Origin of the sequence: Lysinibacillus pakistanensis (genome assembly GCF_030123245.1) — a bacterium.
Lineage (GTDB): Bacteria > Bacillota > Bacilli > Bacillales_A > Planococcaceae > Lysinibacillus > Lysinibacillus pakistanensis.
On sequence record NZ_CP126101.1, the window covers coordinates 3,579,125 to 3,694,467 of the forward strand.

121 protein-coding genes, 1 other RNA gene, 1 pseudogene and 3 other annotated features (2 of these 126 running past the window's edge) are annotated in these 115,343 nt (G+C 37.4%); of the genes and pseudogenes, 11 read left to right on the forward strand and 112 right to left on the reverse strand.

Annotated features, from left to right (window positions below; all coding sequences use genetic code 11):
* A protein-coding gene (locus QNH24_RS17790; RefSeq protein WP_283868858.1) for a polysaccharide deacetylase family protein crosses the window boundary here: on the reverse strand, positions 1-1,093 show its 5' portion. The gene continues 605 nt to the left of window position 1, outside the view; 1,093 of the gene's 1,698 nt are visible here — the first part of the coding sequence; it begins with the start codon at positions 1,091-1,093; the stop codon falls past the left edge of the window.
* Between the two features lie 32 nt (positions 1,094-1,125).
* Complete coding sequence (recD2, locus tag QNH24_RS17795; RefSeq protein ID WP_283868859.1) at positions 1,126-3,549, reverse strand: SF1B family DNA helicase RecD2; 2,424 nt, start codon at positions 3,547-3,549, stop codon at positions 1,126-1,128.
* A gap of 191 nt (positions 3,550-3,740) precedes the next feature.
* Between recD2 and hisA the strand changes: the two genes are divergently transcribed.
* From hisA to QNH24_RS17810, 3 genes are all read left to right on the forward strand, one after another.
* Positions 3,741-4,508, forward strand: a complete 768-nt coding sequence (gene hisA / locus QNH24_RS17800; RefSeq protein ID WP_283872882.1) for a phosphoribosylformimino-5-aminoimidazole carboxamide ribotide isomerase — start codon at positions 3,741-3,743, stop codon at positions 4,506-4,508.
* Complete coding sequence (locus QNH24_RS17805) at positions 4,505-4,792, forward strand: hypothetical protein (RefSeq protein WP_054771073.1); 288 nt, start codon at positions 4,505-4,507, stop codon at positions 4,790-4,792. The genes hisA and QNH24_RS17805 overlap by 4 nt, the downstream gene beginning before the upstream one ends.
* A 309-nt stretch (positions 4,793-5,101) precedes the next feature.
* Positions 5,102-5,824 (forward strand): GTP pyrophosphokinase, encoded by a 723-nt coding sequence (locus QNH24_RS17810; RefSeq protein ID WP_283868860.1) that lies wholly within the window; start codon positions 5,102-5,104, stop codon positions 5,822-5,824.
* Between the two features lie 138 nt (positions 5,825-5,962).
* On the opposite strand, the gene QNH24_RS17815 is transcribed toward QNH24_RS17810, so the two are convergent.
* The 5 genes from QNH24_RS17815 to cymR all read right to left on the reverse strand — a co-directional run bounded on the left by QNH24_RS17815 (position 5,963) and on the right by cymR (position 11,345).
* The gene (locus QNH24_RS17815; RefSeq protein WP_283868861.1) at positions 5,963-7,405 is read right to left on the reverse strand and encodes an MDR family MFS transporter; all 1,443 of its coding nucleotides are present in this window, start codon (positions 7,403-7,405) and stop codon (positions 5,963-5,965) included.
* Positions 7,406-7,593: 188 nt separating this feature from the next.
* Positions 7,594-8,253, reverse strand: a complete 660-nt coding sequence (locus QNH24_RS17820; protein WP_283868862.1) for a tetratricopeptide repeat protein — start codon at positions 8,251-8,253, stop codon at positions 7,594-7,596.
* Between the two features lie 73 nt (positions 8,254-8,326).
* On the reverse strand, positions 8,327-9,451 hold the full coding sequence (mnmA, locus tag QNH24_RS17825) for a tRNA 2-thiouridine(34) synthase MnmA (protein WP_283868863.1): 1,125 nt from the start codon (positions 9,449-9,451) through the stop codon (positions 8,327-8,329).
* Between the two features lie 242 nt (positions 9,452-9,693).
* Entirely contained in the window at positions 9,694-10,842 is a 1,149-nt protein-coding gene (locus tag QNH24_RS17830) for a cysteine desulfurase family protein (RefSeq protein ID WP_283868864.1), read from the reverse strand.
* Positions 10,843-10,925: 83 nt separating this feature from the next.
* Complete coding sequence (gene cymR / locus QNH24_RS17835; protein WP_054771150.1) at positions 10,926-11,345, reverse strand: cysteine metabolism transcriptional regulator CymR; 420 nt, start codon at positions 11,343-11,345, stop codon at positions 10,926-10,928.
* Positions 11,346-11,530: 185 nt separating this feature from the next.
* On the opposite strand from cymR, the gene QNH24_RS17840 reads away from it, so the two are divergent.
* On the forward strand, positions 11,531-12,820 hold the full coding sequence (locus QNH24_RS17840; protein WP_283868865.1) for a replication-associated recombination protein A: 1,290 nt from the start codon (positions 11,531-11,533) through the stop codon (positions 12,818-12,820).
* Positions 12,821-13,022: 202 nt separating this feature from the next.
* Here the strand turns inward: QNH24_RS17840 and QNH24_RS17845 are convergent, their stop codons facing one another.
* The 18 genes from QNH24_RS17845 to hisS all read right to left on the reverse strand — a co-directional run bounded on the left by QNH24_RS17845 (position 13,023) and on the right by hisS (position 30,806).
* A complete protein-coding gene (locus tag QNH24_RS17845) occupies positions 13,023-13,742 on the reverse strand; it encodes a hypothetical protein (RefSeq protein ID WP_283868866.1) in 720 nt (239 codons plus the stop codon).
* 757 nt (positions 13,743-14,499) lie between these two features.
* Entirely contained in the window at positions 14,500-15,060 is a 561-nt protein-coding gene (locus QNH24_RS17850; protein WP_283868867.1) for a hypothetical protein, read from the reverse strand.
* 172 nt (positions 15,061-15,232) lie between these two features.
* Positions 15,233-15,619, reverse strand: a complete 387-nt coding sequence (locus tag QNH24_RS17855) for a hypothetical protein (RefSeq protein WP_283868868.1) — start codon at positions 15,617-15,619, stop codon at positions 15,233-15,235.
* 156 nt (positions 15,620-15,775) lie between these two features.
* On the reverse strand, positions 15,776-16,537 hold the full coding sequence (locus tag QNH24_RS17860) for a tRNA threonylcarbamoyladenosine dehydratase (RefSeq protein ID WP_283868869.1): 762 nt from the start codon (positions 16,535-16,537) through the stop codon (positions 15,776-15,778).
* 235 nt (positions 16,538-16,772) lie between these two features.
* Positions 16,773-17,756, reverse strand: coding sequence for an N-acetylglucosamine kinase (locus QNH24_RS17865; protein WP_283868870.1), 984 nt, complete (start codon positions 17,754-17,756; stop codon positions 16,773-16,775).
* Positions 17,757-17,820: 64 nt separating this feature from the next.
* The gene (locus QNH24_RS17870; RefSeq protein ID WP_283868871.1) at positions 17,821-18,903 is read right to left on the reverse strand and encodes a DUF871 domain-containing protein; all 1,083 of its coding nucleotides are present in this window, start codon (positions 18,901-18,903) and stop codon (positions 17,821-17,823) included.
* Positions 18,904-18,928: 25 nt separating this feature from the next.
* A complete protein-coding gene (locus tag QNH24_RS17875) occupies positions 18,929-20,257 on the reverse strand; it encodes a PTS sugar transporter subunit IIC (RefSeq protein ID WP_283868872.1) in 1,329 nt (442 codons plus the stop codon).
* A gap of 45 nt (positions 20,258-20,302) precedes the next feature.
* A complete protein-coding gene (locus tag QNH24_RS17880) occupies positions 20,303-20,623 on the reverse strand; it encodes a PTS lactose/cellobiose transporter subunit IIA (RefSeq protein ID WP_283868873.1) in 321 nt (106 codons plus the stop codon).
* 16 nt (positions 20,624-20,639) lie between these two features.
* Positions 20,640-20,951: a PTS sugar transporter subunit IIB gene (locus tag QNH24_RS17885; RefSeq protein WP_283868874.1), complete on the reverse strand. Its 312-nt coding sequence runs from the start codon at positions 20,949-20,951 to the stop codon at positions 20,640-20,642.
* 263 nt (positions 20,952-21,214) lie between these two features.
* Complete coding sequence (locus tag QNH24_RS17890) at positions 21,215-22,390, reverse strand: GNAT family N-acetyltransferase (protein ID WP_283868875.1); 1,176 nt, start codon at positions 22,388-22,390, stop codon at positions 21,215-21,217.
* 41 nt (positions 22,391-22,431) lie between these two features.
* Complete coding sequence (gene ptsP, locus QNH24_RS17895) at positions 22,432-24,147, reverse strand: phosphoenolpyruvate--protein phosphotransferase (RefSeq protein ID WP_283868876.1); 1,716 nt, start codon at positions 24,145-24,147, stop codon at positions 22,432-22,434.
* Positions 24,141-24,410: an HPr family phosphocarrier protein gene (locus QNH24_RS17900; protein ID WP_054771321.1), complete on the reverse strand. Its 270-nt coding sequence runs from the start codon at positions 24,408-24,410 to the stop codon at positions 24,141-24,143. Before QNH24_RS17900 ends, ptsP begins: the two co-directional genes overlap by 7 nt.
* Positions 24,411-24,429: 19 nt before the next feature.
* Complete coding sequence (locus tag QNH24_RS17905; protein WP_283868877.1) at positions 24,430-25,149, reverse strand: sugar isomerase domain-containing protein; 720 nt, start codon at positions 25,147-25,149, stop codon at positions 24,430-24,432.
* A 4-nt stretch (positions 25,150-25,153) separates the two neighbouring features.
* Positions 25,154-25,876, reverse strand: coding sequence for a GntR family transcriptional regulator (locus QNH24_RS17910; protein WP_353051160.1), 723 nt, complete (start codon positions 25,874-25,876; stop codon positions 25,154-25,156).
* A 31-nt stretch (positions 25,877-25,907) separates the two neighbouring features.
* On the reverse strand, positions 25,908-27,065 hold the full coding sequence (gene nagA / locus QNH24_RS17915) for an N-acetylglucosamine-6-phosphate deacetylase (RefSeq protein ID WP_283868879.1): 1,158 nt from the start codon (positions 27,063-27,065) through the stop codon (positions 25,908-25,910).
* Between the two features lie 241 nt (positions 27,066-27,306).
* Positions 27,307-27,507, reverse strand: a non-coding RNA gene (ssrS, locus tag QNH24_RS17920) — 6S RNA.
* Positions 27,508-27,646: 139 nt separating this feature from the next.
* Positions 27,647-29,416: an aspartate--tRNA ligase gene (gene aspS, locus QNH24_RS17925; protein ID WP_283868880.1), complete on the reverse strand. Its 1,770-nt coding sequence runs from the start codon at positions 29,414-29,416 to the stop codon at positions 27,647-27,649.
* A 121-nt stretch (positions 29,417-29,537) separates the two neighbouring features.
* A complete protein-coding gene (gene hisS, locus QNH24_RS17930) occupies positions 29,538-30,806 on the reverse strand; it encodes a histidine--tRNA ligase (RefSeq protein WP_283868881.1) in 1,269 nt (422 codons plus the stop codon).
* Positions 30,807-30,937: 131 nt separating this feature from the next.
* Positions 30,938-31,180 (reverse strand) — a binding site (T-box leader).
* A gap of 164 nt (positions 31,181-31,344) precedes the next feature.
* Here hisS and QNH24_RS17935 point away from each other — a divergent pair.
* Positions 31,345-32,916, forward strand: a complete 1,572-nt coding sequence (locus QNH24_RS17935) for an N-acetylmuramoyl-L-alanine amidase family protein (RefSeq protein ID WP_283868882.1) — start codon at positions 31,345-31,347, stop codon at positions 32,914-32,916.
* Between the two features lie 58 nt (positions 32,917-32,974).
* On the opposite strand, the gene QNH24_RS17940 is transcribed toward QNH24_RS17935, so the two are convergent.
* The 8 genes from QNH24_RS17940 to QNH24_RS17975 form a co-directional block, all read right to left on the reverse strand.
* Positions 32,975-34,381, reverse strand: coding sequence for a YfcC family protein (locus QNH24_RS17940; RefSeq protein WP_283868883.1), 1,407 nt, complete (start codon positions 34,379-34,381; stop codon positions 32,975-32,977).
* Between the two features lie 153 nt (positions 34,382-34,534).
* Entirely contained in the window at positions 34,535-35,845 is a 1,311-nt protein-coding gene (locus QNH24_RS17945; protein WP_283868884.1) for a helix-turn-helix domain-containing protein, read from the reverse strand.
* A 116-nt stretch (positions 35,846-35,961) separates the two neighbouring features.
* Positions 35,962-36,177, reverse strand: a complete 216-nt coding sequence (locus QNH24_RS17950) for a DUF2642 domain-containing protein (RefSeq protein WP_054771322.1) — start codon at positions 36,175-36,177, stop codon at positions 35,962-35,964.
* A gap of 72 nt (positions 36,178-36,249) precedes the next feature.
* Positions 36,250-36,690, reverse strand: coding sequence for a D-aminoacyl-tRNA deacylase (gene dtd / locus QNH24_RS17955; protein WP_283868885.1), 441 nt, complete (start codon positions 36,688-36,690; stop codon positions 36,250-36,252).
* Between the two features lie 62 nt (positions 36,691-36,752).
* Positions 36,753-38,948: a RelA/SpoT family protein gene (locus QNH24_RS17960; RefSeq protein WP_283868886.1), complete on the reverse strand. Its 2,196-nt coding sequence runs from the start codon at positions 38,946-38,948 to the stop codon at positions 36,753-36,755.
* 209 nt (positions 38,949-39,157) lie between these two features.
* Positions 39,158-40,072: a pseudouridine-5'-phosphate glycosidase gene (locus QNH24_RS17965; RefSeq protein WP_283868887.1), complete on the reverse strand. Its 915-nt coding sequence runs from the start codon at positions 40,070-40,072 to the stop codon at positions 39,158-39,160.
* A 4-nt stretch (positions 40,073-40,076) separates the two neighbouring features.
* The gene (locus QNH24_RS17970) at positions 40,077-41,168 is read right to left on the reverse strand and encodes a carbohydrate kinase (protein WP_283868888.1); all 1,092 of its coding nucleotides are present in this window, start codon (positions 41,166-41,168) and stop codon (positions 40,077-40,079) included.
* Positions 41,169-41,268: 100 nt separating this feature from the next.
* On the reverse strand, positions 41,269-42,528 hold the full coding sequence (locus QNH24_RS17975) for an MFS transporter (RefSeq protein ID WP_283868889.1): 1,260 nt from the start codon (positions 42,526-42,528) through the stop codon (positions 41,269-41,271).
* Positions 42,529-42,706: 178 nt separating this feature from the next.
* On the opposite strand from QNH24_RS17975, the gene QNH24_RS17980 reads away from it, so the two are divergent.
* Positions 42,707-43,165: a MarR family winged helix-turn-helix transcriptional regulator gene (locus QNH24_RS17980; RefSeq protein ID WP_283868890.1), complete on the forward strand. Its 459-nt coding sequence runs from the start codon at positions 42,707-42,709 to the stop codon at positions 43,163-43,165.
* Positions 43,166-43,435: 270 nt separating this feature from the next.
* On the opposite strand, the gene QNH24_RS17985 is transcribed toward QNH24_RS17980, so the two are convergent.
* The 8 genes from QNH24_RS17985 to QNH24_RS18020 form a co-directional block, all read right to left on the reverse strand.
* The gene (locus tag QNH24_RS17985) at positions 43,436-43,948 is read right to left on the reverse strand and encodes an adenine phosphoribosyltransferase (RefSeq protein WP_283868891.1); all 513 of its coding nucleotides are present in this window, start codon (positions 43,946-43,948) and stop codon (positions 43,436-43,438) included.
* Between the two features lie 33 nt (positions 43,949-43,981).
* Positions 43,982-46,300, reverse strand: coding sequence for a single-stranded-DNA-specific exonuclease RecJ (gene recJ, locus QNH24_RS17990; RefSeq protein WP_283868892.1), 2,319 nt, complete (start codon positions 46,298-46,300; stop codon positions 43,982-43,984).
* Positions 46,301-46,422: 122 nt separating this feature from the next.
* Positions 46,423-47,214, reverse strand: coding sequence for a tryptophan synthase subunit alpha (gene trpA / locus QNH24_RS17995; protein WP_283868893.1), 792 nt, complete (start codon positions 47,212-47,214; stop codon positions 46,423-46,425).
* Positions 47,211-48,422, reverse strand: coding sequence for a tryptophan synthase subunit beta (trpB, locus tag QNH24_RS18000; RefSeq protein WP_283868894.1), 1,212 nt, complete (start codon positions 48,420-48,422; stop codon positions 47,211-47,213). Before trpB ends, trpA begins: the two co-directional genes overlap by 4 nt.
* Positions 48,422-49,036, reverse strand: a complete 615-nt coding sequence (locus QNH24_RS18005) for a phosphoribosylanthranilate isomerase (protein WP_283868895.1) — start codon at positions 49,034-49,036, stop codon at positions 48,422-48,424. Before QNH24_RS18005 ends, trpB begins: the two co-directional genes overlap by 1 nt.
* Positions 49,033-49,824 carry an indole-3-glycerol phosphate synthase TrpC gene (gene trpC, locus QNH24_RS18010; protein ID WP_283868896.1) on the reverse strand — a complete coding sequence of 264 codons (792 nt, stop codon included), beginning with the start codon at positions 49,822-49,824 and terminating at the stop codon, positions 49,033-49,035. Before trpC ends, QNH24_RS18005 begins: the two co-directional genes overlap by 4 nt.
* Complete coding sequence (trpD, locus tag QNH24_RS18015; RefSeq protein WP_283868897.1) at positions 49,821-50,852, reverse strand: anthranilate phosphoribosyltransferase; 1,032 nt, start codon at positions 50,850-50,852, stop codon at positions 49,821-49,823. The genes trpC and trpD overlap by 4 nt, the downstream gene beginning before the upstream one ends.
* A 21-nt stretch (positions 50,853-50,873) precedes the next feature.
* Positions 50,874-52,211, reverse strand: a complete 1,338-nt coding sequence (locus tag QNH24_RS18020) for a chorismate-binding protein (protein ID WP_283868898.1) — start codon at positions 52,209-52,211, stop codon at positions 50,874-50,876.
* Between the two features lie 87 nt (positions 52,212-52,298).
* Positions 52,299-52,594 (reverse strand) — a binding site (T-box leader).
* Between the two features lie 319 nt (positions 52,595-52,913).
* Between QNH24_RS18020 and QNH24_RS18025 the strand changes: the two genes are divergently transcribed.
* Positions 52,914-54,602 (forward strand): methyl-accepting chemotaxis protein, encoded by a 1,689-nt coding sequence (locus QNH24_RS18025; RefSeq protein WP_283868899.1) that lies wholly within the window; start codon positions 52,914-52,916, stop codon positions 54,600-54,602.
* A gap of 113 nt (positions 54,603-54,715) precedes the next feature.
* Here the strand turns inward: QNH24_RS18025 and secDF are convergent, their stop codons facing one another.
* The gene (gene secDF, locus QNH24_RS18030; RefSeq protein ID WP_283868900.1) at positions 54,716-56,983 is read right to left on the reverse strand and encodes a protein translocase subunit SecDF; all 2,268 of its coding nucleotides are present in this window, start codon (positions 56,981-56,983) and stop codon (positions 54,716-54,718) included.
* 330 nt (positions 56,984-57,313) lie between these two features.
* Entirely contained in the window at positions 57,314-57,622 is a 309-nt protein-coding gene (locus tag QNH24_RS18035; RefSeq protein ID WP_283868901.1) for a post-transcriptional regulator, read from the reverse strand.
* A gap of 93 nt (positions 57,623-57,715) precedes the next feature.
* Between QNH24_RS18035 and QNH24_RS18040 the strand changes: the two genes are divergently transcribed.
* Positions 57,716-59,233: a putative polysaccharide biosynthesis protein gene (locus tag QNH24_RS18040; protein ID WP_283868902.1), complete on the forward strand. Its 1,518-nt coding sequence runs from the start codon at positions 57,716-57,718 to the stop codon at positions 59,231-59,233.
* Here QNH24_RS18040 and QNH24_RS18045 read toward each other — a convergent pair.
* From QNH24_RS18045 to QNH24_RS18080, 8 genes are all read right to left on the reverse strand, one after another.
* On the reverse strand, positions 59,230-59,865 hold the full coding sequence (locus QNH24_RS18045) for a DUF421 domain-containing protein (protein WP_283868903.1): 636 nt from the start codon (positions 59,863-59,865) through the stop codon (positions 59,230-59,232). The genes QNH24_RS18040 and QNH24_RS18045 overlap by 4 nt on opposite strands.
* A 123-nt stretch (positions 59,866-59,988) precedes the next feature.
* Positions 59,989-60,252 (reverse strand): preprotein translocase subunit YajC, encoded by a 264-nt coding sequence (yajC, locus tag QNH24_RS18050; RefSeq protein ID WP_283868904.1) that lies wholly within the window; start codon positions 60,250-60,252, stop codon positions 59,989-59,991.
* Between the two features lie 170 nt (positions 60,253-60,422).
* Positions 60,423-61,568 carry a tRNA guanosine(34) transglycosylase Tgt gene (tgt, locus tag QNH24_RS18055; protein ID WP_283868905.1) on the reverse strand — a complete coding sequence of 382 codons (1,146 nt, stop codon included), beginning with the start codon at positions 61,566-61,568 and terminating at the stop codon, positions 60,423-60,425.
* 57 nt (positions 61,569-61,625) lie between these two features.
* Entirely contained in the window at positions 61,626-62,666 is a 1,041-nt protein-coding gene (queA, locus tag QNH24_RS18060) for a tRNA preQ1(34) S-adenosylmethionine ribosyltransferase-isomerase QueA (protein ID WP_283868906.1), read from the reverse strand.
* A gap of 17 nt (positions 62,667-62,683) precedes the next feature.
* Positions 62,684-63,688, reverse strand: coding sequence for a Holliday junction branch migration DNA helicase RuvB (gene ruvB / locus QNH24_RS18065; RefSeq protein ID WP_283868907.1), 1,005 nt, complete (start codon positions 63,686-63,688; stop codon positions 62,684-62,686).
* Positions 63,689-63,706: 18 nt separating this feature from the next.
* Positions 63,707-64,327 carry a Holliday junction branch migration protein RuvA gene (gene ruvA, locus QNH24_RS18070; protein WP_283868908.1) on the reverse strand — a complete coding sequence of 207 codons (621 nt, stop codon included), beginning with the start codon at positions 64,325-64,327 and terminating at the stop codon, positions 63,707-63,709.
* A gap of 113 nt (positions 64,328-64,440) precedes the next feature.
* The gene (locus QNH24_RS18075) at positions 64,441-65,286 is read right to left on the reverse strand and encodes a phosphotransferase (RefSeq protein WP_283868909.1); all 846 of its coding nucleotides are present in this window, start codon (positions 65,284-65,286) and stop codon (positions 64,441-64,443) included.
* A 22-nt stretch (positions 65,287-65,308) separates the two neighbouring features.
* Positions 65,309-66,415, reverse strand: a complete 1,107-nt coding sequence (locus QNH24_RS18080) for a LysM peptidoglycan-binding domain-containing protein (protein ID WP_283868910.1) — start codon at positions 66,413-66,415, stop codon at positions 65,309-65,311.
* Between the two features lie 142 nt (positions 66,416-66,557).
* On the opposite strand from QNH24_RS18080, the gene QNH24_RS18085 reads away from it, so the two are divergent.
* A complete protein-coding gene (locus tag QNH24_RS18085) occupies positions 66,558-67,091 on the forward strand; it encodes a transcription repressor NadR (RefSeq protein WP_283868911.1) in 534 nt (177 codons plus the stop codon).
* A 33-nt stretch (positions 67,092-67,124) separates the two neighbouring features.
* Here the strand turns inward: QNH24_RS18085 and QNH24_RS18090 are convergent, their stop codons facing one another.
* The 22 genes and pseudogenes from QNH24_RS18090 to QNH24_RS18195 form a co-directional block, all read right to left on the reverse strand.
* On the reverse strand, positions 67,125-67,898 hold the full coding sequence (locus tag QNH24_RS18090; RefSeq protein WP_283868912.1) for an NO-inducible flavohemoprotein: 774 nt from the start codon (positions 67,896-67,898) through the stop codon (positions 67,125-67,127).
* A gap of 317 nt (positions 67,899-68,215) precedes the next feature.
* Positions 68,216-69,139: an IS3 family transposase gene (locus tag QNH24_RS18095; protein WP_347342981.1), complete on the reverse strand. Its 924-nt coding sequence runs from the start codon at positions 69,137-69,139 to the stop codon at positions 68,216-68,218.
* A complete protein-coding gene (locus QNH24_RS18100; protein WP_283868913.1) occupies positions 69,055-69,561 on the reverse strand; it encodes a helix-turn-helix domain-containing protein in 507 nt (168 codons plus the stop codon). The genes QNH24_RS18095 and QNH24_RS18100 overlap by 85 nt, the downstream gene beginning before the upstream one ends.
* Before the next feature lie 487 nt (positions 69,562-70,048).
* Positions 70,049-70,444 carry a thiol-disulfide oxidoreductase DCC family protein gene (locus QNH24_RS18105; RefSeq protein WP_283868914.1) on the reverse strand — a complete coding sequence of 132 codons (396 nt, stop codon included), beginning with the start codon at positions 70,442-70,444 and terminating at the stop codon, positions 70,049-70,051.
* Positions 70,445-70,465: 21 nt separating this feature from the next.
* Positions 70,466-71,344: a prephenate dehydratase gene (gene pheA, locus QNH24_RS18110; protein WP_283868915.1), complete on the reverse strand. Its 879-nt coding sequence runs from the start codon at positions 71,342-71,344 to the stop codon at positions 70,466-70,468.
* A gap of 187 nt (positions 71,345-71,531) precedes the next feature.
* Positions 71,532-71,987 (reverse strand): ACT domain-containing protein, encoded by a 456-nt coding sequence (locus QNH24_RS18115; RefSeq protein WP_283868916.1) that lies wholly within the window; start codon positions 71,985-71,987, stop codon positions 71,532-71,534.
* Positions 71,988-72,011: 24 nt separating this feature from the next.
* On the reverse strand, positions 72,012-73,301 hold the full coding sequence (gene obgE / locus QNH24_RS18120; protein WP_283868917.1) for a GTPase ObgE: 1,290 nt from the start codon (positions 73,299-73,301) through the stop codon (positions 72,012-72,014).
* A 5-nt stretch (positions 73,302-73,306) separates the two neighbouring features.
* Positions 73,307-74,020 carry a Spo0B domain-containing protein gene (locus QNH24_RS18125; RefSeq protein ID WP_283868918.1) on the reverse strand — a complete coding sequence of 238 codons (714 nt, stop codon included), beginning with the start codon at positions 74,018-74,020 and terminating at the stop codon, positions 73,307-73,309.
* Between the two features lie 317 nt (positions 74,021-74,337).
* Positions 74,338-74,970: a hypothetical protein gene (locus QNH24_RS18130; RefSeq protein ID WP_283868919.1), complete on the reverse strand. Its 633-nt coding sequence runs from the start codon at positions 74,968-74,970 to the stop codon at positions 74,338-74,340.
* 322 nt (positions 74,971-75,292) lie between these two features.
* Positions 75,293-75,592, reverse strand: a complete 300-nt coding sequence (rpmA, locus tag QNH24_RS18135) for a 50S ribosomal protein L27 (protein ID WP_132356986.1) — start codon at positions 75,590-75,592, stop codon at positions 75,293-75,295.
* Positions 75,589-75,945: a ribosomal-processing cysteine protease Prp gene (locus tag QNH24_RS18140; RefSeq protein ID WP_054771338.1), complete on the reverse strand. Its 357-nt coding sequence runs from the start codon at positions 75,943-75,945 to the stop codon at positions 75,589-75,591. The genes rpmA and QNH24_RS18140 overlap by 4 nt, the downstream gene beginning before the upstream one ends.
* Positions 75,946-75,961: 16 nt before the next feature.
* The gene (gene rplU, locus QNH24_RS18145; RefSeq protein WP_053596149.1) at positions 75,962-76,270 is read right to left on the reverse strand and encodes a 50S ribosomal protein L21; all 309 of its coding nucleotides are present in this window, start codon (positions 76,268-76,270) and stop codon (positions 75,962-75,964) included.
* Positions 76,271-76,284: 14 nt separating this feature from the next.
* Positions 76,285-76,359, reverse strand: a sequence feature (ribosomal protein L21 leader region).
* Between the two features lie 45 nt (positions 76,360-76,404).
* Entirely contained in the window at positions 76,405-77,016 is a 612-nt protein-coding gene (locus QNH24_RS18150) for a site-2 protease family protein (protein ID WP_283868920.1), read from the reverse strand.
* Positions 77,006-77,560, reverse strand: coding sequence for a M23 family metallopeptidase (locus QNH24_RS18155; protein ID WP_283868921.1), 555 nt, complete (start codon positions 77,558-77,560; stop codon positions 77,006-77,008). Before QNH24_RS18155 ends, QNH24_RS18150 begins: the two co-directional genes overlap by 11 nt.
* Before the next feature lie 188 nt (positions 77,561-77,748).
* Positions 77,749-78,546 (reverse strand): septum site-determining protein MinD, encoded by a 798-nt coding sequence (gene minD, locus QNH24_RS18160; RefSeq protein ID WP_283868922.1) that lies wholly within the window; start codon positions 78,544-78,546, stop codon positions 77,749-77,751.
* 1 nt (position 78,547) lies between these two features.
* Positions 78,548-79,216, reverse strand: coding sequence for a septum site-determining protein MinC (gene minC, locus QNH24_RS18165; protein ID WP_283868923.1), 669 nt, complete (start codon positions 79,214-79,216; stop codon positions 78,548-78,550).
* 27 nt (positions 79,217-79,243) lie between these two features.
* The gene (gene mreD / locus QNH24_RS18170) at positions 79,244-79,768 is read right to left on the reverse strand and encodes a rod shape-determining protein MreD (protein WP_283868924.1); all 525 of its coding nucleotides are present in this window, start codon (positions 79,766-79,768) and stop codon (positions 79,244-79,246) included.
* Positions 79,768-80,682, reverse strand: coding sequence for a rod shape-determining protein MreC (mreC, locus tag QNH24_RS18175; protein ID WP_283868925.1), 915 nt, complete (start codon positions 80,680-80,682; stop codon positions 79,768-79,770). The genes mreD and mreC overlap by 1 nt, the downstream gene beginning before the upstream one ends.
* 13 nt (positions 80,683-80,695) lie before the next feature.
* A complete protein-coding gene (locus tag QNH24_RS18180) occupies positions 80,696-81,715 on the reverse strand; it encodes a rod shape-determining protein (RefSeq protein WP_283868926.1) in 1,020 nt (339 codons plus the stop codon).
* A gap of 534 nt (positions 81,716-82,249) precedes the next feature.
* A pseudogene (gene radC / locus QNH24_RS18185) lies at positions 82,250-82,549 on the reverse strand (RadC family protein); the annotation flags it as partial.
* Positions 82,550-82,600: 51 nt separating this feature from the next.
* The gene (locus tag QNH24_RS18190) at positions 82,601-83,479 is read right to left on the reverse strand and encodes a helix-turn-helix domain-containing protein (RefSeq protein WP_283868927.1); all 879 of its coding nucleotides are present in this window, start codon (positions 83,477-83,479) and stop codon (positions 82,601-82,603) included.
* A gap of 64 nt (positions 83,480-83,543) precedes the next feature.
* On the reverse strand, positions 83,544-83,720 hold the full coding sequence (locus tag QNH24_RS18195) for a hypothetical protein (RefSeq protein WP_283868928.1): 177 nt from the start codon (positions 83,718-83,720) through the stop codon (positions 83,544-83,546).
* A 156-nt stretch (positions 83,721-83,876) separates the two neighbouring features.
* Here QNH24_RS18195 and QNH24_RS18200 point away from each other — a divergent pair, with 156 nt between their 5' ends.
* On the forward strand, positions 83,877-84,083 hold the full coding sequence (locus tag QNH24_RS18200) for a helix-turn-helix domain-containing protein (RefSeq protein ID WP_283868929.1): 207 nt from the start codon (positions 83,877-83,879) through the stop codon (positions 84,081-84,083).
* A 249-nt stretch (positions 84,084-84,332) separates the two neighbouring features.
* Here QNH24_RS18200 and QNH24_RS18205 read toward each other — a convergent pair whose 3' ends face one another.
* A complete protein-coding gene (locus QNH24_RS18205; RefSeq protein ID WP_283868930.1) occupies positions 84,333-84,998 on the reverse strand; it encodes a M15 family metallopeptidase in 666 nt (221 codons plus the stop codon).
* Positions 84,995-85,381 (reverse strand): phage holin family protein, encoded by a 387-nt coding sequence (locus tag QNH24_RS18210; protein WP_283868931.1) that lies wholly within the window; start codon positions 85,379-85,381, stop codon positions 84,995-84,997. Before QNH24_RS18210 ends, QNH24_RS18205 begins: the two co-directional genes overlap by 4 nt.
* A 191-nt stretch (positions 85,382-85,572) precedes the next feature.
* Here QNH24_RS18210 and QNH24_RS18215 point away from each other — a divergent pair, with 191 nt between their 5' ends.
* Positions 85,573-86,334, forward strand: a complete 762-nt coding sequence (locus tag QNH24_RS18215) for an acyltransferase (RefSeq protein ID WP_283868932.1) — start codon at positions 85,573-85,575, stop codon at positions 86,332-86,334.
* Position 86,335: 1 nt separating this feature from the next.
* Here the strand turns inward: QNH24_RS18215 and QNH24_RS18220 are convergent, their stop codons facing one another.
* From QNH24_RS18220 to QNH24_RS18400, 37 genes are all read right to left on the reverse strand, one after another.
* Positions 86,336-88,153 carry a glycosyl hydrolase family 28-related protein gene (locus QNH24_RS18220; protein ID WP_283868933.1) on the reverse strand — a complete coding sequence of 606 codons (1,818 nt, stop codon included), beginning with the start codon at positions 88,151-88,153 and terminating at the stop codon, positions 86,336-86,338.
* Positions 88,154-88,162: 9 nt separating this feature from the next.
* Positions 88,163-88,978, reverse strand: coding sequence for a phage tail family protein (locus QNH24_RS18225; RefSeq protein ID WP_283868934.1), 816 nt, complete (start codon positions 88,976-88,978; stop codon positions 88,163-88,165).
* Entirely contained in the window at positions 88,975-89,184 is a 210-nt protein-coding gene (locus QNH24_RS18230) for a hypothetical protein (protein ID WP_283868935.1), read from the reverse strand. Before QNH24_RS18230 ends, QNH24_RS18225 begins: the two co-directional genes overlap by 4 nt.
* Positions 89,168-91,195, reverse strand: a complete 2,028-nt coding sequence (locus QNH24_RS18235; RefSeq protein ID WP_283868936.1) for a phage tail protein — start codon at positions 91,193-91,195, stop codon at positions 89,168-89,170. Before QNH24_RS18235 ends, QNH24_RS18230 begins: the two co-directional genes overlap by 17 nt.
* Positions 91,196-91,199: 4 nt before the next feature.
* Positions 91,200-96,530 carry a phage tail tape measure protein gene (locus QNH24_RS18240; protein ID WP_283868937.1) on the reverse strand — a complete coding sequence of 1,777 codons (5,331 nt, stop codon included), beginning with the start codon at positions 96,528-96,530 and terminating at the stop codon, positions 91,200-91,202.
* 18 nt (positions 96,531-96,548) lie between these two features.
* Positions 96,549-96,689, reverse strand: coding sequence for a hypothetical protein (locus QNH24_RS18245; RefSeq protein ID WP_283868938.1), 141 nt, complete (start codon positions 96,687-96,689; stop codon positions 96,549-96,551).
* A gap of 62 nt (positions 96,690-96,751) precedes the next feature.
* On the reverse strand, positions 96,752-97,081 hold the full coding sequence (locus QNH24_RS18250; RefSeq protein ID WP_283868939.1) for a hypothetical protein: 330 nt from the start codon (positions 97,079-97,081) through the stop codon (positions 96,752-96,754).
* Between the two features lie 79 nt (positions 97,082-97,160).
* The gene (locus QNH24_RS18255) at positions 97,161-97,766 is read right to left on the reverse strand and encodes a major tail protein (protein ID WP_283868940.1); all 606 of its coding nucleotides are present in this window, start codon (positions 97,764-97,766) and stop codon (positions 97,161-97,163) included.
* Between the two features lie 15 nt (positions 97,767-97,781).
* Positions 97,782-98,105, reverse strand: coding sequence for a hypothetical protein (locus QNH24_RS18260; protein ID WP_283868941.1), 324 nt, complete (start codon positions 98,103-98,105; stop codon positions 97,782-97,784).
* A complete protein-coding gene (locus tag QNH24_RS18265; RefSeq protein ID WP_283868942.1) occupies positions 98,102-98,482 on the reverse strand; it encodes an HK97-gp10 family putative phage morphogenesis protein in 381 nt (126 codons plus the stop codon). Before QNH24_RS18265 ends, QNH24_RS18260 begins: the two co-directional genes overlap by 4 nt.
* A gap of 10 nt (positions 98,483-98,492) precedes the next feature.
* A complete protein-coding gene (locus QNH24_RS18270; protein ID WP_283868943.1) occupies positions 98,493-98,813 on the reverse strand; it encodes a phage head closure protein in 321 nt (106 codons plus the stop codon).
* Positions 98,794-99,117: a head-tail connector protein gene (locus tag QNH24_RS18275; protein WP_283868944.1), complete on the reverse strand. Its 324-nt coding sequence runs from the start codon at positions 99,115-99,117 to the stop codon at positions 98,794-98,796. Before QNH24_RS18275 ends, QNH24_RS18270 begins: the two co-directional genes overlap by 20 nt.
* A complete protein-coding gene (locus tag QNH24_RS18280; RefSeq protein WP_283868945.1) occupies positions 99,117-99,350 on the reverse strand; it encodes a hypothetical protein in 234 nt (77 codons plus the stop codon). The genes QNH24_RS18275 and QNH24_RS18280 overlap by 1 nt, the downstream gene beginning before the upstream one ends.
* A 44-nt stretch (positions 99,351-99,394) precedes the next feature.
* Positions 99,395-100,537 (reverse strand): phage major capsid protein, encoded by a 1,143-nt coding sequence (locus tag QNH24_RS18285; protein WP_283868946.1) that lies wholly within the window; start codon positions 100,535-100,537, stop codon positions 99,395-99,397.
* A 15-nt stretch (positions 100,538-100,552) separates the two neighbouring features.
* Positions 100,553-101,293 (reverse strand): head maturation protease, ClpP-related, encoded by a 741-nt coding sequence (locus QNH24_RS18290; RefSeq protein ID WP_430674110.1) that lies wholly within the window; start codon positions 101,291-101,293, stop codon positions 100,553-100,555.
* Positions 101,277-102,503: a phage portal protein gene (locus QNH24_RS18295; protein WP_283868948.1), complete on the reverse strand. Its 1,227-nt coding sequence runs from the start codon at positions 102,501-102,503 to the stop codon at positions 101,277-101,279. Before QNH24_RS18295 ends, QNH24_RS18290 begins: the two co-directional genes overlap by 17 nt.
* A gap of 18 nt (positions 102,504-102,521) precedes the next feature.
* Complete coding sequence (locus tag QNH24_RS18300; protein WP_283934543.1) at positions 102,522-104,249, reverse strand: terminase large subunit; 1,728 nt, start codon at positions 104,247-104,249, stop codon at positions 102,522-102,524.
* Positions 104,230-104,553, reverse strand: a complete 324-nt coding sequence (locus tag QNH24_RS18305) for a P27 family phage terminase small subunit (RefSeq protein WP_283868950.1) — start codon at positions 104,551-104,553, stop codon at positions 104,230-104,232. The genes QNH24_RS18300 and QNH24_RS18305 overlap by 20 nt, the downstream gene beginning before the upstream one ends.
* A 94-nt stretch (positions 104,554-104,647) precedes the next feature.
* Positions 104,648-104,860 carry an HNH endonuclease gene (locus QNH24_RS26200; protein ID WP_347342918.1) on the reverse strand — a complete coding sequence of 71 codons (213 nt, stop codon included), beginning with the start codon at positions 104,858-104,860 and terminating at the stop codon, positions 104,648-104,650.
* Positions 104,861-105,015: 155 nt separating this feature from the next.
* A complete protein-coding gene (locus tag QNH24_RS18315; protein ID WP_283868951.1) occupies positions 105,016-105,594 on the reverse strand; it encodes a hypothetical protein in 579 nt (192 codons plus the stop codon).
* 50 nt (positions 105,595-105,644) lie between these two features.
* Positions 105,645-106,241 (reverse strand): hypothetical protein, encoded by a 597-nt coding sequence (locus QNH24_RS18320; RefSeq protein WP_283868952.1) that lies wholly within the window; start codon positions 106,239-106,241, stop codon positions 105,645-105,647.
* 102 nt (positions 106,242-106,343) lie between these two features.
* Positions 106,344-106,679, reverse strand: a complete 336-nt coding sequence (locus tag QNH24_RS18325) for a hypothetical protein (RefSeq protein WP_283868953.1) — start codon at positions 106,677-106,679, stop codon at positions 106,344-106,346.
* Between the two features lie 217 nt (positions 106,680-106,896).
* A complete protein-coding gene (locus QNH24_RS18330) occupies positions 106,897-107,064 on the reverse strand; it encodes a hypothetical protein (protein WP_283868954.1) in 168 nt (55 codons plus the stop codon).
* On the reverse strand, positions 107,064-107,483 hold the full coding sequence (locus QNH24_RS18335) for a DUF722 domain-containing protein (RefSeq protein ID WP_283868955.1): 420 nt from the start codon (positions 107,481-107,483) through the stop codon (positions 107,064-107,066). The genes QNH24_RS18330 and QNH24_RS18335 overlap by 1 nt, the downstream gene beginning before the upstream one ends.
* A gap of 94 nt (positions 107,484-107,577) precedes the next feature.
* Positions 107,578-108,387, reverse strand: a complete 810-nt coding sequence (locus tag QNH24_RS18340) for a DNA adenine methylase (protein ID WP_283868956.1) — start codon at positions 108,385-108,387, stop codon at positions 107,578-107,580.
* A 34-nt stretch (positions 108,388-108,421) separates the two neighbouring features.
* Complete coding sequence (locus QNH24_RS18345; RefSeq protein ID WP_283868957.1) at positions 108,422-108,616, reverse strand: hypothetical protein; 195 nt, start codon at positions 108,614-108,616, stop codon at positions 108,422-108,424.
* Positions 108,617-108,639: 23 nt separating this feature from the next.
* A complete protein-coding gene (locus QNH24_RS18350; protein WP_283868958.1) occupies positions 108,640-108,939 on the reverse strand; it encodes a MazG-like family protein in 300 nt (99 codons plus the stop codon).
* Positions 108,936-109,154 (reverse strand): hypothetical protein, encoded by a 219-nt coding sequence (locus QNH24_RS18355; protein WP_283868959.1) that lies wholly within the window; start codon positions 109,152-109,154, stop codon positions 108,936-108,938. The genes QNH24_RS18350 and QNH24_RS18355 overlap by 4 nt, the downstream gene beginning before the upstream one ends.
* A complete protein-coding gene (locus QNH24_RS18360; RefSeq protein ID WP_283868960.1) occupies positions 109,151-109,528 on the reverse strand; it encodes a hypothetical protein in 378 nt (125 codons plus the stop codon). The genes QNH24_RS18355 and QNH24_RS18360 overlap by 4 nt, the downstream gene beginning before the upstream one ends.
* On the reverse strand, positions 109,509-109,757 hold the full coding sequence (locus tag QNH24_RS18365; RefSeq protein ID WP_283868961.1) for a hypothetical protein: 249 nt from the start codon (positions 109,755-109,757) through the stop codon (positions 109,509-109,511). Before QNH24_RS18365 ends, QNH24_RS18360 begins: the two co-directional genes overlap by 20 nt.
* Positions 109,754-110,293 (reverse strand): ERCC4 domain-containing protein, encoded by a 540-nt coding sequence (locus tag QNH24_RS18370; protein ID WP_283868962.1) that lies wholly within the window; start codon positions 110,291-110,293, stop codon positions 109,754-109,756. The genes QNH24_RS18365 and QNH24_RS18370 overlap by 4 nt, the downstream gene beginning before the upstream one ends.
* A 150-nt stretch (positions 110,294-110,443) precedes the next feature.
* A complete protein-coding gene (locus tag QNH24_RS18375) occupies positions 110,444-110,917 on the reverse strand; it encodes a YopX family protein (protein WP_283868963.1) in 474 nt (157 codons plus the stop codon).
* Between the two features lie 109 nt (positions 110,918-111,026).
* Positions 111,027-111,452, reverse strand: coding sequence for a hypothetical protein (locus QNH24_RS18380; RefSeq protein ID WP_283868964.1), 426 nt, complete (start codon positions 111,450-111,452; stop codon positions 111,027-111,029).
* 321 nt (positions 111,453-111,773) lie between these two features.
* The gene (locus QNH24_RS18385; protein WP_283868965.1) at positions 111,774-114,152 is read right to left on the reverse strand and encodes a phage/plasmid primase, P4 family; all 2,379 of its coding nucleotides are present in this window, start codon (positions 114,150-114,152) and stop codon (positions 111,774-111,776) included.
* Complete coding sequence (locus tag QNH24_RS18390; RefSeq protein ID WP_283868966.1) at positions 114,145-114,348, reverse strand: hypothetical protein; 204 nt, start codon at positions 114,346-114,348, stop codon at positions 114,145-114,147. Before QNH24_RS18390 ends, QNH24_RS18385 begins: the two co-directional genes overlap by 8 nt.
* A 128-nt stretch (positions 114,349-114,476) precedes the next feature.
* Positions 114,477-114,956: a DUF669 domain-containing protein gene (locus QNH24_RS18395; protein WP_283868967.1), complete on the reverse strand. Its 480-nt coding sequence runs from the start codon at positions 114,954-114,956 to the stop codon at positions 114,477-114,479.
* A protein-coding gene (locus QNH24_RS18400) for an AAA family ATPase (protein ID WP_283868968.1) crosses the window boundary here: on the reverse strand, positions 114,956-115,343 show its 3' portion. Its footprint extends 326 nt past the window's final position; 388 of the gene's 714 nt are visible here — the last part of the coding sequence; its start codon lies beyond the right edge, outside the window — the gene reads right to left on this strand; the stop codon is at positions 114,956-114,958. The genes QNH24_RS18395 and QNH24_RS18400 overlap by 1 nt, the downstream gene beginning before the upstream one ends.

A 115,343-nucleotide genomic window follows, 5' to 3' on the forward strand; every position in this document is an offset into this window, starting at 1 on the left:
ACTGCATTTCTCTTGTAAATTGTACATCCGTCATCGTTGTGCTGACATTTTTAAAGCGGCCCAGCTCATGTTCCTTTAAAAAATGATGATACATCATAACAGGAACACCACGATCAAGCGCTACTTTTGAGCTATGGATATACCCCTCACGTCCCCCAATAACTGTTACATACCAGCTGCCCTCTTTTCGTAAAATCGGGTAACGACGGTTTGTATCTAGCTTTGCAAAAGGAGTTAATGTTTTATTGGTACAGTCATAAACCTCACTGTTTGCAGAAATCGGGATGAAATACTCATTTTTTACAGCATGGTCCTTCCCAATATTTTTATAAGAAGGTGTATTCATTAATTTTAATTTATTTTTTTCTGCATAAAGATAGGTTTGCCCCCATCGAACCTTTACATATGTTTCATCTGATGCATCGACAACCTCAAGCTGTTGCCCCTTCAGTAATAGGGCAATAGTCATTGGATTGTCTCGACGTAGGTCATAGAGAGTGACATTTTCTAAAGCCTGCATATAACCATTTTGCTTACTAGGAGGAGGTGGGGGCGGGGTAGGCTTTACAACAGGTTTTGTGTTATTTGGAGTAGTAGTCTCCTGCCCTTTTTCTTCTTCAACAAAATTACTATGTACAAATCCTAACCGTCCATTCACTGCTATGCCATACCAATCCCCCATTTTACTATAAATAGGAAAACGAACTCCCTCTGAAAGGGTTGCAAATTGTACAAGCTTATTACCGCTATTATCAAAAATTGGTGCAACGCGTGTTGGAACAATATAATCCTTTATCGTTGCTAGCGTTGGGACTTTGTTTTTATAGGTTGTTGCTGATACAACTGTTGTATAACGCTTATCAACATACCCATAGTAACCTGCCCAACGTATTTGCCACCAATTAGCCCCATAATCTTTAGTTACTTCAAAGGTTTGTCCAGCTGATAATGTGCCCACCTGCACGAGTGAGCCTGAACGATTATCAAAGACGGTTGCTTCTTCATTCACTTGGATAATCATAGTATTTGCATATACTTTTCCAGCAAAAGGTAGGATCATCATGAATAGAAGCAATAATACTATGCGTTTCACTTTCTTCACCTCAAAATATTTTAATCCTCTTTTTAGTCATCTAAAAAATCGTACGGTGAAACCCCGTCCATTCCAATCATTGGATGGATCAGCGGTTCTGTTTCAACCGTTAACTTTACATCTTTTATCGGCTCTTCATCTATTTCCACTGATACGGCTTCTTTTTCTGTTATTTCCTCTGCAATATCCATTGGATTAAGTCTTGCACGTAAAGAAGTAAAGCGCTGTAGATCATCTGTACGCTGTAAGCCATCAGCGAGCACTTCTGGCTCGCCACATAAAATCAGAAAGTTTTTCGCACGGGTTATACCAGTATATAGCAGATTACGACGCAGCATTTTAGAATAACCTCGAACTACTGGCATAATTACTGTCTGAAATTCCGAGCCCTGTGATTTATGAATGGAACAACAATAGGCGAGTGTCAATTGATTGAGGTCACTGCGCTGATAGGTTACTTCAATGCCGTCAAATGAAACGACAAGTAAATCCTGTTTCTCGATAGTTTCCTTCGCTTTGATAATACTGATGACTTCACCCATATCTCCATTAAAAACATTGCTTTCTGGCTGATTGACAAGCTGTAATACTTTATCCTTTATACGATAGGTTACATCACCAAAGACAAGCTCTTTTCTAGTACCAGTATCGTTTGGATTTATAAGCTCTTGGATCATTTTATTCAGGTTATCAATACCTGCTGGTCCCTTGTACATTGGTGCTAACACCTGAATATTGCGTATTTCTTGTCCTTTCGCAACTGCACTCTTTACAACCTGTGTAACAACACTTGCTACTTGATCTGAGGAGGCTTTAATAAAAGAGCGGTCAGACGTTTTTACCGATAAATCATTTGGGATTGTACCGCGTTTAATTTGATGGGCAAGTTCAATAATAGTTGAGCCCTCAGCCTGTCTATACACTTCAGTTAATTCAACAGTTGGAATTTGATGCGAGGCCAATAAATCCTTTAACACCTGTCCAGGTCCTACTGGAGGAAGCTGATCCTGATCACCCACAAATACAACCTGAACTTCCTCATGTAAAGCTTTCAATAATTGATGAGCAAGCCAAGTATCCACCATCGACATTTCATCAACAATGATGAGCTTTCCTGTAACCTCACGCTCTGTTTCCTCTTCCTTTTCCTGTCCAGTAAATCCTAATAATCGATGAATGGTCATTGCAGGAAGTTCTGTTGATTCTGATAAACGCTTAGCTGCACGGCCTGTAGGAGCGCATAAAATAATGGGAAAGGGTTCTTCTTTTTGCGCATATTCCTTTGGATTTAATGATAAACCATGAAGCTTTGCATAGACTTCCACTATTCCTCGTACAACCGTTGTTTTACCAGTACCTGGACCACCTGTTAAAATCATAGCAGCTGAGTTTAAGGCTTGTTCAATAGCATTGGCCTGTGTTTCGGCATAGGTCACATGGAGTAAGTCCTCTGTTTCTCCAATCGCTTTCCGAATTTCGTCCCTACTAAAATGCTCAGCTTTCTTATTCCGTTCAATTAATGACACTATTTTAGAGGCGATTCCTACTTCTGAAAAATAAAGAGACGGTAAATACAGCCTTGTTTCTTCCCCACAAATTTTACTTTCCTCACGCAATTCAATACAGGCCTTTGATATTGCCTCAAATGGTATTTCCTCTCGTTGGCTTTGCTCAAGCATATCTTTTACTAAGGGCAAAACTTGCTCAGCATCTAAAAACACATGCCCTTCTGATAAAGCTGCTGCATTTAGAATATGTAAAATAGCGGCCTTAATACGGTCTGGATGATTACCAGTAATCCCTAATTTTGCACCTAGCTCATCTGCACGAACGAATCCCACACCCTCGACATCTTCAATGAGACGATATGGATTTTCTGTAAGAAGCTCAATGGCATCAGTGCGATATGTTTGGTAAATTTTCATACCGAGCTGAGGTCCAAATCCCCATTCATTTAGCTGGATCATTACTCGCTCAAGACCAAGATTTTGTTCGATTGTACGGTGGATAACCTCTTTTTTTTCGGCTGATAGACGAGGGACACTATCAAGCACATTTGGGTCCTCCAAAATTAGACGTAGAGCATTGGCTCCAAGTTTCTCTACAATTGTTTCAGCCGTTTTTTTTCCGATACCAACAAATAAATCACTTGATAGGTAATGAATGATTCCTTGCTCTGTCGCTGGTACCTCTTTGGTAAACGTCTCAATTTGAAATTGTACACCGTATTTTGGATGCTGTCTCAATAAACCTGTAAAACGATATTGTTCATCCATTTGTAATGGCGGAAAATAGCCGACAACAATGATTTCTTTATCTTCATATTGTAAATTGGTCTCTTGAATTTTCACTCGAACAATCGAATACATATTTTGAGCATTATGAAAGATAGAGACGATTGGACGTCCGAGTATAAAAAATTTATTTAGTTCAAATAAATCAAGATTCTCAGCCATTGACAATTCGTCCTTTCATGTGCGATTCAATCTTTTTATTTTACCACAATATAGTGCTAATAATCGTTTAAAAAGAGAATTCACTCAATTCTTTTAACATTATTTTGACAATTGATATTTCACATCTTTTATCAATCTTTCCATGCTATGATAAAGGTGAAATTTTGTTGCACGGAAGGATTGTGAAGCTATTGGAATTTAGACCTTGCATCGATTTACACGATGGCAAAGTAAAGCAAATTGTGGGTAGCACATTGGGACATCTAGATCAAAAAGTCATTGAAAATTTTATTTCCAATCATGACTCTAGTTATTATGCAAAAATGTTTGCTCAGGATCAATTAACAGGTGGTCACGTTATAATGCTTGGTGAAGGAAATGACGAGGCTGCATTAACAGCGCTTGCAGCTTATCCTCATGGTCTGCAAGTAGGGGGTGGAATCACTACAAAAAATGCCGAAAAGTATATTGATGCTGGCGCTTCGCATGTAATTGTGACTTCTTTTATTTTTCATGATGGCAAGCTTGATATGGATCGACTGCTGGAACTCGTACAGAAAATTGGCAAACAGCATTTAGTCATTGATTTAAGCTGTCGAATGCGCAATGATAAATGGTATGTCGTTACTGATAAATGGACAAAATTTAGTGATTTCGAGGTCAATGCTGCGTCCATCTCTTATATTGAAAATTTCTGTGATGAGCTACTCATTCATGCGGTTGATGTGGAAGGAAAAAAAGGTGGTATGCAGGAAAGCTTAGTACGTGATCTAGCAGCATGGACTACTATCCCAACAACATATGCTGGAGGGATCCGTTCCATTGAGGACTTAGAGAAATTCAAGAAGTTAGCGAATGGTAAACTTCACGTGACAATTGGAAGTGCCCTTTCAATTTTTGGCGGAGATTTACCATATGTAGATGTAGTAAACTATTGTAAAAAGGGCGGGGTATTGTGAAATTAATTTATAAAGATATTATTTTTCCTTTTCAAGAAACAAATTTAGAGCGTATTATAGACGGCAAGTACTTTAAGGTAAATACTATGGATAATTCACGCTCCTTGCATGTACAGCTAGATAATGAGCAGATGCTACTAGAGTTTTCCAAATCCTTAAAGGCAACATGCGGCTTCCTACGCGATCAGGAAACAGAGCCTTATATAGGCACTTATATAGACTTACAAATTTTTGTTGATGAATTTAATAAACGCTACAATTTAAATGCAGAAATAGTGATTTAAACCTTTGGCTAGGATGTAAGTATATTTTTAAAATTATTAAGTTTCATTTCAGTAAAGCGCTAGAGATCAAACTTTGATTTCTAGCGCTTTTAAGGTTTAGACCAGTTTGATGTCTTTTCTCTCTAACATAACCTTTTTCTAAACTGATTCAAATAGTCTTTTTATTACATAACTTATAATCGGTCACGATATTACAAATATTAGTGTATTTTCATTTTTCAGCGCACATATTTCTATTTTTTAGCTTTTTTTGATAAGCTTTAGATAAATGAGGTAATTAACAGATTGGAAGAAAGGATTTAAGAAAGCATGAAAAACGAACTTGAGGCAATAACTTTTAAAAACTTACAAATAGAGCTAACACGTTTCTTTTTAGCCTATAAATTCGCTTTACAGGAAATCGAAACCAAAATTAATATATTACAAGAAGAATTTAAGCTAATTCATGAATACAATCCAATAGAACATGTTTCAACTCGAATAAAATCACCAAAAAGTATATTAATGAAAATAAAGAAAAAGAGCATTGAACCATCCATTGAAGATATTCGCGAAAATATAAGGGATATTGCTGGGGTCAGAATTACATGCTCCTTTGTAGAGGATATTTATAAAGTAAGCGCTATGCTACAGGCACAACATGATATTGAAATTGTAGATGTAAAGGATTATATTGCCTATCCAAAGGACAATGGCTATCAAAGCTTACATCTCATTATCAAAATTCCTATCTTTATGTCTGACCATATGGAGAAGGTGTATACAGAGATTCAAATCCGTACAATAGCTATGGATTTTTGGGCAAGCTTAGAGCATAAAATTTATTATAAGTATAACAAGGAAGTACCAGAGCATATTCGTATTGAATTAAAAGAAGCCGCTCTACAAGCAGCCGAGTTAGATCGAAAAATGGAGCGACTGAATAAAGAGATCAATATTTTAAAAGAAAATGAAGCTGAGCCTTCATTGCTAGACAGTACGCCTATTTCACATTTAGCTAAATACCTTACAGAATTACCTAACAATCAATGACACCACAATGTCATTGCGTCCAATACTTAATCAAGTGAAAAATCCACCTAACGTTTTGTGAGAAAAGCAAAAGACCTTATACGTCCAATGTCCCTTCTCACAAAAAGTAAAGTGGATTTTTACTGTTTCAAGATTACACTATGCATGCTCTTTAGATTTCGTTGCTATAAAGAAGGAGAAAACAAGGGCAAAAATGGCAAAAACAAAAGCAGCTATATATACATAGCTTACACCAGTGGCAATCGTTTCCTTTAAAAAGCTTACCTCATCTATACTAAAGCCTCCTTTTGCAAATTCACCATTTAATTGAATTTCACCTTTTCCTAATGAAGCCATTTTTTCACTTGTTGTCAGGTTAAAAATCATTCCAAATAGTGCCGCACCTACCGCTTGACTAAATGTATTGGTAAAAGAGTTTAGACCAATGGATATACCGAGCTGTTTCGGGTTTGCCACTTTTTGAATGGAAATCATCAACATTGGCATGATAAAGCCCATCCCTAGTCCGATTAATGATGAAGCGAAATAAGCATTGAAATCGCTAGAACCTGAAGACAGTCTTGCTAGTAATAGTGTACCTATAACCAGTAAAATTGTACCCATTTGAATAATGCGTTTATTTGTTAAACGTCCGATTAAATAACCTGCCATAATAGAGTTCACTGTCCAGAAAATAGACATCGGTGTTAATAATAAACCTGCTTGCGTTGCATTTTTCCCTAGCACACTTTGTGCAAATATCGGAATATAAACTGTCACACCAATCACAATAGACATTCCGCTTAATGTTAATGCATTAATTACCATTAGGCGGCCATTTTTAAACAACGTTAATGGAATGATTGGCTCTTCTGCTCGTAGCTCCACCCATATAAAAATACCTAAAAGTACAGCAGCAACTCCGTACATAAGAAGTGATTGGCTCGATAACCAAGCCTGTGTTTTGCTGTTATCGATAATAACATATAACAGAGATACCATTCCAATCGTAAATAGCGCAGCGCCTAAGTAGTCAATTTTACGCTTCACTGTCTCCAATTGTTCTTGATAATGTTTGACAATTAAATAAATAGAGGCTATGCCAAATGGTACATTAATGAAAAAAATAAAATGCCAAGATACCTGATCTACAATAAATCCTCCAAATAATGGACCAACCACGCCAGATACTCCCCATACCATACTTAAATAGCTTTGTCCTTTAGCACGCGCCTTTTCGGTCTTAAATAGCTCACCGACCATTGTTAATGTAATTGGTAAAATTGAACCTGCGCCAATACCTTGGATTGCACGAAAGACAATTAATTGCTCCATTGATTGCGCTAAACCACATAACATGGAACCTAGTAAAAAAATAATGATGCCTGTAATAATCATCCGTTTACGCCCAAATAAATCGGCTAACTTTCCAAAAATAATCGCAGCAATGGCCGAAGCTAATAAATAAGCAGAATAAATCCAGCTTATCAAGTCTACGCCTAATAAATCGGCTGTAATGCTTGGAATAGCAGTACTAACAATCGTACCCTCAATTGCAGCAAGTGCTGTTACAAGTAGTAGTGCAATAAATACTTTATTCATCTTGTCACCTTTTCCTTTCCTGCATGACATACATTACCAAGTTTGAGCTGAAAATAAAAGAAGAAAGGATAAATTTTATCAAAAATGCTTGTGAACTACTAGTAAAAATCTCCGCTTCAAGTATTTCCATTTATAACAAATAAAAAAGCAGCAAGTTCGGGAAGTGCCACTTGCTACTTCTTATTCTACTAGTTAAATCGTTGGGCAATCATATCATAAATATAACGTGCTTGGTCATAGTCAGGTTGTAGAGTAAATGCTTGTTTTAGATGATACATCGCCTCTTCTGTTTGTTCAGTAGACACTGCATAAAGTACACCTAAATTATAGTGTGCATCCGCATTATTCCAATCCTGCTCGATTAACTGATCCAGCTCCTTCTTCCCTTCTGCAAACATTTCTAGCGCACAAAGGACAATGGCATAGGCTAAACGAATTTGAGTATCGTTTGGAGCAAGTTCTGCTGCACGTTGTAAATAAGGCAATGCTAATTTTTGGTTTTCCATACGCTCAAAGCATTTGCCCATCATATAATAGACATCTGCCCCTTCAATCTGATGTTTTAATGCTTGTTCGTACAACTTGACAGCTTCGGCATAGCGCTCTGCATTAAAATATAAATTGGCTAAACCGTAGTAAGCTGTAGCTGCAGTTTCATCCACAGTGATCGCCTTTTGGAAAAAACGTTCTGCTCGTTCTGTATCCTCTAACACGGCTAGCAAATTACCGAAATTTACATAACCAAGGGCATTTTCTGGTTCTTCTTCAATTGCTTTTGTAAATAGTTGGGCAGCATCCTCATAACGTTTTTCCTGAAAGGCCTGAATACCCTGTTCATTATAATTCATTCGTTCTTCACCTCTATGTAGCGAAAGACTGCTTCTAGAAGCCAAGAGGCAGTAAAAGCAGTCTTAACGCAAGTTATCCAACATATGTTAGTTTTTCATTACTTTTAAAGACTTCGTCAATTGTTCCGCCACCCAAACATTCTTCTCCATTGTATAGCACTACAGCTTGTCCTGGTGTGATAGCACGTACAGGCTCTGCAAATGTAATGTGTGCACAACCATTTGGTAAAATTTCAACTTCTACTGGTGTATCTGTTTGACGATAGCGGAATTTCGCTGTACATGAAAATTTCCCAGGCAATTTTTTTGTCGAAGTATAGTTCATTTTTACAGCAGTTAATGATGTAGAGTATGAATACTCATTATCGAAGCCTTGTCCAACAAGTAATACATTGCGCTCTAAATCTTTTCCAAGCACAAACCAAGGCTCTCCGTCTCCGCCAATCCCAAGACCATGTCGTTGGCCTAATGTATAGTACATTAATCCGTCATGCTGACCCATGACAACGCCATCCATTGTCTCCATCTTACCAGGTTGTGCCGGTAAATATTGACTTAAAAATTCTTTGAAATTGCGTTCTCCAATAAAGCAGATTCCTGTTGAATCCTTTTTCTTAGCTGTCGCTAAACCAGCTTCTTCTGCAATTTTTCGAACTTCTTTTTTCTCAATATCACCAATCGGAAACATAACATGTGATAATTGTTCCTGAGATAGTTGGTTTAGGAAATATGTTTGATCCTTATTATCATCTATTCCTCGAAGCATTTTTACTTCGCCATCATCGCTTCGATCGATTCTAGCATAATGTCCTGTTGCTAAATAATCAGCTCCTAAATCCATCGCATGCTCTAAAAAGGCTTTGAACTTTATTTCCTTATTACACATTACATCAGGATTTGGTGTGCGTCCTGCTTTATATTCTTCTAAAAAGTATGTGAAAACTTTATCCCAATATTGCTTTTCAAAGTTGACCGCATAGTACGGAATCCCAATTTGGTTACATACTTTAATAACATCATCATAATCCTCTGTAGCTGTACAAACCCCATTTTCGTCAGTGTCATCCCAGTTTTTCATAAATATTCCGATTACCTCATACCCCTGTTGTTTCAGCAAATATGCAGCAACCGAAGAATCTACCCCACCTGACATGCCGACAACAACACGAATTTGTGAGGGATCGCGTGTTTCTTTCATTGTGGTCACCTTTTCTTTTCTTCAATTTCCATCAATTTCGCCTTGGCGTAATTGCGTCCGAATTTTGAATTGTCTGCACAATTCATTCCTTTGAAAATCCATGACATCCGCCGGAGGCTTTATCTTCATTCAGTAGGTGTTTGGACACCCACTTAAAAGAAACCAATACCGCATTTCTCACCACCTGTAGAGGCTGGAGTCTTCTGCTGAATGAAGATAAAACAAGTTAAGCGCAATATACTTTATTTTTTTGCAAGTTTTTTCACGACTGCTGCTGTTTTTTCTGCGGCATATCGTATATCTTCTTCGGTTAAATCTTGTCCAAAACTAAAACGAATGGAGTTACGTAATTCCTCTGCTCCTTGTCCAAACATCGCAACTAAAACATGGGATGGGTCAATGGAACCTGCAGTGCAAGCAGAGCCACTCGACACACAAATACCTGCCATATCAAGATTTACAAGGAAGGACTCTACTTCCATCCCAGTAAAACTTACATTTAAAAGATGTGGAAGTGAATTTTCTACATCTCCATTAACATGGTATGTTAGCTTTTCTTGCGTAAAAACATCAAGCATAATTTGCTTAAAGCGATTGTACAGTGCTCGCTTCTCTTCACGCAAGTCATTTGCAATTTGCACAGCAGTCGCAAAACCAATAATTGCAGGTACATTTTCAGTGCCTGCACGACGTTTTTTCTCCTGTTGACCACCTAGGGCATAGCTAGCAAGCTGCGTCCCCGTTTTTTGGTAAAGGAAGCCAATCCCTTTAGGACCGTTAATTTTATGCGCAGAAACACTTAGTAAATCCACATGTAAATCAGCAACATTTACCGTCTCTAAACCGTATGCCTGAACTGCATCTGTATGGAAAGTGGCGTTATGTTCTAGTAATAGTTGCCCAATTTCTGCAATCGGTTGAATTGTTCCAACCTCATTATTCCCGTACATAACCGTCACTAAAATCGTATCTTCACGTAATGCATTGCGCACATCTTCTACAGAAACACGGCCCTTTTCATCAACTGGTAAATAGGTTACGTCAAAGCCATCTCGTTCAAGCTTTTCACATGTGTGTAGCACCGCATGATGTTCAATTTGTGTAGTAATAATGTGTTTCCCTTCACTAGCACGTGCATAAACAGTTCCGAGTATTGCTGTATTATCCGCCTCAGTGCCACCGCTTGTTAGAATGATTTCACTAGGCTGAGCACCAATTGATTTGGCTAATACCTCACGTGCATCATCTAAATATTTCCGTGCCTCTCGACCTGCTCCATGAATACTCGATGCATTTCCATAAACATCCTGCATTGCAACGGTCATAGCTTGGATAACCTTGTCATTCATAGGTGCTGTTGCCGCATGATCGAGATAAATATATGAATTCATGTTGAAAACTCCTTTGTACGAAAAGCGCTAAAGCATCCGTATCCCTACCAAAACAGAATAACGATGCTTTAGCCTAAACTTAATTAAATATAGAACATATAGCCTTCCACTACATTTTCCTCAGTATATTGTGCTAAATCCTCAATAGTAGTTGTATCCAACACATTTTTCACAGCATCGCGAATGCGAAGCCATAACTCACGCTGAGGTGCCTCCTCATTTTCAATTCCTTCAACTGGCTGAATAGGTCCCTCTAAGACACTAATAACATTTGCTGCGGAAATTTCACTCGGTGGATTTGCTAGCATATAACCGCCATAGGCACCACGTACACTCTTTACTAAGCCAGAATTACGTAATGGGGAAACTAATTGCTCTAAGTATGCCTCAGATAAATCTTTTTCTGCGGCAATTTTACGTAATGGTATAGGACCTTCTCCATAATGCTTTGCTAATTCAATCATAATCGTTAGCCCATAACGGCCTTTAGTTGAAATTTTCATTTTATCACCCTCAATTAGTCTAGTCAAAAATACTACCAACAGTATATCATAATCTCCTCTTGAAGAACTCGGAAATACTCTTGAATGGTTATGATATACTAATAATTGTGCATTAGTTTATATCAACAAAATACGTTGATGCTTCATTTCAGCTCATATACTTTACGTTTAAAGGGGGTATTTTTTTGCATAACGAACCACTTGCTTACCGAATGCGACCGTTAAGTCTTGATGAAATTGTCGGTCATCAAGAGTTTATTGGTCCTACTACCGCTCTTTATAAAATGATTCAAAATGGGCATGTTCCATCTATGCTATTATACGGTGAGCCCGGTATTGGCAAAACGTCCATTGCAAATGCAATAGCCGGAAGCTCAAAGCTCCCCTTCTTTGCTCTAAATGCTACACGTGCTGGTAAAAAGGACGTTGAGGATATTGTACAGGAAGCAAGAATCTCAGGGAAAGTATTACTTTTTTTAGATGAAATTCATCGATTTAATAAATTACAGCAGGATACTTTGTTACCACATGTTGAAAATGGCTCAATTGTGCTTATTGGGGCAACTACTGAGAATCCGTATCACGATGTTAATCCAGCGATTCGCTCCCGCTGTGGGGAAATCTATCAACTACAACGGCTAACACAGGAAAATCTTATGGAGCTTGTGAAAAAGTCACTTGCTGATGAAAAACGAGGGTTAGGCAAACAGCATTTCATCTTAACAGATGAACAGATTGAACAAATTGCTGGTGCCGCTAATGGAGATGCACGCAAGGCACTAACTTTGCTTGAATCCATTTATTACGCAAGTGATGAGGTAGACGGTCAAACCATTGCGGCAGATCATATAATCAAACATCTTATCGGAAGAATCGGTGTATATGGCGACAAAAAAGGGTCTCATTTTTACAATTTATTATCCGCACTTCAAAAATCTGTACGCGGTAGTGATACCAATGCCGCACTATATTATTTAGCACATTTACTAGAAACCGGTGATCTAGTCGCTGTCAGCAGACGTTTACTTGTTATGGCTTATGAAGATATAGGACTAGCACAACCTGATGTCGGTGCACATGTGCTTGCTGCTGTTCAAGCAGCAGAGCGTTTAGGCTTACCAGAGGCCCGCATCCCCCTTGCCAGTGTTGTAATTGAAATGTGCCTAGCTTCTAAATCTAATTCCGCTATTGTAGCTATTGATGCTGCTATTGCTAGCATCCACGAAGGAAAAACAGGGGATATTCCATATCATTTACGTGATGCTCATTATGAGGGAGCAAAAGATTTAGGACATGTAGGCTATCAATACCCGCACAACACCCCAATTGGTACATTTGGTGGCTGGGTGAATCAGCAGTATTTACCCAACGAACTTGTCGGAGTTGAATTTTATACGCCAGTTATCGCCGGTGAAGAAAAACGAATGGCAGGTATCTACGAAAAGCTTAAATCTTTTCATCATGAACAGAAATAAATTCATTGATTTCAAAACATATTTAAAAGGACAATATATGTTATATCACTAATATGTATTGTCCTTTTAACATCTCCATATCTTTTCTACTCAAGAAAGCCAACCTGAGACATATCGGTTTCTTTGAATGTCCTCTTCCAAGGGTTCGGTTCAAAAACATCTATTAAATCGAAATAAAAAACAGGACAGACTGCTTAAGCAATCATCCTGTAAAGCTGGGATTGTCTGTTGTGTAACGCTCACTATAAAATAAGTTTAAAATATCTGCCACATTCCTCATTGATGGTAGTGAATTCGTCTCATTTCCCTCTTGTTCTTTTACTTTATCATGTAAATAGGTTAGAAAATTATAGGTTTGATAAAGTAAGCTAGCAAACTCTTGGGCGTTTTCCTTTACCTCATAACGAATTGCCTTCACTGCAATTGCTTGGGCAATTAAATGTTCTCTAGGTATTGGAACTTGCTCCTCATCTAAATAATCCTCATTCACTCTGTATAATAATTTCATTGCCTCATACACTTCAATGTTATTTTGAAATCTATCCTTGAGCCATTGCAAGATAAATTGTAAGAGGACAACTGCATAGATAAGTGAAAGACATTCATCTCCGAATGATTTTTTCGACAAACGTTTAAAATGTTCTGTCTTTGTCACTAGCTCAAATAAAATTAGCCGAATCGGATATAACATTGCATGACCGCTGTTGATATATAATTGCTCTCGATCCTTGTACAAAGCCAACCAAAAATCCCTTACTAGGGAAATCGATTTTCTTGTGGACAATGCTAATTGACATTGAATAAGCTCATATTGAATTGTAGGCAAAATCAACCGTTGAAATAAAAGCTCTTCATCCTCATTCATTAATAACAATGGTTTTTCTAAATTTGCTAAATTTATTTCTGTACCATTTATTAACATTTATAGCCCCCCTTTCTATGAATTTCACATATAACTATTTGTTATTTTCAAACTATATTTCGACAAAAATTTATAAAAACCTTTTAAGAAAAAAGTCCTTTTTTACATAAAATTTTGACATCATAGCACTAATTTTTATAAATTCAATCAATTTCGCCTTGGCATAATTGCGTTCGGAGGCTTGGGCCAACAGATGTTTTTTGTGTAAAAGCGTAGTGCTAACGTAGCGACAGCAACATATTGTTTTTTTGTGCGAAAGCGTAGTGCTAACGTAGCGACAGCAACATGTTGTTTTTTTGTGCAAAAGCGTAGTGCTAACGCAGCGGCAGCAACATGTTGTTTTTTTGTGCGAAAGCGTAGTGCTAACGCAGCGGCAGCAACATGATGTGTTTTGTGCGAAAGCGTAGTGTTAACGCAGCGGCAGCAACATGTTGTTTTTTTGTACGAACCAATATCGCATTCATCTCACCACCTGTAGAGGTGGGAGTCTTCTGTATCTGCCGCTGCCGCTTCGCTTACGCGCATAAAACATTTGCCGCTGCCGCTTCGCTTACGCGCATAAAACATTTGCCGCTTTGCTTTCGATACAAAAAAATAGCTGCTGAATGAAGATAAAAAAATCCGCAAACCTTCATCGGAAAAATACCACCTTACAACACAAGGGTTGTAAGAATTGTAGGCTTAACCACAGAAAGTAAGCAGATTCTAGTTACGTATTCTTTTTTCTGAAATGTAAAAGAAAAGATTATCTGTCAAACTATTCTCTTACTTCTTTATCAACAAATTGTTTAAAATGCTGTAGACATTGCTTCACTGAACCTTTTTGTTCAAGCACCTTATTTCTTAATGAATCCGCTTTCTCGTCATCATTGACAACTTCCTTATAAAGAGCAAACATGTCAGCTAATAATTGCGCATTCTCTTCCTGTTCGATACTAGGTAGTGAATAGGCAGCAATTGTTAATAATCGTTCGATTTTCTCTGGGGTTTTTTGTAGCGCGTTGGAAGAATAATAGGTTGATGCGGCTAAAAAATAGCATAATTTTGCACTACAGTCTATAAACAAATGCCAGTATGTATTGGCATCTGGTATTTCACCTGCCCTTTTAGTAACATACTCTTTATAAAATGTAGTGACCTGTATATATAAAGGATTTAGTTCTCTCATAGCTTTTTGATAATTATTGGATGTATCCAAATAGTCAAATACAATAGCATCCATCTTTTGTTGTAGTTTTACAATATCTAAATGATCACGAATTACTTGAATTTCCATTTTACCACTCTCCCATGTTCTCATTTGTTTTCTAAACGTCATTCCTACTCCCCTAAGCAGTCCTGTACATTCCAAACAAATCGATCTATTATCAATTGGAATTATTCAAATTATAGCAATAAACCAATTCAAGAAGTGTGGACATGAAGAAAATAAGACAATTTCGTGAATTAATAGCATTTTTGTGTACGTAAGATAATCTATTTTGATAAAATTAAATCCTTTGTACATATTCCTCAAATAAAAATTGCTCCTTTGCACGATCAACAATTTCTATAATGCTTCCCTGGACATATTTTTTTATTCTTTGTTTTGGTACATAAAAATAAGCATTGTTTGTGATTAGCCATTCACTAAGCGTCCAATCGCTACCCTGCTGATAATTAGTCAATATACGTTTATGGCGAAGTATGTCTGCCATTTTGTAAAAACCCTCTGATAGTTCATAGGCAGAAACATCAAAATTAAAAATGGGGCTCACAACCTGTCCAGTATCAAAAATATGTATTGTTTGCCCTTGTTCATCAATAGCAAGCTCTACTGTACTGATTTCATCGAACAAATTTAAGCCTCTGTATTCCATTTGGTAGATTTGTTCCACTATTAACCGCCTCCTTTTTTTACAACGTTCCTATTGTAACACAGAAAAAGTAGCTACCTCCAAAGTCTATTGAGACAGCTACTTCTATCAAATTGTTCAATTTTGCTCTTTATTGCTTACACCGCGTAAGAAGGGTTATTATAATTTACTAAAATATTATCCCTGCACACGAGTGATTTTTACATCTTTTAAGATTGTATTCACTACCCAGCTCGCTGCAATTAAACCTGCAACAGAAGGTACAAACGCATTTGAAGATGGTGGCATTTTCGCTTTGCGAATAGCTGCATCTGGCTTCCCAACATGCTCAACAACGTCTGGTCGAACTACAATAGGGCTTTCATCAGAGAATACCACTGTAACTCCTTTATGAATACCTTCCTTGCGTAATTTTGTACGAATAATTTTTGCTAATGGATCTGTGTGAGTTTTTGAAATATCTGCAATTTGGAAGCGAGTAGGGTCCATTTTATTCGCTGCTCCCATACTTGAAATAATTGGAATGTCACGCTTTAAGCATTCCTTCATAATATGAATTTTATACATAACAGTATCACTAGCATCAATCACATAATCAATGCCTTGTGCAAAAAATTCTTCATATGTTTCTTCTGTGTAAAACATATGCATATCAATCACTTCACATTGTGGATTAATATCTGCAATTCGCTCTTTCATAACACCTGACTTCGATTTACCAACTGTCGAAAGATAAGCGACTAATTGGCGATTTACATTCGTGATATCAACATTGTCCTTGTCCACTAAAATAATGCGCCCAATCCCACTTCGTGCACACGCCTCAGCTGCAAATGACCCAACACCACCTACTCCAAGTATGGCAACTGTTGTATTTTTTAATTTCTCGAGACCCTCTGTACCTATAGCGAGCTCGTTACGTGAAAATTGATGTAACATTATTACACTCTCCGTCTATTATAATTTTTGTCTTATTTACATGTGCAGAAATAAACTTTGTGAGAGATGAGGCCCTCACTTTATTAGTAAACCTAGTTAAATACTAAGATAAAATCAAACCTATCTTACATTTTATCATGTTATTCTTCAAGTGAAAATTATAACTAAAAAATATTCAACATTTAAAGGGGCATTTGAAAGGTATTTCCCTTCAAATGCCCCTATTTAAACACGATTAACTACTTAGTTGTTCATCATTTTTTTGAAAGGTTTCTATAAAACTTGGATAAGGCTGGATATTAAATTCCTTCAAAGCTGCAATGACTGCACCTCCAATTGGTGGTAGCAACGGGGTTATAAATTGTAATGGAATGTCATCAGCATTCGCGAGCTGCTGTAACTTAGGTAGAAAATAACCTTCATTCTTAAATACTCCTCCTACTAAGACAACAGGGACATGCTCTGTTCCCCAAATCATTTGCTTGTAACAAGATTTAATTGCTCTGTAGTGTTTTTGACAAGCATCTTCTAAAATTTTATTGGCAACCTCATCACCCTGATCAGCCATCGCAGTAACATATTTGCTCAAAGGAGCAACAACTGTACGTGGATGCTCTTCTCCATAGATACATTCTATTAATTGTGGTACATTAGCTACAGCAAAATAATTTAGTATGGCATCTGTTAAAGCTGTTGCTCTTCCTCTGCCATCATAGCCTTGAAAAATTGCTTTCAACGCTTGTGCCCCCAAATCATATCCACTGCCCTCATCATCAAACAGATACCCCCAGCCTCCTACACGATGAAAAGTTTGCTGTAGATCGTAGCCCATTGTTATGGCACCAGTTCCTGCTATTTGAACAATACCTGCCTGACCAAGTGTTCCTGAATAAAGGGCAATTATTGCATCATTTTCGACTGAGATAATTGCTTTGCTTGGAACATATTGTCGTAATATTTCTTCTACAGTTCTCTCTGCATAAAGCTCCTTTACCCCAGCCATACCAGCATAACAACTATGTATAGCAGAAAATACTTGAGAGTTCTGTCGCTGTAAGTTTTGCATAATCGTATGAATTGTTGACTCAAAATAACGAAGATTCATTGCTGTCGGATTACTACGAGTTGTCACTACTTTAGCATAAATATTTCCATGTTCATCACAAAGGACCGCAGATGTTTTTGTGCCTCCACCATCTATCGCTAAAACATACATCATTTTCACCTCTTTCCTCATAAAGAAAAAAGGATTGATTTCTCAACCCCTTTCTCTATTCGCACTATCATCTCGTAAAGCCAAATGATTCCCATGGCTGAATAGATGCTAGTAAAAATTGTTCTTCCTCAACGACTCTAGCTACTATATTGGTTGAGCCAGCATTGGGCATTTCCTTCAACACAATTTGCAGTTCGCCCTTATAACGAATATCCAGATTATTATCAATGGTCACATCGCCCTGTTTTAATGGTTTTGTATCATGTGCAGGGAAGTCACCATTTTTATATTTAACGCGTGACTGTGTACTTCGAATCACATATTCTGAAACATCCCCACGGTTAAAATGAGGCTCCTTAAATAGAATCGCTTCTTCTAAAACAGATGTTTCAGCAGAGGGTACAATTTTAAGCTCAAGTTTTTGACGATTTAATTGACCTAAAGCATAGAGCTCTTCTTCAGAGGCATACATATTTCCAATAATACAATCATCGATTAATCCTGTATGCCATAAATCCTTTGCTTGCACAGTAATTGGTAGATAACGATGCTCTTCTAATGTTGGCAAGCCATGCTCGGTTTCCTCCCAAGGCCCATATTTGGCATGCTGCGATGAAATCATGGCAGCTGTGCGAATATGATTCATTTTAAACAGCTTAGAGGTTGTTAAAAAGTGCTGACGAGAAAGACCAGTAAAACGCCTTGGATAAAAATTGTGACAGCCAATAATATTATCTTTATTTGGTTGGTAGGATAAAATATTTTCTACATACTTAGTCCCATTACTAATATTTAACTCTACTTTCACATTACTTGCATCAAGTGACATAAAAGCTTCTTCCTGACCAGAAAACCCCATATCTAAGCGCAAAGCCGCTAAATGATAATGTTCTTTAAAATAGCCGATATCTTTAAAGGTTAAGCCTAGGTCTTCGAAGACTGCTGGTGCAACATCAGCCGAGATATCAAACCCAAGTCGCTGCGCAAATTTATTGATTTGCTGTAATTTTTGCCGCTCCTCATTGTTATTTAACGACATTAGACAGGTAAATATACGATCAAAGCCATTGTCATGGGCTAGCTGGACATAATACTTCATTTGATCTAGTGTACTATGCTGAGGATAGAGTGAAATACCTAATCTTCTCAATTCAAATACCTCCGTTAATCAGCCATTACACTTCTACTTTTTGATTATTTGATTGTGTAACAGACTGTTTACTTTGAGCCTCCGCTTCAGCAGCTCGTTGTTCATTTTGTTTTGCCATACGATTTGCCATCGATAAGAATGGTAAATAGATACAGATAGCAACAACAATTAGAACAATACTAAGCACCGCACCGCGCCATGATTGTGTTACTAAAAAACCATTAATAATAGGAGGTGTCGTCCATGGCGCAGCTATTGTCGCTGCTGGTACTAAGCCCCATTTAGTTGCAAAGAAAGCAATTGTGACATTGATCATAGGCGTTAAAATAAACGGCACAAATAGAATTGGATTTAAAACAATTGGTAAACCGAATAGCAATGGCTCATTAATGTTAAACAATCCTGGTGCTGCCGAGAGCTTACCGACCGTGTTATACTGTTTGTTCTTCCGTGCAATGATGAAAATAGCAATGATTAAGGCAATTGTAGTACCTGAACCTCCCATATTGATAAATGCATCAAAGAATGGTTTGTTAATAATATACGGTGCTACTTTACCTGCTGAGATAGCTGCAACATTGGCATCAATTGCTTGCAGATTAATCGATTGCATAAATGGTTCAATAATATTTGCCCCATGAATACCAAATGACCATAAAAATGTTGGAATAAACGCTAAAATAAGACCTGCTACCCATGTATTTGTTAAGCCCATAAATGGCTCTTGAACGGTTGAATAAAATGTACCAATAATATCTGGAATATCAAAGCCAGCAGAAATAATTGTACGTACTAATGCTATTAAACCAATTATAATAATTGCTGGTAGTAATGCGGCAAATGACTTTGAAACTGCTGACGGTACTCCCGCAGGCATTTTTATTAAAAGCTTTGGATTGCCCGATAAACGTGAGAATAATTCAGCAGAAATTAAGGCTGTAATGAGGGCTACAAATATGCCTCCTGTACCTGTTGTTAGCCCTGTTAAGCCGCCCTCCCCAAATGTCCCAAAGGTCATGTAACTAGCAAGCCCTATCACACCACCAGATAATGCATCTTTGTCATAACTTTTTGTTAGGTGGTATGCTACGACAAATGCTAATAATAGTGAGATTATTCCAAATGTCGCACCCCAGATGTTGCCGCCAAACTGAGTCCAGGTTTCATGCTTCCAAATGGAATCGAGCGCATTTTGATATAGCTCAATAGGAAAAGTATTAATAAGCACAGCAAATGATCCAACAATTGTCAATGGCATGATTGTAATAAATCCATCACGAATAGCAACTAAATGACGTTGATTCCCTACCCTAGCAGCAACTGGCACAAATTTTTCTTCTAAAAAACGGAACATTTCACACACTCCCTTTATTTTTTATTTGGACATCAAAATTTGATGCTACTCCCCTTTGATTCGTTCATATAACTCAATCATTTCTACAGCTAAATCACGAAATGTTATAGCATTCATTAAATGATCCTGCGCATGGATTAGCAGCATGGAAACTTCTACTTTTTCGCCCCTCGCCTCTTGTGACAATAAAGCCGTTTGAGAATGATGTGCTTCAATTAAAGCATCATTAGCAAGCTTTATTTTGTCTTTTGCTTCAACAATATGCCCCTTTTTTGCTAGCTGAATGGCTTCCATGCACTCACTCTTTGTATTGCCACTATGCACAATCAAGCCCATTATGGATGCCATTAATGCAGTTTCTTCCATCGACTTTGCCGCCCCCTTAACCAATTAGCGTTAATGCCTGCTTCAAGACATTTTCACCATTCATCATGCCGTAATCAGCCATATTAATAACATCAATTGGAAAATTCATATCCTGAAATTTTTTTTCAAATGATCCCTTTAAGTACCGAACTTGGGGGCCTAGTAAAAGCACGTCAGGCATTTTCGTAGCTATTACTTTTTCAACCTCCCCCTCAGCAATTGCATAAATATCTGCCTCAATATTTTGATCCTGTGCCGCTTTTTGCATCTTTGACACTAGTAAACTAGTACTCATTCCTGCTACACATACAAGCATAATATTTTTCATTTTCAACACTCCTTTTAATTATTAATATGGTCTTTTTAACTAGCGAAAATTTGTTGTTTTCCAGCTTTGAAATCGCTTACTTAAGTTGAGAATAGCACCAATTGGTATATACCACAATATACTTTTTACACTATTTCCCTCGTTAGAAAATTGTTTCAAAAATTGGGCTATAACCTTCTTTCAGGCGAATAAAAGGATTCACCAAACTGGTATAGTCCAGAAAAAAGTTTAAAAAAAATTTTATAATTCATCTGTATAACCCATTAAAAATACTCGTAAAAGGCGGGTTTCTCAGTAGGTATTGCAAGCTGCCATCGCTCAACAAGCTCTTTTGTTGGCTGTTTATGGGCATATTCCACTGCTTCACTTACAGAAAGGTAGCCTATCATCATAGCAGAAAAAAGATTGATTGGTAATGCTAACATATGCATCGCAGGGATTGAATTAGTCTCTACAATTGAAACATTTCCATCTTTATTTATTTTAAAGATATGCTCATTCCATGCACAAAAGGAATCTTCTATACGCACATACAAGGGCTCTTGCATTTCCTGCCATGAATATTGCTGCATAAAAGAGAGAACATCCACTATTCGAATCATGACATCTTGAACAACCTCTCTTTTAAACTGTGGTTCTTTAAAATGAAAGCCAAAGTGATGGTCGCTAGAGGTAATTCCCTTAATGCTAGTAACACTTGCAGCATGTGATGAGACAAAGCGCCAAATTGCTTGTTCTGCTAGTAAATCCTCTGCTATAAAATCATGAATTTCAAATATTTCATTGTATATCGTATAACGAATATAGCCTGCTACATTATCAGAATTAAAATAGGCCGCCAAATGACTGTCTGGCATCCTTCTCTCTATCCTTTGCCACCACGCATTATTTCGTAGCATACCTCCATTACGAGTAAGTGCCTGTAGATTATGAAAATCCTTAATGTCACGATAAAGGCCATTATCTCGGCATTCAAAGCTCATGCGCTTAATAACATCTAATTGTTTTCCGAAATTAGGAAATAGCATTTGCGGAATGGAATAATGTAGTTTTTCAAAAAATAGCTCCCAGCCAAAGTGACGATAAAAGGAAACAGAAAAAGGGGCTAAGACAGAAACGGATTGCCCGTTTTCTCTCATTTTCAATAGTGCTGTTGTCATTAGCTTTTTAATAATTCCCTGCTGCCTATATTCTGGATAGGTTGCTACAAAGCCAATTCCCCCCATAGCATAACTCTTACCATGTACAGTTATATTAAGAGGTAATATTAGTAGCTGACCAACTACCTTCTGTCCATCATAGGCCCCAAGTGTTATGCTATGCTCAATCCAGTATTGAAAATCCTCACGGCGTGCTCCTATATATTTATTAGGAAAACAATAATCTCTTAGTTGATGTACCTGACTATAGTCTTCTGGTGGAATCATCTTTATATCCATAAAACAAATCACCCCTATTCAATACTGAATATTTTTGAAATTCATGGACTTATTAAGTGCCTTTTTACATACTCCTTCACTTCATCTGCTGTAGAGAGTAGTAAAATGCGCTCAATATGTAGCTTTGATTGCTGCTTTGAAAGCTTAGCAATATGCGCTCTCGTTTTTAGAATAGAGGAGGCACTCATTGAAAACTCATTTAATCCCAATCCTAGTAAAATTGGTATGGCTATTTCATCTGCCGCCATTTCTCCACACATACCTACCCATTTACCTTGCTGATGGGCTGCAACAATAACATTTTTTATTAATCTTAAAACGGCTGGATGGTATGGCTGGTATAAATAAGATACATTTTCATTCATGCGGTCTGCCGCTAATGTATATTGAATTAAATCATTTGTTCCAATTGAAAAAAAATCTACTTCCTTAGCAAAAATGTCCGCTATAATAGCTGCTGATGGGATTTCAATCATTATGCCGATCTCTATGTTTTCAGCTACTAAATAGCCATTATTTTTTAAATATTGCTGTTCCTCAAGAAGAATGGCCTTTGCACTTAGAAATTCATCCAAAGTTGCAATCATTGGGAACATTATCTTTAGATGACCATAGACACCTGCCCTTAATAAGGCTCGAAGCTGTTCACGAAAAATATCGTGCTGTGTTAAGCTAATTCGAATTGCTCGATAGCCTAGAAAAGGGTTCATTTCTGCTGATAGTTTTAAATAAGGTAGATGCTTATCACCACCGATATCTAAGGTCCGAACAATTGTTGGCTTTCCCTGCATTTTCTCAAGTACACTTCTATAAGCTTGAAACTGCTCCTCCTCTGAAGGTAGCTCCTGACGTCCCATATATAAAAATTCCGTTCGAAAAAGACCTATACCATCACCACCAGCATTTAGAACCATATCTACGTCCTCTGGTTTGCCAATATTACCGGCTATTTCTATAGCGCATCCATCAGCGCTAAAGCTTGCCATTGAACGGTACTGGAGAAGCTCTTCATACGCTGCTATGTGCTGTTTGTGTTGTTGCTTGTAAAAGCTTAATACTTCTGAGGTAGGATTCACAATAATTTTGCCATTTGTACCATCTAAAATAATCGTAGTCCCTTGTTGAATAACTTGTGTAGCGTTTTTAGTGCCCACTACTGCCGGAATCTCTAATGTTCGTGCCAGTATAGCAGAATGTGACGTTTTACCACCAATATCCGTTATAAACCCCTTTACATACTTCGTATCTAACATCGCTGTCATAGAGGGTGTTAAATCTGCTGCAACAATGACAACATCAGAGGTTAAACGATTCATATCTACCATTTCAATGCCTAGCAAATGCCCTAAAATTCGTTTAGAGACATCTCTGATATCTGCCACTCGCTCCTGCAAATAAATATTGTCTATCCCCTCGAACATCTCGATATACATATTCGCTACTTCATCTAAGGCATACTCAGCATTCATTCCTGATACAATTTTCGACTCAGCTGCTGCAATCATTTCTGGGTCTTCTAACACTAATAAATGTGCCGCAAAAATCGCTGCCTTGTCTGCACCAAATTTGACCTGAGCAATTTCGTAAATCTCTTGAAGCTCCTTTTTTGCTTTCCCCCTAGCAGTCTTGAATCTTTCTAGTTCTTCTTGTATATCCAAAACAGTTACTTTTTCAAACGATAAATCTGGGTCCTTTAAACAATATGCCTTTGCAAAGCTGATGCCATCAGACACTGCTATTCCCTGTATTTCTAGCATTCCTCACCAATTCCTTTAGAAATGAGTACTTCTGTAACGGTTTGAAAAAGCTTCTCTGCATCAGGACCCTCTGCAGAAATTTCTACAATGCTTCCCGGAGTTACTCCCTGAGCCATAACACCCATAATTGATTTTAAATTTACTGACTTTTCCTTATATGTTAAGGCAACATCACATTCAAATGGTGTAACAGCAGTTACAAGTAATGCTGCAGGTCTAGCATGTAGTCCCTCTGGCGCTGTTATTTTATACATCTTTTTCATCGATATCCCCTCCGTTTTTTCAATTAAAATTAATCCGATGTTGATAATTAGCTATCAAAGCCTCATTATGAGACCGATTGGATTCAACATTATTGCTTTCAAAAACTGGTAATACACAACCCTCGCTCGCCATATTCTTTATCACTTCACCAAATAATGCATTTAAAATAAATGACCCAATTACTGTGGAAGCGGGTGCAAACTGTATTTTATTGTAACTTAGAACACCATCGCCTATTGGTGTATGCGTATTGATCATTATATCCACGATTTCCTCTAAACGTTTTCCACTTGGATGGCGTGATGGCTGATTATGATATTTAAGAGACTGTAGTGATATAACAACTACCCCTGATTGTTTCGCTAGAAGAGCTGCATCTATTGGGGCAGGATTTCGGCCAGAAGTTGAGATAACGATACATACATCATTTTCATGAAAGTCAAATTGCTCCTTATACTGCTCAATAATCGTCGGATCCTTTTCATTTTTGGATGATGTTAATGCACCTGCATGTAATGTTAAAGGTTCAATAATGATTGGGCGTACGGGTACAAGCCCCCCCGCACGATAAAATGCATCCTGGGCCAAAAGTTGAGAATGACCACAGCCAAATAATTGCACAATACCACCAAGTTGAAGCCGTTCCACAATTAACTGTGCAGCTTCCGCTATTTGAGCATGTTCTTGCTCTTGCACGGTTTGCATTAGCTTTTGTATTTCTAGAAAGTATGCATACATAGAATCACCTTTTAATTTCACTAATGAATTTGTAACGATCAGCTCGATAAGTACTACGCACAAGCTCAAACGGAACGCCATCAGATAAATAACTTGTACGTTTAATAATTAAGACAGGTGCTGTATGATTAATTTGCAAAAATTTACTATCTTCTTTTGTAACAATAGCTGCCTCCATTTGTTGAATGGCATTGCCAATTTTTTGATGAAACTTTGCTTCAATCAAGGCATACAAAGACCCCATAATTTTCTTTTCATCTAGCTCTGGATACACTTTTACTGGAATATATGTTCTTTCGATTGCCATTGGCTTAGAATCCGCATTACGAATTCGTACTACAAAGAATACCTCTTCGCCAGGCTCTAACATTAAATCTCCTGCCACATCAACTGGGGGTACAATTTTTTCAAATCGAAGAACTCTACTGCTAGGTTCCATCCCTCTAGCTCTCATGTCCTCAGTGAAACTCGTTAATCCCTTTAATGGTTGCTCCAATTTTGGATTAGCTACATAGGTCCCTCTTCCTTTTTCTCGGTACAGTAAGCCACTATTCACTAAGTTTGTAATAGATTGACGAACAGTCATTCTACTGACATCAAATTGCGTTGAAAGCTCACGTTCAGAAGGAATGTTTTCTCCAATCTTGTATTCTTCTAAATAAATGCGTTGTTTAATAATCTCTTCTATTTGTATATAAATAGGTATATGAGAATTTTTATCTAACAAGTCTTGCACCATCCTTATCGCCTCTTTACTTTCATTTCTCAAATACAACTTTACCCTGACAAATAGTTTTTTGCACATTTAATTTTTCATCAAGTAATACAAAATCTGCATCAAAGCCTTCCATGATACGTCCCTTAGTTGTAAGCTTTAATTGCTCAGCAGCATTTGTAGAGGACATTGCAACAATCTCCTGCCATGAGCAATTTGTGATCGCTTTCATATTTTTTACTGCTTGTTCCATCGTTAACACGCTGCCAGCTAAAGCGCCATTAGACAAATGTGCCCCAGCCTTGGAAACATGAACGGTTTGACCTCCTAAATCAAAATCACCGTACTGTAAGCCTTTCGCCCGCATCGCATCGGTAATTAAAATGATTCCTTTAGCTCCCTTAGACCGATACGCTAGTTTGACAGCCTGAGGATGACTATGCACAAAATCTGCAATGATCTCGACCTTCACTGCATCCTCTACTAACACACCTCCAACGACACCCGGATTACGGTGATGAAAAGGACGCATTTGATTATATAAATGTGTAGCCTGGCTTACACCCAATTCAACTGCCCTCTCCACATCCTCAATGGTTGCATCAGAATGCCCTATAGAGGGAATTATCTGTGAGCCCCTTAATGATTCAAGAAAGGCAAAGCCTCCTTCTACCTCAGGGGCAATCGTTATTTGTTTGATACGTTGGTTACTTATTTTTTGCCATGCTGCAAATTGTTCGATGGAGGGTAATATAATGTATTCAACTGGCTGTGCACCTGCCCTTTTTTTTGAAACATATGGTCCCTCTACATGAACTCCTAGTAAGCATGCTTCATCTTCACTATTTTCAAAAAGTGCAATATTGGCTAAAGCGCTTTCAATTGCTTCTATTGATTGTGTCATTGTAGTAGCAAGAAAGCCTGTTACTCCCTCTTTTACTAAAGAACGAGCTATCTGATGTAAGGCAGATGGGGTGGCATCCATCGTATCGTGACCAGCAGAACCATGAATATGCATATCTATATAGCCAGGAAGCAAGAACCAATTTTTATCTTTGCCATCAATATAATGCTCAGCACGGTCGGATAATGCGTGACTTATTTTTCTGATTTTACCATTGTTAATCAGCAAGTCGCCCTTATACGGCAGCTTATCGTGATTAACTATCGTAACATTTGAAATTAATAGTGTCCCCTTCAATGAGTCACCCCCTTTATTCCCCTATGAAGGAGTATTGCTGAAGCAAACAAGCTACCAATATTTATTTGGTATAGTTGTCTATACCAATTATATGATGCTTTCATAAAAATAAAAAGTAATTTTTTCATATTTTCTAAATTTTTCTTTAAATTTTAATTATTCACTAGCCTATCGATGAAATTATTGTTTTGGGCAATAAAAAAAAGAGCAATACACGCTCCTTTTGTTTCACTTTGTATGGACGAATCCCGATTGTGCAGCAATGCCAAGAAACATTCGTTTTGAACCCGCAAGTCGCAGGGGGGTGCCCGCTTTGCAGTTTTAAACGTCCCGCTCCTTGTTAGGGCATGTTTGCGACTACAAAATGAAGGCTCCCAATTCTATAATGTTCGGTCAAAACTGTTAAGTAGAATCAGCAGATAAACAAACACATCAGGATTCGTATTACAGTTATCATAACACCATATTTCAGATAATTCAAACGATTTTTCGTTAAAAAATTTAAATTCCTGCGAAAACACAAAAAATACCTAGATTCCCAACATTTTTTGCTAGAGAATCCAGGTATTTAGAAGTACTAATTATCTTTTAAATGCTTTAATTGCTAAATTTAACTCATCCAATTGCTCTGTAGAAACAGCACTTGGTGCACTAGTTAATAAGCAGCTAGCACTTGCTGTTTTCGGGAATGCAATTGTATCACGTAAATTGTTGCGGCCTGCGAGTAACATAACAAAGCGGTCAAGACCAAATGCTAGACCTGCATGTGGTGGTACACCGTATTCAAATGCTTCTAATAGATAGCCAAATTGTGCTCTTGCTTCCTCTTCTGAGAAACCAAGTAATGCAAACATTTTTTCCTGTAGCTCACGTTCATAAATACGTAGTGAGCCTCCACCAAGTTCATAGCCGTTTAGTACAATGTCGTATGCTTGTGCACGGACAGCAGAAGGATCCGTTTCCATTAAAGGAATATCTTCATCAAATGGACGTGTAAACGGATGATGTGCTGCTTTATAGCGACCGTCTTCCTCAGAGTATTCTAATAGCGGCCAATCTGTGATCCATAGGAAGGCAAATTGTGATTCATCAATTAAGTCTAAGTCATGGCCTAATTTCGTACGAAGTGCACCAAGAGAAGCTGCTACAACAGATGCTTGATCAGCAACAAATACAAGAATATCTCCAACCTCTGCTTTCATACGCTCCATTAATGCACTTGCTAATGCCTCGTCAAAGAATTTCGCAATCGGACCATTTAAGCCTTCCTCTGTTACCTTTAACCAAGCAAGACCTTTTGCTCCATAAATACCAACGAATTTTGTTAATTCATCCATATCTTTACGAGAGTATCTTTCTGCAGCACCTTTAATATTAATACTTTTTACTTGTTTTCCTTGAGCTACTGTATCAGCGAATACTTTAAAGCTACAGCCATCAAAAATATCATTTAAAGCAACAAGCTCTAAGCCAAAGCGTACGTCAGGCTTATCTGAGCCGTAGCGGTCCATCGCCTCTTGATATTTCATGCGTTGGAATGGAGCAGGTATATCAATCCCTTTAACTTCCTTCATAACAGCTTGGATTAAGCGTTCATTCATTTCTAAAACTTCTTCTTGTGTTAAAAAGCTTGTTTCAATATCGACCTGTGTAAACTCTGGCTGACGGTCTGCACGTAGGTCTTCATCACGGAAGCAGCGTGCGATTTGGAAGTATTTCTCAAAGCCTGCAACCATTAATAATTGCTTAAATAACTGTGGTGATTGTGGTAATGCATAAAATTCACCTTCATGGACACGTGATGGTACTAAATAATCGCGAGCCCCCTCTGGAGAAGATTTCGTTAAAATTGGTGTCTCCACCTCTAGGAAGTCTTCGTTTTGTAAGAAATTGCGAATTGTACGTGTAACATCTGAACGTAGCTTGAATGTATCATACATAACTGGACGACGAAGGTCTAAATAACGGTATTTTAAACGTAAATCTTCTGAAACATCTGTGCGGTCCTCAATTTGGAATGGAGGTGTTTTTGCTGTATTAATAACAGTTAATTTCGATGCCTCTACCTCAATTTTTCCATTTGGCACATTTGGGTTAATTTGATCTTCTGCTCGAAGAATAACTGTCCCTTCTACTTCAATGACATATTCACTACGTACTTTATCTGCTAAAGCATGTGCCTCAGCAACATCAGGACTAAAAACAACCTGTGTTATGCCTGTACGATCACGTAAATCAATAAAAATTAAACCACCTAGGTCACGGCGGCGTTGTACCCAACCTTTTAATACAACTTTTTCGCCTTGTAACCGTTCTGATAATTCGTTACTAGCATGTGTTCTTGTAGCCATTTATTTAGTTCCTCCAAATAATCTTTATTTATGTAGCATCCATTCCTATAAACTGTGGAATAATGCCTCTTGATTGTCCATCATTGCTAGTGATGGATTTTTTATTTTTAATAGCTGAAATTTATGATTGCTGTAATAGGTAATTCACTAATGCTGAAAATTCAACTTTTTGTTGTTCGCCTGACTGCATATGCTTAATAGTTGCAGCTTGCTCCTCCAGCTCTGTGTCACCTAATACAATTGTATACTTAGCACCTAAACGATCTGCGGATTTCATTTGTGCCTTCATTTTGCGATCCAAATAATCCATCTCCGTAGCAATGCCCTTCGCACGGAAGGTACTTGTTAATTCAACTGCCTTTAGCTTTGCTTCATCACCCATAGCAATCATATAGACATCAAGACCTGATGCTGTGTCTAATTCAACTCCCTCAGCTTCAAGAGCTAGTAAAAGACGCTCAATACTTAATGCAAAACCGATTCCCGGTACATCTGGTCCACCAATTTCTTCGACAAGCCCATTGTAGCGCCCTCCACCACAAAGAGTCGTAATGGCGCCAAAGCCAGAAGCTGTTGACATAATTTCAAATGTCGTATGGTTGTAATAATCAAGACCTCTTACTAGGTTTGGATCAACCTCATATGAAATACCTAGAATATCCAAATACGCTTTAACTTGAGCGAAATAAGCTGCTGATTCCTCCGTTAGGAAATCCGTTAATGCTGGTGCGGATTTCATTAAAGGATGCTCGCGGTCTACCTTACAGTCTAGGATGCGCAATGGGTTTTTTTGTAGTCGATTTTGACAATCTGTACAAAATTCATGAATATGTGGTTCAAAATGCTGGAGCAATGCCGTACGATGTGTATCACGTGTAGCTTTATCTCCAAGTGAGTTGATGATTAATTTTAAATCCTTTAAGCCTGCTGATTCATAGACATCCATAGCTAGTGCAATCACTTCAGCATCAATAGCTGGATCAGCTGAACCAATTGCCTCCACGCCAAATTGTACAAATTGACGATAACGCCCAGCTTGTTGACGCTCATAACGGAACATTGGACCTAAATAGGATAACTTAACTGGCTGGTCTGGGGCACCGAACATTTTATGCTCAACATAAGCACGGACTACACCAGCTGTATTTTCAGGACGAAGCGTCAATGATCGCCCTCCACGATCCTCAAAGGTATACATTTCTTTTTGCACAACATCTGTTGTTTCACCAACACCACGTGCAAATAAATCTGTTTGCTCAAAAATAGGTGTACGGATTTCGTTGTACCGATAAACATGACAAATATCTCGAATAATCGCCTCGACTTTTTGCCATTTTTCTGATTGCCCCGGCAATATATCCTGCGTCCCACGTGGTACTTTAAAACTCATGTAATTACCTCCTCTATTATTACTTATGAAAATTTTGAGTGTCTGCTTGTTAACCTAACCGTTTTTTCCTCTGGATTGTGCGAGCTCCACATCTTTTTAGAAACAAAAAAGCTCTCGCCACCTTGCATATTGCAAGGGACGAGAGCTATAGAAGCTTCCGCGGTTCCACCCTAGTTGACGCGTCTAATAACGAGCGTCCTCCTCATAATCGGATAACGGCCGATTCCGTTTTTTCCTACTAAGCATTACTTTTCAGAAAAAAGCCTCTCAAGTGTTGTTCACGTTATACATTTTTGTAGGAAAGATTGCAGCCTAGGTCTTTCCCTCTCTTTTCCAATAGAGGTACACGTTACTTGCTTGGTCATAAGCAGTAAATCATTTTTTGATTACCCTTTATGTTAGTCACAACGAATGACAATGTCAACTGTTTTTGTATTTTTCACGAAACAGTTACGAAAACAACAAATTCCATTACCATTTTCCCACGAATTCTATTACTAAAGCATGGTAAAATAGCACAAGGAATAGGAGGAATCTGATGAGAACAAAACTTTTACATATCATGATTATCTTCGTGCTAATATTAACGATTGCCATTCCAAGTAAAATTAATGGTCAAAGGGCATTTGCTGACACCAGTGATTTAAAAGTGACGGGGTCGATTCTTCATTTACGTGAGGGACCAGGACTGTCCTACCCCATTATTACGACGTTAGAAGAAGGTGATTCTTTAACTTCTATTGCTCGAGAAGGAGACTGGATTCAAGTAAAAGCAGGCAATGACGAAGGTTGGGTAGCATCATGGCTGACTGCACCTATAAATGCTAAACAAACCATTGATAAAACTATCATTTCACAGGTTGATCGTCTTAATATTCGCACTGAACCCGATATTTCTTCGGCGGTTCTTGGGCAACTATCAACAGGGAACCAAGCGAATCTGATTGAAGAAAGTGGCGAATGGGCGAAAATCGATTGGAACGGGCTAGTTGGCTGGGTTTCGACCGATTATGTAACCATTAATAATATACCTGAAAAAAAAGCTGATTCTGATAAACCTGTCATTGAAGTATCTACAAAAAAGGTGAACAAAGATACAACATTTACAGTGCTAGTAGATACACTGAATGTTCGAAAAAAGCCAGATTTAAATGCCAAGAAAGTAGGTTCTGTTAAAAAGGGACAAGCCTTTAAAGTATTAGCCCAAGAACACAATTGGGTACAAATTCAGTACAATAAGAAAATAACTGGCTGGGTATATAGTTTTTATGGAACATTTTCAAATGTAGAAAAAACTAAATCCACATCTTCCTCATCTACAGAGCTGGAATCTGTGACAATTATCTATAATGGGACAAACTTACGGACAGATGCAACTACAACAGCTGAGGTTGTAGAACGTGTAGATGCTGGCAAAAGCTATCCTATTGTGGGCGCGAAAGATGATTTTTATGAAATACAATTAGGTGACAAAACAGCATTTGTAGCGAATTGGGTCGTGACTACTACCTCCAACAAAGCTGTAACGACTAAAAAGAATACCTCTGAGCCTCGTAAAAAAGGAACGTTAAATGGGCTTACAATTGTGGTCGATGCTGGACATGGTGGTAATGATCATGGCACCACGGGACAACGAGGAACGGATGAGAAGGAAATCACATTAAAAACTGCTTCTCTGCTTGCTTCTAAGTTAAGGGCAGCTGGTGCCAACGTTGTGATGACTAGAGAATCGGATGAATATGTAGCACTCCGAAAACGTGTCTCTATAGCCCATCAGCATGAGGCAGATGCTTTTATTAGTATTCATTACGATGCAACGGACGATAGCTCCATTAATGGCTTTACATCATACTATATGAACAGTAACCAAAAGGCTCTGGCAGAGGCCATTCATAATGGGCTGTCCAGCAAAATAGATTTAAGAGATCGTGGAGCTCAACAAGGGAATTTTTTAGTACTACGAGAAAATCGGCAAAAAGCTATCCTTCTTGAATTAGGCTTCTTAAGTAATGCTAGTGAGGAACGTGTCGTGACAACAGCAAAATTCAGAGAACAAGCAAGTCTGGGGATTTATCAAGGCATCTTAAATTATTTTAATGAAGGCAATTAACATCAAAAAGCTGTGCAGATAGAAGATATCAATCTACTCTTCTGCACAGCCTTTTCTTTTAAGAGATTCCTAAAGCGACAGCCGCAATTAATGCAATACAGGCAATAACACCCCAGCCAAGAATCATCTTCCAAATAAATTTTATCCATTTTTCATAAGGAATACCCGCAACAGCCAAATATGCCATCAAGGCCGATGAAGTAGGAATAATTGAGTTTGTTAATGAATCCCCATATTGGAATGCTAAAACAGCAACTTGGCGCTCTAAACCTAGTAAATCTGTAATTGGAATCATTATTGGCATTGTTGCTGCAGCTTGACCACTACCTGATGAAATAAACAGGTTTAAGAGAGCTTGAATAAATAACATTCCGATTGCACTAATAGAATGTGGCAAATGACCAATCGTTTCCGATGCGGCATAAACAATTGTATCAATAATTTTCCCTTGCTCAAGTACAACTGTAATGGCACGTGCAAAACCAACTATAATCGCACCAAACGTAACAGCCTTAGCCCCATCGATAAAGGAATCAAAAATTGTTCCAGGTTTTAATCCCCCTAAAAGGCCTGCAATTAAGCCCATAATTAAAAAGGATGCCGTTAATTGAGTTAAAAACCAGCCCCAGTTAAAGACTCCATAAATATTAAAACCTATTCCACAAGCCATCGCAATGAACACTAATTTATGCTTTCCTGTTAAGGTTGGCATAGCAATTGTAGAAAGATTTGATTTTGCCCTCTGTTCAATATCATAGATAACACTTGCCTGCGGATTCTTTTTGACTTTAAAGGCGTAGCGCGATACATAGAAAATCGCAAAGCCTAATACAAACACATATACAACTGCACGGAAGCCAATCCCTGAAAATAAAGGTACATCAGCTAAAGATTGTGCAACCCCTACTGTAAATGGATTGAGCATTCCTCCAAAGAAACCACTAGCAGCACCAAGCGTAATCATAGCTGTTCCTGTTACTGCATCAAACCCCATTGCACGGGCTATTGCTACCCCGATTGGCACAAAAATAATTGTTTCTTCTGCCATCCCCATTGTGAAACCACCAACAGAGAATAAAATCATCGATAATGGAATAAGTAGTTTCTCTCTGCCCTCTAATGCTTTTACACCCTTATAAACACCTGCTTCTATCGCACCAGTAGCACGAATAATTCCAAACACACCACTTACTAGAAAAATATAAAATATAATCTGTGCTCCCTTTTCTAGCCCCATTGGAATAGCAGTAAACATTTCAAAAAATGATACAGGTTCACTCTCAATATGATGGTAGCTTCCATCTACAACCAGCATTCGACCTTCCTTGTCCTCTACACGGTCAAATTCCCCTGCCGGAATAATATAGCTTAAAATACCTGCAAGAAAAATAATAGCAAAAATGATCGTATATGTATGAGGTACCTTTAGCCAGCTTTTCTTTTTAGCCATTTGTTCATTTTCCATTTCTCCACCCACTCATCTTCAATAATTCAGACATTAGCGTTTTTTCTATTTCATGGATACTCCTCCTCAAAAATTTTGTCGCTATATGTCGTTTAATTGAAAATAAATATACAATAGTTCAAATTTATTGTAAAGTATTAATTTTCTATCATTTCATATCTCTAATAGATTAGTTGCTTTATATAGCTTTCGTGGACGCCCCTGATGATATGGATGCTCTTCACCTGATAATTCAAGATAATTTTGCTCAACTAATCGATTAATCATTCGTTCTGCCGATCGACGAGAAAGATTTATATACGTTGCTAATTCTGTTGCAGAAAAAGGTCGATTTTTATTTAACTTAATAAATTGCCTAATTAAATTTAAATTTTTAGCACTCATTTTTAATTTTTCAGCAACCTTTAAAATCTGCTGATTATTATTCGATAATGCTATTTTTTTATTATTTTCAAATAATGGTCCATGAAGTCGGCTTTCTTCATCAACAAGGCACAAAACAGTGGAATGCTCGTCAAATTTTGTTGTAAAAAACAATGCTTGGGAGGAGTGTTTCTCAGCTTCATGTAATGAATATCCAAATCCTATTCCAATATGAAAAGTTGTTTCAAATTGTGCTTCAAACTGTCTCATTAATGATGTTAAGTAGACCCTATCAATTGTTTCAGTTACTCCTCTTGTAGAAAAAATTAAGTAGGGCTCTTGAAGGGATTGAGCTACCCTTGCATGAAACATTTTTGATACTTTTTCAAGATTCTCCATCCACAATTGTTTATTAGAAATAGTAGAATTCTCTCTGCTGCGAATTGATACAACAGCAATTTGTGATGAAATTAATAGGGTGTTTTTATAAGCATTAAGAGCTCTATTTACAGTTGAGATAAATGTCTGTTTCCGTTCAACCATATAGCTTGCTGGGACTCTTGCTTGTTTCAACGCTTCATAAACAGCATGTAAGCTAGTAAGTGCTAGCTCCGTTTTCCCTGCTTTATACAACTCCTTATGGAACATTATATAGTCATCAATTTGGAAGTGATTTATTTTTTCGTTTTGATCATATACCCAAGCGTAATCTATTACATGTAGCTTTGGAGGTTGTATATCCGATTCTATTAAAACTTGATTTAGAATATCTTTTTTAGGTAAATCAATTGATAGTTTAGATAATTCTACTTTCTGGTTATGTTGTATGGATAGCAATGATAGTGACAATGTTAATTCGTCAAACGAAATATAGGTTGCTTGAATCTTTTTAGCTTTAATCTTATCTATGCAGTAATGATAGGAAATCGAGCCAGCAAATAATAAAATGTCTGTCTGGGCTGCTGCCTCATCAATCAATTCAACACTTTGCTCAGGTACTGTGTAAGGGAAATGAATAAATTGCACATGAGGAAATGCCGAAAAATGTTGTTTTATGTTATTCCAGAAAAATAATGAACCAAGTACGGCTACTCTTTGCATTGTTTAACTTCCCCTTTCTAAATGACGAAACTTTTAGATAATTATATAGTAAAAATGACTCTACATCACAAAAAAAACCTCCAGTCACATATTGTGAATTGAAGGCCTCCACTTACTTATTTTTTAACTGTTGCCAAGGTAACCCATACAATTTCCTCCATACGAATGAAGAAAGGCGTACGACTAATCTCTACAACGATATGGTCAGGTAATACCGAAGCTAATACACCTTGCTGAATATTTTTCTCGGTTTGTACTACAATAGCCTGACCAATCAACATGTTAAGAGTTTCGTATAAATATGGATTTGATATGCTTCCCATCTTCGTCATCTTTAAGACACTTCCTTCCTACAAAACTAACCATACTTTATAGTGTATGAAGGAATCATAGGAAATGTACCATTATTTTGACTCAAGAAGTATAGTAACTGGACCATCATTTGTAAGTGCAACGTCCATCATTGCCCCAAATATACCTGTCTCCACTTGTAAACCGTGTGAACGTAAGGCTTCATTAAAAGCCTGCCATAACGGCTGCGCAACTTCTGGTCTTGCTGCATTTGTAAAACTTGGTCGATTCCCCTTTTTTGCATCCCCATACAATGTAAATTGTGAGACGGATAATATAGCCCCTCCATGCTCTAAAATGGAGTGGTTCATTTTTCCATCAGTATCTTCCCAAAGGCGAAGATGAGCTATTTTTTTGGCTAAATAGTCAACATCCTCTTGTGTATCCTCATGTGTTATTCCTACCAAAAGGACATAACCATTATCAATAGCGCCAGTTACTTTCCCGTCAACCGTAACAGTGGCCGCTTTACTACGTTGTAAAACTACTTTCATTCTTTAAAACCTCAATTCTATCGTCGTCCATAAATAAGAAAGTTAATCCACCAAGGACTCTTTTAATTAATCACTCGTTGCACTGAATAAATATCTGGTGTTTGTTTAATACGCTCTACAACCTTATGCAAATGCGAAATATTTGAAATCGATATTGTTAAATGAATAGTCGCCATTTTTTCACGATCAGCCCGACCACTGACAGCTAAAATATTTGTTTTCGTTTCACTAACAATTTGCATAATTTCATTTAATATGCCAGGTCGATCAAAGGCTGATACTTCAATATCAACTGGGTATTCTTTTTTCTCAGGAGTCAACCCATTTTCCCACTCAACCTCTATCAAACGTTCCTGCTCATCCTCTACTTGGATGTTAGGACAGTCTGCACGATGTACCGAAACACCTCTACCTTTCGTAATAAAGCCGACAATATCATCCCCAGGCACAGGTGTACAACAACGCGAAAGTCGAATAAGCATATTGTCAATACCTTTTACGATAACACCAGATTCTGTGCGTTTTTGTGGAACATGATTTTTCATTTTTTGTTCGATTTTCTCGAGTGCTTCTTCCTGTTCACGTTCCTTGCGGCGTTTTTCAGCTAGTCGATTAACAACTTGCTGTGCAGTTATACCATTCACACCAACTGCTGCATATAAATCCTCTTCGTTTGTGTAGTTAAATTTGTCACAAACACGCTTTATATTTTCAGCTGACATGGTTTCCTTCATGTCATAATCCTGTGCACGGATTTCCTTTTCAATCATCTCTTTGCCTTTGAGAATATTTTCTTCTCGAAGATGACGTTTGAAAAACTGTTTTATTTTATTTTTTGCCTGTGAGGATTGTGCTATTTTAAGCCAATCTCGACTTGGGCCAAAAGATTGCTTAGAGGTTAAAATTTCAATAATGTCCCCCGTTTTTAACGGTGTATCAAGCGGCACCATTTTACCATTTATTTTCGCGCCAATTGTACGATTTCCGACCTCTGAATGCACACGGTATGCGAAGTCGATAGGTACAGAACCTGCTGGTAATTCAATGACATCTCCTTCAGGTGTGAATACATAAACCATATCAGAAAATAAATCAAATTTTAAAGATTCCATAAATTCCTCAGCATTTGAGGATTCATTTTGAAATTCTAAAATTTCACGGAACCATGTTAATTTTTGATCAACATTTTGTTTTTCGGTATCAATCTTTTTACCTTCTTTATATGCCCAATGTGCAGCAATCCCGTACTCGGCAATCTTATGCATTTCCTTTGTACGAATTTGCACCTCTAATGGGTCACCATAAGGGCCAATTACTGTCGTATGCAGTGATTGATAAAGATTTTGCTTGGGCATTGCAATATAATCCTTAAAGCGTCCAGGCATCGGCTTCCATAGCGTATGCACGATTCCTAGCACAGCATAGCAATCTTTAATACTATCGACCAATACACGAATGGCTAATAAATCATAAATCTCATTAAATTGTTTTTTTTGCAACACCATTTTGCGATAGATGCTGTAGATATGTTTTGGACGACCATAAATATCTGCATCGATTTCGACCTCTGTAAGCTGTGATTTCATTTCAGCCATAACATTTTCTAAATAGGCCTCACGTTCATCGCGTTTTTTCTTCATCAGACTAACAATGCGGTAATATTGCTGTGGATTTAAATAACGAAGAGCTGTATCTTCTAGCTCCCATTTAACTGTCGAAATTCCAAGGCGATGCGCAAGTGGCGCAAAAATTTCAAGCGTTTCTTTAGAGATACGGCGTTGCTTTTCAGCAGGCAAATGCTTGAGCGTCCGCATATTGTGTAAACGGTCAGCCAGTTTAATTAAAATGACACGGATATCCTGTGCCATAGCAACAAACATTTTACGATGATTTTCTGCTTGTTGCGCTTCTTTTGATAAATATTTAATTTTCCCCAGCTTTGTCACGCCATCAACAAGCATTGCAACCTCTTCGCCGAATTCATGAACTAAATCGTCGCGCGTAAAATCTGTATCCTCGACAACATCATGTAAAAAACCAGCCGCAACTGTTTCAGGGTCCATTTGTAATTCAGCTAAAATACCAGCTACTTGTACTGGGTGAATTATATACGGTTCACCTGAACTTCGGAATTGCTCTATATGGGCATTCCTCGCTAATTCATATGCTTTTTTCACGAATGCGACATTTTCATCATTCATGTAGGATTTGACTAACTCAAATACGTCCTCGGGAGTCAAAATTTGCTCTTTCGCCATAACATGTCCACCTTGCTCGTCAAATTTTTCAGATTAGATATAAATTTAATTGTATAAAATATTGTAGCCTATTGTAAAGCGACTATGTCATTTTGTTTAGTTAATCTCGTGAACAATGTGAAAAATGGAAGAATTTTTCTTCATAATGAATAAAAAGACCCTCTGCGAATGTAATAATTCGCAAAGAGTCTCTCTTTTCGTATAATTATTTAGCTTAATTTATTATACGCCACAGCAATTTTTGCTCCTACAACTGCATTATTTTTTACTAATGCAATGTTTGCATCAAGGCTTTTACCCTCTGTTAATTCTTTTACTTTTCCAAGTAAGAATGGCGTAACGTTTTTGCCTTGGATACCATTCTCCTCTGCTTCTATTAACGCTTTTTCAATGATTTCTGTAATGAAGGCATGCTCAAGCGCCTCAGACTCTGGAATCGGATTTGCAATGACAGCTCCGCCTTTTAAGCCTAATTGCCATTTTGCACGTAGCATCTCTGCCACTTCCTCTGGGGTTTCTAGTTTAAAGTTAACATCGAAACCACTTTGACGAGTATAGAACGCAGGCACTTCATCTGTGCCAAATCCAACGACAGGTACACCCTTAGTTTCAAGATATTCTAATGTTAAACCAATATCTAAAATTGATTTAGCACCAGCACAAATTACTGCCACATTTGTTTGTGCCAGTTCTTCTAAATCCGCTGAGATGTCCATCGTTGTTTCAGCGCCTCGATGAACACCACCGATACCGCCTGTTACGAAAATTTCAATGCCCGCAAGTTCAGCACAAATCATTGTCGCTGCTACAGTTGTCGCACCTAATTTTTTTGTTGCCAATAAATAGCCTAAGTCACGACGTGAAGTTTTTGCTACTCCTTGCGCATTACCGAACATTTCAAGTTCTTCATCTGATAAACCGATTTTAATTTTCCCATCAATTAAAGCAATCGTTGCTGGAACTGCACCATTGTCACGGATAATTTGCTCTACTTCACGCGCAGTTTGTACGTTTTGAGGGTATGGCATACCGTGAGAGATAATTGTTGATTCTAATGCTACGATTGGTAAACCTTTTGCTTGCCCTGCTTTTACTTCCTCTGATAATACGATGAATTCTTTCATGTTGTTATTCCTCCATTTCACTTTTTAACAAATCTACAGATAATTCAGGTCTTACTGTGTATGGGGATGCCAGTGTGTTTTTAGCATTTGTTAAACCGGCATCAATGCTTGTCGCGAAGGATTGTCCAGTAAGCCAGCTATGAATCACTGCACTGACAAAGGCGTCTCCTGCCCCTGTTACATCTTCAATCTTATCTATAATCTTAGCCTTAAAATGACTAGGCTTAATCGAAGTTGATGCTGCAAAAACACCCTTGCTTCCTGCTGTAATAATGACATGCTCAGCACCTAACTGAAGTAGTTGCTGTAATGCTTTTTCATAATCGGCAGCGCTTTCAATTGCATGCCCTACAATTGTTTCCGCTTCGTCCGTGTTACAGATAAACCAAGTAACCCCTTGCAAAGTATCAGGTAGTCGATTCATTTTAGGGGAAGATACAGGCACAATGACTAACGGAATTTCACGGGCAATTGCCATCTGTTGAATATAGGCTACTGTTTCCTTTGGGCAGTTTAAATCCAAAATATAGCATCCAGCATTGACAAGCATTGCCTCGTGCTTCTTTAACAAGCTCGGCAATAACAGATCATATACTTCCATGTTTGCAACAGCCAGTGCTAGCTCTCCCTGCTCATCCATTATTGCAGTATAAGAGCCAGTTGAAGCATCTGGTAATTGCTCAACATAACGTAAATTCATAAAGGACTCAGAAGCCTCATGGATAACTTGCCAATCAGCATCATTGCCAGCCGTTGTTAGTAATGTTACCTGATGATTTAGCCTACCTAGATTCTCAGCAATGTTTCGCCCAACACCACCCACACTAAATGAAGAGCTTGCAGGATTGGAAGTACCAAACTGGACGTTCCCCTTCACGTGAAATTTACGATCTAGATTTGCGCCACCGATACAAATAATTTCATTTTCCTCGGGTAAAATATACGCACGTCCTACTATTTTTCCTTGCTTCGTTAAGCTCGACACTAAGTTGGCTAGGACTGGACGAGATAGATTCATCTTATCCGCCATCTCTTGCTGAGACATAAACGGATTTTGACGAATTAATGCCAGTACCGCCTGTTCTCTTTCATTCATAGCATCACCTTTTATTATATTTGTTTACATTATAAACTTTTGTTTGTTATAAGTCAAAAAAAATGAAATCAATAAAATCATTGAGTTCATTTTTTCAATATTATTCAGGCTGAGCTTGCCTTTGTGGCTGTTTTTTTACCATAATAACAAATAAGCTTGCTAAAGCACAGAAAACACCTGCCAGGAAAAAAGCCCATGTATAAGAATTGAAAAACTTATAAATAAGCCCTCCACCATAAGCAGCTAGAGCAGCACCTGCCTGGTGTGATGCAAAAATCCATCCATAAATAACACCACTTTTATTCGTCCCAAAAGTTTTTCTAGCAATACTAATGGTAGGAGGTACAGTGGCAATCCAATCTAATCCGTAAAAAATTGTAAAGATTGCTAGTAAGGGAAGTGAACCTTGTGCTAATGCGTAAGGAAGCAATAGCAAGGACATCCCTCTTAAAAGATAGTACCAAAACAATAACCATCGATTATCAAAACGATCCGATAACCACCCTGACAAAGTAGTACCAACGAGATTAAATATGCCCATAAAGGAAAGAAGCGATGCAGCAGTAACTAATGGTACACCAAAGCTAATACAATAGGATACAAAATGAGTGCCGACTAATCCATTTGTTGAAAGACCACAAATAAAAAAACTTCCCGCTAATAGCCAAAATTCTTTAACCTTTATGGCCTCAAATAGTCCACTAAAAGCTATAGTAATTGGATTTTTTTTATGAGGCTCTTGAGATATTTCTAGCTCTTCTTCCTGTCCATAAGGTAGTATCCCAATATCTTGTGGTTTGTTTTTTATAAATAGCAAAATGATGATAAACATGAGCGTACTAAGTAGAAGAATTAAGCCAATCGCATGTCTCCAAGAAAATTGCTCAATGATAATAGCTAGTACAGGCAGTAAAATTAATTGCCCTGTTGCTGTACTTGACGTTAAAATTCCCACCGCTAGCCCTCTTCTTTTTACAAACCAATGATTGGCGACATAGGGACTTAATACTGTTAAAAAGAGGCTGGCTCCTAAGCCAATAATCCCTCCCCAAATAATGACTAATTGCCATGGTTGGCTCATAAAAAGTGTAAGGATCAAGCCTGTTATAAGGGTCACCATTGCCCCAAGCATCATCTTCTTCAAACCTGCTACTTCAAGTAATGCTGCCATAAATGGTCCAGAAAACCCATATAAAAACAAACTAACTGCAAAGGCTAGTGCAATTAAGGATCTGTCCCAATTAAATTCCTTTTCAAATGAATTGATAAAAACGCCTGATGATGACATTGTAATACCAGCTACGATGATTGAGAAAAATGCGATTATAAGAATAAACCAACTATAATGAATACGCTTCATCCTAACACCTTCACTTCCTGAAAGATTTTCAAGTTACACATGTATATACATGTTTTTGTTTGTATTATATGTATATACATATATAATGGTAGTAAGGGCAATTCTTGCTGTCAAGCAGTATTTCTCATCTGATAGGTGTATACTGAAGCTATCTGAATCCATAAAGGGGAACTGAACAATGGAGAATAATCTGAAGACAATAGATTATACGCAGATATGTGTTTGCGCAAACCTTAGAAAAAAAACAAGAGTAGTGACACAATTATATGATAGGTTGCTACAGCCAACAGGTCTAAAGGTCACACAATATTCAATGCTTGCCAATATCGCTCATCAACAAACCGTTTCGATAAGTCGATTAGGCGAAATTCTGCAACTTGACCAAACCACCGTAACACGGAATATAAATATATTAAAGCAAAGTGGCTATGTTGAATTAACAAAAAATCCACAAGATGCTCGTACAAAAATTATTTCATTAACAGATAAGGGAAAGGAAAAACTAAATGAAGCCACCCCTATTTGGCAGACTATTCAAGAAAGGATTATTGCTGATATCGGCATTGATCAATATGCAAATTTCTATGACACATTAAGAACCATCCAAAAAATCATCCGCTCTTACGATGAAGCATAGTTTTCAGGAAGGGTGGTAACTATATTGTGGAGTACCTATGGACAATCCGAGCGGTTTTCACGCACACCTGAGCGGAACTACTGGCTACCCGAGCGGTTTTCTTGCTAACCCGAGCAAATTGGCTGAAAACCCGAGCAATGTTTTCGTTGATCCGAGCGAATCAGCAGGCGAACTGAGCAGCTTTTGGCCCACCTGAGCAATTTTTATTAGTCGGTCAAAACTCCATCCAAAAAAGCGCCATAATCATTTGGCGCTTTTCCTTTGTCTGTATTAATATTCAATAAGTGTTTTCACATTTAAATCGCCAAGTTTTGCACGGCCGTTTAGCTCTGTTAATTCGATTAGGAAGGCACAGCCAACAACCTGACCACCCAATTGTTCCACTAAACGAACTGTTGCTTCAACAGTACCGCCAGTTGCAAGTAAATCATCACAAATTAACACCTTTTGACCTGGTTTAATGGCATCTTTATGCATAGTTAATGTATCTTTTCCGTATTCAAGACCATAATCAGCACTTACCACTTCACGGGGTAATTTTCCTGGTTTACGAACAGGGGCAAAGCCAATTTCAAGGGCATAAGCAACTGGACACCCAATAATAAAACCACGAGCCTCTGGACCCACTATAATTTCTGCGCCTAACTCTTTCGCATACGTGACAATTTGATCTGTTGCATATTTGTATGCTGGACCATTATCCATAATTGTTGTGATATCCTTGAAGCTAATGCCCTCTTTTGGCCAGTTCTCAACCGTTGTTACATATTGCTTTAAATCCATTTTATTGCTCCTCCTACGAACCTTTTTCGTCTATTAATGTAATCGTTCATCAAACCATTGTTTTAATTCTATATAAGGGGCATAAACTAGCTTTTGCTCCATTTCAATCTGTTCTGAACGTTGTTTGTAAGACGGTGCCTCCGTAAGCGCCTGTTTTGTGGCATTCACGTTGACAGTCGTCAGTCCACTCTCCATTTTAACAAAACCAAGCTCAAAAAACACCTGTGTCATAAATTTTAATGCATCTAACGGCCAACCTGTATGCTTTGCTAAATCAGCTAAATGCATATTGAGTGGAAAAGCAGGACGGTTTTTCAAAAATTTATAGTACCAAGCAAATTGCTCGCGAGTCGGCAATCCATTAAAATATTGCGAATCAGGCATATAGAAATGTGCATAAATACGGGATGGAGCTGTTTTTTGCAAGACATTTTCTAACAGTTGAACATTTTGTGGTAAATCTAAAAGCACGATATAATTGCTTTGTTCCACATTTGAAAGTGAAGAATCTACTGCTAAAATAGGCTCACCAATAAGAGATTGGTAGTAAGTCACCGTCTCTTGACGGAAGGCAATAAAAGTTACTTCTTCTTTCGGAATGGTATTTAACCAGCGAGCCGTTTGACGAATACCACGAATATCAAATAATTGCCATTCTGTCGTTTGGACATCCTCTATCATAAATTGTGCTTTTTTACGCCCTTGCCATTCGTTAATTTGTAAATCCCCAGTAAATGATACTTTTATTCCATATGTTAACTCGTCGTGTAAATGTCCTTTATTGAAACCGACACTATCCAATTTTTCATAGCCATCCGTCAATTCCATTTTTATATGGTTTTCTGCTGCCCCAATTTTCCGCATAGAGGATATCTCTACATCTTCAAGCACATAAACAGGCTTTGGAAAATCTGTACCATATGGACCAAGCGTTGAAATTTCTTCAATGGCATCTGCTGAAATTTCATCCAGCTTCAGAGGAATGTCGATAGTCAATACAGGTGTCAGTTGCTCCTGTGATAAACAAGCTTTTGCTTGAGCATCTAAGCGTAATCTTAATTCGTCAACATGCTCGCTAGCTAATGTCATGCCGGCTGCCATAGGATGCCCACCAAAATGAGGCAGTATATCTCTATTCTTGGCTAGTTCATTGTACAAATGGAATCCTTCAATACTACGGGCAGAGCCTTTTGCTGTCCCTTTTTCATTGTCTAATGAAAGTACAATTGTTGGACGGTAATAAAGTTCAACAAGTCGAGATGCAACTATTCCCACGACACCTGCATTCCAGCCCTCTCCTGCTATAACTATAACAAGTGAATTGCGAATTTTTTCATCCGATTCAATAAGAGCAACTGCCTGATCTGTTATGCTTTTAACAATATCTTTGCGTTCACTATTACATGCATTGAGCTGTTTTGCCAATGCTGTTGCCTTTGCATGATCCTCGGCCATTAATAGCTCTACACCTGGTGCTGCTTCGCCAAGGCGACCAACTGCATTTAAGCGAGGACCAAAATAAAAGCCGATTGTTTCTTCGTTGATTTTAGCTTGCTCGGCACTTGCTACTTCACACATTGCCAATACCCAAGGGCTAAGAGAACGGCGCATTTCTTCTATTCCTCGTTTGACAAGATAGCGATTTTCATCCACTAATGGTACTAAATCTGCAATTGTTCCGACAGCTACCAATTCTATTAAATGTGTAGGTAACTCCCCATATAGGGCATGCGCTAACTTAAAAGCGACACCTACACCTGCAAGCTCGCCAAATGGATAATGCCCTTCTGGTATACGAGGATGTAAAATAATATCCGCTGGTGGTAATTCATCGCCAGGTTCATGATGGTCTGTGACAATAACATCCATTCCAAGTTCCTTCGCAATACGAATCGGTTCAATGCCCGAAATTCCATTATCTACTGTAATAATTAGCTTGACACCCTCGTCACATGCTTCACGAAATAAATCCCCATGAGGTCCATAGCCATGAATAAAACGATTCGGAATTTTAAACGATACATCCGCTCCAAGATCAAGTAGCACATTAAGCATGACAGTTGTACTTGTCACACCATCGGCATCATAATCGCCATAAACTAATATTTTTTCTCCATCTTCAAGTGCTTGCTCAATACGTGCCACAGCTTCTGCCATGTTATGCATTAAAAATGGGTCATGAATATTTGCCTCTGTCATATTTAATAAACTCTCTGCATCAGTGGTTGTTGTGCAGCCCCGTGCCGCTAAAATCTTTGCCGCAATTGCAGATAGCTGTAGGTCATTTTGTAATGTTTGTACAAGTTTGGCATCTGGTCGCTCCACTCGCCATCTTTTTTTTGATAGAATCATCTTCTCACTTCCTTACGAAGGCTATTATACCGAAAATCTATCTGATTGGCACTATCAGTTAGATTGATAGTTTTATCTGCTAAATTCTTGTTTCTGTCCCCCTCATAAAAAAAGCCTACTCATTAAAGAGTAGACTTCTCTAGCACACCTTTAGAAGCGAGCACTAATGATTCAATCTTATGCCAATTTTTTTCGTGTAGTGCCGTCACAATCGCACTACCAACAATAACCCCATCACTAAGCGCACCCATACTAATTACCTGCTCAGGTGTCGAAATACCAAACCCTGCCATAACAGGAATTTCACTTGCTTCACGTAAGCGAGCAAAATGGTCATCTAAATCATCTGCAAAGCTTGAGCGTGCCCCAGTAATGCCATTGACTGTCACAGCGTAGACAAAACCTTGACTAGCAGCCGCGATACGTGCGATTCGGTCAGGTGGACTTGTTAACGATACTAGCTGAATGATGTCAATACTATGGGGATTTAATGCCTTCTGTAATATAGCACTTTCCTCTAATGGAACATCAGGAACGATTAACCCCTTTACCCCCCCTGCCACACAAGCTTTCGCAAATTCCTCTAAGCCATAAGCTAAAATAGGATTAAAATAAGTCATAACCACTAATGGTACGTGAATCTCTGCTCTAAAGGAGGCCAGTTCTTCTAGCACCTTCCGTAATGTCACACCTGCCGCTAATGCTCGTTCACCTGCTCGTTCTATTGTTGGACCATCCGCAACAGGGTCTGTAAATGGGATACCGACCTCAATGGCCGTCACTTCCAATTGCTGAAGCTTTAGAATCGTAGGTCTTAACGTTTCTAGCCCACCATCTCCTGCCATAATATATGGCACAAATGCTTTATGACCAGCAATTTTTGTTTGTTCAATTGCCTGCTGTAATGTTGTCATGATACATCCCCTCCTAATGCTTTACGGACTGTATGAACATCTTTATCTCCTCGACCTGATAAGCATATAACAATGATGTCATCTGTAGACATTGTTTTCGCCAGCTTTGCTGTATAAGCAATAGCATGAGAGCTCTCTAATGCAGGAAGTATGCCTTCTGTACGACTTAGTAACTGTAAGCCTTCAAGTGCTTCACTATCTGTAATCGCATCAAAATGAGCACGGCCAATATCATGTAAATAGCAATGTTCTGGGCCCTTTCCTGGATAATCTAGTCCAGCAGATATAGAGTGCGCCTCCTGTACAAAGCCATTATCATCCTGTAATAAATACATATATGCTCCATGTAAAACACCTAGCTGACCACCGGCAATAGCTGCTGCATGTTTTCCTGTTTCAATACCACTTCCAGCAGCCTCCACACCATATAACGCTACAGCTTCGTCATCGACAAAGGGATGAAACATACCAATTGCATTACTGCCACCACCGATACAGGCAACAACTGCATCTGGTAAACGACCTTCCTTTTCTAAAATTTGCTGTCTCGTTTCAACACCAATGACACGCTGGAAGTCTCTGACGATTTTTGGGAATGGATGTGGCCCTAAAGCTGAGCCTAAAATATAATGCGTGTCCTCAACATTTGTCACCCAATAGCGAAGTGCAGCATTAACAGCATCTTTCAATGTTTTAGACCCTGTTTCGACAGACTCCACTTTTGTACCAAGTAGCTCCATGCGAAATACATTTAGCTGTTGACGTTTGATATCCTCAGCACCCATAAAGACAACACACTCAAGGTTTAATAGTGCACATGCTGTTGCCGTTGCTACGCCATGCTGCCCTGCTCCGGTTTCAGCTACAATTTTCTTTTTACCCATTCGTTTAGCCAGTAGTGCCTGACCTATGGCATTATTGATTTTATGGGCGCCAGTATGATTTAAATCTTCTCGCTTTAAGTAAATTTTCGCACCACCTAGCTCCTGAGTTAAGTTTTCTGCGTAGTACAACGGTGTCTCACGCCCAACATATTGTTGTAAATAATAAGCTAGCTCATCCGTAAATTTCTGATCGCTCATTGCCTCATCATAAGCAAACTCTAATTCCTGCAAGGCTGTCATTAATGTTTCTGGAACAAATTGTCCTCCAAATTTTCCGTAACGTCCTTCCTTTGTCGGTACGCTATTTGCTATTGAATTTACCATTATGCTCTTCCCTTCTTTACAGCCTGGATAAATGCATTTATTTTTGCTTCGTCCTTTATACCATCTGTCTCCACACCGCTTGATACATCTACCATATAGGGCGATACTAGCGATACAGCCTGCGCAATATTTTCAGCTTTCAAACCACCCGCTAATATTAATTTATCTCGCGGAATCCCTGCCATCTCTAGAAGTGTCCAATCAAATGTATGGCCGCTTCCGCCTTTAAAATCAGTGCCTGGTGCATCAAATAAATAATAGTCAACATTATAATTTGCAGCCGCACGAACATCTTCTTCATCTCGGACTGATAGCGCCTTAATCGCTGGATAACCTTGCTGACGGATAAATTTAGGTGTCTCTTCACCATGGAACTGCACATAATCTAGTGGCACGCCTTCTACAGCGGCTCGCAATTCCTCCACACTTGGATTAACAAAGACTCCTATTTTCAAAACTTCTCCTGGTACTTCTTTTGCTAATTGATGTGCCTGTTCAATAGAAATTTGGCGTTTGCTTGGGGCAAAGACAAAACCAATGGCATCTGCCCCTGCCTCTACCGCCGCTCGTACATGCTGCTGTTCCTTCAGTCCACAAATTTTAACCTTTGTCATACAGATGCCTCCAACTTGCTTACCTGTAAACTTTTTAGTGCGGCTCCTGCATCACCACTGCGCATCAAGGACTCGCCAACAAGAACACCACTGGCCCCCATTGCTGCCACCGTTTTAGCATCTTCCTGGTGCCAAATGCCACTTTCACTAATTAACACGCGCTCCTCTTCGAACGGGAAAGCTTGTGCAATTTCACGTGTTCGTTCTAAGCTCACCTCAAAGGAACGTAAATCACGGTTATTAACGCCAATCAATTGAGCTCCTACTGCCAAAGCTCGTTCAAGCTCCTGAAGATCATGCACTTCAACTAATACCTCTAAATTTAAACTTGTCGCATAGCTATATAAATCTCGCAGTATCTCATCTGTTAATGCAGCGGCAATTAATAAAATAATGGATGCACCTGATGCTTTGGCAAATCGAATTTGTACACGGTCAATCATAAAATCCTTACAAAGAAGAGGTATTTGAACAACATCGGCTACCTCGGCTAAATCCTTAAAGGACCCTTTAAAAAATTCCTTATCTGTTAGTACAGAAATAGCCGCTGCCCCTGCTTGTTCATATATTTTTGCTTGAGCAACTGGATCTGCTCCTTCTGCAATAAGCCCTTTAGAAGGCGATGCACGCTTCATCTCAGAGATAACCTGTAATGTTTCCGATGTTCGTAATTGCTCAAATAATGATGGGCGTGGCTTTTCTGTAAAATAAGCAAGTGGGTCAGGCTGTTCAAGTAAAGCACAAACCTCTATTTTTTTCTGTTCAATAATTTTATTTAAAATATTCATTGTCCAACCTCCACTTCTTTAATTCTCTCGCTGAAAGCAACGACTGCTTCTAATTTCTGTAATGCACGCCCACTAAAAATGCTATCCCTCGCCATTTCTACGCCCTCTTTTACCGTTTCAGCTTTACCATAACTAAAAAGCCCAATACCCGCGTTTAATAATACTGTGTCAAAGTAAGCACTTTGTTCACCAGCTAATAATTTTCGCATAATAGCTGCATTTTCATCTGCATTTCCCCCTCGGATTGACTCTAGTGGCGCATAGCTAAGCCCTGCATCCTCTGCAGTTAATGAAAAAGGAATTAAGTCTCCTTTATCCACCAAGACAAAGGTATTTTGCCCAGCTAATGACGCCTCGTCTAACCCCTGTTGCCCAGAAACAACTATCGCCCGCTCACGTCCAAGCATTTGTAAAACTGAAGCGTACTCCATGACAAAATTAGGTCGATTAATACCCGTAAATTGCGTTGATAATGAAACTGGGTTCGTAAGGGGGCCCACAAGATTAAAAATTGTTGGCTTACCTAGAGATCGACGCACCTCACCAATACGCTTTAATTTCGGATGCACATTTGGCGCATATAGAAATGCAATTCCCTCTGTCTCCAACAATTCAACAGTTTGCTCAATAGTAATGTTGGTATGGATACCGAGTGCTTCTAAAACATCCGCACTTCCTGATGCTGAGGAAATTTTGCGATTACCATGCTTAGCCATTTGAACACCTGCTCCAGCTAAAACGAAAGCGGAGGCAGTACTGATATTAAAGGTATTCAAACCATCACCACCTGTACCACAATTATCCATATATACACTTGCTCTTGTAGGTACATTAAGAGCAAATGAACGCATAACAGTTGCCAATGCCGCTACTTCATGCGCCGTTTCACCCTTCGTCGATAATGCTGTTAGAAAGCTAGCAATTTCCTCCTTCGGTGTATCATCCTGGAACATCCAATTTGCTGCCTCCAACATTTCTTCATAAATGAGATGCTCTCGCAGCTGAACTTTTTGCTGAATAGCTTCCATTAATGTTGACCTCCTTCTTTTTCAAATAGCTGTAAAAAAACCCCGTTCTTCCTCTTCTACCTGTTTCGAAATTTCATTGGTATTTGTATATTTCGTAACCGTTATAGTTGTTTGCATATGCATCGTTTCATTGGCTATCACCATTGATTTTCCTGTTAAGGCAAAATCAAGATGACCATTGAAGCCAATAAATCCAAGGGCACCTCCAAAAATACCAGCAGCCTGACTTAATTTCTCTAAATGTGCCTTTGGAATTTCCGTTGGTGCGAAGGGCGGTAATGTCGCGGCTAAGACATCAAGTGCATGAAGCATCGGTAAAATTTGACCTTCTACCCTAGATGTCATGTGTAAAGCTTGCTTTGAACGTTCAATTTTCATCGTTTCAATTACCTGAATCGAATCTCGGAAGCATACTGACTGCAGCTCTTGCTGAATAGCGGAAACAAGTACCCCATAAGATTTTCCCATTTCTGTGTTTTCCACTAGCTTCCGTTCTTGTTCCAAGTCTTCACCTTTCGTTTTACCTCTAGGAAGCGTTCCTTCAGTTAGCGATGCAATAACTCGCTCACCCTTAACTCGAATAAGACTTTCAGGAGAGGTACCTAAAACAACATGATCCTCAAATTCTATATAGTACATATAGGCTGCAGGATTTTTCTTCCGTAACTGACGATATAGAGCGAAAGCATCTCCTTGAAAATCAGCTATTAGGCGCTTCGATAGCACAATCCTTGTCGTCTCGTCATCCAAAATATCTTTAATTGCTGTAAGAGAGCTCTCAAAATGTTCATTTGCAGCTGATTGCTTTGGAGCATAATGACAATCTGAATCCTCAGCCTCTCTAGCATTTATCAGCTGTTGTGCTAGCTCTTCTAAATTGGGATCCTTTTTTTCTGCATCTATATTTGTATGAATCAGTGTAACCTCGTCTGTTACATGGTCAAAAACAATAACTGTCTCATAAACATGAAAATGCACAACGGGTAGCTCCACATTAGCCTGTTCAGTAAAAATTGACGTTGCCCCATGACCTACATAACCAACAGCACCTCCTGAAAATGGGAACAGCGTAGTATTGGAAATTCGTGGCATTAATCTTTTCAATAACACAAATAAATCACCTTTATGTGTATATGTTTTTCCTGTTTTATGGGAGTACTCTTGAATTCCATCTCCTTGGCCTTTGTATGTTTTTCTAGGGTTAGCACCAATAAAAGAAAAACGTCCTACTCCCTCATGCTGGGCTGAACTCTCTAGCAAAAATTTATGATTACCTTGTAAGCGTCTAAAAATTAAAATCGGTGTTAAAGAATCACCATTAATCGTTTTCATCTTTGTTCTTGAACTAGTAGATAGCATAAGTACCAAGCTCCTTTCTAAAATTCCCTATGAATGTAAGATTGCAGAAAATAAAAAAAGCCCTCTGCAAAAAGGAATTTCCTAATTGCAGAGGACGATCAAGACCGCGTTGCCACCTCTTATTAGAGCATATTGCTCTCCCTTATGTGCTCTGTCTACGCATTGACAAATCCATTACGCAAAGATAGTCCGAAGACATCTACTTTTTAACCTTTACATGGTCAATAAAGTTAAAGCACCCCCTATAACGTGGGGAAGCCGTTCGCTTTTCTTATAAAAGCGACTCTCATAAGTCCATTCACATAAGCTACAAATCAGTTCACACCATCCACTGACTCTCTAAATTGCACGCTTATGCTACTATTCTTATTCAACAATTTCTCAGCTATTCTTATCTAAACTCAGCTCATCTGTTCTTTGGCTAGCCTCGCTCCCGAAACCTTCTACCATTACCGAACAAAAAGTTAGCCTTATTCTATGCCAAACTACCGGAATTGTCAATGAATTCTGAGAAAAAGAAAAAAATATGTATGGAATGATGAAAAACTTTATTAGTAAAAATCCCTTTTATCTATTCAACAAAAAGGAAGTAAAACTACCTAATTTTAAACTTTTACCAAGTATTGACCTTGTAAAAATATCAAGTTATAGTAATTTCAGAACATTAATTCTCTAATATTACGAAGGAAAGAAGGAACGTAAATGTCCGTTCGCAAAAAACTAAATATAGGATTTATTTCATTAATTTGTTTACTACTAATCTTAAGTATTCTCTCATTTCTTCAATTTAAAGTGGCTAAGAGAGATATAGATGAGACATTAAATTATCGAATTGTCCAAATGCAATTAACACAAAAAATACAGCAACAGCTTGCCTCTCAAGGCCTATTTTTACGTTCCTATATTTTAAATAGTAAAGATCAGACAGCGAAAGCTAATTTAGAAAAATATGAAAAGCTATTGCCGGAGACAACTCAAGAACTGACTAGTATTGTACGTTCAGATTACACAAAAGATATTATGAAGCAAGTTTCTGCATTACAAAACGACTTACTAGCTAGTTCTGAAAAGGCGATGCAAGCATTTAATCATGGTAATACTGATTTAGCATTATCCTACATAAATAATGATGTGACAAAATATAATAAGGAAATCTATGCTTTGACAAAAGAGCTATTAGATTATCATGAGGAGCAACTTCAAAACGTAGAGCAAACTGTTAATCTAACTGTATCAAGAGCTATCATCATCTCCGTTGTCTTGCTTATTGTCAGTGTTTTTGTAGGACTATACTTTATGAATTTTGTGAAAAAAGCTATCGTTCAACCACTACGAGAGGTCATTGAGGCATCTGATGCATTAGCACAAGGTGATTTAACAATTGCCCATCTTGACTATCGCTCAAAAGATGAAATTGGTATCCTTGCTACAGCAGTAAATACATTAAAACAAAATTTATCTAAGCTAATAGGAAGTGTACAAGACAGCTCTATGCATTTATCTGCTGCTTCTGAAGAGCTTTCTGCAAGCACTGAGGAAGTGACAGCGACTTCAAGCGAGATTGCACATCGTGTAAAAGAAACAACAAGTCACTTAACTTCTTCGGCCAGTGCAGCCCAGCAAAATACAATCGCTATGGATGAAACCGCTGCTGGTGTACAACGTATCGCTGAGGCTACACAATATTTACATCGCAACGCACTCAATATGACACAGCTTGCCCATACAGGAGGTACAACCATTTTAACTGCCAAAGAGCAGATGGATACAATCTCTGGAACTACGACACGTATTGCTGATTTAACAAAAAAACTTAGTAAACAATCTGAAGATATTGGACAAATTACAAAAGTAATTACAACCATTACGGAGCAAACCAATTTATTAGCATTGAATGCTGCTATCGAAGCAACAAGAGCTGGTGAATATGGCAAAGGCTTTGCAGTCGTCGCAGATGAAGTGCGAAAGCTTGCAGAGGAATCGAAACAATCTGCGAGTCAAATTGTGGCTATTACAAATGAGATTCAATTGGATACAAGAAATGTCGAGGATGCTGTCATTGAAGGCTTGGCATCTGTTCAAGACGGTGTAGCTAAAATTTACGAGGCAGGTGATGCCTTTGACGCCATTTCATCATCTGTTCAAGACTTCACAGACCAGATTGAAGATATTTCAGCCACGTCGGAACAAATTTCGGCTGGCGCTCAAGAAGTAGCTGCCTCAATAAATGAAATCGCCTCAGGTGCAGATATTTCAGCAAATAACGCCCAAATTATAGCCCAGGCAGTTGATGAACAAGTAGCCACAATGCAGCAGGTCAATGCAGTAGCCGAGGAGTTAAGTGATAACGCCCAGCAACTACAGGCTTTACTACATCAATTTAGACTTTAATGGACAAAACAAAAAGAATCTGCAACTTTCCAATGAAAGTATGCAGATTCTTTTTTATCATCAAAAGCAGAGAAAGAAAATTTCCTTCCCTGCTCCTAATTTAAAGACATATATTAAACAGTAGGCTCGTCAGTACCCCATTGTTTTTTCTCTTTTTTGTGTATTTGACCATCTGATTTTTTCATTTCACGAATTTTTAATGAATACCAGATTTGTGCAGCAATACAGATAGATGAATACATACCTGTTATTAAACCGACTAATAACGCAATTGAGAAGTTTTGAATCGAAGGTGCACCTAAAATAAGAAGTGACACTGTCACGATAATAACTGTTAACACTGTGTTAACAGATCGACCCATTGTTTGACGTAGTGATTTGTTAACGATATCCGCTAAAACTTCACGGTCTTTAATCGTATCGTATCGATCCAGGTTTTCACGCATTCGATCAAACGTAACAATCGTGTCATTAATGGAGTAACCAACAATCGTCAATACCGCCGCTATAAATGTGATATCGACCTCTAAGCGCATAAAACTAAATACCGCAACAATTAAGAATACGTCATGTAGTAACGAAACAACTGCCCCAACACCCATGCGCCACTCGAAACGAACCGCTACATAGATAATGATACCGATAGCTGCAAGTGACAATGCTTTAATAGCATTTTTCGCAAGCTCTTTACCAACAGTTGGTGATACTGTACTTACGCCAGGCTCATGACCATATTTTTTGCCAGCTTCTTTTTTGAATTTTAAAATTTCCGCTTGTGATAGGTCATGGTTATAACGAATAACTGCGGAGTTACTCTTTTCACCTGTCAAAACGATATCTTCAGATGGGAAGTCGATACTATCTAAGTATTTAGATACTTCTTCTTTAACTAAAGTTTGATCCGCTTCAATTTGCACACGAGTACCTTTTGTGAAATCAATACCCAGGTTTAAGCGGAAAATACCAAGAACCACTATACCAGCCACTAGAATAGCTAATGAGAATGTATAGAACTTCTTACGGTTGTGTACAAAGTCAAAACGATCAAATTTCGTAGATAAATCTAATGTACCGATATTTTCATCTAAGCTATGCTGTTTAGATTTTGCAATACCAAACCAAGCTGGATTATTGATATATCCACTGTTGACAAGTAAACCTAATAGTACACGAGAACCCCAAACAGCTGTTAAGAAGCTTAGTAAAATACTAATAATTAATGTTGTTGCAAACCCTTTAACAGAGCTTGTCCCGAATTGGAATAATACAGCAGCTGCTAATAATGTAGTAAGCTGTGCATCGATAATTGCTGATAAAGACTGCTTCGAGCCAATTTGGAATGCTTGTTTTACTGAATAACCTACACGTAGTTCCTCACGAATACGCTCAGCCGCTAGAATATTGGCATCAACAGCCATACCTATACCAAGAACAATTGCTGCAATACCCGGAAGTGTTAACACTGCATTAATCCAATCAAATACGACTAATACTAAGAAAGTGAAAATGGCAAGTGTAATGATGGAAATTAAGCCAGGTAAACGGTAATAGAATAGCATAAATAAGAAAATTAAAACTACACCCACAATACCTGCGAAAATTGTACTTTTTAAAGCTTGGTCACCAAATTGTGCACCAACTGACGTAGAATAGATTTCATCAAGCTTTACTGGAAGTGCCCCAGCCTCTAAAATACCAGCTAAATTTTTCGTTTCTTCAACTGTGAAGTTACCACTAATCATAACATCTGTTGTATCTAATGTTTGGCTAACTGTTGCTGCAGATGCATAGCGAGGCTTCGCTTTTTGTGATTCAGCTTTATATGAATCCACACCCTCTTCAAAATCTAGCCATACAACGAGTAAATTTTCACCTGCTGGTTTAGCCGCAATTTTACTTGTTATATCAGCAAATTTTTTCGCATCCTTTAACGTTAATGATACAATTGGACGATTTTGCTGGTCAAAGGAATCCTTTGCTCCACCTGGCTTTAGGTCATCACCATCTAATAGTAAATTGTCATCAACATCACGGAAAGTTAAATTTGCAGAAGTAGACAATAATTTACGTGCTGATGCTTGGTCTTCAACACCGGCTAATTGCACACGAATGCGGTTTTTGTCTTCAACCTGAATACTCGGTTCACTTACCCCGATAGCATTTACACGTTTACTAAGAGCTGATGCTGTTGCAGACACTACTTCTGGTGTAATTTTTTGTCCCTCTTTTAATTCTTTCACCTCATAAAGAACCTCAAACCCGCCCTGTAAGTCAAGGCCTAGCTTAATGTCCTTTAAGACGCCGCCTACAGTCGTACCGATGGTTGCTACAAAAATAACCATTAATAGTACGAATGCAACTATACGACTTTTTAGTTTCATTTATAAATCCTCCTCGAATAGGTGTAAGGGCATTCCTTACACTACAAACAAGTATAATAGCAAGACCTTTTTGAAACGTCTATTCCTCCTTTTCCTGTAGAATAATGTAGCCTGTGCTTCAAAAAGATTGCTCTACTTATTTCAATCGTTCATAACGCGCAAATTTATCTTTTTAACCGCTACTTTTTTAAAGCTAGTAGAGGTATGACAGTAAAAATACTTATTTCAATAAAAAAAGCGCAACACACTCATTATGAAACACGTTGCGCTTGGTGTCAATTCAACACTTTTAGTATTCTTTTATTATTTGACAAAAATTCTACACAGTTCTTAAGCTTTAACTGGACCAAGCAGCATTTTTAACTCTTCCGCATTCAACTCTGCAAACCAATTATTACTTTGTAAAAATTCTACTTGATTAAAAGATACAATATCCGACGGAGATACAGAAAAAATAGTAGCGATAATCTCATGTAATCGTAATTGTTCGATATTTTTTTTGCGCCATTTTTTCTCTATACAATAGCGCCAAAGTTCTTCTGCTGTAATCGCATCATATTGATAATGCTGAAACTCTCCTATCTTACTATCAATTGCCGGACGAATTTTTTCAAATAGCTGCTCATGCTGCACACTCATTTTGAATCATCTCCAATCAAAGTTGTATCGTAAGACATGTTTGCATACAAATAGTGTAAATGAATTTTTGCGGCTTGAGAAGGGACGGATGGCATGAGTTCTTTTGTACGAGGTACACTATTTTTGATGTTTGTGATTTTTTTATCTAAACTTTTTGGCTTCTTTTATAGAATGCAGTTTATGCGTATTGCTGGTGAAGAAGCAGTCGGTATTTATATGACCGTCTATCCTGCTTTTATTTTCTTTATCTCACTCATTCAACTTGGACTACCTATCGCTGTGGCAAAAATTGTAGCAGAGCTACTAGCAAAAAACAAACGCGAAAGCATCTTCGGTGTTATGCGAACGGCTATACTTTGGTCGTTTATTGGCATGATCATTTTTATGCCGGCTGTTGCACTAGCAATACCATATATCTCGACTACATTATTACATAATGAACAGACAACCTTTACGCTCTGGATTGCGCTCTTTGCTGTGCCAGTGTCAGTAGGCTCTGGGCTATTGCGCGCTTATTTACAGGGTATCGCGAAAATCACACCAACAGCTTGGTCTCAAATGATTGAACAACTTGTACGTATTGGCTTTATCACATTTATGCTGCCATATGTAGCAAACTATAATAACGCTTCTGTTACAGCAGCCTCTGCCATGGGGATTACGCTTCTAGCTGAAGTCATTGCTTTCTTATATTTGTGGATGCATTATATTATCTCAAAGAAAAAATTATTGACGAGAAAAAACAAAATCGAGGCATATCCTTCCTCCCCTATGTTACGAGTAGCCCTTCCTTCTGCTGGAAGCAAGCTATTTGGTTCCTTTACATGGTTTTTAGAGCCGATTATCTTTTTAAAGGCCCTAACAATGGCTGGATTGACCGCCTCCGCAGCAACGATTCTTTATGGTGTCATTTCGGGCGTACTAGTGCCACTTTTATTATTTCCGGCTTTTGTATCCACTGCGCTTTCAATCGTCCTTATACCGGCTGTTAGCGATGCTGTAGCGCGTCAGCATACACCACTTTTACAGGAGCGTATCTCCGTATCATTGCGTTTATCGTCTCTAGTGGGATGTTTTGCTGCCACGTACTTTTTTGTTCATGGTGATGAGCTAGCGATGAAGCTCTTTCATTTACAGGAAAATCGCGGCTATGTGAAAATATTAGCTCCTATTTTTTATTTTTACTATATTCAAAGTCCATTACATTCGATATTACAGGCAATTGGCGAGGCTCGCGCTGCCATGATGAACTCCATTTACGGTGGTCTAGGAAAGCTATTTGTTATGTTCGTACTCGCTTCCCAGCCAGGTATACAGGAAAAAGGGGCGGTAGTGGCAATTGGATTTGGTGTATTACTTACTTCATTTTTGCATATCGCAACAGTCAGACAACGCAAAAATTTACGGGCAGGCTTTAGAATGTTTGTCGTACCTTATAGCTGCTTTATTGCGGTTTGTGTCACTCAGTATTTTTTAATACCAATCATGTCTTTACCTTTTATTTTAAGTAGTTGTGTAACTTTATTTTTACTATTTACTTTTTTAATTTTTTCAAATCAGCTACGTTTTACGGATATCCGATACCTGCGGAAATTAGTAAAAAAGGTTTAAGACTCTTTCAGTTGAATATGAAGCCGATTCTCTTCCCAAATACAAAAAAATACAGTTTTACTATCAGTAATATTATTCTTAGTTAACTCAGACATTAACCATTCAGCATCCTTATGCAAAAGTTTCAAATGTCTTTCTTGAATATCACCGTCGATAATAAGTGGGTATACAAATGCTTTTTCATCTTTTTCATAAACAGAAAGATTGCCAGAGGGCTCCAAATAAGCATAAGCAACTTCTGTAACAGAGGCAGTACCATTTTCACGTAATTGCTGACATAAATCATCTAAATTATAGCGTTGCTTGCGCATTTCTTTTTCTAAAATGACACCATCCTTTATTAGTAAAACGGGGTCACCATCCACTAAATCACGAAATTTTTTATTTTTTAACGAAAAATAAGCACTGCCTATCTGAATAAAAAACAACATGATAATTGGCAGAATGGCATTTATTAAAGGCGTTTCAACGTCATCAAGTGCAAATGCGGCAACCTCTGCTATTAAAATAGATACCACTAAATCGATGACGGATAATTCACCAACCTCACGTTTGCCCATTAAACGGAATATAATCAAAATAAACACATAGATAAAGCATGTTCTAAAAATAATAATTAAATATTCTTCCATACAGTCACCCCCATACTAACAAGGTGACCGTGTAGGTTGCATTTTATACAGTGATATGGGGATTAAAGTATAGAAGGCGTTGTCCAAATTTTTGTTGGACAACGCCTTTAAATCGAAGTTTAGTCATTTTTCATTTACAACACGTCCAATTGCTTGACGGTCAAATTTTACGCGTACATTGTCTGAGATTTTCAATGTTACTGCTGTATCCTCAATCGAATCTATCACACCATGTAAGCCACCAATTGTAATTACTTTATCTCCACGTTGCAAATTGCTCTGCATATTTTGTGTTTCCTGCTGTCTCTTTTTAGCAGGGCGGATTAAGATAAACCACATTGCAACGAACATTAACACTATAGGTATAAATTGTACATACGAATTCATAATTCTTGCCCCCTTTCCATTATCACTTTTTTTAGTATAGACTATTCCACCCTTAAAAAGCGATGGACAAGCCCAAAAATTTTCTATATTACTAATAGTTTTTCTATAATAGACAATATTTTGCTAGAAATATTCACATTTCACACAAGTTCATAATTTTTTACTAAATATTAGAAGTTCTTCGCGTCTGGTCCATTAAAGCCATATTTATCAAAAAACTCTTCTCGGAAATCACCTAGACGATCTTCACGGATTGCCTCACGTACTTGTTCCATTAACTTTAACAGGAAATGTAAGTTGTGGTATGACGTTAAACGAATACCAAATGTTTCCTCAGTACGAATAAGATGTCGGATATAAGCACGTGAATAATTTTTACAAGTATAGCAATCACAATTCGGATCAATCGGGCCAAAATCACGAGCATACTTTGCATTCTTCACAACTAAACGCCCTTCAGAAGTCATTAGTGTACCATTACGCGCAATACGTGTTGGCAATACACAGTCAAACATATCAATACCACGAATTGCTCCGTCGATTAATGAGTCAGGTGACCCAACACCCATTAAATAACGTGGTTTATTTGCTGGCATTAATGGTGTAGTGAACTCTAAAACTCTATTCATAACATCTTTTGGTTCGCCAACAGACAACCCTCCAATAGCGTATCCTGGGAAATCTAACTCAACTAATGCTTCTGCTGAACGACGGCGTAATTCCTCATATTCTCCACCTTGAATAATACCAAAAAGACCTTGCTCTTCTGGACGTTTATGTGCCTCCTTACAACGTTTCGCCCAACGAGTTGTACGGTCAACAGATTGCAGCATATAGTCATAAGTTGCAGGGTATGGTGGGCATTCATCAAAGGCCATCATAATGTCTGAACCTAGATCATTTTGAATTTCCATTGCCTTTTCCGGACTTAAAAACAATTTATCTCCATTCAAATGATTACGGAAGTGAACTCCTTCTTCTTCAATTTTTCGGAATTGACTAAGTGAGAACACTTGGAAGCCACCTGAATCTGTTAAAATTGGGCGATCCCAATTCATAAATTTATGCAAACCACCTGCTTCCTTGACAATATCATTGCCTGGACGAAGCCATAAATGATACGTATTAGATAGGATAATACCTGCATTCATTTCCTTTAGTTCCTCCGGCGACATTGTTTTAACGGTTGCCTGGGTACCTACTGGCATGAAGGCCGGCGTTTCAAAGGAGCCATGTGGTGTATGGACGATACCAAGACGTGCTCCTGTTTGCTTACAAGTATGAAGTAGTTCATAGCGAATTGCTGGTTGTGTCATAAATAAATATTCCTCTCTTATCTGAAGTAAAAACAGTACTCCGATTCTTATCCTTAATTATCTCTTTGGACGAATAAACATAGCATCACCAAAGCTAAAGAAACGATATTTTTCCGCTACAGCTTGATGATAGGCACTTAAAATTGTTTCTCTTGTTGCAAGCGTACTAACAAGCATGACAAGGGTAGATTTCGGTAAATGAAAGTTTGTGATTAAGCCATCTACCACTGAAAATTCATAACCTGGGTAAATAAAAATAGATGTCCAGCCTTGTTCTGCTCGAACTTCCCCATTATATTTTGAGCCAATAGTTTCTAATGTTCGTGTAGAAGTTGTCCCAACTGCAATCACTTTACCACCATTACGTTTTATGCGATTAATCGTTGATGCGGCTTCTTCTGTAACACTATAAAATTCAGCATGCATTTCGTGATTTTCAATGGAATCTACACTGACAGGTCGAAATGTTCCTAGTCCAACATGTAACGTGATAAAGACAACCTCTACACCTTTTGCCTTCACTTGTTCTAGCAAGCCTTCAGTAAAATGCAGACCTGCCGTTGGAGCCGCTGCTGAACCGCGTTCTTTGGCATAGACGGTTTGGTATCGGTCCTTATCCTCTAATTTTTCACGAATATATGGAGGTAATGGCATCTCACCAAGCTGCTCTAAAATCTCATAAAAAATCCCATTATAGCTAAATTCAAATGTACGTCCACCGTGATCAAGCTCTCCTGTACAAGTGGCTGTTAGTAAGCCAGCTCCAAATGAGACAACTGTACCGACTTTTACACGCTTTGCAGGCTTCACAAGTGTTTCCCATTCATCAGTACCAGCCATTTGCTTTAATAACAGAACTTCTATATGGGCACCTGTTTCCTCTTTTACACCCATTAAACGCGCTGGCAGTACCCTTGTGTCATTTAACACAAGGCAATCCCCAGCATGTAACTCATCTAAAATATGAGCAAAATGATGATGCTCCACTTCATTTGAACCAGGCGTTACAACCATTAATCGGCTAGCTGTTCGATCGACAAGTGGCGTCTGGGCTATAAGCTCCTCTGGTAATTCAAAATCAAAATCTTCTACACGCATGAAAAAACTTCCTTCTTCTATGTTTGTTGGGGATAATCATATCCAAAATGTTCGTAGGCTAGATGACTAGCGACTCTTCCACGTGGTGTACGCTGGATAAAGCCAATTTGCATTAAATACGGCTCATAGACATCCTCTATTGTAACCCGTTCCTCACCAATAGATGCAGCTAGGGTATCTAAGCCTACAGGACCACCCTGAAAACGCTCAATCATATTGGTCACTAATTTATGGTCAATATGATCAAGCCCTCTAGGATCGACTTGTAATAACTCAAGTGCTTGCTTTGCAAGATTCTCTGTTATCATACCATCTCCAAGCACCTGTGCATAATCTCGCACTCGTTTCAATAGGCGATTAGCTATACGAGGTGTACCGCGAGAACGCCTCGCCATTTCCATTGCTGCTATTTGCTCAATTTCTACCTCAAATAAATGTGCACTTCGAGCAACAATTTCAGCAAGGGAACTATCGTCATAGTACTCTAAGCGTAATAACACACCAAAACGATCCCTTAAAGGGGCTGATAATGCGCCAGCTCTTGTTGTAGCACCTACAAGGGTAAATGGAGGTAAATCAAGGCGTACAGAACGTGCTTCAGGACCTTTTCCAACCACAATATCTAAACAGAAGTCCTCCATTGCTGGATATAACACTTCTTCAATGGCACGAGGTAGTCGATGAATCTCATCAATGAATAAGACGTCCCCAGGCTCTAGTGAACTTAAAATCGCTGCTAAATCCCCCGGACGCTCAATCGCAGGGCCACTTGTCATGCGCACATTGACATTCATCTCATTGGCAATAACAGCAGCTAATGTCGTTTTCCCAAGTCCTGGTGGTCCATATAACAGCACATGATCCAAACTTTCCTGACGAAGCTTTGCTGCTTCAATGAAAATTTGTAAATTCTCTTTTACTTTATGCTGTCCAATATATTGAGCCAATCGCTGGGGCCTTAAAGATAATTCAAATTGCTCATCATAGCTGCCTGCCTCACTAGCCATCATACGTTCAGACATGTACTTTTCCCCCTTTCACTATTTCAACTTAAGTAGCAATTGTAACGCTTGTTTCATAAAGGCATCTGTCGTTTGAAGTTTTTCATTTTCCTCAAGCTGCGGACGCACTTTTTCTAGCTCCTTTTCAGAATAACCAAGTGCCATTAAAGCAAGAATGGCTTCCTCTAACTCATGTTTGTACGGATTCACACCGAACAGTGGTAACTCATCCTCAGTACTTGGCAATTCAATTGTATCCAATAAGGTTCCCAGCTTGCCTTTTAAATCTAAAATCATCTGGCGTGCTGTTTTTTTCCCTACACCAGGGAATTTTACTAAAAATGTTTCATCTTCTCGTTCAATAGCGCTAATTACTTGCTGCGGGTTTCCTGTAGCTAGAATAGCCAATGCCCCCTTTGGCCCTATCCCTGAAACTAAAATGAGTTTACGAAATAATTCTCGTTGGTCCAAATTAGGAAATCCATATAATACTTGTGCATCTTCACGTACGTGTAAGTGTACAAAAATTTGTTGTTCAAGTGCAGATGTTCTAAATGCAAATGGATTTGGTGTGTTTAGCTGCCAGCCAATTCCTTGCTGCTCGAGCACAATATACTCAGGGGTAATACGTGTTATTTGTCCTTTTAAATAATCATACATCTATAATCCCTCACAATCATCGTCTTCGATTATAGCATATAGCGAACGAATGCTCGACTATAAGAAATAGTTATAGTAGTTACATCCACACAAAAATGACCGCCAAAAGACGGTCATTTTTTCATCATTCTATCAATATCGTACCATAATTTTGGCCAGTATGTGAGGGCACGTTTAGTAAACGGTACTAAATAATCTAAAAATACTAGTTGCTGATCTAATGGTAAATCTACTGCAAAAAGCCATTCACGTAATAGCTCATTAGGATATTTTAAACGATGTAACTTTCTTTTATCTAATCGCTTCAGCTCTGGTAACTCTGAAAATATTTTAGTAAGGTCATAATCTACTGCTGGCAATACCCGATGTAGCCATAAAATATATTCATCATCTGCTTCTCCTAGATGTGCCAAATCAAAATCAATTAACTTTAGTTCACCATTAGAGCACCGTAAAAAATTATGATGGACAACATCTCCATGTAAAAGTGTAATATCTTTTTCGGGAACGTTCTCCATAGAGATTAACTGTAAGGATTTATCACTATAGTGTAAAATCTGATCGATTTCTTCTTTTGTTAAAAAAGCGCGAAATTCATTGCGTCTGCTTTTAAAACGTAGATGACGCATTTGCCATTTAAGAAGCTGTGAATAGGTGTGTAAGCCTGGTACTTTTTGCCAAGCTATTTTTTTATGAGTATCATGTAAAGCAAATAAGAGCTTAAGAGATTCTATTCTGTCCTTTTTATAAGTAAAATTAGCACTATGACTACCCTCTTGCCACACCTGCACAATTAAATGCTCGTCATCACTATTCACTATAGGTAAAACTAATGAAGGTTCGAGCCGTCCAAGCTTTCGATGAATGGCCTTTACCTTCTCTGCTATTTCTAATTGCTTTGCACGCTTGACAAAATAGTTTTTGGAACGATATTTATATTTCCAAATATTAGGTTTCAATTCTTCGATAATGTATGCTTTTTCACCATCGATAAGGCGTCATCCCGCCTGGGAATAAGTGCGGTGACACCCATGGCTCACATGACGGACACGGCGGTGGGCAGGCCGATGGACATGGTGGCGGTGGTGGGCATGGCGGTGGGCAGTGACATGGGTCCATTTGCCAATTTGGCATCATTGGCTGAGTATTGCAACCACAGGACTGCCCCATATTCATCTCTGGCATAGGCTGGAATTGAGGCTGCGTAAATGTTTCAGGTTTTTGGAAGAATGGCGATGTGCTTGACTCTAAGAAATTCTCCATTCCGGCTACATGATTACCCTTCATTTCACAGGATGTTGGTTGCTGTGGCATTGTATAGGCTTCTACTTGTGGTTCCATTGGCATCTGCATTGGCATTGGCATTTGCATAGGCATCTGCATCGGCATTTGCATTGGCCACCACATATGATGGTGAACTGGCTGATGGCAGCTAGAACAATGTGGTACTGCAGGCATTGGCGGTGGCATGATAAAAATCGGTTGTGGTAATGGTGGTTGTGGTGCTGGTTGTACAATAGGCGGTGGTTGAATTTGTACTGGTGGTGGAGCAACGTTTTGTGTTTGCTCTACCTGTGGCATAACTACTTGCTGGTTCCAGCTTAGCTCTACAGGCTGTGGTACAAACATTGGCTGCTGTGGCATCGGCATTGGCATTGGATAAGGAATTGGTATCATCTGTGGCTCTGGCATTGGTGGTGGTGGCACAACAACAGGTGGTGGCATTGGCCTTTGTACCTCTTTTTTTATACTTTCTTTAACTGGCTTTGTAGGTGATTCTTTGTGCATTTTTGTTTCCTTTTGCCCTTCTTTATGTGATTCCCAATTTGTTTCTCTATGTCCCTCTTTATTCCCTTCTCGATGTGTTCCCCAGTTTGTTTCTCTATGCCCCTCTCTGTTTCCATCTCGATGCCCTTCTCTATGCGGATCTTTGTTTATTTTTTCAGGCAAAATAATTTCCATGCCCGGAACAATATAATCTGGATTGGCAAGGTGGGCATTCAGTCTCTTTAAATCTTCAAACGAAACGCCGTATTCTTTGGCAATCTTCCACAACGTATCTCCCTTTTGAACAATATGAATACGCAATGTTTTCCTCCCTTCCTCTCTACGTATCATATGTTCAATGTTTCATTTGGATACAAAAAATTCACGCATGTTAGAAATGCTTCATGGTACACTAGGCTTTAAGGAAAACTGCTTCCTTTATTACAGGCAGAGGTGATCTCTTATGAAAAAAATGTTAGGTGAGGAACGCAGACTGCATCTTCTAGCACAATTAAAAAATAGTACAACACCTATAACAGGCACAGATCTAGCTAAATTCGCCAATGTATCAAGACAAGTCATTGTCAACGATATGACATTATTAAAGGCTAGAAATGAGCCTATTATTGCAACTAGTCAAGGCTATCTCTATATGCACCAGGAGCACTTACAGCACACAGTAGAACGGACAATCCCTTGTTTCCATACATCACAGGATGCTGAAGATGAGCTGTTGACCATAGTTGACTGCGGTGGAACAGTGAAAAATGTTATCGTGGAACATCCAATTTATGGTGAAATTACTGCATCTCTCATGGTATCTAATCGGCATGAGGTTAAAAAATTTATTGAACGCGTTAATGAAACACAAGCAAGCTACTTATCCGAGCTCACTGGAGGCACACATCTACATGTCATTTCTGCACCTTCAACTGAAATATTAAATTTGATTGAGCGTACATTAGAAAAAAAAGGCTATTTAATTGCCGATCAATAGTATTTTCTTAGCTGCTAGTCTTCTCTAAAAAATCTAGCAGCTATTACGTTTTGGTAAGGTAATCTCAAGCGTATCCCCTTCAGATAACTGATTAAATAAATATTCCGTTAGATGATCATTTTTATGGATGTTAGCACTTCGATTAATAATCATTACATATCCTTTATGGCCTGTCTTTTCAATTACTCGGTAACTTTTCTGAAGAGAAGGCGCTTCATTTAGCATTGTTAAACGCACTGAAACAAAGTTATCTGTTCCATGTATGGGTGCTATTTTACCATCTATAGGTACAATATAAATTAACACGACTAAATCGCTTTCCTGTACTTTTTTCACAACTCTAAATGATTTAAAAAACCATGTTTGCATACCTATCTTTACTTTTTTGTAGTCGCTTTTTTCTAATCGAGTTGCAATTTCTGCTAATCGATAAAATATTAATTGAAATGCAATAATTTCTTCATGTGTTACACTTTCCTCCAATGCTTCGCGAATAGAAATTATTAAATATTTACCTAAGTTTTTATAGTGATCTGGTAAAAGGCCTAAGCTTTGGTACTGATGTACCATTGGTTTTATGGATGGGATAAATTGCTTTAAAGATTCTTGCATCACAGCTCCAAAAACCATATCAATTAAAGACATTGTGAATCCTTCTATTTTGTTGACATCATCTTGAAACATATGTAGGAAATCTGGTTCATTGTTCTGTAATTTTTCCACAAAAAGTATCTTAATTTTTTCTTTATTTAGTTGTATTGCTGGTGCAATTTTTTTAATCTCCTTTTGAATATCCACCAAAAACATACTTTTACCTCCTTTTTTACCAAATAAATACCATTAATACTAGTGTAACATGTTTAAGGAGAAAAGCGGCTCCGCAATTTTAGCCATTTTTTGACAAAAAAAGCTATCCAATATAAATTGGATAGCTTTCATAGTGTTGAAAAACTAAATGGTCAAGGGACTCTTTATGAATATTTAGCCAAAATGAAGGTGATTTCCGTTCCAGGCTACTCGCTTTGTTGCTGTCGCTTCGCTTTCGCACAGAGCAAAGCTTCCTGTGGGCGAGCGACGAGCCGCTTCCTGCGCTGACGTGATCTGACCCCAAAAATTTGAACTTTTTAAGAAACCTTTCGAAACTCAACTGGACTTTTTCCATTGAGTTTTATTTTTATCCGTTCATGATTGTAATAATAGATATAGTCTGCTAACTCTTTTTTGAATTCTTCATAGTTTTTAAACGTAGTGGTATACAGAAATTCTGATTTCATTATGCCAAAAAAGCTTTCTATCACGGCATTATCTAAACAATTTCCTTTCCGTGACATACTTTGCTTGATTTCATAAGTTGCTAATAACTCTTGAAAACGCGGTATTTGATATAACCATCCTTGATCAGAATGAATGATTAAGTCATTCTTTTCCAGTAACTTTGTATACGTAAACGCCTTTTTAAAAGACTGTTGAACTAACTCAAAATTAGGTGATTTCGATACCTCATATCCAACAATTTCTCGACTGAATAAATCTAATACAGCTGAAATATAGATTTTTTGGCCATTCATTTTAAATTCAGTTACATCGGTTACCCATTTCTGATTTGGTTCAGTGGCTTCAAAATTGCGCTGAATTAGATTCTCTGCGACATAGCCCACTGTCCCTTTATACGAGCGGTATTTTTTAGGGCGTACCGTCCCTTTTAAGCCCAATTCCTGCATCAATCGTTGAACCGTTTTATGATTGATGAAAAATCCTTCATTACGGAGGGCTAAACAAATACGACGATAACCATAACGCCCCTTATGATGATGAAAAAGCGTCTGGATTCGTTCTTTGATCTCTTGGTATTTATCTGGTTTTGTCCATTTTTGAAGGTGATAATAATACGTACTTTTCTTTAGTTTTGCCACCTTTAATAGAGCTTGAAGAGGAAAATCCAGCCTTAGCTCATATACAGCTCTTACTTTTTCTTTGGTTTGAATGCATCCTTTTCTTGAGCTAAGGCTTTCAACTTTTTTAAATAGGCATTTTCCATACGTAAATATTCAATTTCTTCTTTTAACTCATCCATCGTTTTCTCATTTAAATCGGTCGCAGGGGTATGTTTTTTTGGCATCGATTGGCACTCCTTTTCTACTTGATAGAGCACCTCTCCAGCCTTTGACATCCATTGTTTTTTCCATCTTCGAACGGTTTCACGAGAAGGAATATTAAACTTCGCAGCGGTCTGTAAGAGCGAATCGCCCGTCTCTATCAGGTGTTGAATTACTTTTATTTTAAAAGAATCTTCATAATTCGTGTACCCCTGAGGACGAATAATTCCTTCGATGCCATGATATCGATATAATTCAATCCATAATCGAATGTAATGTCGGTCAATCTGTAATCTTTTTGCAATCTGATACGTACTTTCATTTTCTTCAAAGTAAGCAATAACAGCAGCTAATTTTTGTTCATCAGAAATCACTAACTGCACCCCCTTATATTAGATTTTTTAAGTCCAATATTTTGGGTGCAGTTCAACGCTCCGTGCAGGGTCTCGTCTGTCTCGCTATCCCACGGGAGTCGAGTAGCCTTGCACTCCAATCAACAATAGTGGAGAACTTTAAATATTCTCTTCCTTCAAAAATCATTAAATGGATAGAATAGTGATAAATTCTATAGCTGTCAACCTACATTTTGTGCATAAAACTACTTTGTAACGATACATAAAGCCACTTATTGCTAACACTGCTTTTGTATAGGGAAATGTTACCTAAACTCCATTTTTAGCAATATAGTGATGGCTAAGATTTCAATTTATCACTTTACATTTGTGTAAAATACCAGAAGAAAATACGATCAACCCCCTCGTTTTGAAAAAAGGGCTATTACTTTTTAATTTGTCACCTTGGTTTCATTGACATAATAGTATTTCAACAACATGAAAGCTATCCAATATAAATTGGATAGCTTTATTGCTTGAGAAATCTTTTTTGCTGAGAAGGTGTAGGCAAAAGGCACATTTTTTTTTGACCGAAAAGACGATATCTATTTTTTGCCACTACTCGGTACACACTATTTCGTAAAAATGGCGGTACAAGAGTGAAAAGATAGCAGATTGGCCAAAAACCATCTAATTTCCGGCTGATTCTTAGAGCAGCTGTTGATTCAGCATAGGCCTTTCCATGCTCAATTAATATAACACTATCAACATTCTCTGACACATTATATTTAGCAAGGAGTGCTTGACCTATATCACTTTGGATGGATGCAAATTGAAAATATGCTGCCTGATCGTGCTTAATAATAAATTGTACACTGCTATCACAAAAATTACAGACCCCATCAAACAAAATAATACCGCTCATACTTTACCTCCTTGCTGGCTTCTATGATTCGTCTGACGTCAAATACGTAAAGTAAGTACCAAGTGATTTTACCTTGCAACCAAGTGCAGCTAGTTCTTCCATTGCCCCACGCATCATAGGTTCTTTTTCATCTGCTAAGACATCAATCATAAAGAAGTAATCACCTAATCCCGTTTTTAAAGGACGTGATTCAATTTTACTTAAATTTAACTGTCGCCATGCAAAGACTGATAGAACTTGATGTAATGCTCCTGATCGGTCAGTAGGTAACGTAATCATAAAAGTTGTTTTTGCCTGTCCGTCTGATAATTCCTGTGGTAACCGTATATTTTGCTTTGATAATACGAAGAAGCGTGTATGATTAAAATGGAAATCATGAATATTTGGTTGAACGATTTCCAAATCATATTTTTCTGCCGCTGCAGCATTACCAACTGCTGCAATGCACTCGTTTGGATTTTCGGATACATATTTCGCAGCAGCGGCAGTTGAAGTTGTTTGCTGTAATGGTACATGGCTGAAACGATAGAATAAGTATTTATGACATTGTGCTAGGGCGTGTGGATGTGAATAAACCCCTTTAATTGATTCCCAATGATCCTTTTGGGCTTTATTGACCATTAAATGCTGCTGGATTTTTAGTTGAAGCTCTCCTGTAACGTATAATATTGCCTCATGAAATAAATAATCAAGTGTCAGTGTTACAGAGCCCTCAAGTGCATTCTCCATAGGGACAACTGCATAATCTACCTTCCCATCTGCCACCGCTTCAATGCATTCTGGAATTGTTGCACATGGGACGAGCCACTCAGTTGGAAAGATTGCTTTTGTGGCTAAGTATGTAAATGATGCTTCTGGTCCTAAATATGCGATTCGTTTTTCCCAATGCTGCTCTGTCATTGCAATTTCCTCCTTCACTACAATTGTAGTTTTTAAAATATTATATATGTTTTTGACAACTTCACTAACATCCTAATCGTTTTGAAATGATAAGAATAAGGAGCTGTCCCATCAGATACTATTTCTAATGAGACTGCTCCTCTTAAAGCCTTATTTGCCGTCCTATAGCAGTAATTCATAACAGCTATTACAATGCACCGGAACTAATAACTTCCGCTGATTCTACAAAATCTAAACGTTTTAGTTGTTGTATTAATTCATCAAGCTCACAAGTCATGCTCGTTACATCTAAGGACAAAGTTACATTAGCACGTCCTTGAATAGGTATAGTTTGATGAATAGTTAGCACATTGCAATGTGTGTTTGTCACTGTTTCTAAAAGCTTGGCAAGTGTTCCTTTACGGTCTTGAAGCTGTAAAAAGACTGTTAAAATGCGTTCCTGCACAATTGAGTGGAAAGGAAATACAGCATCACGATATTTGTAAAACGCACTTCGCGATAAATCCACCTGCTTTACCGCATCCCAAATGGATGAAACTGAGCCACTTGAAAGTAAGTGCTTCGCCTCCAAAGTTTTTTGCATAGCATCTGTTAAAACATCTTCACGAACTAAATAATATCGCTGATTCGCAACATTCTTCATACGCTTCCCCCTAAAACTCTTGTCTTAATCGACAAATTCAAATTCAAACTCTTGCAGACGAACTGTATCGCCATCTTGCGCACCACGCTCACGTAAAGCTTCATCTACGCCCATTGCACGCAATTGACGAGCAAAACGACGAATTCCATCTTCACGGCTAAAGTCAGTCATTTTGAATAGGCGTTCAATGGCATAACCACTAATAATAAATGCACCATCATCATCACGAGTGATTTCAAAATCTTCGCCTTTTGCTTCATGTTTATACATGACTGTTGCCTCTGATTGCTCCTCTAAATCATCGTATAGAGGGAATTCAGGTGTTACCTCTAGTAAATCTGCAATAGCAAATAATAATTCTTTTAAGCCTTGACGCGAAATCGCAGAAATGGGGAAGATTTGAATATCCTCTCCTACTTTTTGGCGGAACTCCGTTAAGTGATTTTCTGCTTCAGGCATATCCATCTTATTGGCTACAATAATTTGAGGACGTTCTGTTAAACGAAGATTATATTGTTTTAGTTCCTCATTAATTGTTAAATAATCCTCATATGGATCGCGACCTTCCATCCCTGACATATCTATCACATGAACAATAACACGTGTACGCTCGATATGACGTAAAAACTGATGACCTAAGCCCACCCCTTCATGTGCTCCTTCAATTAGACCAGGTAAATCTGCCATCGCAAAGCTACGATGATCCTCTGTCTCAATCATACCTAAATTCGGAACGATTGTTGTAAAATGATAAGCACCTATTTTTGGCTTAGCAGCAGAAACAACTGATAGAAGTGTAGATTTACCAACACTTGGGAATCCTACTAGTCCTACATCTGCTAAAACTTTTAACTCTAATATAACATTTAATTCTTGTCCTGGCTCACCTTTTTCAGAAAGTTCCGGAGCTGGATTTGCTGGTGTTGCAAAGCGGGAATTTCCACGTCCACCTCGACCAGCTTTCGCAATGATAGCTCTTTGACCATGCTCTACTAAATCAGCAATAACTGCTTCATTTTCTTCATTGATAACTACTGTTCCTGGCGGTACTTTAATAATTAAATCATCAGCATTTTTACCATGCATTCCTTTACTCATACCATGCTCACCACGAGGTGCCTTGAAATGGCGTTTATAGCGGAAATCCATTAATGTACGTAAGCCCTCATCAACTTCAAATACTACATTCCCGCCATGTCCACCATCACCGCCAGCTGGACCACCATTTGGAACATATTTTTCTCGGCGAAAGGCAACCATTCCGTCACCACCGTCGCCACCTTTTACATAAATCTTCACATGATCGACAAACATTTAATTCACTCCCTATTTGCACTCAATACATATCGCCAGCTTGTTTTTGTCTGCTCAATTGTTTGAATGTCTAATTGTTTCAAACCTTTTTCGGTGAATGCATCAGCACTCCATAGCCCATTTAGCGTGAATGTCACGACAAATGTATGATCGTCAACACGTACATCAAGCGCTAATTTCTGTTCTGTAAATGGATCTAATGTATCATAAACATGCATAACTGTTTTGTTTAAGGTATCTACAACTTCCCTATCAATATTATTGGTAACTGGCTTATTTATCTCTCCACTTAGCTCTAATGATAAGGAAGGATAGCGCCAGCCTGCCGTTTGTAGCCACTCAATTGTTTGTGGTAATTGTAAACGATTAAGGATAGAAATTTTTCGTAATTGCTCCGAATAATTTTGAATAAGTTCTTTCGATTCGTCAATTCTACCTAAATCTAAATTCATGCGAATCAGTTGAAGTTGATTCACATAATCATGATTTGCAAAACGTAATACTTCACTAATGGTTAGTGATTGATTGTTCATCCCATTCACTCCAATAAAGTTATCCTTACTAGTATAACAAGTTTTACTGTATTTTTCCCTTAATTCTTCATCGAATTTTATGATGCATAACCAATCAATTTCGCCTTGGCGTAATTGTAGCTGCCGCTTTGCTTTCGCTACAGATAAACAATGCGTTGGATTTTGAATTGTACCTGTACAACCCATCCTTTGAAAATCCGTGACAACTGTCTCGGGATAGTCATAAAAATCATTGTGTTTGTCTTACAAAATTTATTCCATTGAATACGATAGCTTCCACAAATCTAGCAAATCAAACAGAATCCATCTTCCCTATACATTACGTATATCATTGTCGTTGATTGGAATAAAGTTTAATTTTACGATAAATAAAAAGAATCCATTTTGAAAAAAAGATTGATCAAAATAGATTCTTAGCTATTATATCGGTTTTATATAAAATTTTTGGCTAATTTCTATCTGTGTCCTTCACATTTGAGCTCATATGCTGAATAAGTCGGAAATTATTTCTTTTCTTTATTGGTCCATATAACTTTGTATAAAAATGTGAGTTCAGCTTCTTCAATACCCGAGGGTAGTTCCCCATTATTACCTCCACCAAAACTCAGCTCGTTTTTAGTAGTGCCCAGCCACGCTGCTAAATAAACAGGTTTATTTTTTTCTAAAGTAACTTTTCCGCCGACTAGCTTACCGAAAGAAGAAGATGTCATGTTATTTGAATAAACAGTTGTAGCAATGCCAGTTGGTGTACCTGTGATTAGTTTCAAAGAATGACCTTCATTTTCAATGTCACTTATTCCAAAGGAAATAAAGCTGTCTTGATATTTTGTTTCAGGTCCATCCCAAGTCTTTAGCAATTCCTCTTTAAACTTACCGTTTTTAAATACCTCCACTGAGAAGTACAATTGATCCTCGTCTTTCGGAGTGCCATTCAGCTTGAAAAATTCAATTTGCCCCACACCAGTCTTGCTAATAAGTAGGTTTTCTTTCTCGCTCATGTTATAGGGCTCAATGGTTATTTGCGTAGTTAATGGCGATTTTTCCTTTTCTAAAGATTTTTCTTTTTCTACACTTACACAACCTGTTAACAACAAAGCAAAAATTATAAACAAGTAACGGCTTTTAAAGCGTCGCATTTTTTGCCCCCCAATTAATCAATATTTCATTATATCATTTCAAATTAGCTTCAATTTCACAATAAGAATTACTCCGTTAAATGGCCCGATTGCTGAAAGAGAAAAATTATGCATTATCACATCAGGATTAATGATTAAACTTTATTGCAAATTATCAATGGTATTCGCCTATATTCTGATTAATTTTTTCGTTTATAGGAGTTATTTCGCTATACCAACTCTATTTAGTGAAAAGTCATAGTATGTATCAAATTATAGGAATAGCACAATAAATATATGGTAGCAGTAAAAAAGGACTGCTTCAATAGCAGTCCTTTAATAATTAAGCTTCTTGTGATGCTGGGTATACAGATACTTGTTTGCGATCGCGACCTAAACGTTCGAATTTTACAACGCCGTCAACTTTAGCAAATAGTGTATCGTCACCACCACGACCTACGTTTGTACCTGGGTAAATTTTTGTACCGCGTTGACGGTAAAGAATTGAACCACCAGTTACGAATTGGCCATCAGCACGTTTAGCACCAAGTCGTTTAGACTCAGAGTCACGTCCGTTTTTAGTAGAACCTACACCTTTTTTAGATGCGAAAAATTGTAAGTCTAAAGTTAATAATAATTTCATTGTGTTCCACCTCCTACTTGGTTGTAGTTGATTTGGATATATTGTCCGTAATTTTGCACCATAGAATACACTTGGGCTGTCATTACTTGGACAATTAACTGTAGTTTTGCATCAATCTCAGGCTCTAAATCTGATGGTAAGTCTACCTTAAGATAGCCTCCACCTTCAGCAGCTTGTTCGACTTCTGGCTGGATTTGTAATAGCGCATAAATAGCATTTACCGTACCAATGGCAATGGTAGATGCCCCTGCACATACTAAATCCTTACCAGATTCATCGTATTCAGCATGTCCTGAAAATTCAAATGCTGACACATGTCTATTTTCATCGTGATGAATCGTAACTTGTATCATTCGTTACACCTCGCAATTAAGCGTTGATTGTTTCAACAACTAATTTTGTGTAAGGTTGACGGTGACCTTGTTTACGACGGTAGTTCTTTTTAGCTTTCAATTTGAAAACAACGATTTTTTTCGCACGGCCTTCTTTCACAGCTTTAGCTGTTACAGTAGCGCCTTCTACGAATGGAGCGCCAACTTTAACGTTTTCGCCACCAACGAATAATACTTTATCAAAAGTTACAACCTCGTCAGCTTCTACACCTAATTTTTCAACATAGATTTCTTGACCAGCTTCTACTTTGATTTGTTTACCACCAGTTTCAATAATTGCGTACATTTTACTGCACCTCCTCTTAGACTCAGACTCGCCTGTATATAAAGGTGATCAAAGATACTTAAACCTTTCCAGAGCGGTTGTAGTAGCACAGGTGCTACAAACAATAACATTAAAATATTACCACATGCCTTTTTTTAAGTCAATCTATTCATCACATATTTCTCAAATGCTAAGCTATATTTTCGATAGTTCCATTCTTTAATTGCTTGAAGCCAAATAAATAAACAAATAGTTGCTAAAAAAATAGAATGTGGTAGATTCATTAACGTTAAAATAAATATGATAGATGTTATTATGAGAGAAAGCCAGTAGTAATATTCAAGCGTACGAACACTTGGATAAAATAAAAACAAACATGCCATAAAAATTCGACCACCATCAAGCGGAATAATCGGTAATAAGTTAATAGCTAAAAGGACAAGCTGAACATTGATAAGCTTATTGGCAAGAAGCTCCGGCATAAAAAAAGCGAGGCCAATCCCTATTATTGTAGCGATTGGTCCCCCTAGGGCAATCCATAGGAGTGACGATGCTGGCACAACCGCTGGATTTTCAAATTTGATTTCCCCTCCATATGGTGTAATAACACATGATTTTACCTTAACGCCACAAAGCGTTGCGGCTAGTAGATGTCCAGCCTCATGCCAAAGTAAGGAAGTTAAAATAATAGCATAGTAGGCAATTTGGCCACTAAAAATCATTAACAATACGAGAGGGATACAAAGAAGATGTAATTTAATTCTCATCTGCTGTTGTTGATTCTAGCCACTGCACAATCTGCTCTAAATTATAATGTGTTTTATCTTTTTCAATTGATAGATAGAGTTGTCCAGCCTCTTTCATCCCGATTAAATCATTTGCCTGCACCGTTGTATATGGTAGCTGTGCTAAACTATCCAGCATACCATAGGAAACTGTTGTGCCATCATCGTAGGTAATCGTCATCGTTTTACCTGTATATTTTGTATGACCTGTAAAAACAACTAAACCATTCTGTCCAGCATAGATAGGTAAGCCTATATCATACTGCAATAAAAAGCCTTCCTTAAAAACTTGAGCATTTGCAAACGCTAAAAGTTCAGCTTGCCCAACATCACTCGATACTAAAATGGCTTCATCCTCTTTGTTTAACCAGCTTTGTCCAAGCTCGCTTAAATAAGTTAAATCCTCAGATGTTGTCACAAGCTTTCGTACAGGTGTATCCAACACCCCTTGATCTTCTAGACGAATCACTAGCATAATTCCAGCCACAAGTAAGATTGTGACCAACCATTTCCATTTTTTAAACAAGCCCTCATCCTTTTTTCACACTATATGTGATTGCATGTCCATTCATGCAAAAAAACTTTGAACAAACCAAATATCCTGATAGTGAGAGTTCAATCATTTCGTTGTTTCTATCTGTCACTTTGACTCTTCTCTCCATTAAACCAACAAAAAAAGCCTTCTCGTACAAATGCACGAAAAGACTCGAGGATTTATCTCGAAAATAACGCTTTCAGTTTTGAAAATACACCCCTATTTTCATTTTCAATCGCCATAAGTGGTACGGATTCACCAAGTATTCGACGAGCAATATTACGATAGCCTAAGGATGCCTTATTTGCAGGGTCCATGACAATTGGCTCACCTTTATTTGATGATGAAATAACATCTTCATTATCTACAATTATACCTAATAAGTCGATTGACAAATGTGTTGTTATCTCATTTACATCAAGTGTATCCCCGTTTTTCATCATATGCTGACGAATACGATTAATAATGAGCTTAGGTGCTGTAATTTCTTCCTGCTCAAGCAAGCCAATAATGCGATCGGCATCACGCACAGCAGAGATTTCTGGTGTCGTTACGACGATTGCATGCTCTGCACCTGCAACAGCATTACGGTAACCTTGCTCAATACCAGCAGGACAGTCTATTAATACATAATCATAATCTCTTTTTAACTCTTCTATTAAGCTCTTCATTTGCTCAGGATTAACGGAATTTTTATCTGTCGTTTGAGCAGCAGGTAATAAAAATAGTTTCTCATCTACCCGTTTATCTTTTATGAGTGCTTGATGAATTTTACAGCGTCCTTCAACAACATCAACTAAATCATAAATAATCCGATTCTCAAGACCTAATATTACATCCAAATTACGTAGGCCAATATCAGTATCTACCAAACATATTTTTTTACCTTGTAGAGCCAATGCAGTCCCAAGGTTAGCCGTTGTCGTTGTTTTTCCGACACCGCCTTTACCTGAAGTTATGACGATCGCTTCTCCCACACTAGCTTCCTCCCTTAGACACATTTAACAATGGTCGAATATTTTTTAACACATGGATTTGATCGTACGTAATACGCCCATCGTAGCCGATAAATGCACATGTCATCTCAGCCTGATTAATCGCTTTTACATGTTCGTCTGACATTGCTTGAACCTGATCAGCAATCATGATATGTGTTGCCTCAAAGCGGGATGCTGCAATAATTGCTTCCTTATTACCATGAAGACCAGCATGTACAATACCTTTAAGTCTACCTAGAACATACACATTACCACCAGCTTCCACACGTCCATTTGGATTGACATTTCCAACGACGATAATATCACCAGCCGAACGCACAATTTGTCCCGATCTGACCACGCCTATATATGTATCTTGTTGACTTTCAATCATTTTCTGGTTGCTTTCTTGGATAGTCAGTACTTCACTTTGCACTTTTGAAACGATAAGTTGCTCTGTTTCCTGCACAATTTTAATTAGCTCGTTTATTTGTTCTTCTGAACAGTATCGATAGCCTAAATCTAATTGGACATTCACTTTGCCATCGATACCGCTTTCTGAAACCTTTTTCTTTAATTCTTCTACTAAATCGACATATGCGCATTGATCATCTAAACGAAGAACAAAACCATCCTTTGTTCCCTTCATATTCACTAACTGTTTTTTCATGAATGCCTCACCTCACGTTGCTCTTTGTTAAGAAACTTCACGTGCTCTCTGTAAGACACGCGCATTTATTAAATATTTGAAAGCCCAACCAAGCATCATTAAAAATAAAGCATTTGCAATGATTGTTGGAAGTAGTCGTGAACGTAAGAATTCTGATAATGGGATTGCTGTAAAGTCGATAAGATAGAAAAATTGATAGAGTATAAATTCTAAAATAGCCACTAAAATAACTGAGATTGATGTTGTCACAACTAAGTGCTGATGAATCACTTTCACGATAGACCCTGCTAAAAAACAAATAAGCGGATATAGTACTGAATATAATCCAATAATATCAATGTAAAACACATCATACAAGACACCAAAAAAAAGTCCATACATTACCGCACGCTGACGGCTGTAATAGATGGATATAAAAATTAAATATAAGATTAAAAATCGTGGAACTAAATAATAGATATGCCCTTTCACTTCAATTGGTGAAAGCATCGCAAACTCTGGTTCTAGTAAAAATAGTAAAACCGCTACAGAGGGGATGAGAAATCGAACCATTATTTTTCCTCCTCTTCATTCACCTCTGATGGGTTTGTTAAATCCTTATTCGTTGCATTGCCATCCAACCCATCAATAACTGTCGATGTGCGTTTTGCAATCACAACATGGTCTAAAATCGAAAAATCTGCAGATGGTTTTACATAGGCCATTTTTGTTAAGCCAAAATCATCTGTACTTACTTCCGTAATTTCTCCGATTGGCACTCCTTTAGGGAAAATACCGCCAAGACCTGAAGAAACCACTTGCTGGCCTTTCTTAACTGTTAAGCTAGAATCGATTCGCTTCAAAATGAGTTCATTACGTTCTTTGTCAAAGCCCTCGATTAAACCGTATGCTTCTTTATCTCCTAATACCATCGCTGAAACACGATAGTTTGGATTATTTGTATATAAAAGCTCTACCTCAGATGTGAAAGGAGTCACTAAAATGATTTTACCGACTAAACCTTTCGCTGTCATAACTGCCATATTTTTTTCTACACCATGTGAAGATCCTTTATTTAAAATAATTTTTTCTTCCCATTGGTCTGGATTTCTAGCAATAACTGTTGCATGAATTGGATTATAATCTTTTAAGCTCTCTGATTTATCAATAAGCTCTTGTAACTTTTTGTTATCTAATTTTAAATCCGCTGCTTCAGCTTGTACAACCGCAAAATCTTCTAAGCGTGCTTTTAAACGTTTATTTTCTTCGTACGTGTTTAAGAGGGAGTCAATTTTATTAAAAATACCAGTAATATAGTTCGCCGGCTTCGCAACAATAGATTGTGCGACGCCGACTGTATCTTTAATAATTTGCTCTGGTAGAGTTGCGTTCGTCCGATCACGTAATGAGAAGCTAATCAATGCCACAAGAAAAACCATGCCCACGAGCAGCAAAATTACTTTCTTATTGAAAAAAAAATGTGGCATTGCCTAAACCCCCTTACCCTTTCACTTGTTGTTGACGAATTAAATCAATATGGTCTAGTGCCTTACCTGTACCAATAGCTACACAGTCAAGCGGATCTTCCGCAATAAAGACTGGCATATTTGTTTCTTGGCTAATCACTTTGTCTAAATTCGTTAAAAGCGCACCCCCGCCTGTTAGCACTATGCCGCGTTCCATTACGTCTGCGGATAATTCAGGAGGTGTTTGCTCTAATGTTTTTCGAACACCATCAATAATTGATGATACTGCTTCACGTAAAGACTCAGAAATTTCCTTAGATGAAATTTCAATTGTTTTTGGTAAACCTGTTAGTAAATCTCGTCCTCGAATATCCATTTTTTCTTCTGAACCTTCTGCTAATGCTGTGCCAATTTCCATCTTTACAGCTTCCGCAGTACGCTCACCAATTGTTAGGTTATAGGATTTACGAATATACGAAATAATAGATTGATCCATCGCATCCCCACCAACACGGACAGATTCACTTGTTACAATACCACCTAATGAAATAACCGCAACCTCTGTTGTACCACCACCGATATCTACAACCATTGACCCTGTAGGATCCCAAACTGGTAAGTTCGAACCGATTGCTGCTGCAAATGGCTCTTCAATTGTAAAGGCTTCTTTAGCACCTGCTTGACGAGCAGCATCGATTACGGCACGTTGCTCAACAGACGTAATCCCATAAGGCACACATATCATGACATTTGGCTTCTTCCAATTGCCACCCGAATTTTTCGACGCTTCTTTTAAATAGTATTCAATCATTGCTGTAGTTATATCAAAATCAGCAATAACGCCATCTTTCATTGGACGGATTGCTACGATTGAGCCAGGCGTACGACCAATCATATTTTTCGCATCATTACCAACGGCAACGATGTCTCCTGTTTTTGTATTTTTTGCTACGACTGAAGGCTCTCGTAAAACGATGCCCTTTCCTTTAATAAACACTAATGTATTCGCTGTGCCGAGGTCAATCCCGACATCTTTGCTTCCTAGTCCAAACAAATTGTGTACTCCCTTTCTATTTAAGCCATACTTTCGTTGACATCAATTATACCTCTGTCCGTATTTGCATTCAGAGGCTTTACCTTCATTCAGTAGGTGTTTGGACACCCACTGAAAAGAAACCAAAACAGCATTCATCTCACCACCTATAGAGGTGAGAGTCTTCTACTGAATGAAGATAAAATCATACCTTTCATTATAACGGAAAAACGCAAGAATTTGTAGTGCCACATGCCTCTTCTTGCGGAAAAGATACTATTTTAATTCCCTCGTAAACTTAAAATAGTACGTATAGATTAGAATATAATTTTTATGGTTATAAGACAACGTGTATTTGGCTACCAATTTTTGTGAATATGATAGATATTTCTACGAATACAATAACGTATTATCTAAAAAAAGGTTCGCTTGCTTTTGCAAGTATATCGCAAAAAAATACAAATTATTTATTTTTAATACAAAAGACTCATCATCCATGGGTAACATTTTATGTAAACTAATATATACATTAAAAACTCTGCAATAAATGCAGAGTTAAAAATAACCTTTTTCTTTTAAACTTATAAACTGATGATCGCCTATAATGACATGATCAATTAATTCAATGCCCATAATATAACCGGCTTCTATTAATCTTTTTGTCACTTCAATATCCTCTGTACTAGGTGTTGGTACTCCGCTGGGATGATTATGTGCACAAATAATAGAAGCTGCTGATCTTTTAACAGCCTCGCGAAAAATTTCTCTTGGATGGACAATTGAAGCATTTAAGCTACCTATAAAAATCGTTTGCTTATGAATAATTTGATTTTTTACATTTAAAAAAAGAGTAACTAACTTGATACAAATGCAAACTTTTAGACCATTCATAACAGAGTGGTCTTTTTACCATACTAGCCAATTTTCTATATTTGGTTTATTACATACAATTGAGCGACTATCTCTTTCCTCTAACCAATTGTAGAAAGGTACTGGATGTTCCCTGTGCGCTTTGCCCTCCACAGATAATGATTTATTCGACTTCATATTAGAACGCTCCACAGCCTTACTATACGCCCCTACAAATACGGCTCTTAATGTACTAGCAATTGTTAGTACACCTTCTTTTATATCCATAGCAATTTTGAATAGTACGTTTTTGGCTTTTATAAATTCATCCACAGAATTAACTTGTGAAACCAGTACACATTTATGTAGTTCATCTTTCAAGTTATCAGCCAATGGTAAACTATTCATGAAATCGAACAGCATCACTTGGTACTCATTCATGTATTCCTTATGAGCTTCTTTTTCAGCGTGTGCTGAATCATATACTTCTTGTAAATTGCTTGTTTTTAAAAGATAAAAAGAACTAGATGGTTGATTTTGAGATTGTGGACGACAAACCACGTCATTACTAGCTTCATCGGCTGTCATTCGTTGGGACACGCTCGATGGGACATAAGGTAAAATACGATAAATACTAGCACCTTTAATGCCGTTTAATTTCGTCCCTGGTACCTTTTCAATGATGCCTAATTCCTCTAACTTTTTAACGCTACGATAAACCGTCTTTGTACTGATCTCCAATGCTGTAGCAATGGTACTTGCTTTTAAGTGACATGCTCCTGGATACTCTAAGCTGTGTGATGCAAGCTTAAAAACGATGGCACGTTCTGATTCTGTCAATTCATAGTAGTGTGCCGCCATGTGGTCCTCCACACTCTTGTCCATATCAGCTATTGATTCAAATGTTGTATATTGTGCTAAGTATTCAAATGCCATCGTTTTCACCTCGCTTCCCTAATTACGAACTTTCTAGGATCCATAGAACGAATATTGTTCGTGTTTATTTAAGTGCCTTACGTAAATTTTCTCGTGCCTGTTTTACTTCTAAATTCGTCAACAGCTTATGATACCTCATAAGGCGTTTTAATCTTCGCTGATACTTGTGGACATCTGTAATTGATTCATGTTGTTTCATCTTCGTTTGAATATACTCATTACGTTGTTGAATGGTTTTCAATTTAGTCACCTCATCTCTAACGAAATATCAATATATCGTTATGTTGTTATTTAAATACTAATATCTAAATATCAATATGTCAACAAAATACTTCACGAAATATCGATATGTTGTTATAATAGTATTCAGGAATATATTTTTAGGAGGTGTAAGCTTGTGGAGTTGTATATAAAGTTAAAAGAGGTTTTAGCTGAACGAGGTATTACACAAAAGCAACTTGCAGAACAATCAGGGATTCGCGCTAATGCCATTAGTGAAATGGTCAATAACCAAAGACAAACTATCAATAAAGATCAGCTTGCAAAAGTCTGTGAGGTTTTAGGAATCGAACGAGTAGAGGATATGCTTGAATTTAGGAAATAAATTGTGGGAAACAGATAACTAATAAAGTTGTCTGTTTTTTTGTATGTACTTTCTCCAACCATACATCTAAAATGGAAAATGAAAGGAGGTTTTTTAAATGGCTGATAGAGTACAATGTTCAGATTGTGGTCGAATGGTAGAGTATTTAGTTGATGATGGTGTATGTCCGAATTGTTTTGACAAACGCGATGAAGATTAAAAAAAGCCCAGGCTCAAAATAATTGAGTACCTGGGCATTCATATTATTTATTATTTATCTCGTCTTTGCTGTATCGTAATATACAAGCCTATTAATCGATCAGTCGTCATTGTACCATTCTGTAAATCTTTCAAATGAGATTCCTGAATAATACCATCTTTAACCGCCTGTGCAATATAGTTTTCTGTTTCAGTTTTCATAGCTGGTGAACCTGGATTCCATGTTTGAGTCACTTTGATTTCCTCCTTTGGTTTGTCTTCCACAATTAATTGAACTTTCATTTTGCTGTTACTTGGAACGATTACTTGTCCTAACTTATAACCCGCCGGCATCTTCCACGATGATTTAACTTCAAAGTGTGGTCGATCAATACTACCTACCCAATCGCCACCCCACGTAATACCTAGCTTTCTTGCTATGGCACCTACTCGAGTAAGTGTCGTTACATCATATAAGGAATGAGGAGGACCAACAGCAATATCCCACGCTAAACGTGATTTGTGATTGCTAGCTAAAGTCCATGTAACAATTTGTCCTGGCCTTGTACGTCCTTGTGCATAAAGAAAATTTTGTCGTTCCTGTGAGCGATATGTTTCAGTGATGAAGATATTTTTAATTCCGGCTTTATAGCACTCCTGAAATAGCAATCGGCAGGCAGTTTGTGCAGATGGTAATAGCTCGGCTAGGTCTCGACACGTTGATGTTACGTTGGTCATTTTCGTCCACTCTCCTTGTTCAGCTTCTCTAATGTTTCATCAACGATACCCGGCATATCTACTCCAATGGTTTGAAGATTTTCTGCAATACTGCCACCTTCCTTATATAAGAACAGAGCTAATGTAAAACCTGTTAAATAAAAATTCAGACCAAACATTAAATCTAAAATAATTACAAATACAATTCCTACTAACTCACCAATCCATCTAATGATACCGTCACGCATAACTGCTGATTTATACCCGACAACCTTTTTCCAAGTCTTTAAAAGACCTGTCGTAAAATCTAGAACTTTGAACACTAAATAAGCTAAAAACATATACAGTATTGGTTTTGGTACTAACGATAAAATCGGATGTTGAATAATTTGTGTAATGTCCATGAGACACCTTCCTTTTTTCCATAATAAAAGCCCTCCACAGATGATTGTGGAAGGCTAATAATTTATTTAATTACTGAATAACACTGGATTACTTCATCATTTCATTTACATAACTTCACATGTATTATAGATATTATTTTTGATTGCAGTTACAATCTAATAAACGACCATTATTTCACAGGAGGTGCGATATGTTTTTTTTTAAGAAAAAACCAATCCCAGAAGAAAAAATTATTAGCTCTGGTGAGAATAACGAAATAAATACGGGTAGTTCAGAATTGATTAATGCAAAAGCTGTTGTAAATGGAGATAGGAATTCATTAATTTTAGCGAATTGTTCAATAAATAATGCCCATCTTAGCACTAAAGGAAACGACAACAAAATCGAACTTAACAACACTTCTTTGCACAATACTTTAATTAATATTTCTGGTAATAAGAACATAGTTAAGATTGGCTCTGGTAGTTCTATTGAAAGAATGGAATTACAAATCTTTGGCGACAACCATATTGTCGAACTAGGTGAATCAATTCATGTAACTGGCAAAATGTCAATTTGGTGCGAAGATAATGATAACAAAATTATAATCGGTAATTATTCGACTTTCGGCATTGTTAATTTTGCAATAGCTGAACCTAATACTGAAATAGTATTAGGAAGAGATTGCATGGTGGCTAATGGTGTGAGTATTAAAAACTCTGATTTCCACTCTATAATTGATTTGAATTCTGGTAAAAAGATAAACAAATCAGGCAACATACATATTGGTCATCACGTTTGGATTGCAGAAAGTAGCCACATATTAAAAAATACAAATATTGGTGACAACAGCATTGTAGCACTAGGCTCTATCGTCACTAAAGATGTGCCTAATAATTGCATCACTGCTGGAAGTCCTAATAAAACAATAAAAACAAACATTGACTGGTCAAGAGAACGGACGATTGATTAACTCAATTTCCAATATTCGCCTTTAAAGGTAACCAATCTGTTCCTAGCACATTACCGTTCCCCGAAGTCATACGCCGGTAGCCAAATATAATGTATTTATTTGGCTCCGTACCTTGTTCTGTTGCATTTTGATTATATACAATCTTACCAATGTCCTTTTCTTTCCAATCTATACCAGTCGGTATACCTTTTGTCTGATATTGTCCATCAACAGAACATTTCCCTTCATATGAGATATAAATACCTAGTAGTTCATTGCCTGTTGTTTCTATTGTACCTCGTGTTCCGGGTTCAAATAGAATTGTATATAGTCTAGAATTAGAAGGATGTAGTCGTTCTTCAGTTAAATTTTTGACATTGCAACTCCCTGATTCTACATATAACGCAGTAGGTCTGTAAATACTTGTTTGATCTGTACCGGATTCAATAACAGTGATTCCATCAACATAAACGCTAGAGTTTTTAACAGCTATAGCAAAAAATTGGCAAGACTCTGATCCGCTGTCCCGTACATAACCACCTAGTGTATTTTCAAATACGTAACCTCTTTTGTTTCCATCAGAGAAACAACTAAAACATCCAGAATAGTAAGCCCCCACCAATTTAAATCCATCAGCGGCACATTCTTGAGCATAGCAACTGTAGAAACTTACTCCTGTAGCAAATCCAGTCTGATTAAACCCATTTAATTTAGCACCGATAGATCGACAATTAACCACAGACAAAATACATACATTGTTAAACCTATAATTATTAGCAAACCCACTTACGTATAGTCCACTAAGTTTTGTATACCAAATGAAATTAGGATAATCCCCGGCTATTCCATCAAGCAAGAGTCCATCATGGGAAGTTTCACTACCTACATACTGCATATAAAAATCTTCAAAAGCGCACCCATGAACTTTGTTATTGACCCTAATCCCGACTTTACCAGTTTTCCCGTCTAGATTAAATTTCAATATGGTGTTTCCTTGATCCTCAGCTAAACTACCTCTAATTCGAATAGGTTTTGTAATTTTTAGTTCATCAGTTATTTTGTATTTCCCTGTTGATATATATAGTGTTCCTCCATTTGGAGTTTCCGCTATTGCTTTATTAAATGCTACTGTATCATCGGCAATCCCATCACCTTTAGCGCCATAATCTTTCACGTTAATGACTAGTTCACCTTTGCGCACAGTTTCAACCAAATTTTCAGTAACTACTCGTTGTAATTCATTCAAATTCTCACTACTCGCAGCACCGATATCATCTGGTGAGAGTAGTACGTTTCCGCCAACATCAGGAGACTTCCCTGCAACCTTCGAAACTGAACCTGTTCCATCTACACCTCTTTGAGCGATTAACTGCCACCAATCATTACGTTTAATTGGAAGTGTTGGAGGTGTATTACCTTGTGTATCTTGTACGCAAATAAATCCACTTCCATTAAATTCAACAATATTATTTGCCTTATAAAGCTTGCCATTATCATACGTTTCAGCATTACCAAATTGATTGATAAATGCTTGCATATCATTAATGGCATTCAATGCTTCTTGTGCTGCATTTTGAGCATCAGTAGTAGCATTTTGAGCATTGGCGATAACTGTAGTTGCCTCTTGTAAAGCTGTTTCTAAATCACCAATTATGACATTACCTTGATTCAAAATATCATTAATTTGGTTAATGAGTTCCTGAACATCTACGCCACCAGTAAGTAAGTTTATTTGCCCTTGTAAATTGGATAAATAGTTCTCAATTATGCTCCAGTTAGTATTTAACTTTTCACGTTCTACACGTGACCAATTCGAAGCTAATCTATTTAAACTTGCCATTCTATCACCTCATTTGTATAAAAATCTGAAATCAAAAACGACACTATTTACAGTGCCGCCTTCCACAGTTATGTTATTATCTCCTGGTGCCAAGGTTAACAGTTTATGATTAGTGTGCTTAAAGGCACTCAAACTATTTTTCAAAGTCCTTATTCCCGATAATTTCAAAGTATCTGTGGAGGACAAAGCATTGTTGAATCTGTATACATCACCAGTCGTATTATTTTTAATTTGTACAAAGCTATTGAACGTACCTTTTAATGTGATTTCTAAACTGGATTTACGTGGATCAATAGTTTGATTACCGATATTTTTTACAACAAAGCTATTTGTATTGAATGTATAACTATATTGAGTATCGTAATTAATCCCTGAACCAAATCCCCAAATATCTTCATCCCATTCACCACGGTTTTGCAAATCTAATGAGGTACCAAACGATTCAGCGAATAAATCGTCCATACGAAATGTAATATCAAAACTATTCATGTGTCGATTTGGATCTATCTCTAGTTGCTGTGCTAACCTCACCTTATAACGTTTCCAGTGTTCACGCTTAAATGTGATATAGAATGCTTCATCTCTAGTAAAAAGTGCGTTTAATTCGTCTCGTAGAAGGTCATAACCACAGATGTCTTGAACGATATACAAAAGTGTTACGGTTATAACTCGTTGTTTATATTGAGTGCCTGCTACTAAATCCCCTCTGCCCTCCACAGGTTCAAACATATGATCCATTCCTAATGATGGTATTCGATGGAACAATCGCTTTAGGTTATATTCTTGAATATCCTTTGTGGTGCCATCCGAAAATTGAACAATCATAGCAGCACCTCTTTTTTAGCTATTTTAATTTTTCGTAAATCACTAGCCATTTTTTGTCGCTGGCGAAGGTCATTCTTTTTATTTGCTTCTGTGATAACCATAGATTTTAAGTTTCTAGATTTCTTACGCTCAGTATCTAGTATTTTTTTTGCTTGTAAATTATCAGTATAAAATACCTCAATACCTTCATCAGTTTTGCGAAGCATTTTGTACAATGTCCTCTACCTCGCTTTCTTGTGATAATTCCAATCGCACGTCCTCATAGCCCTTACGTTTTGCTTTGATTTCATAAGCAAACGGAATGTCATCACCTCGGACAATGAATTGGTCCGCTGTCATTTCATCTGGATCAGCATAAATAACACCTTTACCATACGGAGTTAAAAATACTTCGTAAGTGATTTCTGTGTTTACTGTTTCTTTAAACAGCGGTTCTATTTCTACAATGCATTGGCCCTCCACAACTTTACCTCTACCAATATCACCAAAGAAGTACTCTGCTGTTTCATATGCTGATACATTTACGTGACCAATACTTGTTGGTACAGTTGCATTTTTGCTACCACTTACCTCAAAATCGCCATTAATTTTAACACCACTATTAAGTGCCCATATTTCAAGTGGAGCGCCATTTGATGATAACATTGTACGATCATTATATGCTTGGAGCCGCATATCTACAGCGCCAGACTTTACAATAAAACCTGCATAACCATCCCAATCCATAGTGTCTATTATGATTGTTGAATCACCGTTTGTAGCTTCAAACTTCGAACCACCCATGTAAATGCGGGGAAGATATGGATTTTCATTTGTTTGAATAATAAAACCTGTTAATATACCAGCCATAAGTTTTTGTACATCAATACTATTTGTTGTGATACGGCCACCATCAATTGTTGTTTCGCCCTCATCATTAATGCCTCGGATAAGTCCTGTTACATCAATGTTATTGGCTTTTAATTGTCCAACGGCACCAGCACTCAACACAAATCCATCGGCTGTTATTGCTTCTTTAAAGGTTGCGCCTCCATTATCACTAATACCGATACCCTTAGAATTAATCAGTACCAAACGATTAGGATTTGAAGGATCTCGAGCAATAATACCATTATCGAAAACCAACTCGGTCATAGCTGATGTTAAAGCTTCTGTAGCTCGCAATACAGCATCATCTAGTACGTTATAAGGCAATTTTTGATTACCGTTTAAAATGGCATCCACATTATCTTTCGTTTTCTGAAAACCAGCCATTTCACTTACGAAATTATTCTGGAAGTTTCCAAATACGTATTCGGCTGGCTTCGATGATTCAGGATAATCTACTATTTCAAGCACTCTAGCAATTAAATCAATACCAAGAGGTTCATAGATAACAAATACTCTGTCACCTTCATTTAATTGCTCCGTTAATACACCTAACTTTTTAAGCTCCAAGGCATCCACTTTAAAACTTACTTGTGGTTCATCTATTAGCTCTGATTTAATTCTGTCTAATAATTCACTGTGGACGGTATATCGCTCGTCATATACTGGCTTTGCATCACGTATGCCATATATAGTGTGGTTAGGAGATAAATACTCGGCTGTTACAACGTAACTGTCATTCTCATTTTTCTTACCGAATCCTCGAATACGAGTGGAAAGATTATTTGTATTTACATATCTTTCAAGTGTTTTAACGTTGTAGCCATACCGTATTTGTGTTTCTGTATCTGTACCAATTTGGCGATAAAATTTTAAATGTTTGTTGTTAATTTGCACTTCGGCACCGAATACGTTTAATGCTTTTTGTACTAGTGACAACGAGTTATCTTCACCAAACTTTTCGAATATTGCACTTGAAAATGAATCAATAACCTCAAATGTGTAATCAGTGCCATCTAGTGCAAATGTTAAGCATGACTGTAGATGCTGTGTATTTTTCAAGTAATCATATTTTTGTGTATCAATTAAATCAAAAAAGATGTGAGTGGCTTGTACTGTTTTAATAGGTGTAACACCTGCAAGTACTTCCTTCACATCTTTTATACGGTATTGTTGATCATCAAATTCAACAATGCTTTCCTCTTCGACTAGTGGAAAAGCATGTACATTTTTCTCGGTCTTTATAATTGCAAATGATAACGAATAATCACCATTTACTTTACGTACACGCTTAAGTCCACTGTAATCTGTTAATAATTCTGTTTCACCAGCTAAATTTGTGACTATCACGTTATCACCCCTTCGACCCTTGTAATCGTAAATTATTTTTGAATCTACTTCCTAGTTCCTTCTCTACAATATCTACTATGTTGAAAGCATCTCGTTCGGACCCAGCGCCATTATAATGTAATGTAATATTGATAGGTGTATTATTGGTATTGTTTGTAGTTACAGATGTAGCTCTGTTTAAACTGTTAGTATCTGCTGTAAATGACATACTGCCTTCCACAGAGGAAGCTAACCTACCTGCGGCATTAGTTACTTTATTTAACATATCATCCATTCCGATTACTAAACCTTCACCGATGTTTACACCAAAGCCTTTCATGACACGTGATGGTGATTTGATTTGTAGCGCTTTTGAAATAGTTTTGCTCACAGAATCAGCTATTTCTTGCGCCTTTTTCTGGATTGATGTAGCTGTGGAGGACAAACCTTGTAGTAATCCATTACCAGCATCTTTACCAATTTGCTCTAAGCTCGATAACTCTGTGGATGTAGATTTTGTTAATGATTTAATCTTCTCATTCCACTCATTTCCAAGTGTCGTTAATTGTTTATTAGCTGTATCTCTTAAAGCCTTAATCTGCTTGTCTGTATCGTCTTTCATGCCTTTAAGCTCTGTTTCAGCCTGTTTACGTGCAAGTTTTGACTTTTCTTTATACAGGTCGCTATATTGCTGCAATTGCGAATCTGTAAGCTGATTAAGAGCAACTAATTGTGGTAAAGCATTTGGGCCCATTTGACGTAATTCTTCAATTAGTCCTTTATCAATAGCTCTCCCTGAGATTTTCTCAATTTCGCTTTGCCATAATTTAAAACCATCTACCTGTGAGTGGAGATTAGCTATTAATTGTTCCCCGGTTACATCAATTTCAACCTTGAATGCATCAAAAAGCCCCTTGAAGGATACAAGAGACTGGGCACGCTTATCAACTGCGTCTGTATATGCTTTTGTAAGTGTTTCTTCTTGCTTAACTAAATCATCATTAATTTTTTGAATCTGATTTTGGAAATCAGTATTAATTGCTGTGATTTCTTTACTTACAGCCTCTGTAGCTTTCCTGTACTCTTGTTGAGCTTTGACACGTTCTTTAGTACCTTCTGCAAAAAGCTTCATAGATTGTTCCCAAATATGGGCTTCCTCTATTAAAGACAATTGATCTAGTGATTTCTTATCGTCAATATAACGCTTAGTTTCTTCTAATAAATCTTTATTCATTTTATTATCTAAAGAAACGATATCTTTAGTCGATTTTTCTTTGATTTTTTTTATCTTGTCAGCTGCTTGCTCCTCAATTTTCGCGATTTTTTCATTTGTATCCCGAGAGTTTTTAGTACGCTTTGAACTTGCTTCATTTCTAAGCTGTTGTACTTTGGCAATTTCATCTTTAGTTAGATTACGTTTTTTCTTTTTAGCTGCTGCATAAATCGCGTTAATTTTCTGCGTTTCTGATTGCGCAGCTTTTTGATTTGATTCAGATGCATTTCGTTGCAGTTTCGCAATCGAATCATTTTTATCTTTTTCGATTTTCGCAATTTGATCAGCTGCATCTTTACGTAGTTTCTTTTCTTCACTCACATAGTGCTCGGCAATGTCTTGTGCAGCAAGGGCAATATCGCTCACTGCATCTTTCACCATACTGCCTTTTTCCTCGATACCGATTGCCCAGCCTTCGGAAGTCCATGCACCAATTTGAGCAAATACACGTGATGGGGATTTTATTCCAAGCAATGATTTGGCTTTATTAACAACACCATCTACAACACCTGTTATTGCCTCAATTGCATCAGTAGCCATATTGGTAATACCTTTTATTAGACCACTCACCAAGTCTTTACCAACTTTAATCATATCGTTTGTTTTTTCGACTACGCCATCTTTCAAAGAAATAACTAAGTCTTTGCCTGCTGATAATAAATTCTTTGTAAAACTTAAAATTTTATCAATGAGTCCTGTGATTAGTTTCGCACCTGCACCTACAACATCCCCTAGTATTGATAAAATTCCAGACACTAATTTGCCTATTAGAGTGCCACCTGCAGATAACAATTGACCAGTGAAACTAAGAATTTTACCTAATAACCCAAGTATTAATTTGCCACCTGTTGTTAACAGTTGTCCTAAGATTGATAGTACACCTTTTACAAGAGCAGTAATCAATTCTGCACCTGCTGATAATAATTGTGGTAGTAATTTAAGGATGGCTTTTAATAATTCTGTAATAAGGGTAATACCAGCCTCGATTAGTTGAGGGATAATTTGTATGAGCCCTTCTACAAGAGCCTCAACAATTTTGATTCCAGCATCAATTAACTGAGGTAGTAATTTAATTATCGCCTCTACTAAGGATACAATTAAAGTTAATGCTGCCTCTATAATGGCAGGAATGGCTTTAATCAAACCATCCACTAAAGCTACAATAATTTGGATTCCAGCCTCTATTATTTTAGGTAAAAGTAAAATCAAAGCTCCTACTAGAGCAATGATAATTGTCAAAGCTGCTTCAACTATCGTTGGTAAAGCTCCTACAATACCTTCTAACAGTGTAGTGATTACTGATAATCCAACCTCGATAACTGCTGGTAGGGCTGTAGTTATGCCTTCCACAAGTGACAAGACAATATTTAAAGCACTTTCTAGGATTAATGGTAATGCTGTTAAAATTCCATCTAACAAAGTCTGAATAATCAAAAGCCCTGAATCTATTAATAAAGGTAGTGTTGCAGTCAAAGTGCTTATTAAAGTATCAATTAATTGTACAACTACTTCTATAATCACTGGTAAAGCTGTGACTATGCCTTCTATAAGTGTTGACAATATAGATACTCCTACCTCTACAAGTTGAGGTATTAAAGTTGATATTGTTGTTGTAATTAATTCAATCAAACTAGTAATTGCATTTACTATCAGTGGCAAATTGGTTGTTATACCATTAGCTAAATTAGTAATAATATCAGCTGCTAAAAGTATTATTTGAGGAATGATCATAACAAGCGTGTTAATAATAATAGGCAAGATCTCTGCAAATGCAGTCGATAAATTTCCAATATTATTGCTTATACCATTGATTAAATTAACAATCATCTCAGCACCTAATGGAATTAAACGGGTTGCTAGTTCAGCTATATTATTGATGATGTCGCTAATTGAAGTAGAAAAATTGCTAGCTACCTCATCAAATGACATCTCACCCCTAAGCATCGCAAATACATCTTGTAACAGTGTTGTGTGATTATAAAGTTTTAAAAACAGACTTATAAGTAATCCCCATGGACCTAATAGCATTAATAACACTGAAGCAATTGATTCTAATGCTATTTTCAATGCACTCATAGCATTACTCATATTAACTACATCAGTGACAATCGATAACTTTTCTTTTAGGCTAGCTAGTAATCCGGTAACTGTACCTATAGCTCCAGACCAGGCAGACATCATCATACTTGGGACTTCACTCATTTTTGAACCAAATACAGTTACTGCTGATGTAATGCTATTAAAAACAGGCACCATTTTTGTACCTAAAGTTGTAAAGAAGTCACTTATTGGGTCCCAGTATTTAATAATTAACACTGCTGCTGTAACTAACGCTGCTACTGTAAGACCAATTGGACTTGTAAGTGCGGCGAATACTGTACCTAAAAATGCGAATTTAGTAGCTAAAAATGCAGCTAGACCACCCGCCTCGGCAATTGCTAAAGATAGTGTTCCAATAGCCCCTACAATTGTACCAACAGAAGAAATTAATGTACCTATCACAATTAATACAGGACCTATAGCTGCAACAAAACCACCAATAACAATAATCATTTTACGTGTTGATTCATCAAATTCCGAAAATTTTTCAACCATTGGTGTAATCTTATCCACCACAGAAATTAACATTGGAATTAAAATTTGACCAAAGGTAATACCTACTTCTGTGACTTTATTTTTTAACATTGCTAATTGAGATGCAGTTGTTGCATATCGTTGTTCAGCTTCATTAGTTAATGCAGTATTTTCCTTCCAGGCATCAGTTGAAGTTGCTACTGCAGATGATAATAAATCTGATGCCCCGGCCATACGCATCATTACATCTGATTCATAGATACCTTTGATACCTAAATCTCGTAAGGCCTCTGATAAGTTACCACCTTCGGCTGATGTTTTAGCAAGTCCTTTAATAAGTAAGTCAAGTCCTGAAATAGCATCTGTTTCCCATATTTTTTTAAACTCTTTACTTGTTACACCTGCTGCATCTGCAAATGAAGCTAAAGATGCTCCGCCTAATCCAACTGATTTATCAATTTTCTTTAATACAGTTGTCATGGCAGTACCACCCATTTCAGCTTGGATGCCTAAACTGGACATAGTACCAGCTAATGCCATAATTTGCGCTTCAGACATACCTACCTGTGCACCTTGTGCAGCAAGTCTCATACCCATGGACATAATTTCAGCTTCGGTTGTTGCCATCGTATTACCAAGACCAACAATACTAGATCCTAAACGGTCGAAATTATCTTGTGACATTCCCACGATGTTAGCAAAACGAGCAAACTCTGTAGCTGCTTGTTCACGTGTCATGTTTGTGGATTCTCCAAGATCAATAATAGTTCGTGAGAAAGACAGTATTTTGTCCTCCGCAATCCCCAACTGTCCAGCAGATTCAGCCACAGATGCTATATCACTCGCACTTGCTGGCAACTCTTTAGCCATGTCACGTATGCCTTTTTCGAGCTTTGCAAAGCCTTCCTCACTCGTATCAACAGTTTTGCGTACTCCTGCGAACGCACTTTCAAAGTCTATAGCCGCTTTGGCTGCTCCTGCACCTAATGCAGTTAATGGAGCTGATATTTTCATGGACAAATCTTTACCAATGCTTGTCATTTTGTCGCCAACTGCTTTTAGTTTTTCACTTGCGGCAGTTGCAGCAGCGCCAAATTTCCCCCAAGCCGTTTGTGATTGAGCTAATTCACGTTCTAATCGATCTAATTCAGCAGTAGTCTCATTTAGTTCCCTTTGTGTACGGTCCATTTCTGCTGAAGCTCTGTTAAGTTGTACGGCCAATCGTTCTGCTTGTACTGAGTTTTCTCCATATTGTTGTTTAGCCTTTTCATATTCTTGAGATAAACGGCGTACTTTAGTTTGTTGTCCTTCAAGTAAACGACTGTATGCCTCTTGCTTTTGACGCAATCCGTCAATAGAAGAACCCCATTCACGCCCTCGATTTTGTAAGCCGCGTATTTCTTGCCCCATTGCTTGTAAAGTACGATTCATCGATGCAATAGAACGCTCAAATTGTGCATTATCAAGTGACAATCGCACCCTTAAATTACCTACATCACCTGTTGTCATTATTATTTCACCATCTTTCTACCACTGGACTTGGTCTGCATAAGCACGTGGTGCATGCTCTTCTTCTTTTTTCCATCCTTTAAAAATACAATGTCTATCCCAAAGTGCTAATAGCTTGCGTGGTGTTGCCCTCCACACTGTTGCTTCAGTCATGTTCAAATGAACTGTTCCGATGTATATAAAAAAATCCGCTGGCAACTCTTTGTCGCCTTGCGGATTGCTTACTTTCCCTCACCATCTGTGGACGGCATAGCGTTATTAAATGCAGTAGTTAAAGCATCTACAATTTGATGAATATTTTTTAAATCGATTAGTGCGCCAACCTCTTTTTCTGTGATGCCCTCGTTCTCACCATTAGCTAAAGCAATATGCAGTAATGCACGGATTTTTTTCAAATCTTGCATATCAATACCTTCAAATGCTTTAGTCAAATCGCCAAATTTATCTTGTAATTCACATAGGGCATTTAAATCAAATTTAGCTTCAAATTTACGACCCTTTAACTCAACTTTTACGCCTTCATCTTTCATAATTTCTGCTTTTTTAGACATCTAAAATCTCTCCCTTTGGTTTTATTTTGCATAATAAAAAGAGAGCGAGATTAATCGCCCTCTTAAACTTTTTAAAATATTAAGGTGTAGGTGTTGTTGAACCTACATAAACTTTTTCAAACCAATTTTTAATAATAGATGCATCTACATTCTCATCGTCCTCATCTACAAACATACGTTTAATACCTTCACCTTTAGAGTTCTTAACAAATTCTGAGTTAACAAATACACCTTTGACTGATGGTGTGTTGTACTCAACACTTTCACCTTTAGTTTTGTAATTTTCCTCTGGTAACTGGAAATTGCCTTTGTAGTACCAGAAATAACGGTACTTACCATTAGATTTCAGGCTTCGGAATGCCAATGCAATACTAGGTGCCACATCACCTGATGCATCGATTACAACGCCATCAGCATTAATTTCTTTTCCTAAAATATCTGCATAGACTGCGTTTGCCAGCGCATCAATTTTAAATTCCATTTCTGTTTCGCCTTCTGCTGAAGTGGACTCTGCTGCTCCATCATCAGCGTATAAAACAGCGTTACTTGTCTTTGGTGTAACTTTAGCCTCGATTGCCTTAGCTAATTTCTTGATTGGATTAACGAATGCTGTAGTAGCATCTGTAGCTCCTGGTGCGATCTTTGTATAATGAATATCTGATAAACCGATTAATACTCCTGCCATAATTAAATAGCCTCCTTATTTGTCATAATAAAAACGATAGGCTTTGTGATATATTTTGGTATCCTTCTCGTAATCTTCGAAAAAGGAATTCCTCACAAATCCTATCGCTTGTAATTGATCTTTAACGCTCTCTGTGAGCGCTTCTATATCTCCCTTACCCCAAACATCAACTTGAACGGAATAACGTGTCATTTGCTCTGTATCATCAGCCTGTAACGCTCCTCGTTCGTTGTAACGGAAGAAGGTAATATAAGTTGTTTCTGTACCTGTATATACTTGATACATGACAGGTACACCCAAAGGAAGTAACGCGTCACGTATGATTTTATTAATACTCACAAGTGCATCCTCCTTTGTAATTCTTGTTTCATGATTTCAATGATTCGATTCATTTCGCGTTCGAATGTAGGACGGAACCATGGACGAGCTGGCATTTTAGATGTCCCATGCTCGTGGAAGTAGAGGTAGAAAGCATCATTATTTTGATTACTTAAACCTACAGCAAGAGAATTGTCCACGATTTTATTGTCAATAACCATTGACTCTTTTGATCTTCCAGAACGCTTTTTAAAACCGAAATTATACACATTTTCTTCTAACTTTTCTTTTAGATGTTCAGCTGCTTTATTTAAAGTAGGCTCTAGTATACTATCAGAATCTAGTCGCTGTTGTAATGTCCTTTGTAGCTCCTCTAAACCTGTGAAATCAATCCTCATAGCATCACCTCTAAGGCTTGCGAACAACGGCAATGATTGTTTGTGTATTTTGCAATTCATCATCATTTAAAACAGCTTGTATGTCATAAATATAACCTTTAAAAATAATGCGTTGCTTGGCATTTAAACCTTTTGTATATCGCACAATAAAGCGATGTGTTTCGGTATTTATTTCAGCGGCTGCTTTGATAACTTCTGAACCTTTTACTGTTTTAATATCAGACCACAGATAACAGTTTGTCGTCCAGTCCTCCACAGGATAACCATTTTCATTAACCCTCTCAATAAACTCTTGAATCTCAATCCTATGTCTAAATCTCGCTGGATTCATTGATATTCACCAACTTTAATTGCAAAATCATATGTTGAACAGAAAACGGAACTATGTTTTGTGCATTTTGCGAAGCAACTTGACGATTTTCATAATAATGAGATGCAAGAGTAAGGATAGCTAAACGGTGTAATGAATATAATTCAATTCCATTTTCATTAACTTCATATAAATCTTGTGGAAGACGAACACCTGAATTTTCTAATGTTTTACTTGCGCTTGTAAGAAACAAATTCAATGTTAAATCTTCATAGTTTCCATTAATACGTGAATATTCCTTAAATTCTTCAAGTAATGAGCTCATTATTCATCACTCTTTTCATCTGAGGAAGGTTGCCTTGAAGCTTGCTTTGTAGTGGCTTTTTTAGGCTCTTCTACAGCTTTTAAGAATGCTACCCTGTATTCTTTATGGACTTCTGTTAAAAGCTCTGCACGAGTCTTAACAAGCTTTTTACCATCGACTGGATAGATGTCACCTATCTCATAAATGTGACCGTCATGATTGTTTTCTTTGAATCGATTAATTACTTTGTACACTCAATTCACCTTCTTTCAATAAATTAAAAACTCCTCCCCTTTTATTAAGGAGTAGGAGTTACTTCTGCAATACGGAATGCAGAGTTTAAAGAACGTTTTTGATCATACCAAGCTGTTAATACAAATAGGTAATCACCAGAATCCACGTTTTTATCAGTGTCATATGTCATTGCATCATAGTTGATACGGAAGAAGTTAAAATCACCCACGATTGGATTAACTGCAGCATCAACAAATTCTACTGGCTTACCAATGACTTTCTCGGCAGGAGTGTCGTAGAAATTTGTTGTTCCATTTGATAAAGCTTTAATGATTGTTAGGTAATCGGCATAACGCATAACGACTTTTGCATTTTCGCGATAATCCTCATGTAAATCAGCGATCGCATTTGTAATAGCTTCAAATAAATCTTTTCCTGACACTCGTTTAATATCTGTGCCATTATAAAACGACATGTGTCCTAATCCAGTTTTAGGTGTTGTTGCAAGAGCATCTTTTTTCTCTTTTGCTGCAAGACCTGACTTTAAAGCATTTTCAACAAATTGTGTTAATTCAACATCAGTACCATGAATAACTGTATCTGAAATTTTTACTTTAACTTTGAACTTGTTACGGCTAAAGGTAACAGTATCACCTGTTAATTTCATCTCTTTTGCAGTTTGTTCATCAGTAATAAAATCGTCATCATCCAATGAGTAAGCAATTTTCGGAAGCTCTAATCCTTTAATTGCACTCACTTGAGCAACTTCACGTAATTGGTTTTTAGCAAATGGCTCATGTACTAATTCGTTTTGCATGTTTGTTGGGAAGAATTTATCTCCACCTGTTGGGTTGCCCCCTGGTAAGGCAATTAGTGCTTTTACATCTTCTGAAATAGCTCTTCCTTGTACTGCTGCGCGAATAAACTCCGCTTTAGCTGCGATTGCTTTTTGTTTAGGGTCCTCAATCCCTGCAGTAATATCTTTACGTTGTTCAAATTTCGCCTTCTGTTCAGCTTCCAGTTGATCATGTTGAGCCTTAATTACATCAAAACGAGCTTGCATATCATCCTTTTGATCTTTTAAAGCTGTAATGTCTTCACGTGTTGCTTGTGGATCAATGGCTTTTGCTGTTAAATCTTTATCTATTTTTGCTACTTGTTGACCAATAGTAGCCATGTTTTGTTTTAATTCGTATAATGTCGGCATTTAAATGCCCTCCTTTTAAATTAAGTTTAATGACTGTAAATAAGTAAGATTCGCCTTAGAATCCGCAATAATGCCTTGCCTTTCTTCTTCAGTAAGGACTTCGCTTTCGAGCTGTAGAAGGGCCTCTGGAAGGTTTTTAAATTTCTTTGTATGTTCATTTGATAAACTAGCAACAGCACGATTTGCGCCTTCCACAACGTCACATAAGCCAATATCGTAAGCTTGTTGAGCTGACAACCACGTTTCTTCATCCATCATTCGTTGAATTTCTTCTTGTGAAGTCTTACCATCGATTTTTGACATATAGGTTTCAATTTGCATGCCGTTAATTCGATCCAAATCATCTGCGACTTTGCGTAATTCACTTGAATTTCCGAAAGCACCTGTCATTGCATTATGGATCATTAACATTGCATTTGAGGGCATTCGCACTTCATCACAGCAAGCCACAATGTCACTCGCAATAGATGCTGCTATTGCATCCACATGAGCGATTGTACGAGCCTTATGTCGTTTCAACATGTTCCCAATGGCGATCCCTTCAAACACTGAACCCCCTGGACTATTCACGTAAATATGAAGTTCACTGACGTCACCAACAGCATCTAGTTTTTCTTTGAAAACCACCGATGACATTTCTCCAAACTCTTCCCAAGCCCACGGAGTAATTTCGCCCAAAATAAAAACATCCGCTGATTTACCATCAACCGATGCTTTAACATCAAAGAAAGTCTTCTTTTTATTCAACTTTTTCACCCCCTTCCACAGTTGTGGTAGCAGTAGAGGTACCTTTCCGTTCTTCAATAGGCATATCAATTGGGTAAAGGTCACCACTAATCCATAATTTATTTGCTTGTTCAGCTTTATCTGGAGGTAGGTCTTCCCAACCTCTAACTTCATTTTGAGTAAACCAACCATTTCGAATTCCTTGTTGATAAAATGCTGAACGTGTAGCTGTATCACCTCGTAACAGTGAATTAACAGTAAATTTAAAGTAATAACCTTCAATTCTTTGATCTTGTGTGAGTAATTTTCTGTTAAATTCCTGTTCGTATTGACGAATAATTGGTGTAAGTGTCATCTGTACAAACTGAATCATCATCTGCTCATTGTTTGCAAATCCTCCGCCTTGTTCATTTAAAAAAGAAAGAGGAATGTTAAACACGTTTGCCACTCGAGTACGAGTTACTTTTTCTGATGAGATTGTTTCACCTGGTGTATATGTTTTTGTCATTTTATCAATTTCAACACCTGGTTCTTGGAATAAAACACCGCCATTTTCATTATAAAAATGTTTGAAATTCGCTATAACTTCCTTTTGCTTCGCTTCTGATACGTTAGCTCCATATTTTAAAATGAATGATTCTTTCTTTTCCATTTCAGAAAGAGAAAATTCCTGAACTGCTTTATCATATTGAAGAGTATTTTTTAATACATCTAATGGTGAGATGCCTTTTATGCGATTGGATCCAGTAATATGTTTTACATGAATCATATTCATGTTGTGTATATAACTTGTTTTGTTATTCCCTCGCACTTCATACCATAATTCGCCTGTTACATCATCGATTAATGGTTTAACTTGTACATTATCAAGTACAACAAGTGATTCAGGTTGCATTAAGTAATTACGTAAAATAATTGAATATCCATTACCATGTTCATTACGTGCTACTTCTAATTTATTAATCAGTTCCCAACCACTCATATTTGGATTTGGATTTACTAGCAAATCACTCAAATTGTTATTTTCTACATCATAGTGCTTATATAATTTAATTGGCAAACTTGAAACAGTGTTTGAAAGCCTAGTAATCACACTGAAAATAGTTTCATTTGTAACTAATTGTGAATTATCGATACCCCAAAATGTTCTCCCTTGCCATAATGAAAAATCATAGCCTTGTCCTTTCCACGTTGCATAAGCTGTGTAGAGAGAGGCTTTAAATTTGCTCCATATATTCATTTGTTCACCTCCCTCCAATCACAAATCATTTAATGAAATAAACTTGATATTTCCTTCACCTTGTACAGTTACGAATTTCTTCATAACCTCTACATGAGCATTTAAAAAAGCCGCAAAACCGTCAATTTTACGGTAGCGACTTTGTTTAGTAGGCATTTTATTTTTATTCCTGTCTTCCACAAGTACGACATTATTAGTGTACCAACGGAATAATCGGTTGTCGTTGAAGATAACATTCCCATCAATAAATCGCTCTTTTGCATCATCAATAGCCGGTCCTAGTGTAATAAATCCTTGTCTAACCACTTCACAAACAAAACCATAATTTTGTAGCATTTCAACTAATCCGAATGCTTTCGCTGGATCATACATAATTTTTTCGATTGAATATGTATTTGATTGTTCTACATACCAATCGAATACATATTCTTTTTTGACATATTCACCTGGAACAATAGTTAACAGTCCCTCTTCTTGTAGGCTGTAATAGTCGATTTTTTCGTTATCTGAATCCACTTTCGCTTGTGGAACCCAAGTATGACCATGGATAACAACCTCACCTGTTGAAGGAATGGCCCATTCAAGATAAGCACTTGTATGATCCTCGCTGTCGGAAAGGTCAAAGCCCCCCACAGCAGATGAGGAAGCAGCAGCAGATTCTAATGTCATTGTTTTATCGTTTCGTTTCAATACCTCATAATCAAGGAAAGAAGCCTCGTTACTGCTCACAAATTTATTAAAACGTTTTGTGATAAAGTCGTTACGTTCTGACGGAGTACGTTTTGCTTTCTCCCAATCTTCAATCATGTCGGAAAGTTTGATAGATACACCCATGTTAGGATTGGCTTTAATCCACATTTCAGGTCTATCAAATTCATCCACAGTATCTAATTCAGCGATATAATAAAACGTTCGTTCATCAACTATGTCACCATTTAATACATCTGCACCTTGTTCATAATAATTCACTAGTGGTCCATCTAATTGATACCCTGCAGTTGTAATGTAAATGAGTAACGGTTGTGTCCTACTTTGACGACTGTTCTTTATAACGTTAATTAGTTTGTAATCCTTGTATTCATGGATCTCATCAAACACTCCTATATGTGTGTTTAAACCGTCTAGCTTTTCGCTATCGCTCGCTTGCGGCTCAATCTTACTGAAAGTAGCGTCAAAATGAATCGCATCCCGTAACGGCCTAAAACGCCTTGCTAAAGCAGGAGAAGACTTTACCATCGCTTTTGCTTCATCGAATAATAATCTAGCCTGCTTCATACTGTTCGCTAAAAGAACTACATCAGCACCGTTTTCTCCATCTTTAGAGGCTCCGTAGATCGTCACTCCTGCAATTTTAGTAGTTTTCCCTTGCTTTCGGGCAACAAAAATAAGCGCCTCTTTAAAGCGCCTTATTCCTGTATCTTTATGAACCCAACCGAAAATAGAACCTAAACTAAAATGCTGCCAAGCTTGCATTGTTAGTTGTTTAAAAGCACCTTTAGAAGGTTTGCAAAACTTTTCAATAAATTCAATCGGCCTATGTGCTATTTCTTCATTAAAAATCCAAGGAAAATCCTCTGTGCCTTGTCTTTCTAAATCGTTTAAATGTCTTTCACAAGCTTGTATAACCTTCTTACAAGCTATGATATTGCCCTCCACAACTTGCTTTGCATACCAGGTTGTTAACAGAACTGGAGAAGGATTTACAACGATTAGTAAACTATCAACTTTAGAAACTGTCGAAGCCATCGTCAACATGACCACCACCCAACTTAAATTCCTTTCGTTGAGCAGGCGTCAAACCTAAAGATTTCAGTAGATTATTCAAAGTTTGCACTGTTTTAGTTAATTCAATCGAAAGAGGATTCTTAATGAAGTTTGTTGCGTTCGCTTTATTGGTGTGTTCCATCATCAATGGCATGTTTTTCAATTCAGTTTGCATCCGTTTATAAAACTCATAAGTTTCAACATATAGCGTGATCAATTGCTCATCAGATGGTTGATAACTATCACCTAAATAACTCCGCAACAATTCCTTTGTAACTTCTTCCATCAGTTACCCCCCCTTTCATAAATTCATCCGTGTTGCAAGTGACGGGGACCCGTCGGTCTGGCGCAACATATCCCCCATCTTTTACTTAGGGGGGCTATTCAATAATTTCAACATTAATTTTTGTTTCAACGATATCAATTTTTTTATTTGCAATTTGCTGTTTTATTTCTCCATTCTTGTGATGTGATGTGTGACAGATATTGCACCATGAGATTAAGTTCGATAACTCTAATGCTAAGCTTGGATAATCACGCAACTCTTTTAAGTGGTGAACGACTTCTGCTTTTCGAATACGTTTATTATTCAAACAAGATTGACAAAGATAATTATCTCGTTATCGCTTCAAAGCAAGCTCTCTCGCTTTAGCCCAAGCAGTTGAAGAATAAAACTTTTTACTTTCTTGATCTCTCTTAGTTAAATCGTATAACTTATCCTTGTTCATAAACATCACCTACCTTTTAATTATTCGCTGCCTTCTAACTGTGTTGGTAGTTCATCTGATTCAACACGTTTACCACATTCAGCACATGTCATGTATATTGCTTCATCACTTGTATACATAGTGCTATAACTGTAGCTTCCACAATAGTCACACTTCCAATCATTATCAATAGCTTCCAACTCATCAGCCAATGCTCCAGCATGTTTTTCAATTGCTCTCAGTTTAAGTTGTAGTTTGTCTGTGTTCATCTCTACTCCAATTTTAATGTTCCTTAGCACATTCTTCTTTGGCTTCAATAAGCACGTTCTTAATCCAACCGATGTAAGTTTGTCATCAATCATCTGCAATTCATCTTTAAAGATATCATCGTAATATGGAGTTTGAAGGTCTTTATATTCTTGTATATCTTCATATTTATTGCTATCAATTGATCTGTCATTAGTTAACAATAATTTCACAATGTATGCAGTTGTCCTTCCTGCCCTACGCACTGTAGGTGCTTTGGATATTTCTCCTAACAAGTAAGCCCTTTGCCATTCGTATAATTCAAAACCCAATGCTTTTTCAATTAACGGAATCATACTTTCAGTTATCTTCATTCTTTTGCCCTCCACAATTCATAGTTAATTGCATAATAAAAAGACACCCGTTATTCGGATGCCTTTCCTTTAAACTTACTAATTAAGTAAGCAACATGTTTTTCACTGTTCAAATTAAAATCCCTACCTACAGATCTAAATAATCCTAATGCTATATCACATAGATATTCGTCTGAATGTATGTCAACAATGAATGACTTTTCTACTAAATCCGAGTCAACATGAGCTCCTCCACCTTTATTAGCTGAGAATTTTATAAAATTTAGAATTGTAATATTTTGTTTTTTACCTTGCAAATTCATAGTTAGAATAACCTGATTTAACCAATCTGTTAAAGGAATCATCGGTTTATTATAATTAAACATTTCTGCTTCGATAAACGCATGTCCCTTTTCATTCAAAATACTCAATTCATTAATAGGAAAAAGCTTTGGATCAGGTTGAATTTTTCTTATCAGTGAATTATCACCGTCTTTAGTAATGTCACAGAGAAGTAATCGTAATTGAGCAGCTATTACATTATTAAATTCTTTTATCTCAAATAATTTAACTAAAATAATGCTGTATTCCAATAGTTTCATCGCTTCATCATATTTGTCTTTTATCCCTTTTCTTGACCTTGTAAATACTAAATCTTTTCTTGTCATATTCATCCCTCCATAATTTACTATTATTATCTTATCATGGTGGAATCCTAATGAATATAATCATAATAAAAAGCCACACCTGGTTAGATGTGACTTTATTATTTATGATTCGGCAACCATTCTTGCTTCATCCATACTTTGTTTTATTTTCAATTTCAGTTCGGCTTCTTGTTGTAAAAATGTATCATGAGCATAATCATCAAATACAATATTATTGTTCGTATGGTTTTTAAATTTATTATGCAATTTACGCATTTCAGCTTGAAGCTTCCTAGTTTCGTCACTTGCATAATAAGCTATATATTCATGTTTACAGTGTGGACAATGGAAGTAAATCTTTTCATTACCACCTTTGACTTTCTTAGTTTTAAGTTTTGTGATATTGAATGATTTACCGCATTTTTTATCACAGCACGCTTCAATTGGCTTATTCGCCATTTAAACCACCTCACTTTATTTTTAAGTTAAGTATAATGGAAAGCCGCACCCTATTGGATACGACTTTGATACTTGTTTCTGACATACACGTACAAGCGAACGTGCTTATTATTGTAAGGTGTTTATTTTGCGTATTTCCGTACGCTTTTGTTATTACTTCACAATATCAATTTAACATGGTTTAGAGCGTAATTCGCTATGTGGCACAATTACGTTATCATTTGTTGTTTTGTGTGAATAGTATCTTTTGATAATCTTTCACTAAATCATAAGCTTGTTGCTCTGTGAAACCTTGCTTTTTCAAGTCTTTTTTATACTCCCAAAGTAATGGAGAAATATCTCGTAACATGGCTTGCATTTGTTCTATTGCTTGTATAATGTGCATCATACCCACCCCAATCTTCTAGCCGTTTCATCAATCAACGCATTACGTTTACGTAATACTCGCTGGACTGACATATATAATTCATCTGCAATATGTTGCCATTCGTAACACTCTGATTTATCACGATAGCGCATATCAACAATGGTTTTTTGGTCTTTATCTAAATTCTCGTACATATTTTCAATGGTCGAAACAATACGTTTTAAATTTTGATACAGTGTATCTTCTACAAGAATCATAGCTTTGTGCCCTGTTGTATCAGATGTGTTATTACTACGACCACCGCCAATGTTTGTATCAGTTTCTTTATAAGGATTAAGTAACTCCCATTCGCGAAACTGTAATTGTTTTTTATATTCATTGAGATTAATCCAGTAATCTTCAAGTTTTTGTATATCATTTCTTGATAGTTTGCTCATATGCCCTCCACAATTGATTTATGTCATTTGTATGCCTATGCGATAACATAGGCATGTGCAGCACCTACCTTGTTTGTTTATTTCCTCAAATTGTTCAGTAGTCGAACAAATCCAACTGTCCATTAAAATAATTCATTAACAACATTTCTTCACTTGAATTATTGTCGCCATTTACTACCTGGCGTACAGCTGAAAAAGTTTCTGAATACCAGCCTTCATATAATTCATTTAAAATCGGATGATCGTAATAGGATACAAGGGCTTTGCCCTGGATAGCCTTTAATGCTGCTGATAAGTCGTAATGTAATTGCATCGGATTTTCTTTATCTGCATCTGTGAGCTTATATCGACGTTCCCTATCGATATATGGTGGATCTACATAAAACAAAGTTGTTGGAGAATCGTACACACGTATGATTTCTCGGAAATCTCGATTATCAATCATTACATTGCTCATACGCTGTCCGAAATCCTTAATACGTTTGCAAGCTGATTGATAGGTGCGAGCTGTATTATGCTCTTTACTATGCCTCCATCCAGTACCATAACTGCTATTACCCTTTGCAATACCCGAACGATTAAGATAAAAGAATCGTACAGCTCGTTCGAAATCATCACTTGGCATTGGCTCACGTTTCCACTTTTCATAAAGTTGACGACTATATGGTAAGCCCTCACAAGCTTTAATCAAATCGTTAGTTTGCGCTCTGGCCACAAGTAAAAAGTTAACCATGTCTCCGTCTATATCGTTGTAAACCTCATTAGTTATTGGTTGCTTTTGAGCAATTACATGAGCAGCACCGCCAAACAAATCTACAAAGCAAGTATGCTCTGGCATTCTGCTGATAATATGCTTTGCCATACGTCCTTTTCCACCAAACCAAATCAATGGTGATTCACTCATTTCTTCACCCTCTTTCCTGAACAATTTTGTTCGATTAATCATCAAGAGAAATCATTTTTAATCGATTCACACTACTTCCACATCGTTTTTCATAGATCGGATAAGTCATGTATTGAAGAAAATTGATTGTTTTCCCTGTTTCTCTACTGATTTCTCGTATTGTTCCTTCTGTAATGAACTGATCGCCTTTATATAATGCGTAAATCCTTTTGTGCCAAGGTATTTTCATGATATAACTCTCCTGTTGGAATTTTATAAATCACTAGATTTTACGAATACACCATCAACCATTTTTCCTGTACGATTTTTGATTTCATCGTAGGCGCAATTTAAACATTCATATAAATCCATGTCATTTTGTTGGGCTAATATGATGAGTGTCACAACCACATCACCAATACCATCACGCAAAGCAGCCTTATCATTACGCGCAAGCGCTGCTGCAACCTCGCCTAATTCCTCTGAACACTTTAAAAATTGCTTACTAGATTCTGCTTTATCTAATCCTTTTTCAATCGACCATCGTTCTACTTGTTTGATTAATTCATTCATTTTTGCATTTCCTCCAATTTTTGAATTACTACTGTCGCATATACAGCGCCATCAATCATTTCTTCACGGAAATGTTTAAGCCATTCGATAGTCGTATAATCCATTGGATTGACTGTTGTACCGTATTTCGCTAACCCTTTAGCTGTTTGATTATCAAGCAAATCATGGACTTCACGTAATATTGGATTTGCTAAGATTTGTTCTTCAATTTTCATCTCACGTTATACCTTCTTCCTTTCATACGTTCAGTTTTGATATTGTTTAACTTTTTCCAATTTCGGATAGTTCCTGGTGCTACATTACATATCATTGCGATTTGTTCATCAGTTTTATTAGCTTTTTTCAATGTGAGGTATTTTTCTTTCGTTAAAGCAAGTTTTGAACTTTTAACAGGTGAATAATTTTCATTATCAAGGATTGAAGTATTACGTAAATTCACCAAACCAAGCAACTTTTGTCCATGGATTGCAATTTCTACACAATTAGGACATTTAATTGATTCAAGAGCAGTTTGACAATCACATTTGGGTAAAAGAGCATCTATTTGTTGTAATATCTCAATACGCTTCTCAAGCATTTCTGCGTTCATCTACATCCCACACTTTCTTTGTGTGCCAGCCTTCTTTGATATACTGCTGCACCCATTCATTTTTATATGGCATAATGACACTTGCTTCGCATCCATCGACCGTCATAGACATCTCTATATACTTTGTAAATGGATTAGGTATGGCCGTCCACAATCTATTTTGTGGTTGTTTCACTTTAGTCACCGACTGAACAATAGGAATCCCATTGCGCATGTTCACGATGGTCAAAACGCCCCTCTCTTTAGGTAGTTCTTCATTTGGTAATAGAAATGATAGTAAATAAAATTCCCACTAAACTTATTATCTAAGTAGACAATTTCAAAGCCGTAACGAGCCTTGAAAGTATTCAACGAGCCAAGTAATGCAAGTGGGTCGTATTTACTTCTGTAGGTTCCATTTAGTATTTTCTTGTAGCCTTCTGGATCTTCTAATAACAATGTGAAAGGAATATCCTGTGAACGAATTAATTCATTCTCAAAGCGTGTACGTTCATCTTTTCCAAGGTTGCCCACAATCTCATCTACACTGGCTTTGCGCTCAATACGACTGTTTAAATAAATATCACGTTGGATACCTAATTCATCGTTCTTAGGAATCATTGCTGTGTAATCGCCAGTGTCGAGTTTTTTCAATTTGATTGGTACATCCTTGCTGCGTAAATATTCAAGGATATGACCGTTTACTTGTTCACGAGTATCAACCACGATTGTCATTGTTTTCATTATTTTGTTTAGTTCAGTGTCAGAATAAGCATAGTGAATCATTTTGAATCACCTTCAATGATTTTGTATTCACCTTCAAAAAAGTGCCGTCCGCATTTTGTTATAGCCATACCGCATGAATCGATTCGTAATAACTCATAAGTGTTGCCTACGAGTGTTTGTGAACGAATGTCGTCAAGAATTTGGGTTATTTTAATCTTCTTCAATCAGTTCACCACCTAGCAATTCAGGATTTTCGTAGATGTTGCCAATGATTTCATACTCAATCCACCATTCTTCTTCATGCCATTTTCTTAAAGTGAATGTATCTACCGTGAAATACCCATCTTCGCAAATAGAAGCTTCGTATTTTTTTATTACATCCAAGTAGTACGAGCATTCATCTTCATCCCACTTGACTACAGCATTGTGTTTCCAATCGAATGAATAACCGTAATCAAGTTCTTGTTCTCCAACAATCCGAACAATATCCCCCTCATAAATCTCCTTGCCGTTCTTGTCCTTTAAGCCTATGAATTGCAATTCTTCAATAGATAAATCATTAATTTTTACTTCTTCGCAATAACCTGGCTTTGTATCAAAAGTTAATTTCGTTACACCCAATCCAAATGACCAACTCATTCGTTTGTTATGTCTGTCCCACGCTCGAAACTTTTTAACTCTCATTCTATTTACCTCCTTATTTTCGCTTGTTAAAAGCACCGTACACACGTTCTATTTTATAGTTGGATATATTTATCATCCGTCCTCTAAAACGTCTTAAAACGGCTGTAAATCACTTATTTTGATTAGCGTATAAAACAGCACGTTCGTACAATTTTTTCTTCATGATATTTGATTCTTCATTTTCAAATTGTCGATAGTCTGTATAAATGTCGTTCCAGCCATTCTTAGCTAACGTTTCTTGCCACTCCATGAACAACATCAATGCATCAACGTCTGCACATATCCATTCATTTAATTTCGGATTGTGCTGCCATCCACAGGCTTGATGTATCATCATTCGCATGTGTTTATCTATTCCGTTAGCTTCTTCCCATGATTTAAACCATTCTTCGATTAGGTTAAAAATTGGCTCAGCTGCTTTTAAAACTTCAACTGGAATGTTTTTATGGTTTTTTAATTCGAGTCGCCCATCCGATTGATCACGCTCAATCACTCCACCAAATTTCCAAATTTGCGCTAAAACATATAAAACCACCGTTTACCACTTCCTTACATTTTGGCAGTTACTTAATTTTTGAAAAATGCCGTTTTTAACCCATTTAATTAACTTAGTTATTAAAGAGTAACTCACTTGAAGCTTACAGCCCCAACGGTTTGAATATTTTTAGTTAAAAACGTTATTGGCATATTTGGTTACGCTCTTATATATAGTACTTATTTATATTTTTTTATTTTTTATTAATATAAAACCCCAATAACAAAAATAACTTAATAACTATTAAAAACACTCTAAACCATTGGTATTATTGAATTTCTAAAGGTTACAACACGGAGTTACTTAACTAACTGAAAATTACTAAACAAGCTTAAAACTCGTATTTTCGGGTTGTTCCATAACTTTTTTTGACTGTTCCATAACCCCCGAAGGCTTCCTGTCTATTAATGTGATTCCAAAGAAATACATTTTATTTTGAGTGCCTCGCTCTTTTTTGAAGCCTTTTGTTTCCAGCATTCGGTAAAAACTTCTATTTCCGAGAGTGCGTTCGCCTGATTTGAAACAAAAATTGTTATAAACACTGTATAATTCTTTTGCTTCAATTTTGATTTGTTCATTCTTTTTGTCTGTGTAACAACATTCGACTATGAACGGATCTAAAATATCCATATCTTCTTTGTATAAGCCTGTAGCTTTCGTAACTACTTTAGGTTCAATTAATCCGTCCTTCTGCCACTTTAAACAGCCTTCAATTGCCCAGTTGAGTATTCCACTCATTTCAAGGGATAATTTTTCAGTTAATTTTTTATCTCGTTTATGTGCTGGCAAACTTAAATCAAAAGGAATCAATTTAACACGTCTCCATATTCCTTCATCGAGCCCACCAATCACAGGTTTATGGTTAGTTGTAAAAAACACTGTAAATTGAGGTACAAACTCAAAAAACTCTTGCTTTAAAAATCGTGCTACAACAGGCTCGCCACCTGTAATTTGTTTTACTAGAGTTTCAGAAAGCTTTTCGCCCTCTTCTGATTCAATCGCTGATACAAAACGTGCACTCGCTAATCTAGCAATATCGTTATTAGCTCCACCACTTTTCTTTTTGATGAAAGTATCTGATTGAGCCTGTTTTCCATAATCGCCCATTAAGTCCTTAATAGTGTTAATAAATGTTGATTTACCATTACTACCTCCACCGACTAAGAAGAACATTAATTGTTCACTTATATCACCTGTTAACGAATAGCCTACTAGGCGCTGCATATATTCAATTAGTTCTTTATCACCTAAAAATATTTGTTCTAAAAAACTGAGCCATACAGGGCATTCAGCACCCTCTACATATTCAACATTTGTTATTTGAGAAATATAATTTTCACGATTATGTGGTGTGATTTTTCCTGTTTTTAAATCAATTGTTCCGTTCGATACATTTAGCAGATATTTATGATTATCAAATTGATTTCGCTTGGCAGATACTAACATTCTTAAATCTTTAATTGCGTTTTCACGTACATTATGTTTTTCACAGTGACGTGCCCACTTTTGCTCATTTTCATCATCAGATTCACCCATTTTTCTTATTACACTAGCTACGATCCGATTTATTTTATTTCTTTCATCAAGCGTCCACTTCTTACCATCCCAGATGTACCAACCTACACCGTTGATGTGTTTTATAACATGTCCGTAATAATGTGCTATGCGTTCAGCGTTCCCTAAGTCTGTAAGTTTGAATTTTTTATCTCTTACTTCCACCTCATCAACTACTGTGGAGGAAAAAGAAAACTCTGAATCGGCTTGATGATCCAATACAGTTGTTGTAGTGGATGAAATGGCTTCAGCAATGGTACGTTCTCCGTATGTTTCTCCTGTATCGCTGAAATGGATTCTGTCCCATTTATCTCGCATCAGGGATGTTTCCCTGAACATTGAATCCATTCTAGAAGCACTTTTACCTGTCCAGAAGGCCAAATGATTACATAAAGCTAAATCACTAGAAGAATGGTCATCATTTATCAAATTTCCGTTATACAGTGAACGTATTTCATCACCTGATTTACTACGGAACATTCGCTCCCACAATGCTTCATTTGAAAGTTTGATTTCATCTTTTTCAAACTCGGCTAAATTTACTCGACCTTGTACATCGCTATCATCGAAATACTTTTCAAATATCTCGGCCAACTCATCTGTACGATCATAAATTTCATTTGAATTTTCTCGATTACCTGTCATTGTGAAGTAACGGCCATATTGATAAATTTCTAAGCCATGTTTAGCACTTTTACGTCCAGTACCCACCACAGACTGTGGAAGACTACCTTTGATGATGATGTGAATGCCTGTACCACTCACACTAAACTCTGTGTAGCTGTCAAGCGTATTAATGACTTCTTTGGCAAAATCGCTAATAATAGGATTTACCTTCTCTTTATCATCTGCTGCATACGTAACACATTTATCAATATCAATGCCAATGTAGTTATCTTGGCGACTGAATACAAATCCGACACCATCAGCATTTGATTCTGTATAAAATTTAGCTGCTGTAGCGAATGTGGACCATGTTCTGCGGTCATTACTTCTTGCCTCGTTGCCATCTACTTGATACGGTATTTTTGTATAACGGCCACCTTTTTCCTCGGCCCTCCACAGTATCCACTGAGGTAACAGCCTTAATTCCGATGGTATTTCGTTAAAATTAATTGGCGTTTTCACTTTTTCACCTTCATTCATTGATACGCATTACTTGACTTCTCTTTAACAAAATCACTCTTTTTGGAAATCCATATTTCTTTTTAACTTCATCCCTTGTCATGTTGTGCACTAATTTACAGTGAGCCTTTGTGATAATCAGTCCAACATGATGACATCCAGTTACTGGACATTTTACAAGCTCATCACCCCTTGAACTCCATGATGAATTTGACATTTTCCCACCCCATTTGCTGTTTTTAGGTATAAAAAAGAGAAGTCCGCCAAAAACAGACCTCTCTATTAAGTTTTTGTTAATCATAGCCGTTTGCTATTGCCCATTCATTCGTAAATCGAAATGGGTCATCAGAAGGGCAAATCATCACTTCCGACAGTAATTGGTGCTCCTGGTGATTGTGGTGGATTAACTACCGATTTATCATAGTATTTTGCTTTTGCGGCAGTACGTTTCTCCTTCTTACCATCAACCAATTTTTCATATTCCTCATGCTTCACTGTAATTTGTAAGCTACGGCCAATTAATTGTTTAGCCATATCATCTGGTGATTGGAACGGATGACCGTTTGCAAATCCAGTTGCTTTTAACAATGACTGAACAATACCTGCAGCAACTTCATTTGAGAATGTGAAAGTGTCGAACATAACTTTTGCACCTTGATGTTTTTGAGGAACATCAGAACGGATTTCATAATCAAGTGTAATTTTGTCTTCATTTTTTTGAGTCTTCCCAGCTACTGCGTTCAGAACAGTAACTTCGTATTTTCCTTCCTCTACTAATTCGAACCCTGATTTTACTTTTTCTTCATCAAATTTAAAGAATGACATTATTTATTTCCTCCTGTTGTCTCGTTATTTGTGGAAGGCTCATTTCCGATTTTAAAAATATCTTCATGAGCACATGCTTTACGATTATCTAATTGATTTTTAGCGAAAACATATGGTGATGGCTCTAAAATAAAACCGTAATTTTTCGTTTCTTCATTGATAACTGATTTCGCAACTACCTGGCATAATCCCATGAAGTTATTCAAAATCTTAATTCGAACATCTGGGTACGCTCGATTGATAATTTGTCCACTTGGTAAATTCCAAGCATCAGTCATTTCCCATGCAGTGAAAACCACTCGTTTTCCAAGAGTTTGAATAAAACGCACGCTGTCGATGATAAAGAAATCAATTTGCTGATAGTTACCTTGTGAAGGTACTCGATTG

Excerpts from the sequence above, each read along its gene's own strand:
- QNH24_RS18225 (WP_283868934.1), bottom strand. The coding sequence starts at position 88,978 with ATGATTGTTCAATTTTCGGATGGCACCACAAAGGATATTCAAGAATAT.
- trpB (WP_283868894.1), bottom strand. The coding sequence starts at position 48,422 with ATGGTAAATTCAATAGCAAATAGCGTACCGACAAAGGAAGGACGTTAC.
- QNH24_RS17960 (WP_283868886.1), bottom strand. The coding sequence starts at position 38,948 with ATGGCGAAAGAGCAAATTTTGACTCCCGAGGACGTATTTGAGTTAGTC.
- QNH24_RS18210 (WP_283868931.1), bottom strand. The coding sequence starts at position 85,381 with ATGGACATTACACAAATTATTCAACATCCGATTTTATCGTTAGTACCA.
- QNH24_RS17830 (WP_283868864.1), bottom strand. The coding sequence starts at position 10,842 with ATGAATTCATATATTTATCTCGATCATGCGGCAACAGCACCTATGAAT.
- QNH24_RS18320 (WP_283868952.1), bottom strand. The coding sequence starts at position 106,241 with ATGACAAGAAAAGATTTAGTATTTACAAGGTCAAGAAAAGGGATAAAA.
- QNH24_RS18140 (WP_054771338.1), bottom strand. The coding sequence starts at position 75,945 with ATGATACAAGTTACGATTCATCACGATGAAAATAGACATGTGTCAGCA.
- obgE (WP_283868917.1), bottom strand. The coding sequence starts at position 73,301 with ATGTTTGTCGATCATGTGAAGATTTATGTAAAAGGTGGCGACGGTGGT.
- QNH24_RS18125 (WP_283868918.1), bottom strand. The coding sequence starts at position 74,020 with ATGGGTTGTACAGGTACAATTCAAAATCCAACGCATTGTTTATCTGTA.
- QNH24_RS17900 (WP_054771321.1), bottom strand. The coding sequence starts at position 24,410 with ATGAAAAAGATGTATAAAATAACAGCGCCAGAGGGACTACATGCTAGA.
- QNH24_RS18360 (WP_283868960.1), bottom strand. The coding sequence starts at position 109,528 with ATGAACGCAGAAATGCTTGAGAAGCGTATTGAGATATTACAACAAATA.
- QNH24_RS18085 (WP_283868911.1), top strand. The coding sequence starts at position 66,558 with ATGAAAAAAATGTTAGGTGAGGAACGCAGACTGCATCTTCTAGCACAA.
- QNH24_RS18190 (WP_283868927.1), bottom strand. The coding sequence starts at position 83,479 with ATGGCATTTGAATACTTAGCACAATATACAACATTTGAATCAATAGCT.
- QNH24_RS17880 (WP_283868873.1), bottom strand. The coding sequence starts at position 20,623 with ATGGAAGAAACTGCATTAATGGCATCCATAATGGGCTTGATTGTGCAT.
- mnmA (WP_283868863.1), bottom strand. The coding sequence starts at position 9,451 with ATGAAAGAAACACGCGATCCCTCACAAATTCGTGTTGTTGTCGGCATG.
- QNH24_RS18355 (WP_283868959.1), bottom strand. The coding sequence starts at position 109,154 with ATGAAAATTGAAGAACAAATCTTAGCAAATCCAATATTACGTGAAGTC.
- QNH24_RS17945 (WP_283868884.1), bottom strand. The coding sequence starts at position 35,845 with ATGCAAAGAGTAGCCGTACTTGGTTCATTATTTTTCTGGAATAACATA.
- cymR (WP_054771150.1), bottom strand. The coding sequence starts at position 11,345 with ATGAAAATTTCAACTAAAGGCCGTTATGGGCTAACGATTATGATTGAA.
- pheA (WP_283868915.1), bottom strand. The coding sequence starts at position 71,344 with ATGACAGAGCAGCATTGGGAAAAACGAATCGCATATTTAGGACCAGAA.
- trpC (WP_283868896.1), bottom strand. The coding sequence starts at position 49,824 with ATGAATATTTTAAATAAAATTATTGAACAGAAAAAAATAGAGGTTTGT.
- QNH24_RS18395 (WP_283868967.1), bottom strand. The coding sequence starts at position 114,956 with ATGTCATTCTTTAAATTTGATGAAGAAAAAGTAAAATCAGGGTTCGAA.
- QNH24_RS18335 (WP_283868955.1), bottom strand. The coding sequence starts at position 107,483 with ATGAGCAAACTATCAAGAAATGATATACAAAAACTTGAAGATTACTGG.
- QNH24_RS17970 (WP_283868888.1), bottom strand. The coding sequence starts at position 41,168 with ATGAATGAAAGAGAACAGGCGGTACTGGCATTAATTCGTCAAAATCCG.
- secDF (WP_283868900.1), bottom strand. The coding sequence starts at position 56,983 with ATGAAACTAAAAAGTCGTATAGTTGCATTCGTACTATTAATGGTTATT.
- QNH24_RS18285 (WP_283868946.1), bottom strand. The coding sequence starts at position 100,537 with ATGCCGACATTATACGAATTAAAACAAAACATGGCTACTATTGGTCAA.
- QNH24_RS18325 (WP_283868953.1), bottom strand. The coding sequence starts at position 106,679 with ATGGCGAATAAGCCAATTGAAGCGTGCTGTGATAAAAAATGCGGTAAA.
- QNH24_RS18295 (WP_283868948.1), bottom strand. The coding sequence starts at position 102,503 with ATGAATATATGGAGCAAATTTAAAGCCTCTCTCTACACAGCTTATGCA.
- QNH24_RS18375 (WP_283868963.1), bottom strand. The coding sequence starts at position 110,917 with ATGAGAGTTAAAAAGTTTCGAGCGTGGGACAGACATAACAAACGAATG.
- tgt (WP_283868905.1), bottom strand. The coding sequence starts at position 61,568 with ATGACACAACCAGCAATTCGCTATGAACTACTTCATACTTGTAAGCAA.
- QNH24_RS17820 (WP_283868862.1), bottom strand. The coding sequence starts at position 8,253 with ATGAATTATAATGAACAGGGTATTCAGGCCTTTCAGGAAAAACGTTAT.
- QNH24_RS18330 (WP_283868954.1), bottom strand. The coding sequence starts at position 107,064 with ATGCACATTATACAAGCAATAGAACAAATGCAAGCCATGTTACGAGAT.
- dtd (WP_283868885.1), bottom strand. The coding sequence starts at position 36,690 with ATGAAAGTAGTTTTACAACGTAGTAAAGCGGCCACTGTTACGGTTGAC.
- QNH24_RS18305 (WP_283868950.1), bottom strand. The coding sequence starts at position 104,553 with ATGGAAGAAGTTACAAAGGAATTGTTGCGGAGTTATTTAGGTGATAGT.
- QNH24_RS18105 (WP_283868914.1), bottom strand. The coding sequence starts at position 70,444 with ATGAGCGGTATTATTTTGTTTGATGGGGTCTGTAATTTTTGTGATAGC.
- QNH24_RS18315 (WP_283868951.1), bottom strand. The coding sequence starts at position 105,594 with ATGAAGATAACTGAAAGTATGATTCCGTTAATTGAAAAAGCATTGGGT.
- QNH24_RS18215 (WP_283868932.1), top strand. The coding sequence starts at position 85,573 with ATGTTTTTTTTTAAGAAAAAACCAATCCCAGAAGAAAAAATTATTAGC.
- QNH24_RS18090 (WP_283868912.1), bottom strand. The coding sequence starts at position 67,898 with ATGTTTTTGGTGGATATTCAAAAGGAGATTAAAAAAATTGCACCAGCA.
- rpmA (WP_132356986.1), bottom strand. The coding sequence starts at position 75,592 with ATGAAATTATTATTAACTTTAGACTTACAATTTTTCGCATCTAAAAAA.
- hisS (WP_283868881.1), bottom strand. The coding sequence starts at position 30,806 with ATGAGTTTTAAAGTACCACGTGGGACGCAGGATATATTGCCGGGGCAA.
- QNH24_RS17885 (WP_283868874.1), bottom strand. The coding sequence starts at position 20,951 with ATGAAAAATATTATGCTTGTATGTGTAGCAGGAATGAGTACTAGTTTA.
- QNH24_RS17980 (WP_283868890.1), top strand. The coding sequence starts at position 42,707 with ATGGAGAATAATCTGAAGACAATAGATTATACGCAGATATGTGTTTGC.
- trpA (WP_283868893.1), bottom strand. The coding sequence starts at position 47,214 with ATGACAACATTACAGCAGGCAATTGAACAAACAAAAATTGCTGGTCAT.
- QNH24_RS17905 (WP_283868877.1), bottom strand. The coding sequence starts at position 25,149 with ATGTATGCATACTTTCTAGAAATACAAAAGCTAATGCAAACCGTGCAA.
- QNH24_RS17935 (WP_283868882.1), top strand. The coding sequence starts at position 31,345 with ATGAGAACAAAACTTTTACATATCATGATTATCTTCGTGCTAATATTA.
- QNH24_RS18390 (WP_283868966.1), bottom strand. The coding sequence starts at position 114,348 with ATGTCAAATTCATCATGGAGTTCAAGGGGTGATGAGCTTGTAAAATGT.
- QNH24_RS18205 (WP_283868930.1), bottom strand. The coding sequence starts at position 84,998 with ATGACCAACGTAACATCAACGTGTCGAGACCTAGCCGAGCTATTACCA.
- recD2 (WP_283868859.1), bottom strand. The coding sequence starts at position 3,549 with ATGGCTGAGAATCTTGATTTATTTGAACTAAATAAATTTTTTATACTC.
- QNH24_RS18035 (WP_283868901.1), bottom strand. The coding sequence starts at position 57,622 with ATGAGTGTGCAGCATGAGCAGCTATTTGAAAAAATTCGTCCGGCAATT.
- QNH24_RS17845 (WP_283868866.1), bottom strand. The coding sequence starts at position 13,742 with ATGTTAATAAATGGTACAGAAATAAATTTAGCAAATTTAGAAAAACCA.
- QNH24_RS17890 (WP_283868875.1), bottom strand. The coding sequence starts at position 22,390 with ATGGATATAAAGATGATTCCACCAGAAGACTATAGTCAGGTACATCAA.
- QNH24_RS17950 (WP_054771322.1), bottom strand. The coding sequence starts at position 36,177 with ATGACGAAGATGGGAAGCATATCAAATCCATATTTATACGAAACTCTT.
- ruvA (WP_283868908.1), bottom strand. The coding sequence starts at position 64,327 with ATGTATGATTATTTAAAAGGACAAATAACACGTATTACCCCTGAGTAT.
- QNH24_RS17985 (WP_283868891.1), bottom strand. The coding sequence starts at position 43,948 with ATGGATTTAAAGCAATATGTAACAACGGTTGAGAACTGGCCAAAAGAG.
- aspS (WP_283868880.1), bottom strand. The coding sequence starts at position 29,416 with ATGGCTACAAGAACACATGCTAGTAACGAATTATCAGAACGGTTACAA.
- QNH24_RS18230 (WP_283868935.1), bottom strand. The coding sequence starts at position 89,184 with ATGCTTCGCAAAACTGATGAAGGTATTGAGGTATTTTATACTGATAAT.
- mreD (WP_283868924.1), bottom strand. The coding sequence starts at position 79,768 with ATGGTTCGATTTCTCATCCCCTCTGTAGCGGTTTTACTATTTTTACTA.
- QNH24_RS18130 (WP_283868919.1), bottom strand. The coding sequence starts at position 74,970 with ATGCGACGCTTTAAAAGCCGTTACTTGTTTATAATTTTTGCTTTGTTG.
- QNH24_RS18345 (WP_283868957.1), bottom strand. The coding sequence starts at position 108,616 with ATGAAAATACCTTGGCACAAAAGGATTTACGCATTATATAAAGGCGAT.
- QNH24_RS18300 (WP_283934543.1), bottom strand. The coding sequence starts at position 104,249 with ATGGCTTCGACAGTTTCTAAAGTTGATAGTTTACTAATCGTTGTAAAT.
- QNH24_RS18115 (WP_283868916.1), bottom strand. The coding sequence starts at position 71,987 with ATGAAGAATGTTGCGAATCAGCGATATTATTTAGTTCGTGAAGATGTT.
- QNH24_RS18005 (WP_283868895.1), bottom strand. The coding sequence starts at position 49,036 with ATGACAAAGGTTAAAATTTGTGGACTGAAGGAACAGCAGCATGTACGA.
- mreC (WP_283868925.1), bottom strand. The coding sequence starts at position 80,682 with ATGCCACATTTTTTTTTCAATAAGAAAGTAATTTTGCTGCTCGTGGGC.
- QNH24_RS18045 (WP_283868903.1), bottom strand. The coding sequence starts at position 59,865 with ATGGAAGAATATTTAATTATTATTTTTAGAACATGCTTTATCTATGTG.
- QNH24_RS17940 (WP_283868883.1), bottom strand. The coding sequence starts at position 34,381 with ATGGAAAATGAACAAATGGCTAAAAAGAAAAGCTGGCTAAAGGTACCT.
- QNH24_RS18385 (WP_283868965.1), bottom strand. The coding sequence starts at position 114,152 with ATGAATGAAGGTGAAAAAGTGAAAACGCCAATTAATTTTAACGAAATA.
- QNH24_RS18150 (WP_283868920.1), bottom strand. The coding sequence starts at position 77,016 with ATGAGAATTAAATTACATCTTCTTTGTATCCCTCTCGTATTGTTAATG.
- trpD (WP_283868897.1), bottom strand. The coding sequence starts at position 50,852 with ATGGAAGCTATTCAGCAAAAAGTTCAGCTGCGAGAGCATCTCATTTAT.
- QNH24_RS17850 (WP_283868867.1), bottom strand. The coding sequence starts at position 15,060 with ATGACGTTTAGAAAACAAATGAGAACATGGGAGAGTGGTAAAATGGAA.
- QNH24_RS18350 (WP_283868958.1), bottom strand. The coding sequence starts at position 108,939 with ATGAATGAATTAATCAAACAAGTAGAACGATGGTCGATTGAAAAAGGA.
- QNH24_RS18250 (WP_283868939.1), bottom strand. The coding sequence starts at position 97,081 with ATGTCTAAAAAAGCAGAAATTATGAAAGATGAAGGCGTAAAAGTTGAG.
- QNH24_RS18370 (WP_283868962.1), bottom strand. The coding sequence starts at position 110,293 with ATGATTCACTATGCTTATTCTGACACTGAACTAAACAAAATAATGAAA.
- ptsP (WP_283868876.1), bottom strand. The coding sequence starts at position 24,147 with ATGCTAGAAATACAGGGAATAGCAGTGTCTGATGGCATCAGCTTTGCA.
- minC (WP_283868923.1), bottom strand. The coding sequence starts at position 79,216 with ATGAAAAAACAGTTAGTGAATATGAAGGGAACAAAGGATGGTTTTGTT.
- QNH24_RS17815 (WP_283868861.1), bottom strand. The coding sequence starts at position 7,405 with ATGAATAAAGTATTTATTGCACTACTACTTGTAACAGCACTTGCTGCA.
- QNH24_RS18275 (WP_283868944.1), bottom strand. The coding sequence starts at position 99,117 with ATGAGCTCATTACTTGAAGAATTTAAGGAATATTCACGTATTAATGGA.
- QNH24_RS18270 (WP_283868943.1), bottom strand. The coding sequence starts at position 98,813 with ATGAATCCAGCGAGATTTAGACATAGGATTGAGATTCAAGAGTTTATT.
- rplU (WP_053596149.1), bottom strand. The coding sequence starts at position 76,270 with ATGTACGCAATTATTGAAACTGGTGGTAAACAAATCAAAGTAGAAGCT.
- QNH24_RS18255 (WP_283868940.1), bottom strand. The coding sequence starts at position 97,766 with ATGGCAGGAGTATTAATCGGTTTATCAGATATTCATTATACAAAGATC.
- QNH24_RS17865 (WP_283868870.1), bottom strand. The coding sequence starts at position 17,756 with ATGATGTATGTTTTAGCGATAGATGGTGGAGGCACAAAAACATCTGCG.
- QNH24_RS18220 (WP_283868933.1), bottom strand. The coding sequence starts at position 88,153 with ATGGCAAGTTTAAATAGATTAGCTTCGAATTGGTCACGTGTAGAACGT.
- QNH24_RS18040 (WP_283868902.1), top strand. The coding sequence starts at position 57,716 with ATGAGTTCTTTTGTACGAGGTACACTATTTTTGATGTTTGTGATTTTT.
- queA (WP_283868906.1), bottom strand. The coding sequence starts at position 62,666 with ATGCGTGTAGAAGATTTTGATTTTGAATTACCAGAGGAGCTTATAGCC.
- QNH24_RS18240 (WP_283868937.1), bottom strand. The coding sequence starts at position 96,530 with ATGACAACAGGTGATGTAGGTAATTTAAGGGTGCGATTGTCACTTGAT.
- QNH24_RS17965 (WP_283868887.1), bottom strand. The coding sequence starts at position 40,072 with ATGAAAGAATTCATCGTATTATCAGAGGAAGTAAAAGCAGGGCAAGCA.
- recJ (WP_283868892.1), bottom strand. The coding sequence starts at position 46,300 with ATGATTCTATCAAAAAAAAGATGGCGAGTGGAGCGACCAGATGCCAAA.
- QNH24_RS17860 (WP_283868869.1), bottom strand. The coding sequence starts at position 16,537 with ATGTTACATCAATTTTCACGTAACGAGCTCGCTATAGGTACAGAGGGT.
- QNH24_RS18020 (WP_283868898.1), bottom strand. The coding sequence starts at position 52,211 with ATGCTATCTACTAGTTCAAGAACAAAGATGAAAACGATTAATGGTGAT.
- QNH24_RS18025 (WP_283868899.1), top strand. The coding sequence starts at position 52,914 with ATGTCCGTTCGCAAAAAACTAAATATAGGATTTATTTCATTAATTTGT.
- yajC (WP_283868904.1), bottom strand. The coding sequence starts at position 60,252 with ATGAATTCGTATGTACAATTTATACCTATAGTGTTAATGTTCGTTGCA.
- QNH24_RS17975 (WP_283868889.1), bottom strand. The coding sequence starts at position 42,528 with ATGAAGCGTATTCATTATAGTTGGTTTATTCTTATAATCGCATTTTTC.
- QNH24_RS17810 (WP_283868860.1), top strand. The coding sequence starts at position 5,102 with ATGAAAAACGAACTTGAGGCAATAACTTTTAAAAACTTACAAATAGAG.
- QNH24_RS17875 (WP_283868872.1), bottom strand. The coding sequence starts at position 20,257 with ATGTTCCGTTTTTTAGAAGAAAAATTTGTGCCAGTTGCTGCTAGGGTA.
- QNH24_RS18265 (WP_283868942.1), bottom strand. The coding sequence starts at position 98,482 with ATGAGGATTGATTTCACAGGTTTAGAGGAGCTACAAAGGACATTACAA.
- ruvB (WP_283868907.1), bottom strand. The coding sequence starts at position 63,688 with ATGTCTGAACGTATGATGGCTAGTGAGGCAGGCAGCTATGATGAGCAA.
- QNH24_RS18340 (WP_283868956.1), bottom strand. The coding sequence starts at position 108,387 with ATGAGTGAATCACCATTGATTTGGTTTGGTGGAAAAGGACGTATGGCA.